Here is a 110,180-nt window from a genome sequence, read left to right as displayed (position 1 = left end):
CGTGCAGGTTGGTGTAGTCACCCTTGACCGCCTCGGTCGCGGAGTCCGGGAACGGGAAGGTGAACAGCATCTCCAGGCCCTTGGGCAGGTTCTGCCCGGCCTCGGCGAGCTTCTGCAGGGTGGGCGTGAGCGCCTTGAGGTCGTGGATGATGTCGTCCTTGCCGCGGTTGACCACATCAGTGGCCACCCCGGAGAGCCGGTCCAGCGCCTGCAGCATGCCGACCAGCTGTTGCCGCTGCTCGGCGAGCACCTTCAGCCCCGGCTCCAGCCCGTCCAGCGCGGTCTTGATGTTGCCGATCTGGCCGACCAGGGTGGCGGAGAGCCGGTTGAGCCCGTCCAGCGCGCGGGCGATCTCGCCCTTGTGCCCGTCCAGGGTGGTGACCAGTTTGTCCACATTGGACAGCAGCTCGCGCAGCTCCGGCTCACGCCCGGACAGCGCCTTGTTCAGCTCCTTGGTGATGGTCTGCAGCTGGGCGACACCACCGCCGTTGAGCAGCAGCGACAACGCGCCGAAGACCTCTTCGACCTCCGGGTTGCGGTTGGTCCGCTCCAGCGGGATCAGCGCCCCGTCGGCCAGACTGCCCTGCGGCGACTTGGGCGCGGCCAGCTCGACGAACTTCTCCCCCAGCAGGCTGGACTGGCGGAGTTTGGCGTCGGCGTTGGCAGGCAGCTTGACCCCGCCGTTGACCAGCACGGTGACCTCGGCGGTCCAGCCGTCCTGGGCCAGCGCCACGTTCTCCACCCGGCCGACCGCCACGTCGTTGACCTTCACGCCGGCCTGCGGCACCAGGTCGAGCACGTCCTTGAACCGCACCTTGACCCGGTACGGGTGATCGCCCAAGTCGGCCCCGCCGGGCAGCGGCACGTTGTACAGCCCGGTGAACTCGCCGAGGCCACAGCCGGCGAGCAGGCAGCCGGTCAGCGCGAGTCCGGCCAGGCGCAGTGCGGTCGGCCTCATCGTGACCCCTTCCCGCCCGGGACACCCAGCAACGGCGGCAACTGCGGCAGTTTCCCCTGCTGCAGCGAGGTGATCACCTCGGCCACGCTGGGCAGCTTCACCACCCCGTCGACCACCCCGGCGAGCTTGCCGCAGATGTCGGCGAGCACCTGCGGGAGCTGCTTGGGCGTGGTCTGGCGGAGCAGCTCGCAGACCATCACGATCGGCGGCCTGGTCAACTCGTTGATATTCGTCCGGGTATCCAGGGTGCCACTGGAGGCGTTATAGGTGTTCTGCAGGTTGCCCAGGGCCAGCGGGGCCACGTCGAGCACCTCGGCCAGTGCGGCCCGCTGGTCCACCAGCACCTTGGTGATGCTCGCCAGCTTGTCCACATTGGACTTGAGCTGCTCCCGGTTGTCCCGGATGAAGCCCTCCACGCTCATCAGCGCGCCGGCCAGTTCGCGCACCGCGGCGCCCAGGTCCTCGCGTTCGGCGGCCAGGAACCGGTTCACGTCGGCGAGCTGGGTGTTGAAGGTGCGCACCTGCGAGTCGTTGGCGGCCAGCATCGAGGTGAACTTGCGCAGGTTGTCGATGGTGCCGAACAGGTCATCCCGCGCGCCGTTGAGGGTGCCGGCGGCGTCGCCGAGGCCGCGGATGGTGTCCTGCAGCTTCTTGCCGTTGCCTGCCAGGTTGTCCGCGCTGACGTCGAGCAGCTGGGACAGCGCGCCGTTCTTGTTGGCGCCCTTGGGTCCCAGCGCGGTGGTCAGCTTGTCCAGGCTGCCGTAGACCTCGTCCAGCTCCATCGGGGTGACCGTGCGCTCGCGCGGGATCACCGTGTTCTCACCGAGTTTCGGCCCACCGGTGTAGACCGGGGCGAGCTGCACGTACCGGTCGCTGACCACGCTCGGGTTGACCACGGCCGCGTTCGGCCGCTCCGGCAGCTCCACGTCCCGGTCCACCCGCATCTCGACCTTGACCTGGGTGCCCTGTGCCTCGACCTTGTCGATGGTGCCGACCCGCACGCCGAGCACCCGGACGTCGCCGCCCTCGTACACGCCGATCCCGGCGGAGAAGTACGCGGTGACCAGCCGCCCGGCCGGCCGGGCGAAGACCCACCACAGGGTGGCGGTGAGCAGCAGCACCACGACCGCGCCGAAGGCGATCAGCCGGGCCAGGTCCGGACGGGCCTTGAGTGGGGTGCTCATGGGCGGCACCCCTCGGGGTTGATCGGGCCGAGCGAGGGCGGCAGCAGCCCGCAGATGTAGGTGTCGAACCAGCGCCCGTTGCCCAGGGTGTTGGCGAAGACCCGCACGAACGGGGCCAGCAGGTTGATGCTGCGGCCGAGGCTGTCCTGGTTGCGCTGCAACATGGTGGTCACCCGCTCCAGCTGTTCCAGCGCGGGACGCAGCTGGTTCTTGTTGTCGGCCACCAGTCCCTGCAACTCCCTGGACAGCTTCTGGGTGCCGGTCAGCAGCGAGCTGATCGCGTCCTTGCGCTTGCGGATCTCGCCCAGCAGCCGGTTGCCGTCGCCGAGCAGCTTCTCGAACTCGGCGTTGCGATCGGCCAGGGTCTTGCTGATCGAGTTGGTGTTGGCGAGCAGTTTGGCCAGCTGGTCGTCCCGGCTGTAGATCGTCTTGGACAGCGCGTTGAGTCCGTCCAGCGCGCCGCGCACCTCATCCGGAGTGTCCCGGAAGGTGGTGGCGATGGTCTGGAAGCTCTTGGCCAGCTGTTCGGTGTTGATCTGCCCGACCGTGCTGGCCAGGCCGGTGAACGCCTCGGTCACGTCGTAGGGCGACATGGTGCGCTCGCGCGGGATGGCCTGGCTCGGCTTGAGCGGGGCGCCGCCCTGCGGGTCCAGGGCGAGGAACTTCTGCCCCAGCAACGTCTTGATCTTGATGGCCGCTGTGCTGCGGTCGCCGACCCAGGCGTCGTCCACCCGGAAGGTGACCAGCACGTGGTCCTGCTCCAGCTCCACGTCGGCCACCTTGCCGACCTTGACCCCGGCCACCCGCACCTCGTCGTCCGGTTTGAGCCCGGCGGCCTCGGTGAACTGGGCCCGGTAGCTGGTGCCGCCGCCGACGATCGGCAGGTCCTCGAAGAAGAACGCGCTGAGCAGGCCCAGGGTCAGCACGGTGAGGCCGACCAGGCCGATGGTGATCGGATTGCGCGCGCGGAAGGGTTTCATGCCTTGCACCTCGGCTGGGTGTTGGGCATGACCGGGATCTCCACCGGCTTGTTGATGATCGGCACGGTGACCTGGCCGCTGGCCTCGCACAGGAAGAAGTTGAACCAGGAGCCGTAGGTCGCGGTGCGGGTGATCGTCTCCAGCTTCTTCGGCATCCGCTGCAGGATGCCCTCCACGATCTCGTTGCCGTCGCCCAGGTTCTTGGCCAGCTTGCCGAGTTCGCCGATGTCCTTGCGCAGTGGTTCGCGCGCCCCGTTGAGCAGTCCGGCGGTGGCGTTGGTCAGCGAGCCCAGCGCGGTGATCGCCTCGCCGATGGGCTGGCGGTCCTTGGCCAGCCCGGAGACCAGCTGCTGGAGCTGCGTGATCAGCCCGGTGAGCTGCTGGTCGCGGTCGTTGACCGTGCCCAGCACCTGGTTGAGGTTGTCCACCACCTCGCCGATCACCTTGTCCTTGCCGGCGATGGTGGTGGTCAGCGAGGCGGTGTGCGCGAGCAGGCTGGTGATGGTGCCGCCCTCGCCCTGCAGCACCTGGACGATCTCGTAGGACAGCTTGTTCACATCCTCCGGGTTGAGCGCCTGGAACAGCGGCTTGAACCCGTTGAACAACGCGGTCAGGTCCAGCGCGGGCCGGGTGCGCTCCAGCGGGATGACCCCGCCGGGCGGCAGCGTGCCCGCACCGCCGGAACCCTGCTCCAGCGCGATGTAGCGCTGGCCGACCAGGTTGCGGTACTTGACCGTCGCGGTCACCGCGGCGGGGAGTTTCCGTTGCTGCTCAACGGAGAACCGGACCTCGGCCAGCCGCCGGTCGGCGACCTTGACCTCCTCGACCTGGCCCACCTTGACCCCGGCGATGCGCACGTCGTCACCGGGGTTGAGCGAGGTGACGTCGGTGAACCGGGCCAGGTAGCCGTCGGACTCGCGCAGGTCGGAGTTGGCGATGGTGATCGCCAGCAGGGTGGTGGCCAGCACGGTCACCAGCACGAACGCGCTGAACTTGATCAGCGGCGCGGTGAGTCCCCTCATCGCAGCGTCACCTCCGTCCCGCGCAGCGCCGGGCCGAGCACCAGGCTCGCCCAGCTGGGCACCTGCTGCGGCGCCACCCCGAGCTGGCCGGCGATCAGCGCGGCCAGGAAGTCCTGTTCGGCCGGGGAGTTCGCGATGCCGAGATCGGCCACACCCCCGGAGGCGGCCGACGGCGCGACATAGCCGCCGTTCTGCACGTTGATCGGCGGGTTCAGCCCGTCGTTGGCACTGCGCGCGGCCGGTGGCGGCTTGCTGCCGTCCTTCACCGGGCCGTCCGGCGGGTACTGCGGGAACGGCTCGGGCCGCGGGTGGATGTCATAACAACGCGGTCCGCGCTTGTCGGCGTAGCGGGGCTCGTCCTGGTTCGGCACGTACTTCCCACGGTTCGCGGTGATCTCCATGGTGATCCGCAGGCCCGGCGTGCTGGTGCCCTTGCCGAAGGCCTTGTCCAGCCGCGGCGCCAGCTCGGTCATCCCCTTGAGGAAGCAGGGATATTCCGGCGCGTACTTGGCCAGCACGTCCAGCAGCGGCCTGCTGTCGGCGGCCACCCGGATCAGGTTGTTGCGGTTGGCGGCCAGGAACCCGGTGAGGTCGGCCGAGGTGTTGCCGACGCTGGTGTAGAGCGTCTGCAGGTTGCTGCGCTGCTCGGCCACGGTCTTCGTGGTGGTGGTCAGCTCCGCCAGGGCCTGCAGCAGGTCCGGCGCGGCCTTGTCGTAGACGCCGCTGACATCGGCCAGCGCGGAGATGTCCGCCTTCAGGTCCGGCAGCGCCGGGTTCAGCTCGCGCAGGTACCGGTTGAGCAGGGTCAGCGTCTCGCCGAGCTGCTCGCCGCGGCCGTCCAGCGCGGTGGCCATCGAGCCGAGCGTGCCTGCCAGTTTCTGCGGCTGCACCGCCTGCAGCACCGGCATCAGGTTGGACAGCACCCGCTCCAGCTCGATGGCCGAGCTGCTGCGGTCCTGGCTGATCACATCGCCCTCGGCCAGGTGCCCGCCGCCGGGCTTGCCCGGCACCAGCGCGACGTAGCGCTCGCCGAAGAGGGTCTTGGGCAGCAGCCGCGCGGTGACGTCCTTGGGGATCAGCGCCAGCTTGTCCGGTTGCAGGGCCAGTTCCAGCTCGGCCCCGTCACCCTTGCTGGAGATGCGTTTGACCTCGCCGACGATGAGCCCGCGCACCTTCACGTCGGACTCGGTCATCAGCTGGTTGCCGATGTGGTCGGTGCGCAGGGTCACCGCCGCGGTGTGCTCGAACACGCCGCGGTAGACCGACACGGTCAGGCCGAGCACCAGTGCGATGACCGCCAGGAACACGACACCGAGCAGTCGGCGGCGTAGCACGGACAGGGTGGAACGAGCGGTCATCCAGCGATCCTCACCGTGGTCGTCGTTCCCCAGATCGCCAGGCTGAGGAAGAAGTCCAGCAGCGCCGTGGTGACGATCGCGGTGCGCACCGCGCGGCCGACCGCGACGCCGACACCCGCCGGTCCGCCGCTGGCCCGGTAGCCGTAGTAGCAGTGGGTCATGATGATCACCACGCTGAACACGAGCACCTTGCCGAAGGACCAGAGCACGTCCTCCGGTGGCAGGAACAGGTTGAAGTAGTGGTCGTAGGTGCCAGCCGACTGCCCGTAGAACTCGGTCGTGATCGTGCGTGAGGCCAGGTAGGAGGTCAGCAGGCCGATCACATACAGCGGGATCACCGCGACGAACCCGGCGATGACCCGGGTCGTCACCAGGTACGGCAGGCTGGGCACGCCCATGACCTCCAGCGCGTCGATCTCCTCGGAGATGCGCATCGCGCCGAGCTGGGCGGTGAAGCCGGAGCCGACCGTGGCGGACAACGCGAGCCCGGCCACCAGGGGCGCGATCTCGCGGGTGTTGAAGTAGGCCGAGACGAACCCGGTGAAGGCCGAGGTGCCGATCTGGTTCAGCGCCGCGTAGCCCTGCAGACCGACCACGGTGCCGGTGAAGACCGTCATGCCGATCATCACGCCGATGGTGCCGCCGATGACCGCGAGCGCGCCGCTGCCGAAACTGACCTCGGCCAGCAGCCGCAGCGTCTCCCGCATATACCGGCGCAGCGCGCGTGGCACCCAGGCCAGCGCGCGCAGGTAGAAGGAGAGCTGGTCGCCGAGTGCGTCCAGGCCGTGCAGCGGCGCCTTGGCCGCGCTGCGGAACTTGTCGCCGACGGTCGCCATCACATGCCCTTCGCCGGGACCAGCTGCAGGTACACCGTGGTCAGCACGAAGTTGACGAAGAACAGCAGCAGGAAGGTGATGACCACGGACTGGTTCACCGCGTCGCCGACGCCCTTGGGTCCGCCGGCCGGGTTGAGCCCGCGGTAGGCGGCCACGATGCCGGCGATGAAGCCGAAGATCAGCGCCTTGATCTCGCTGATCCACAGGTCCGGTAGCTGGGCCAGCGCGGAGAAGCTGGCCAGGTAGGCCCCTGGCGTGCCGCCCTGCATGACCACGTTGAAGAAGTAGCCGCCGAGCACGCCGACCACGCTCACCATGCCGTTGAGCAGCACCGCGACCAGCATCGCGGCCAGCACCCTCGGCACCACCAGGCGCTGGATCGGCGAGACGCCCAGCACCTCCATCGCGTCGATCTCTTCCCTGATCTTGCGTGAGCCGAGGTCGGCGCAGATCGCCGAACCACCGGCGCCCGCGATCAGCAACGCGGTCACGATCGGACTGGCCTGCTGGATCACCGCGAGCACGCTGGCCGCGCCGGTGAAGGACTGGGCGCCGATCTGCCTGGTCAGCGAGCCCAGCTGCAACGCGATCACCGCGCCGAACGGGATCGCGACCAGCGCGGTGGGCAGGATGGTGACGCTGGCGATGAACCAGCACTGCTGGATGAACTCGCGGAACTGGAACGGCCGCTTGAACATCGACCTGGTGGTGTCCAGGCCGAGGGCGAACAACCGGCCGGTCTCGGCGAGCGCGCCCGCGCCGGGGAAGTTCGGGGCGGGGCGGGTCATGCCTCGCCTCCCGGCCTGGTCCAGGGCGAGGGGGTCCACGGCTCCCGCGGCTGCGGGCTGGGCGGCGCGATCGGCTGGGTCATCCGCTGCGGCGCGCCCGCACCGGCGTAGACGCCGAAGTAGGCCTGCTCGTCCGGGGTCAGGCTGGCCACGATGGCCTGCTGCGCGGTCGGCGGCAGGGTGTGCAGGATGCGCATCACCCGCTCCTTGCGCCTGCGCACCGCGGCCCGCAGCGGCAGTCCCGGGCTGACCTCGATCTGCGGCACGATGCCGGTGCCGCCACCGCCCTTGGGCCCGCCCAGGGTGCTGCCGCCGTTGGCGGCCAGCGCGGCGAGTTCGGCGGCGGCCTGGGCCGCGTCCTTCTCCTCGCTCATGCCGATCGGCCCCTCGCGGCGGCCGTTGAGGAACTGCTCGACCACCGGTTCGGTGGAGGTGAGCAGCACCTCGCGCGGGCCGAACATGACCAGCTCGCGGCGGAAGAGCATGCCGATGTTGTCCGGCACCGTGCGCGCGGTGCCGATGTCGTGGGTGACGATCAGGAAGGTGGCGTCGATCTGCGCGTTCAGGTCGACGATGAGCTGGTTCAGGTAGGCCACCCGGACCGGGTCCAGACCGGAGTCCGGCTCGTCGAAGAGGATGATCTCCGGGTCCAGCACCAGCGCGCGGGCCAGCCCGGCGCGTTTGCGCATACCGCCGGAGATCTCCCCGGGCAGCTTCTTCTCCGCGCCGATGAGACCGACCATCTCCATCTTCTCCAGCACGATCCGGCGCACCTCGGCCTCGCTCTTGCGGGTGTGCTCACGCAAGGGGAAGGCGATGTTGTCGAAGAGGTTCATCGAGCCGAACAGCGCGCCGTCCTGGAAGAGGACGCCGAAGAGCTTGCGGATCTCGTACAGCTTGTGCTCGGAGCAGCTGCAGATGTCGACCCCGTTGATCATCACCCGGCCGTGTTCGGGCCGGAGCAGACCGACGAGTGATTTGAGGAAGACGGATTTTCCGGTACCCGAGGGACCCAGCAGCACACTGATCTCGCCCTGCGGCAGTGTCAGCGTGACATCGCCCCAGATGGTCTGCTTGCCGAAGGACTTGCTCAGGCCTTCGACGACCACCTCGACGCCCATCGCACCTCCCGCTTCACTGCGGCTCGTCCGCGTCGGCCCAGGACAGCTGACGCCGGAGCGACCGGCGTCACACTGGTGCAACGAGCGTTGCCGCAGCAAGTTACTGCCCAGTTGGGTTAGCGGTCACAGGTGCATAACGCGGCCGGACAAAGGTGCGGCTAAACGACAGCGGGGCGGGCTCCCGAGTGGGAACCCGCCCCGCCGTGCGGCTAAGCGGCTGTGCGCGAGCGGCCGAGGCCGCTCAGATCACTTGACAGAGATCTTGGCGCCGGCGGCTTCCAGCTTCTCCTTGGCGGCCTCGGCGGCCTCCTTGGCGACCTTCTCCAGGACGGCCTTCGGCGCGCCCTCGACGAGCTCCTTGGCCTCCTTCAGGCCCAGGCCGGAAACGATCTCCCGCACGACCTTGATGACCTGGATCTTCTTGTCACCGGCGGACTCGAGGACGACGTCGAACTCGTCCTGCTCCTCGGCGGCCTCAGCCGGCGCAGCGGCGCCACCGGCGACGGCGACGGCGACCGGCGCGGCAGCGGTGACCTCGAAGGTGTCCTCGAACTCCTTCACGAACGCGGAGAGCTCGAGCAGGGTCATTTCCTTGAAGACGTCGAGCAGCTCTTCGGTGCTGAGCTTCGCCATGGTGGCGTTCCTCTCATACATTGCGCCGCGGTGATCGCGCGAACGCGGATTTCGGTTTGGTCAGCTCTCGGCAGGCGCGTCGGCGGCGTCGGCCGGCGCCGCGGCGCCACCCTCCGCAGCACGCTTGTCCGCCAGGGCCTGCGCCAGACGCGCGACCTGCGACGCCGGAGCGGCGAACAGACCGGCGGCCTTGGCCAGGTTGCCCTTCATCGCGCCCGCCAGCTTGGCGAGCAGCACCTCGCGGGACTCGAGGTCCGCGATTCGGTTGACCTCATCAATGGAGAGCGGCTTGCCCTCCATGAAGCCACCCTTGATGACAAGGGCCTTGTTGTCCTTCGCGAAGTTGCGCAGCGCCTTCGCGGCGTCGACCGGCTCACCCTCGATGAAGGCGATCGCGGTCGGGCCGACCAGCAGCTCCGTGAGCGAGGCCATGCCTGCGTCCTCGGCGGCACGCTTCACCAGCGTGTTCTTCGCGACGGTGTACGTGGTGCCCGTACCGAGGGCACGACGCAGCTCCGTCAGCTGCGCCATGGAGAGCCCGCGGTACTCGGTGACAACCGTGGCCGAGCTACCACGGAACTTCTCCGTGATCTCGGCGACGGCCTGAACCTTGTCGGGCTTCGCCATGGTCGCCTCCTCTCCAAGCTCTGATGAAATGGGGCCCGGAGACGACGAACGCCCCGGCGCACAGGCACGGGGCGTGAGAGAACGCGCGAAAACGCGCGAAGCTTGCCTCGTCCTCCTGCGCGGGCCGCCCTCGTAGTCACGGGGCCTTCGTCTCCCTGACCGGAGAACCGGACAGGGAAAGACCAGCGGTCTTTGGTGGAACTGCGAACAGACTACGCGACGGCCGGTCAAGGCTCCAAATCAGCCCGGCGGTCGCACATGGCGGGTGACCGAGACGGCACCATGTGTCAGGACAGGAGGTAGTGGTGGACCCAAAGTTCGAGGACCAGGGCGCGGTGGAGAAGCGGGACGCGAGCCAGCGCGAGCTGGAGTTGCGACAGGTCGAGGACCGCATCGTGCAACGCCTGGAGAAGCGCCTGCCCAAACAGCGGACCTGGCGCAACCGGCTGATCAAGTACGGCGTGATCGCGGCGGTGCTGATCTTCGCCTACTTCTACTTCTTCAGCTGCGAGGACAGCCCGCTGCGCGGTGGTGGTGGCGCCGGCGGCGGTGCGGGGCAGCAGGACCAGACCGTGCAGCAGACCTCACCCAAGGAGGCGGTGCGCACCGTCTACCACTACGTGGCCGGTGATCCGAAGCAGGCGTGCGCGGTGTTCTCCGCGACCGGCAAGGCCGCGTTCGCGAAGAGCTTCGGCGTGCCGGACTGCCTGCAGGCGGCCCAGGCCGCGGCGGCGAAGGTGACCGACAAGTCCCGCTACGCCAACCCGGACTTCCCCGAGAACGCCGCCTTCACCAGCGGCAGCACCTCGGAGATCCGCTCCTGCGATCTCGGCGTCACCGGCGGGGACCGGCTCGGCGTGTTCATCCTGACCAAGCAGGGCGACGGTGGCTGGGTGATCACCGGGCACGAGAAGGAGCCAGCGGACTGCCTGACCGGCTGAGCCTCCTTCCGCACACACGAAAAAGGGCGCCCTCCTCGCGGAGAGCGCCCTTTTCTCGTGCCGGCGGACCGATCAGGCAGTGGCCTCGTCAGTCAGCAGGTTGCGGGTGCGGGCCGGGTCGACCGGGATACCCGGGCCCATGGTGGTGCTGAAGGTGACCTTCTTGACGTAGCGGCCCTTGGCGGCCGAGGGCTTGGCCCGGAGGACCTCGTCCAGCGCGGCCGCGTAGTTCTCGACCAGCTTGTCCTTGTCGAAGGAGGTCTTCCCGATGACCAGGTGCAGGTTGGCCTGCTTGTCAACGCGGAAGTTGATCTTGCCGCCCTTGATCTCGTTGACGGCCTTGGTGACATCCGGGGTGACGGTGCCGGTCTTCGGGTTCGGCATCAGGCCACGCGGGCCGAGGATGCGGGCGATCCGGCCGACCTTGGCCATCTGGTCCGGGGTGGCAATCGCCGCGTCGAAGTCGAGCCAGCCGCCCTGGATGCGCTCGATCAAGTCTTCGGAGCCGACCGCGTCCGCGCCGGCGGCTTCGGCCTCAGCGGCCTTGTCGCCGACGGCGAAAACGATGACGCGGGCGGTCTTGCCGGTGCCGTGCGGCAGGTTCACGGTGCCGCGGACCATCTGGTCGGCCTTGCGGGGGTCGACGCCCAGGCGGATGGCGACCTCGACGGTCGCGTCCAGCTTGACCTTGGAGGTCTGCTTGGCCAGCTCGGCGGCCTCGAGCGGGCTGTACAGCCGCTCGCGGTCGACCAGCTCGGCTGCCTGGCGGTAGGCCTTGCTGCGCTTCATGGTGCTGTCCTTTTCTTCAGGTCAGTTGTGGTAGCGAGCCAGCGCGTGGCTCTCCCACGGGGTGATCAGGTGATGCGAAGAACGGCGGAACTCAGCCCTCGACGGTGATGCCCATGGAGCGGGCGGTACCGGCGATGATCTTCGCGGCCTGGTCGATGTCGTTGGCGTTGAGGTCGACCATCTTGGTCTGGGCGATCTCGCGCACCTGGTCCATGGTCACCTTGGCGACCTTGGTCTTGTGCGGCTCGCCGCTGCCCTTCTCCACACCCGCGGCCTTGAGCAGCAGGCGAGCAGCCGGCGGCGTCTTGAGCGCGAAGGTGAAGGAACGGTCCTCGAACACGGAGATCTCGACCGGCACCACGGTGCCACGCTGCGACTCGGTCGCGGCGTTGTAGGCCTTGCAGAACTCCATGATGTTGACGCCGTGCTGACCCAGCGCGGGGCCAACGGGCGGTGCCGGGTTCGCCTGACCGGCGGTGATCTGCAGCTTGATGATCGCTGTCAGCTTCTTCTTCTTGGGCGGCATCTCGTCTTTCCTTCTGCCGTGTTGAGGTGGGCGCCGAGCCACGGTGCCCACCGGATGTCCACGTCGAGGTTTGCCTGACCCCGGCGCGGCCGCCGCGCCTCCTGCCGAGGCGGCGCGGTCAGATCTTGGAGACCTGGGTGAACGACAGCTCGACCGGAGTCTCGCGGCCGAAGATCGACACCAGGACCTTGAGCTTCTGCGCGTCCGCGTTGACCTCGCTGATCGTCGCGGGCAGGGTGGCGAACGGGCCGTCCATGACGGTGACCGATTCGCCGACCTCGAAGTCCACCTCGATGGTGGGCTTGGCGACGTTCGCGGCGGTCTGCTTGCCGCCCTTCTCGGGCTTGGCCTGCTCGACCCGCGGGAGCAGGAACTTCAGCACCTCGTCCAGCGTCAACGGGGACGGCTTGGAGGTGGCGCCGACGAACCCGGTGACACCAGGGGTGTTGCGCACCGCGCTCCACGAGGTGTCGGTCAGCTCCATCCGGACCAGGATGTAGCCGGGCAGCACCTTGCGCTGGACCAGCTTGCGCTGGCCGTTCTTGATCTCGGTGACCTCTTCGGTCGGAACCTCGACCTGGAAGATGAAGTCTTCCTGGTCCAGGGTCTGGATCCGGGTCTCGAGGTTCGCCTTGACCTTGTTCTCGTAGCCCGCGTAGGAGTGCACGACGTACCAGTCGCCGGGCGCGTGCCGCAGTGCCTCACGCAGCTCGTCGGCGGGGTCGCCTTCCTCGGCGACGGGCTCGGTCAGCTCCGCCTCCTCGGCGGGCGCCACGGCGTCGTCTTCCGAGTCTGTGACCTCAGCGGACTCCTCGGCGTCCGTACCAGCGTGCTCGACCTGCGCGGAGTCACCCTCGATGCCGGGGTGCTCCTGCTCGTCGGTCACGCCGGCCACTTCCTGGCCGCCGTCGTGTGAGGTCACAGTCGGTCTCGCTTCCTATCGAACGTTGCTCGTGTGGCCGACGACCTCACGCCGACCCCAGCGGGCGGGCGTCACTTGTTGTCGAACAACCACGTCACGCCTTGCACGAAGGCCAGGTCAAGTCCGGTGACCAGCGCCACCATGAAGGTGACGAACACCAGGACCACCGCGGTGTAGGTGACCAGCTGCTTGCGCGTCGGCCAGATGACCTTGCGCAGCTCGGAGAACACCTCGCGGAAGAAGCGCCCGAGCCGCTTGATCGGGTTGCCCTTGCGCTCCTTGGTGCGCCGGGCCGGGGTAGCCCGGCCCTTGGTGCCCTTGGCCTCGGACTCGTCGGCCTTCTTGCCGGGACGAGTCCGCTCCGGGCGGGCGGAAGCACGACGTTCACGCCGCGATGCGGCGGTAACAGGGCGGGAGGAGTCCTTCTTCTCTTCCTCCGGCCGCGTTTCCTGCTCGCGGTCTTCGCTCACGCCGCCGCCCTCCGCTCGACCGACCACTTTGACGCAGGGGCGACAGGAATTGAACCTGCAACCTGCGGTTTTGGAGACCGCTGCTCTGCCAATTGAGCTACGCCCCTTCGCAATCCGGCACTCAGTTTACAGACTGCCCAACCGCGATTTAGGCCGCCCTCCACCACCCCCACGTGGGGCGTGGGGCTCGGTGTTCGGACGTCCCAGTTCGATGAGTGTAGAGCACACCTCACCGAAGTCCCCAACCGCGTGGTCGGAAGGGGTGTCGACGGCGAAAATGGGGCCGGATCAGGCGGGTGTCCTCTGCCACGATGCCCTCATGGGCGCACGCATCTCAGCGCGGATCGGCGGCATCGCCCCCTCCGCCACCCTCGCCGTGGACAGCAGGGCCAAGGCCCTGCAGGCCGCGGGCCGGCCGGTGATCGGCTTCGGCGCGGGTGAACCCGACTTCCCCACCCCCGACCACATCGTCGCGGCGGCCGAGGCAGCCTGCCGGGACCCCCGCAACCACCGCTACAGCCCGCCGGGCGGCCTGCCCGAGCTGCGCGCGGCGATCGCGGACAAGACCCGCCGGGACTCCGGCCTGGACATCCAGCCCGGTCAGGTGCTGGTCACCAACGGCGGCAAGCAGGCCGTCTACACCGCCTTCGCCACCCTGCTCGACCCCGGCGAGGAGGTGCTGCTGCCCGCGCCGTACTGGACCACCTACCCCGAGGCGATCACGCTGGCCGGCGGTGTGCCGGTGGTGGTGCCCACCGACGAGTCCACCGGCTACCTGGCCACCGTCGAGCAGCTCGAGGCCGCGCGCACCCCGCGCACCAAGGTGCTGCTGTTCTGCTCGCCGTCCAACCCCACCGGCGCGGTCTACCCGCCGGAGCAGGTGGCCGCGATCGGCCGCTGGGCGGCGGCCAACGACGTCTGGGTGCTGGCCGACGAGATTTACGAGCACCTGGTCTACGGCGGCGCCGAGCACGTCTCGATGCCGGTGGTCGCGCCGGAGCTGGCCGATCGCTGGGTGGTGGTCAACGGGGTGGCCAAGACCTACGCGATGACCGGCTGGCGGGCCGGCTGGCTGCTGGGCCCCAGCGATGTCGTGACGGCCGCGACCAACCTCCAGTCGCACCTGTGCTCCAACGTCGCCAACGTGACCCAGCGGGCCGCTCTGGCCGCGGTGTCCGGCCCGCTGGACGCGGTGCTGCGGATGCGTGCGGCATTCGACCGCCGCCGCGGCCTGATGGTGGACCTGCTGAGCAAGATCCCCGGCGTGACCTGCCCAACCCCGCAGGGCGCGTTCTACGCCTACCCGTCGGTGCGCGAGATCCTCGGCAAACAGATCCGCGGCCGCCGCCCCACCACCAGCCTGGAACTGGCCGAACTGGCCCTGGAGGAGGCCGAGGTCGCGGTGGTCCCCGGCGAGGCCTTCGGCACCCCCGGCTACTTCCGCCTCTCCTACGCCCTGGGCGATGAGGACCTGGTCACCGGCGTAACCCGTCTGGCCGACCTCCTGTCCGAGGCCCGCTGACCAGCTCCCAGAAGACGCTGATGGGGGCGGCACCAGGGCCGCCCCCATCAGCGCTTCAGCTCTAGCTCGACTCAGGCCAGGCGCACGATGGCGTAGGCCCGCCCGAAGATCGACTGCCCGCCGAACCGGGCGGTGATGTCCACCCGCACGGTGTTGTCATCCCGCTTCTCACCGATCTTGGCGGTGACCTCGACGGTGGCGCCCTCGTCGTCGTCGGGCACGACCACCGGGCGGCCGAAGCGCACCTGGTAGTCGATGATCGCGGCCGGGTCGCCGGTCCAGTCCGAGACGATCCTGGCCACCATGGCCATGGTCAGCAGACCGTGTGCGACCACCCCGGGCAGCCCGGCGGCCTCGGCGGCCCGGTCGCTCCAGTGGATGGTGTTGCAGTCGGTGGACACCCCGGCGTAGCGGACGAGGTCGCGGCGGGTGATCCGCAGCTGCAACGGCGGCAGCTGGAGGCCCTTCTCGACGTCGTCGTAGCGCGGCAGCGTGGTCGCGATGCTCATGCGGAGTCCCCCTCCTGGGCGGCAACCGGCTTCTCGCCGCGGACGATCAGGGTGGCGATGGCACTGCAGATCGCCTCGCCGTCCTCGGTCAGCAGCTCGGAGCGCAGCGTGATGTAGTCGTTGCCCATGCGCGAGGAGATGTCGTCGACGTGCACCTCGCAGACGAGGCGGTCGCCGGGCTTGATCGGCCGGTGGTTGATGAACCGCTGACTGCTGTGCATCATCCGGCTGTAGTCCATGCCCAGCTCGGGGTCGTCGGTCACCACGTGGTGGGAGCGGACGGCGAGCACGGTCGCGAAGGTCGGGGTCGCGACGATGTCGGCGTGCCCGAAGCTCTTGGCGACCTCGGGGTCGCGGTAGGCCCGGTTCAGGTCGCCGATCGCGTACGCGAGGTCACGGATGCCCTCACGGCCGACCTCGTAGACCCAGGGAAGCCGGTATGAGCGTCCTACGAAAGACTGGTTAAGCGCCACGGCGGGCAGAGTACCCGGAAACAAAGAAGCTGCCCTGCTCCGAACAGGGCAGCCTCTCAGCCAGCAGTCTTGAATGTCTTATAGCCCACAAGCAGGGCCTACGCTCAGCGAGTTTCCTTGTGCGCACGGTGCGTGCCGCAGTTCGGGCAGAACTTCTTGATCTCCAAGCGATCCGGGTCGTTGCGCCGGTTCTTCTTGGTGATGTAGTTCCGGTGCTTGCACTCCTCGCAAGCCAGCGTGATCTTCGGCCGAACATCAGTAGCAGCCACAGGGCAGCCCTCCCAAACCAACTCGGAAAACCGGCCCCGCCAAGAGCGGGGGGTCCGGGGGCACACCCCCGGCTGGGGGTCTGGGGGCTCGGCCCCCAGTGTGATGCGAAAGCGAACCCGCCTGCCGCCCAAGAGCGGCAGGCACAGTCCACCCATTCGCGTAGCGGTGGCCGGACTTGAACCGGCGACACAACGATTATGAGCCGTTTGCTCTACCAGGCTGAGCTACACCGCTATCCGAGGAGACTAGGTCCCCTCACACGGACAGGCCGTGGCGATCATTGGATGATCACCCCGGCCCACCCGTAGAGCCCCAATACGGAATCGAACCGTAGACCTTCTCCTTACCATGGAGACGCTCTACCGACTGAGCTATTGGGGCGTTGCGCTTGTCCCGCTTGGAGGTTACTGCCCTCGCGGCTGGACGTGGAGAACTTTACAACAGGCCTCCCCCAGAAGCGAAATCGGGGGGTGGGTCACCGGACCAACGTGAGCACCATCTCGTCGTGCCTGCCCCGCGCGCGCACCGTGCGAGCCCGCAGCCAGGCCTCGAAGCGGTCCTCGGAGAGCGGCCGGGAGATCAGGTAGCCCTGGGCGATGTCGCAGCCCATGCGCACCAGCGCCTCCTTGGCCGCGTCCTCCTCCACGCCCTCGGCGACCACCTGCAGGCCGAGGGAGTGGCCCAGTTCGACGATGGAGCGGACCACGGCCAGGTCGCCGAGGTCGGTGCCCATGCCGAGCACGAAGCTCTTGTCGATCTTCACCTCGTCCACCGGCAGCTGGCGCAGGTAGGCCAGCGAGGAGTAGCCGGTGCCGAAGTCGTCCACGGCCAGCACCACGCCGAGCCCGTGCAGCCTGCGCAGCACCGGCAGGCAGCGTTCCGGGTCGGCCATCACGCCGGACTCGGTCAGCTCGAAGGTGAGCAGCCTGGGCGGCACGTCGTGGCGGCGCAGCGCGTCGGCGACCTTGTCCGGGAAGGTCTCGTCCTCCAGGTTGCGCACCGAGAGGTTGACCGCGACGGAGAGCCGCAGCCCGCGGTCCAGCCACTTGCGGATGCGGATCAGCGCGCATTCCATGACGAACCCGGTGAGCGCGTCGACCAGGCCGGTGGCCTCCACCGCGGGCACGAACTCGTCCGGGTCGACCCGCCCGAACTCCGGGTGCACCCAGCGGACCAGCGCCTCCACCCCGACCACCTCGCGGCTGGGCAGGGCCACCTTGGGCTGGTAGTGCACCTGCACCTGGCCGCTGTCCAGCGCGTGCCGGAACTGGGTGACCAGCTGGAAACGGCGCAGGAAGCCCTGGGTCATGCTGGGCAGGTAGCTGCGCACCGCGTCCCCGCTGGAGCGGGCCGCGCGCACGGCCACGTCGGCGTGCTGGAGCAGGGTGTCCACGTCCTGCACCGGGCTGCCGTCCTCGGCGATGGTGGGCACGTAGCCGACCACCGCGGTGGCCTCCACAGTGAGCCGTTCCACCGGGTAGGGCGCGGCGACCTGGGCGCGCAGTTTCTCCGCGATGCCGTGCGCGGCCTCGGTGGTGCAGTCCACCAGCAGCGCGGCGAAGGTGCCGCCCTCCAGCCGCGCGAGGGGCACCTCGGCGCCGAGGGCCTCCCGGATGCGGCGGCCTGCGGCCACCACCATGCGGTCGCCCCAGGCATGTCCGAGGGCGTCGCTGACCTGGCTGAGCACGTCGAGGTCGAGCCGGATGACCACCGAGCGCGGGGACTGCCGCAGTGGTTCGGCAGCGGCCTCGCGCAGGCCGGGCCGGTTGAGCAGGCCGGTGAGCGGATCGTGGTAGGCGTCGTGCCGGAGCCGGGCGAGCAGCCGCCGGTTGTCCAGCGCGGTGGCCAGGTGGCTGGCCAGGGTGCGCAGCAGCCGCACGTCGGCCCGGCCGAACCCGCGCCAGCGGCTGAGCCGGTCGTGCGTCTCGACCGCGCCGAGCAGCTGGTGCGCGCCGCGCAGCGGTACCACCAGCGCCTCGTGCGCGCCGCGCCGTTGCAGGGCCTCGCGCACGTCGTCGGCGGCGTCCACGGTGCGGAAGTAGCGGACGTGGCTGCCGGGCAGCTGCAGCATGGGGTCGTCGCGCAGTTCGACCGCGTCGCTGGCCGGCGCGCCCTCGGGCAGCGGTTCGCCGGCGACCAGGGTGCGCACGCCGGCAGGCGGGTCTGGGCGCAGGTGCAGCACCACCCTGGTGGCGTTGAGCTGTTCCCGGATCCGCTCGGCGATCTGCTGCCATTCGACCGTGCTGGTCGGGGTGTGCAGTTCGCTGTAGTTGTTGTCCGCGCCCGCGGGTCTGCTGACCGCCTGCTGGCCGGAGCGCGCGACGGTGAGACTGACGTCGCTGAGCGCCTCCAGGTCGCGCTGGTCGCGCAGCAGGCCGGAGTAGGCGCGGTAGAGCAGCACCAGCGCGGCCGAGACCAGGACCACCAGCACCCAGCCCCAGGGGGTGCTGCGCACGATCTCGTAGCCGACCAGGCCGGTCGAGGTGTTGAGCAGGCCGATGACCAGGGTGCGCAGGCCGAGCCGGGCGGCGCCGGCCACCCGCATCTCGCCGCCAAGCACGTACACCGCGGCCAGCGCGAAGATCACACTGACCAAGGGAGAGGTGACCGTGCCGAAGACCGCGCCGAGCCAGGCCGGGCCGTCGGTGATGGTGCGCTGGACCAGGGTGGCCACGGTGAACGGGACCGCGATCTCCAGGCACATGACGCCCGCGTTGTAGAGCACGTGGTCGCCGCCGCGGCGGCCGAGCTGGGCGCCGAGCCCGGCGACCAGGTGCGCGGCCAGCACCACCTCGAACGGGGCCACCAGCAACCCGATGACGAGCGGGATCTCGGTGAAGGAGATGGTCCAGCCGACGGTGCGCACGTCGACGTCGATGGTCAGCTGTTCGGCCAGCAGGAAGGCGGCGGCCAGCAGCGGGCCGATCCAGAGCAGCTGGGGGTCCAGTTCGGTGGGCAGCCACCAGGACACCGCGGCGGCCGCGGCGAGACCGACGAACAGCACGACTAGGGAGAACCGGGTGAACGCCCGGCCGCGGGCGGCGTGGTCCAACGGGCTCGCCAGCGGACGCGGGGCGTCAGGGGGCGAGTCCGGGTCCAGTGGCCGTCGGCGATCCGACATCCACCCTCCTTACACCTCGATTTGCAGCTTGCAAACCGCATCAACAGCCGATCGTGACTGACGTACGGCCGCTTGACCAGAGCGATGACGGAGCGTTCTCACCCACCTGGCAAAGACGCCCGGGTAGTGGTGTCACAGATGGGGGAGCAGCGCAATGACAGCGGTAGCTTTGACCTGCAACTTAGCCCGATCAGATGAAGGTCAACCGGCCCAGAGTGTGAACATTAGCCCTCCGCAAGGGTCACTCCGCGTGGTTTCGCCCACAGCTCCAGGCCGTTCTGGACCCTCACGCGCTCATCACCTCCGATGCTCAATGGCATCGATTTCTACTATTGGACTGCGTGAATGTCTCGAAGAAGAATCGGCGACATGACAAGCGGAGCACTTCCCACCGTCCCCCTCGGCAGCACCGGCATGGACATCACCAGGGTCGGCTTCGGCGCGTGGGCCATCGGCGGCGCGGACTGGGCTCTATAACGGTCGGCCCTGACGAGCAGGCCTCCGCAGCCTGGGGTGCCCAGGACGACGCCGACTCAATCGCCGCCATCCGGCACGCGATCACAGCCGGGGTGAACTGGATCGACACCGCCGCGGTGTACGGCCTCGGCCACTCCGAGGAGGTGGTGGCCGCCGCCCTGCGGGACATCCCCGAGAGCGAGCGGCCGTACGTGTTCACCAAGTGCGGCATGGTCTGGGATCCCGCGAACCCCGCCGAGGAACCGGCAAGGGCGGGCGCGCCGGACAGCATCCGCCGGGAGGTCGAGCAGTCGCTGCGCCGCCTCGGCGTGGAGCGGATCGACCTCTATCAGATGCACTGGCCGGCCGATGACGGCGCGAGCGTCGAGGATTACTGGCAGACGCTGCTGGACCTCAAGGCGGAGGGCAAGATCCGCGCGGCCGGGCTGTCCAACCACAGCGCGGAACAGCTCACCCTGGCCGAGAAGCTCGGGCACGTGGACACCCTGCAACCGCCGTTCTCCGCGATCCGGCGCGGCGTGGGCGCGGCCGAACTGCCGTGGTGTGCCGAGCACAACACCGGCGTGATCGTCTACAGCCCGATGCAGGCCGGTCTGCTCACCGGCGCGTTCAGCACCGAGCGCGCGGCCGCGCTGCCCGCCGACGACTGGCGGTCGCGCAGCGCCGACTTCACCGGTGCCGGCCTGACCGCCAACCTGGCGCTGGCACAGGCCCTGCGGCCGGTGGCGCAGCGGCACGGGGTGAGTCCGGGCGCGGTGGCGGTGGCCTGGACGTTGTCCTGGCCCGGGGTCACCGGCGCGATCGTGGGCGCCCGCAACCCGGCGCAGATCGACGGCTGGCTGCCAGCGGGCTCACTGGAGCTGACCGCGGCCGACCTGGCCGAGATCACCGCGGCGATCCAGCGCACCGGCGCTGGCAGCGGCCCGGCCCAGCCCGAGGCGCTCTGACGCGGAACGGCCACGGTCCGGACACGGTGGGCCACAACCCGGACACAGGACGATGACGCCGGTTAACCGAGCCACGACTGTCCACGATGGACAGACCACCTGGAGATCAACAATCAACAGGAGGTCCGGCTCGTGGAGGTTCGCATCACGCACATCCACCTGAGCGGTGGCTCGACCTACCGGCATATCCAGTCCGTGCGCTGGCAGAACGCGGACAACAGCAGTGAATGGGACACCGACAGCACCGCGACCATGGTCGGCCGCCTCCGGCGCGGCTGGCGGGTGTTCGTCTGGAGCGGCTGGTCCAAGGTCGAGGTGGTCGCGGTCGGCGGCCGGTACCTCAGCACCGAGACCGGCGGTCAGCTGAGCCAGGAACTGCTGAAGCTGCCCCGGTTCTAGCCGGTGTTCTGCCCGTAGCGGCGGCGCAGGTGCACCTCGACCAGGTTGAGGAAGGCGTCCACCTCGTCCGGGTCGTAGCCGGTGCCGGGGTGCTCGGTGAAGCGCACCCGGCGCACGTCGTGCGGGGTGAGGGTGTCCGCGCCGAGCAGGGTGCCCTCGATCCGGTCGAGGAAGCCGTCCACCTCGTCCTCGTCGTAACCGCGGCGCCCCGCCCCGGCCCCCACCAGGTGGAACCCCACGTTGTGCACGTCCGCCGCGGTCAGCGTCGCGGGCGAGGGGCCACCACGGACGGGGACCAGCTGGGGCCGGGGCGGCGCGGCGGCGGCCCGTTGCAGGGTCAGCGCCACCTGGTCCAGGAAGGCGTCCACCCCGCCCCGGTCGTACCCGCCCCGCCCCACCGGCGCCGCCGCGAACTCCACCGCCTGGACGTCCTGCGGCGTCAGGTCATCCGCCCCGCGCAAACTCGCCTGCACCCGCGCCAGGAACGCGTCCACCTCGCGCTCGTCGTACCCGATGACCCCGGGCTTGGGCCGCTGGAACCCCACCTCGGCCACATCGGCGGCGGTGAGCCTGCCCTGCTCGGCCAGTGCCCGCTGATCCAGCACGGTGGCCACCAGATCGAGGAACAACTCGACCTCGTCCCGGTCATACCCGTTGCCGTCCACCACCGCGGGCGGGAACCGCGCCTTCAGGACGTCCTGCGCGGTGATGGTGTCCTGCCCACCCAACGTGCCGGCGATCCGTTCCAGGAACGCGTCCACCGGCGGCTCGTCATACCCCTTCACGTCCGGCGGCGGCCGGTGGAACCGGACATCACGCACGTCCTCGGGAGTCAGCGTCATGGCGCCTCCAGGAGACTTGGTGCGGCCATAGTGCCCGGGTTTGGGCATGGCGGAACTCCGCCTGACGGCCCAGCCACACACCCCCGTACGGATGTCGGCGGCGGATGGTTCAGGGAATGTTCACGCGAACCCAAAAAAGCACAGCCCCCGACTCAGTTGAGTCAGGGGCTGTGCTGGCTGTTGTGGCAGGTGAAGGATTCGAACCTTCGAAGCTTTCGCGACGGATTTACAGTCCGTTCCCTTTGGCCACTCGGGCAACCTGCCGTGCAGTCGATCTCTCGGCTGCGGGGACAAGCTTACATACCCTTGGGCAGGGGCATGCAAGCGGGTATGCAGCGGGTAGCGTCTTGCCCGCGAGGAGCCTCGGTGGAGGCTCGGGTTCACGGCTGGGAGAGGTGCGGCAACGTGGCGGACCCGTCATTCGACGTGGTGAGCAAGGTCGAGCGGCAGGAGGTGGACAACGCGGTCAACCAGGCCGGGAAGGAGTTGACCACCCGGTTCGACTTCCGGGGTGTCGACGCGAGGGTCACCTGGGTCGGTGAGGACGGGATCGCGATCCAGGCGGAGACCGAGGAGCGGTGCCTGGCGGCGATCGAGGTGCTCAAGGAGAAGTTGATCAAGCGGGGGATCTCGCTCAAGGCGTTCGAGGTCGGCGAGCCGCAGTTGTCGGGGAAGATCTACAAGGTCACCGGCAAGGTCATCGAGGGGATTGCCTCGGACAAGGCCAAGGAGATCGCCAAGGCGATCCGCGATGAGGCCCCCAAGGGTGTCCAGGCGCAGATCCAGGGCGATCAGCTGCGGGTGACCGGCAAGAAGAAGGACCATCTGCAGGACGTCATCGCGCTGCTCAAGTCCAAGGACTTCGGCATCGCGCTCCAGTTCACGAACTACCGGTAGGGAAAAGGCGGGGCGATGAAGGGGATCATCCTGGCGGGGGGCAGCGGGACTCGGCTGCACCCGATCACCCAGGCGGTGTCGAAGCAGCTGTTGCCGGTCTACGACAAGCCCATGGTCTATTACCCGTTGTCGACGCTCATGCTCGCCGGCATCCGGGAGATCCTGCTCATCTCCACCCCCGCCGACCTGCCGATGTTCCAGCGGCTGCTCGGTGACGGGTCCCAGTTCGGCCTGCGCCTGTCCTACGCGGAGCAGGCGCAGCCCAACGGCCTGGCCGAGGCCTTCGTCATCGGCGCGGACTTCGTCGGCGACGACGACGTGGCGCTGGTGCTGGGCGACAACATCTTCTACGGCCAGGGTTTCTCCCGGCAGCTCCAGCAGCTCGTCGGCAACCTGGACGGCTGTGTGCTCTTCGGCTACCCGGTGAAGGACCCCGAGCGCTACGGCGTGGGCGAGGCGGACGCGGCGGGCAACCTCATCTCCATCGAGGAGAAGCCCAAGCGCCCGCGCTCCAACCGGGCCATCACCGGGCTGTACTTCTACGACAACGAGGTGGTGGAGATCGCCAAGGGGCTCTCGCCGTCGCCCCGGGGTGAGCTGGAGATCACCGACGTCAACCTGGCCTACCTCAAGCAGGGCCGGGCGAAGTTGCTGGACCTGGGCCGTGGTTTCGCCTGGCTGGACACTGGCACGCACGACTCGCTGCTGGAGGCCGGACAGTTCGTGCAGGTGCTGGAGCACCGGCAGGGCGTGCGGATCGCCTGTCTTGAGGAAATCGCGCTGCGCATGGGCTACATCGACGCCGACGCCTGTTACGCGCTGGGCGCTGGGCTGGCGAAGTCGGGTTACGGGCAGTACGTGATGGACGTCGCGCTCAACGCGGGGGCGAGCCCGGCTGCCCAGTAGTCCGGCCGGTCAGTAGCCGCCGTAGCTGCCGCGCTTGGCCATCTCCTCCAGCCGCCGGATCCGATCCTGGATCGGCGGGTGGGTGGAGAACCAGCGCGCCATCGACTCGCCCGCCCGGAACGGGTTGGCGATCATCAGGTGCGACTGGGACATCAGCTGGGGCTCGGGCGCCAGCGGCGCGGCCTGGGTGCCCAGTTCCAGCTTGCGCAGGGCCGAGGCCAGGGCGAGCGGGTCGCCGGTGAGCGCCGCGCCCGACTCGTCGGCCTGGTACTCCCGGGAGCGGCTCACCGCGAGCTGCACCACGCCCGCGGCCACCGGGCCCAGGATGGCGATCAGCAGCACGGCCAGCGGACCGGGCCGGTCCTCGTCGCTGCCGCCGAAGAGCCCGGCGAACATGGCGATGTTGGCCAGGAAGGTCACCACGCTGGCCAGCGCGCCGGCCACCGAGGAAATGAGAATGTCCCGGTTGTAGACGTGCGCCAGCTCGTGCCCGAGCACCGCGCGCAGCTCGCGTTCGTCCAGCAGCTCCAGGATGCCGGTGGTGCAGCAGACCGCGGCGTTGCGCGGGTTGCGGCCGGTGGCGAAGGCGTTGGGCGCGGCGGTCGGGCTGATGTAGAGCCGCGGCATCGGCTGCCGGGCCGAGGTGGCCAGCTCGCGCACGATCCGGTACATCCCCGGCTGTTCCCACTGGGAGACCGGCCGGGCGTGCATGGCGCGCAGCGCGAGCTTGTCGGAGTTGAAGTAGGCGTAGGCGTTGAAGGCCAGCGCGCCGAAGAGCGCCACCCACAGCCACGGGCCGCCGAACAGCGAGCCGATCAGCACGATCAGCGTGCTCAGTCCGCCGAGCAGCAGGGCTGTCTTGAGCCCGTTGAAGTGCTTGTGCATGGGTCCCTCGACCTCCTCCTGGCCTGGTCGGACAAATCGGCCTGCCGATGAAGTCAACGTGTGAAGGAGGCGTCAGGTTCCTGGGCGGGTGCCCCGACCGCCCCTGGATGCCGCCTCCGGGGCCACTTCGGCGGCCGGATCCAGCGGCGGGGGCGGCGGCGCGGCGGCCACCCACTCCCCCAGCCGGTCCCGCTCGTGCACCAGTTCGGCCACCGCGCCAGTGCCGTCGGGCGAGCCGGTGCCGGGGTAGCCGAAGTCCGGTGCCCAGTGCAGTGCGTCGAACGGGCAGACCTCCACGCAGATGCCGCAGTAGAGGCACTGGCCGTAGTCGATGGCGAAGCGGTCCAGCACGTTGCGCTGCCGGGCCCGCGCCGATCCCGGCGTCTCCACCGTCTCGGTGTGCGAGGTGATGTGGATGCACCAGTCCGGGCACTCCCGCGCGCACAGCATGCACACCGTGCAGTTGGCCTCCAGCAACGCGATCACGCCTCGGGTGCGCGGCGCCAGGTCCTCGGGCTGGGTGGTCACTGGGCTCCCTCGTCTCGGCGCGGTCCCCATTCGGGGCCGGGCACACCTGGTGGCGCGATCCGCCTGCGGCTGGGCGCGCCGGTCCCGTCCTCGCCGGGTTCCAGCGCGCCGGGCCAGGGCCGGACCACACGGGCGGCCAGCACGAAATCCTTGCGCAGCGGGTGTCCGGAAAACGAATCCGGCAGCAGCAGCCGTCGTGGATCGGGGTGTTCGGCCAGGTCCAGGCCGAACATCTCGGCCGCTTCCCGCTCGTGCCAGGCCGCCCCGGCCCACACCGCGGCCACGCTGGGCAGCGCTTCACCCGCCGGCACCTCGGTGCGCAGCAGCAGGCCGGCCCATGGCCCCGGCCGCAGCACGTGCAGGGTCACCGCGTGCGTGCCGCCGAGGGCGCCGGGGCGGCCCGCGTCCTCCGCGCCCAGCCAGTCGAAGAGCACGCAGCCCAGCTCGTCCCTGGCCTGCCGGGCGGCGCTGGCCCAGGCGGCGACCGGCACGTGCGCGGTGCTCTGCCCGAAGGCGGTCTTCACGGTGATCTCGGGCAGCAGGGCGGCGAGTTCCCCGGCGAGGGCGAGGCTGGTCATGACCGCACCAGCTTGTGCAGCGCGACCATGCCCTCCAGCAGCGCCTCCGGGCGCGGCGGGCAGCCGGGCACGGCCACGTGCACCGGCAGCAGCTGGTCGATGCCCTTGGTCACCGCGTAGGAGTCCCAGTACGGGCCGCCGGTGTTGGAGCAGGCGCCGACGGAGAGCACGTATTTCGGTTCGGGCAGCTCGCGGTAGGTGGCCAGGATCGCGGGCAGCATCACGTCGGTGACCGTGCCGGAGACCACCAGCACCTGGGCCCGCTCCGGGCCGCCCGCGGGGTCGATCCCGTATCCGGCCAGGTCGGATCCGTTCAGGGCGGCCATCACCTCCACCCCGCAGCAGGCGAGGCCGAGATCGAGCACGGTGACCTGGTAAGTGGTCCCCCAGTCCAGCTCTACAGCGGTGTTCACAGCTCCCGAGAGTAAAAGACCGCCCACTTGGAGCAGCGATTGACATGGGTTTTGTAGGCGGACCGTAGCTAGTTGATTACGGAAAGAGAGTACCCTGGCGATCGGCAACTGCGACTCGAGAGGGGCCGATCCAGTGGCTGAGGCGGGCTCTGCGTACCGGGTTAAATTCCGCGGCATAGCCGATGAACTCCGAACCGCCATCTCCTGCGGCAAGTACCCGCCCGGCGCGCGTCTGCCCGGCGAGAACGAGCTGATGGAGCGGCACGGTGCGGCGCGGATGACGGTTCGGGCGGCGTTGGAGGTACTGAAGAACGAGGGTCTGACCTGGTCACGCCGGGGTTCGGGGGTCTATGTCCGGGACGACCGGCCGATCAGGCGCAACTCGCCGCAGCGCCTGCGCGGGGATCGCAGCGCGTCCTGGCCGAGCCGGTGGGAGACCGATCTCACCGGTCGCACGCTGACCATCGACAACGTCGAGGTGGCCGAGGAACAGGCGCCGCACTACGTGGCGCGGGTGCTCGGCCAGCACGAGCCGGCCCGGGTCTGGGCCCGGCGGCGGCGCAACCTGGTGGACGGTCACCCGGTGATGCTGTCGGTGTCCTACTTCCCGGCCTCGCTGGTCGCCGGTTCCGCGCTCACCAGGGCCAATCCCGGCCCCGGCGGCGTGTACGCCCGGCTGCGCGAGCTGGGCAAGCCGGCCGCGGCCTTCCGCGAGGAGATCAGGGCCCGGATGCCGCGCGGCGAGGAGGCCAAGGCGCTGCGACTGGAACCAGGCACCCCGCTGGTGGTGATCGTGCGCACCGCCTTCACCACCACCGGCGAGGCGATCGAGGTCACCGAGATGACCCTGGACGCGGGTTCCTACGTGCTGGAGTACGAGTTCCCGGCCTGAGCGGCACCGGGTAACACCGGCCACGGCGGCCGCGAATACAGGCTCAGCTCATTTTCCGATGAGACGGGCCGCGGCAGCCGAGGGGACACGTGGCAGACAGGGACAGTCCCGGGGAACCGGGACGGGGGACGGCACCGGTTCTCGCCGACGTGCGCAAGGAGTTGCTGGCCACGATCAGCGTGGTCGTGGCGGTGGTGGGATCGGTGCTGCAGGCCAGACTGGCGCTGTGGCAGGGCGTCCGGGTGCTGGCGGCGGTCGTGCTGCTGCTGGCCGGGTTGTTCCTGCTGGTGTGGCTGGTCTGGGGCCGCAGGCACGGTGGTCACGGCAGACCGGCGAGCACGTTGCTGGCGCTGAGCTGTGTGCTGACGGTGAGCGCCGGGTTGTGGCTGTGGCTGACCGTTCCCGGCGGCACCGCCGGGCCATCGCCCACCGCGCTGCCCACGGCCGGCACCGGGCCGTCGAGCGGTCCGGCCACCGACGCCCCGCCCAGCTCCTCGACGGGCGCCTCGCCCAGTCCGGCGCCCAGTCCCAGCGGGCTGTCCGGGCGGCCACCGCCCGGGACCACGTCACCGGGCGGCTCACCGACGGAACGGCCGCCGCTGCCCCCGACCACCACCGGCGAGGACCGGCGGGACACCCCGGGGCCGAGCACCGGGCAGGCGCCACCGGTCAACGAGCAGCGCGAGGTCACGCTGAACACGACGCCGGGCGATGACTCGGTGTGGATGGACTACTGGCGGCAGCAGCGTGATCGCGACGGCGACCTGAACATGGACGGCGCCGGGATCGCCACCGCGCTGGGCGCGCAGCTCGCGGTGATGGCGGGCGGCGAGCCGGACTGGTTCGCCTGCCGCAACGCCAAGGGCATGACCGGCCGGGCGAACTTCAGCGCGCTGCGGGTCGGCACGCACCTGTGCGCCCGGAGCCGGGAGGGTCGCTACGCCCGGCTCCGGGTGATCGCACTGCCATCCTCACCCGCGGCCAACGGCCGGTTCGTCTTCCACGGCCTGGTGTGGCACAAGGGCCCGTGAGGGCTCAGCCGCGCAGCTCCATCGTGCAGCACTTGGGGCCGCCGCCGGACTTGCGCAGTTCGGAGATGTCCACGTAGACGGGGTGGAATCCGCGCAGTGCCAGGCGTTCGCCCAGTGCGGTGGCCTCGGTGGGCAGGATGACGTTACGGCCGTCGGAGACGCCGTTGAGGCCCAGGCAGGCCGCGTCCTCGGCGGTGGCCAGCACCGCGTCCGGGAACAGCCAGCGCAGGACCTGCTGGGAGCCGGTGGAGAAGGCCTCCGGGTAGTAGACGACCAGGCCCTGTTCCGGGCGGTCGTCGAGCACCGCGAGCGCGGTGTCCAGGTGGTAGTAGCGCGGGTCGACCAGCTGCAGCGAGACCACCGGGACGCCGAGCACCTCCTGGGCCTCGGCGTGCGCGCCGGGGTCGGTGCGGAAGCCGGTGCCGGCCAGCAGCAGGCGGCCGGTCCAGGCGAAGTCGCCCTCGGCCTCGTTGACGCTGGTGGGCATGACCACGTCGCGGTAGCCGTGCGCCAGGAACCACTGGCGGAAGTGCTCGGCCTCGTCCGCGCGCTGGGGTGCGCGGAAGCGGGCGCCCAGCACCCGGCCGTCGACCACGGTGCCGGAGTTGGCCGCGAAGACCATGTCCGGCAGGCCGGGGGCGGGTTCGATCACCTCGACCTGGTGGCCGAGGGACTCGTAGCTGGTTTTGAGCGCAGTCCACTGCTCCAGCGCCCGGTCCGCGCTGACCGGCTGGCTGGGGTCCATCCAGGGGTTGATCGAGTACTCCACCGCGAAGTAACGCGGCGGGCACATCAGGTAACGACGACGAGTCGGCGTGCGCACCGCCGGGGCGGTGATCGCGGAGGTCTCCACCGAGGCGGCGGGCGAGACGTCGAGAGCGGAGGACATGATTCGAAATGTAAATGGCCACCTGACGTTCGTTCAACACCGCATCGCGCCCGGATTGGGGCAGAATGTTGCGCATGGACACCATCGACCATCGAATCATTTCGTGCCTGGTCGCCAACGCCCGATCCAGCTACGCGGAGATCGGTTCCAGCGTCGGTCTGTCCGCCCCCGCGGTGAAGCGGCGGGTGGACAAATTGCTGGATACGGGCGTGTTACGTGGCTTCACGGCGGTGGTCGACCCGGAGGCGCTCGGCTGGGGCACCGAGGCCTTCGTGGAGGTGCACGGGCAGGGCAACGTGACCCCCGGCAAGATCCGCGCCGGCCTGGAATCCCTGCCCGAGGTGGTGGCCGCCTACACCGTCTCCGGCTCGGCCGACGCGATCGTGCACCTGCGGGCAGGCGACATCCACCACCTGGAGACCGCCCTCGAACGGCTGCGCGCACTGGACTTCGTCGACCGCACCGTCTCCACGGTCATCCTCTCGACCCTGCTGGAGCGCCCGCCCGCGCCGGAACCGCCTCGCTGAAGAGGCGGAAATCACCGCCCGGATCGGCACTTCGCCACCGCGATGCGGCAGGATCACGGCCATGTCAGCTGAGGTGCTCCTGGAGCAGCGTGGCCGGGTGGCGATCATCACGGTCAACGCGCCCGACCGCCGCAACGCCCTGACCCCGGCCATCTCCACCCGCCTGGCCGAGGCGATCACCGCCTGCGAGCACAACGGCGAGGTGAACGCCGTGGTGGTCACCGGCGCCCCGCCCGCCTTCTGCGCCGGCGCCGACCTGACCGCGCTCGGTGAATCCCGCGAGGCTGGGCTGCGCACCATCTACGCCGGTTTCCTCGCGGTGGCCAACTGCGCGCTGCCGACCATCGCCGCGGTCAACGGGGCCGCGGTGGGCGCCGGGCTGAACCTCGCCCTGGCCTGCGATGTGCGGCTGGCCGGTCCGCTGGCCCGCTTCGACGCCCGCTTCCTGCAGCTGGGCATCCACCCTGGCGGCGGCATGACCTGGATGCTGGACCGCATCGTCGGCCCGCAGACCGCGCGGGCAATGGCCCTGTTCGGCCAGATCCTGGACGCCGAGGCAGCGGAAAAGGCCGGTCTGGTGTGGGCACGGACACCCGGCGAACCGGCAGATGTGGTGGACGCGGCGGTAGAGCTGGCCGCCGCTTCTGCCGGGGCGCCGCGCGAACTCGTGCTGGCCACCAAGCAGTCCATGCGCCGCACCGCGGCGGTGACCGAGCACGCCGAGGCGGTCGAGGTCGAGCTGGTCTCCCAGCTGATTTCGATGAACAGCCCGGCCTTCGCCGAACGTCTGGCCGCGATGAAGGCCCGGATCAGCGGGAAGTGAGTGTTACCGTCGAGTAACCGCTCCCCGCGGTGGCACTGGCTGAGATGCCGGGTGTGACCTGCGTCTCCTCGGGAAAAGCACAGCAAGGGCAGCCTTACCGTGTGTATGCGGTTGTCAAGGCAGTTCCAGCAAATCCGAACCGTGAGTTCCCCGACGCCGAGCGTCCCCGACGCGGACTACCCTCGCTGGGGGAGCATCGGCGTTAGTAGCGGCCGATCAGGCGCGTGAGGTGAGAGAGGGATCGCGAGCCCATGAGTGTGAGCACCCCGGGCCACGAGACCGCGGAGGTCCGCAAGCTCGACCGAGTGGTCATCAGGTTCGCCGGCGACTCCGGTGACGGTATGCAGCTGACCGGAGACCGGTTCACGTCGGAGGCGGCGGCCTTCGGCAACGACCTGGCCACGCTGCCCAACTTCCCCGCCGAGATCAGGGCGCCCGCAGGAACCCTGCCCGGGGTGTCCAGCTTCCAGCTCCACTTCGCCGACTACGACATCCTCACCCCGGGCGACCGGCCGGACGTCCTGGTCGCGATGAACCCCGCGGCGCTGAAGGCGAACATCGAGGACCTGCCGCACGGCGGCATCCTCATCGTCAACACCGATGAGTTCAACAAGCGCAACCTCAGCAAGGTCGGCTACGCCGCCGACCCCCTGGAGGACGGCTCGCTGGAGCCGTACGCGGTGCACAAGGTGGCCATGGCCACCCTGACCCGCGGTGCGCTGGAACCCACCGGGCTGTCCAAGAAGGACGCCGAGCGCGCGAAGAACATGTTCGCGCTGGGGCTGCTGTCCTGGATGTACCACCGGCCGACCGAGGGCACCGAACGCTTCCTGCGGGAGAAGTTCGCCAAGAAGCCCGACATCGCCGAAGCCAACGTGCTGGCCTTCCGCACCGGCTGGAACTACGGCGAGACCACCGAGGCGTTCGCGGTGACCTACCAGGTCGCCCCGGCCAAACTGGCCGAGGGCACCTACCGGCAGATCACCGGCAACACCGCGCTGGCCTACGGGATCGTGGCCGCCGGTCAGCGCTCCGAACTGCCCGTCTTCCTCGGCACCTACCCGATCACGCCGGCCTCGGACATCCTGCACGAGCTGTCCCGGCACAAGCACTTCAGCATCACCACCTTCCAGGCCGAGGACGAGATCGCCGGCATCGGCGCGGCGCTGGGCGCGGCCTACGGTGGCGCGCTGGGCGTGACCACCACCTCCGGCCCCGGCATCGCGCTGAAGTCGGAGACCATCGGCCTCGCGGTGATGACCGAGCTGCCGCTGCTGATCATCGACGTGCAGCGGGGCGGCCCGTCCACCGGGCTGCCGACCAAGACCGAACAGGCCGACCTGTTGCAGGCCATGTTCGGCCGCAACGGTGAGGCCCCGGTCCCGGTGCTGGCCCCGGCCACGCCGGCGGACTGCTTCGAGATGGCCGTGGACGCCGCCCGGATCGCGCTGAAGTACCGCACGCCGGTGCTGCTGCTCTCCGACGGCTACATCGCCAACGGGTCCGAGCCGTGGCTCATCCCCGATGTCGACACCCTGCCCGACCTGCGGGTCAGCTTCGCCACCGAGCCGAACGCACCCGATGGCTCCGGTGAGTTCTGGCCGTACCTGCGCGACCCGGAGACGCTCGCGCGTCCGTGGGCCGTGCCGGGCACACCGGGACTGGAGCACCGGATCGGCGGGCTGGAGAAGGGCGACGGCAAGGGGAACATCTCCTACGACCCGGACAACCACGACAAGATGGTCCGCCTGCGCCAGGCCAAGATCGACGGCGTGGACGTGCCGGACCTCGTGGTGGACGACCCGACCGGCGACGCCGAGGTGCTCGTGGTCGGCTGGGGCTCCACCTTCGGACCGATCGGCGCCGCCGCGCGCCGGGTGCGCAGGCTGGGCCTCAAGGTCGCGCACGCCCATCTGCGGCACCTGAACCCGTTCCCGAACAACCTGGGTGAGGTGCTGGGCAGCTACAGCAAGGTGCTCGTCCCGGAAATGAATCTCGGCCAGCTCGCGTTGTTGTTGCGGGCCAAGTACCTGGTGGACGCGATCAGCCACACCAAGGTCGCGGGTACCCCGTTCAAGGCCGAGGAACTCCAGGACGTGTTCATCGAGATCATCCAGGGGGTCAAGGCATGACCGCGGTCGACATCGGGTTGCCGATCATCGGCGGCCTGGACGGTGTTCCGACGACGGATGAGAAGCAGACCGCCAAGGTCTTCAAGTCCGACCAGGAAGTGCGCTGGTGTCCGGGATGTGGTGACTACATCATCCTGAACGCGATGCAGAGCTTCCTGCCGGAACTGGGGCTCAAGCGGGAGAACATCGTCTTCGTCTCCGGCATCGGCTGCTCCTCGCGTTTCCCGTACTACATGAACACCTACGGGGTGCACTCCATCCACGGACGGGCACCCGCCATCGCCACCGGACTCTCGGTGTCGCGGCCGGACCTGTCGGTGTGGGTGGTCACCGGGGACGGCGACGCGCTCTCCATCGGCGGCAACCACCTCATCCACGCGCTGCGCCGCAACGTGAACCTGAAGATCCTGCTGTTCAACAACCGGATCTACGGGCTCACCAAGGGCCAGTACTCGCCGACCTCCGAGATCGGCAAGGTGACCAAGTCGACCCCGATGGGTTCCCTCGATCACCCGTTCAACCCGATCTCGCTGGCGCTGGGCGCGGAGACAAGCTTCGTGGGCCGGGCGCTGGACTCCGACCGGGCCGGGCTGACCGACGTGCTGCGGCAGGCCGCCGCGCACCGGGGCAGCGCGCTGGTGGAGATCTACCAGAACTGCCCGATCTTCAACGACGGCGCGTTCGACGTGCTCAAGGAGCCGGGCGAGAAGGAACGGCGGATCGTGCCGCTGGAGCACGGCAAACCGATCCGGTTCGGCGCCGAGCAGGAGTACGGCGTGATCCGCGAAGGCCAGCACGGCTCGTTCGTGGTGCGCAAGGTAGACGAGGTCGGCGAGGACGCGCTCGTGGTGCACGACGCGACCCTGCAGGACCCCAGCTACGCCTTCGCGCTGTCCCGGCTGGGCGGGCAGAACCTGGACTACACCGTCACCGGTGTGTTCCGCTCGGTGCCCCGCCCGACCTACGACGACCAGGCCCGCGCCCAGGTGGAGCAGGCCAAGCAGAGCAAGGCCCCCGACCTGGCGGGTCTGCTCCGCGGCAAGGACACCTGGACCGTACTGGCCTGATGTCCTGACATAGCAACGAGAAAGGCCCCCGGGAGAACTTCCCGGGGGCCTTCTTCATGTCACTGCTTGTCGGGATCGATCACCGGCTCGAACAACGACCGGGACCGCTCACCCTGCGGCGGCGCGGGCGGTTCGGCCGGTGCCACCGGGGGCGGCGGCTGCTCGGCCGGGGTCACCGGCCGCGGCGGCGCGGGCGGCACCGGCGGCATCTGACGCGGCGGCGCCGGCACCGAGGGCGGCACCGGTGGCGGATTGCCGGGACCGCTGGCGGCGGCCAGGTGCTGGAAGTAGGCGGTGTCCCTGGCCTTGAGGTCCTGCGGCGGCAACGGCCGCGGCGGGAACTGCGGCGGCGCCACCCGCTGGGCCGGCCGCGGCGGCCGGGCCGGCCGGTGATCGGCCAGCTCGGTGTCGGTGACATCCAGCTCCGGCGGCGCGCTCACCTGCGGCGCGGGCGGGGCGGGCGCCGGGACCGGGCGCTGAGCCTGGCGGGGTTCCGGGTCCTCGTCCAGGGCGTTGAGGATCTCGTTCTTCGGGATGCCGTAGGCCGGGGTCTCGGCCTCGAAGAACAGCGGGCGGTCGTCCTGCTCCGGCTGGGGCTCGGACTCCGCCGGCCGGGCTTCGGCGGCGGGCTCGCCGACCGGGGCGAAGAGCGCGGTGGTCGGCTGGTCCACGCCGCGGGTGACCGGGGCCGGGGGTTCGGACTGGGTGGCGGACCAGGGCTGCTGGTCGTCTGCCTCCAGGTGGGACGGGGCGGGCTCGTCAGCCGGGGGCTGGGCGGACCACTGCTGAGTGGGCGCGGGCTCGGACCGGCGGAAGTCCTCATCGGCGCGCTGGGCCGACCACTGCTGGGTGGGGGCCGGTTCCGGGTGCCGGGAGTCCTCGGGGCGCTCGGCGGGCCACTGCTGGGTTGCCGCAGGCTCCGGGCGGGCGGACTCGTCGGCCCGCTCAGTCGACCACTGCTGGGTGGCGGGCTCGGCGCGCTGAGTGTCTTCTGCGCGCTCGGCGGACCACTGCTGAGTCGCGGGCTCCGCGCGCTGGGTGTCGTCGGCTCGCGCCGCGGACCACTGCTGGGTGGCAGCGGGTTCCGCGCGACGGGTGTCGTCGGCGCGGTCGGCCGACCAGGCCTGCGTCGGTGCGGGCTCGGACCGGCGGGTGTCGTCCTCGGGGCGGTCCGCGGACCGCTGCGGTGCGGGCTCCGCGCGGCGGGAGGAGGTGTCCTCGTGCCACTGCAGGGCGGGTTCCTCGTCCTCGGTGCGCGGGGCCGACCACTGCTGGGCGGGCGCGGGTTCCGGACGGCGGGTGTCCTCCGGGCGCGGGGCGGACCACTGCTGCGTCGGCGCGGCCTCGGCGGGCTGGGACCAGGTGGGCTCGCGGCGGCGTTCCCACGGGGCCTCGGCCTGGGTGGTGGGCTCCTCGGCCGGGGTGAAGATCGAGGTGCGGGGTTCCGGCGTGGACACCGGGCTGAACAGGGCGGTCTTGGGCTGCTCCGCCTTGGGCTGGGCAGGCAGGACCGTGGTCTCCTCGCCGGAGGCGATGGGGCGGACCGGCTTCGGGGTGGGGAGCGGCTCGAAGACGATCTCGTCGTCCTCGTCGTGGCGGATCACGGTCGGGGCGACCGGGTCCGGGCGGCGGGTGGCGCGCTCGTCCTCCAGCGCGGCCAGCTCACGGCGGGCCGGGGTGACGAAGAGCACCCAGGTGGCCAGGCCACCGATCACGAATGCGAGCAGGCTCCACAGCCAGACCTGCCCGAACAACGACGACACCGCGACATCCCTCCGGCCTTTTCCACTTTCTTTGGCGCTTTCCGCGCGCAGGTGAAACCTTGCCGAACCCTAACCCGCAGGGCCGTCCGCCGCGTCCGGTTGACGAGGTAGCGGAAGTTGATGTGACGAAGTTACTTGTCGAGCCGACAATGTCGCGGCGTAGGCTCGATCCGTGCCGTCGTCGCCTTCCTCCTCGGCCGGCGCGGCCGGCCTGGCGTGCGGGGCGGGCGCGTACGTGCTCTGGGGTTTCTTCCCCGCCTTCTGGCCCCTGCTGGCACCCGCCGGTCCACTGGAGATCCTGGCACATCGCCTGGTCTGGACCCTGGCGGTGATGGTGTTGGTCACCCTCGTGCTCCGCCGAGGCAAGATCCTCTGGCGGCTCTCCCCCGGTGGCTGGCTGATGGCCGGGACCGGGGCGGTGCTCATCGCGATCAACTGGGGTGTCTACATCTACGGGGTGACCAGCGGGCAGGTGGTGGAAACCTCGCTCGGCTACTTCATCAACCCACTGGTCTCGGTGCTCTTCGGCGTGCTGGTGTTCAACGAGCGGCTGCGCCGGGCGCAGTGGGCCGCGGTGGCCGTGGGCGGCGCCGCGGTGTGCGTGCTGACCTTCGAGCACGGGAACGTGCCGGTGATCGCGCTGGTGCTGGCCGCGAGCTTCGGCACCTACGGGCTGATCAAGAAGACCTCGAAGCTGGCCGCGGTGGACTCGCTGACCGCGGAGAGCCTGGTGCTGGGCCTGCCCGCGATCGGGTTCCTGGTCTGGCTGGGCGGGCAGGGCACCTTCAGCACCGGGCTCACCGGCCACGACCTGCTGCTGATGGCCTCGGGGCCGATCACCGCGCTGCCCTTGCTGCTGTTCGGGATCGCCGCGCGGCGGGTGTCCATGAGCACACTGGGGATCCTGCAGTACCTCGCGCCGATCCTGCAGTTCGCCTGGGGCGTGCTGGTGCTGCACGAGCCGATGTCGCCCGCCCGCTGGGCCGGGTTCGCGCTGGTCTGGGTGGCCGTGATGGTCTTCACCGTGGATGGCGTGCTGGCCGCCCGGCGGGCGCTGCGGAGCCGGGTCGAACCGGCTCCGCAGGTCACCGTGGACTCCTGAGCTACTGGGAGCGGGCCACCACGAAGTTCGCCAGTGCGGACAGCGCGGACCGGGCCGGGCAGTCCGGCAGGTCCACCAGGGCGGCGTGCGCGCGCTCGGAGTACTCGCTGAGGGTCTTGCGCGCCTCTTCCAGCCCCGAGGACGCCCGGAGCAGTTCCAGTGCCTCCTCGACCTCGGCATCGGTGTCCAGCGGCCGGGACAGCAGCTCGCGCAGCCGGGCGCCGGAGACGTGGTCCTCGGCCAGCGCGTAGAGCATCGGCAGCGTGCGCACGCCCTCACGCAGGTCGGTGCCCGGGGTCTTGCCGGACTCCACCGCCGGGGAGGCGATGTCGATGATGTCGTCGGAGATCTGGAAGGCCGCGCCGATCACGTCGCCGTACCGGCACAGCGCCTCGACCTGCTCCGCCGGCACCCCGGCGAACATGCCGCCGAAGCGGCCCGCGGTGGCGATCAGTGAACCGGTCTTCTCGTCGATCACCGACAGGTAGTGCGTGACCGGGTCCGCGCCCTCGGCCGGGCCCACGGTCTCCCGCATCTGGCCGGTGACCAGTTCGGCGAAGGTGTTGGCGATGATCCGGGCCGCGTCCGTGCCCAGATCGGCCACCAGCCGGGAGGCGTGCGCGAACAGGAAGTCGCCGGTGAGGATGGCCACCGAGTTGCTCCAGCGGGCGTTCGCGCTGAGCGCGCCGCGCCGCATCGGGGCCTCGTCCATCACATCGTCGTGGTAGAGCGTGGCCAGGTGGATCAGCTCCACCACGACGGCGGAGGTGATGACCTCCTTGCGCCCCGGGTCGCCGAAGTGCGCGGCCAGGAGGGCGAAGAGCGGGCGGATTCGTTTTCCGCCCGCCTCCATCAGGTGCAGGGATGCCTCGGTCGCGAAGTCGAGGTCGCTGCGGACCGAGTCCTGCAGCAGCTCCTCGACCGCGGCCAGCCCGGCCAGAACCGTGGCCTCCAGGTCGGGGTCTGCCAGCACGATGCCGGCGCCCCGACCGGCCTGCTCACTCGTCGTCACACTTGCAGCCTACGTAGCACTCAGAAGGCGAACACTCCGAGGTCCGCCCAGTCGAGGGCGAACTGCGGCACGACTCCGAGCAGCAAGGTCACGGTCACACCGAGTGTGATGGCCATGACCGTGAACGCCCCCGGCACGGTGACCGTGGGACCGTCCTCCGCGGGCTCCTGGAAGTACATCAGCACGATGATCCGCAGGTAGAAGAACGCCGCGATCGCGCTGGTGACCAGGCCGACCACGACCAGCGGGGCGGCCCCGTCCTCGATCGCCGCCGCGAACACCACGAACTTGCCGATGAACCCGCTGGTGAGCGGGATGCCGGCCAGTGCGAGCAGCAGGAAGGAGAACACCGCGGCCACCAGTGGCGACCGCTTGGCCAGCCCGGCCCACTGGGAGATGTCGGTGGCCTCCCCGTGCGAATCCCGGACCAGGCTGATCACACCGAAGACCGCCAGCGTGGTGAAGCCGTAGGCCAGCAGGTAGAACATCGTGCCGGACAGCCCCTGCGGGGTGAGCGCGATCGAGCCGACGAGCAGGAAGCCCGCGTGCGCCACCGAGGAGTAGGCGATCATCCGCTTGATGTCGCTCTGCGTGAGACCGAGCACAGCGCCGATGACCATGGACACGATGGCCACTGCCCACAGCACGTACTGCCATTCCCAGCTGCTGGACTTCAGCGCCACCTGGAACACCCGCAGGATCGCGCCGAAGGCCGCCACCTTGGTGCAGGCGGCCATGAACGCGGTCACCGGGGTAGGCGCGCCCTGGTAGACGTCCGGGCTCCAGGTGTGGAACGGGCCGACCGCCGCCTTGAACAGCAGGCCGACCACCAGCAGGCCGATCCCGGCGAAGAGCAGGGTGTCGGAGCGGTCGTTGCCAGCGGCCGCGTTGGCGATCGCGGCCAGGTTGACCGAACCCGCGTAGCCGTAGAGCAGCGCCAGGCCGTAGAGGAAGAAGGCCGAGGCGAACGCGCCCAGCAGGAAGTACTTGACCGCGGCTTCCTGCGAGATCAGCCTGCGGCGGCGGGCCAGCGCGCACAGCAGGTACAGCGGGAGGCTGAGCACCTCCAGCGCGATGAACATGGTCAGCAGGTCATTCGCCGCGACGAAGGTCATCATGCCGCCGAGGGCGAACAGCGCCAGCGCGAAGACCTCGGTCTGCATGCCGGTGGTGGCCGCCTGCGCCCGGTCCTGGATGGTGCCGGGGCGGATCGCGGCGTGCGCCACGAAGTAGCCGCCGCGCTCCACCGAACGGTCCGCGATCAGCAGGATCGAGCCGAAGCCCAGCGCCAGCAGGGTGCCCCACAGGAACAGCGTGGGGTAGTCCACCGCCAGCGCCTTGGCCATCGGCAGCACACCGGTGCCCGCCTCGCCAAGGCCCTTGGTGACCAGCACCGCACCGGCCGCGGCGATCGCGAACAGGCTCAGGAACACCTGTACCGACCAGCGCAGATGCCGGGGCAGCAGCGCCTCGAAGAGCACCGAGACACAGGCCGCGCCGAGGATGATCAGCACCGGCACCATGTGCTCGAGCAGGAAGTCCGGCAGTTCCAGCAGCGGTTGTTGCTGCGGCTGCGCCAGGTGAATCAGGGACACCACGTCACTTGCCTTCCTTCACCAGGTCCTGCTGCCCGGCCTCGGTCATCGTCGCCGTGACGGACGGGTTGATCACGTCGAGCACCGGCTTGGGGTAGACCCCGAGCGCGATGATCAGCACCACCAGCGGAGTCAGCACCGCCAGTTCGCGCTTGGACAGGTCGGCCACCTTGGTCTTGGCCGTCTCCGAGGCGGGATCCACCGCGGAGCCGGGACCACCGGCCAGGCCCACCAGCGCGTTGCCGCGCACCGGGCCCTGCATGACCCGCTGGTAGGCCCACAGCACGTACAGCGCGGCCAGCACCATGCCGACGGTGGCGATGATGGTGAAGACCGGCTCCCGCGGGAATGACCCGATCAGCACCAGGAACTCGCTGACGAAGGAGTTGGTGCCGGGCAGGGCCAGTGAGGAGAGCCCGGCGATGAAGAACATGCCGCCGAGCACCGGGGTGAGTTTGGCCATGCCGCCGTAGTCGCTGAACAGGCGGGAACCACCGCGCGCCATGACCATGCCGACCACCAGGAACAGCATGCCGGTGGAGAGGCCGTGGTTGACCATGTACAGCACCGCGCCGGAGATCGACTGGGTGCTGAAGGCGAAGATGCCCAGCGCGATGAAGCCGAAGTGCGCGATCGAGGTGTAGGTGACGAACCGCTTCATGTCGGTCTGTCCCGCGGCCAGGATCGCGCCGTAGATCACGCCGATCACCGCGAAGGTCAGCACCCAGGGCGCCAGGATCCGGCTGGCGTCGGGGAACATCGACAGGCCGTAGCGCAGGAACCCGAAGGTGCCGACCTTGTCGAGCACGCCGACCAGCAGCACACCGACGCCCACCGGGGCCTCGCCACCGGCGTCGGGCAGCCAGGTGTGCAGCGGCACCAGCGGCGCCTTGATCGCGAAGGCGATCAGGAAGCCGAGGAACAGCCAGATCTGGGTGCCCTGCGGGATGTCCTTGGCGATGCTGACCAGGGTCGCCCAGTCGAAGGTGCCCTTGCCCAGCTTGCCGCTGGCCACCACGTACACCCCGATCACCGAGGCCAGCATGACCAGGCCGCCGAAGAGGGAGTACAGGAAGAACTTGACCGCCGCGTACTGCCTGCGCGGTCCGCCGAAGCGGCCGATCAGGAAGTAGGCGGGCACCAGCATCGCCTCGAAGAAGACGTAGAACAGGAACACGTCGGTGGCGGCGAAGACCCCGATCATGAAGGTCTGCATCACCAGCAGCAGGGAGAAGAACCCGGCGACCGTGCGGCCCTCGGGCAGTTTCTCCTCCCAGGAGGCGCCGATCACGATCGGCACCAGCACCGCGATCAGCGCGATCATCACCAGCGCGATGCCGTCCACGCCGAGGGCGAAGCGCACCCCGAAGGCCGGGATCCAGTCCACCCCGAAGGCGAGCTGGATCCGGTCGCCGCCGGGGGTGAACCCGGCCCAGGCCACCGCGGCGAGCACCAGCTCGGCCAGGGCGAACCCGAGCGCGGTCAGCTTCGCCGCGCGGTCGTTGCCGCGCAGGAACGCCACCACCAGGCCGCCGAGAAGCGGCAGCAGCAGAAGTGCGAGCAGCACGAGGCCGTTCATCCCGCCAACCTCACCATCAGCAGGGCGGCGATCAGCAGAACCGAACCGCCCAGCATGCTCAGCGCGTAGGAGCGCACGAAACCGGTCTGGAGCCGGCGGACCCGGCTGGAAACGCCCCGGAGCAGCACGGCCGTGCCGTTGACCACCCCGTCGACGCCCTTGTTGTCGAAGAAGAGCAGGAACCTGGTGAGCAGGAAGCCCGGGTTCGCGATGAGCCCCTCGTTGATCGCGTTGGCGTAGAGGTCCTTACGCGCGGCCCGCACCGGGAAGGAGACCTTCTCCGGACGTTCCACCGGGACCGGCTTGCGACCGAAGATCAGCCAGGCGGTGAGCGCGCCGAGCGCGGCCAGTGCCACGGTGAGGATCGGCACCAGCGAGTGCGGCAGCACCCCGTGCTCGGACTCGACCAGCTTGCCCAGCGAGGGCTCCAGCCATTCCGCGAGCCGGTGGCCCTGGCTGAAGAAGAAGCCGGCGCCGACCGAACCGACCGCCAGCACGATCATCGGCACCGTCATGCTGGCCGGGGACTCGTGCGGGTGGTAGTCGCGGCCATCGCCCGACTTGAGCTTCTGCCAGCGCTTCTCACCGAAGAAGACCAGCAGCATCAACCGGGTCATGTAGAACGCGGTCAGCCCGGCGCCCAGCAGGGCCGCGCCGCCGAAGACCCAGCCGCGCCAGCCGCCCTGGCCCAGCGCCGCCTCGATGATGGCGTCCTTGGAGTAGAAGCCGGACAGCAGCGGGAAGCCGATCAGGGCCAGGTAGCCAAGGCCCCAGGTGACGAAGGTGACCGGCATGTGCCTGGCCAGCCCGCCCATCCGGCGGATATTGCCCTCGTCGTTCATCCCGTGCATCACCGAACCGGCCCCGAGGAAGAGCCCGGCCTTGAAGAAGCCGTGGGTGAGCAGGTGCATGATGCCGATCGCGTACCCGGCCGGGCCGAGGCCGACGGCCAGGATCATGTAGCCGATCTGGCTGACCGTGGAGTAGGCCAGCACCTTCTTGAAGTCGTCGTAGGCGCAACCGATGATGCACCCGATCACCAGCGTGATGGCGCCGATGATGACCACGACCAGGCGGCCGTCCTCGGTCAGGTTGTAGATCGGGTTGGACCGGGCCACCAGGTAGACACCGGCGGTGACCATGGTCGCGGCGTGGATGAGCGCGGAGACCGGGGTCGGGCCCTCCATCGCGTCCGGCAACCAGGCCTGCAGCGGGAACTGACCGGACTTGCCGCAGGCGCCCAGCAGGAGCAGCACCGCGATCGCGGTGACCACACCGGGGGACAGCTCGCCCGCGCGGGCGAAGACCTCGGTGTACTGGGTGGTGCCCAGGTCCCGGAACATCAGGAAGATGGCCAGCGCCAGGCCGACGTCGCCGACCCGGTTCATCAGGAAGGCCTTCTTCGCCGCGGTGGCCGCGGCCGGCTTGTGCTGCCAGAAGGCGATCAGCAGGTAGGAGGCCAGACCGACGCCCTCCCAGCCCAGGTACAGCGTCACGAAGCTGTTGCCCAGCACCAGGACCAGCATCGCCGCGACGAAGAGGTTCAGGTAGGCGAAGAACTTCCGCCGGTCCGCGTCATGGCTCATGTAGCCGATCGAGTAGATGTGGATCAGCGAGCCCACACCGGTGATCAGCAGCACGAAGGTCATCGACAACGGGTCGATGCGCAGGCCGAACTCGACCTTGAGCGCGGCCACGTTGAACCACTCGAACACCGGCAGGTCGGCGACTCGCGAGCCGGCGTCCTTGCCGATGGTCTGCACGAACAGCACCGCGCCGTAGACGAAGGACAGGATCGCCATCGCTGAGCCGAGCAGGTGACCCCACCCGTTGACGCGCTTCCCGCCGACCAGCAGCACGGTGGCGCCGATCAGCGGGAGCAGGATCAGCAGCCAGGCGTACTGGGCCGCGCCGGTAGCCTCCACCACCTCGGCGGCGGCCATTACATTTCCCTTCACCGTCTGCACCTCAGTACTTGAGCAGGTTGGCGTCGTCGACCGAGGCCGAGCGGCGGGTGCGGAAGATCGACATGATGATCGCGAGTCCGACGACCACCTCGGCCGCCGCGACGACCATCACGAAGAAGGCCATCACCTGGCCGTCCAGCGCGCCGTTGATCCGGGAGAAGGTCACCAGGGTCAGGTTCACCGCGTTGAGCATCAGCTCGATGCACATGAACACGACGATGGCGTTCCGCCGGACCAGCACGCCCACCGCGCCGATGGAGAACAGCAGCGCGGACAGCAACAGGTAGTAGGTGGGGGTCATGCCTTCCCCTCCTCGGTACCGGGCTTGTCGGTGTCCTTATCGGACGGCCCGGTGAGCGCGTGCGCGTCCGGCTGGGCGCCGGTGCCCGCGACCTCGGTGATGTCGTCGGCGAGGCGCTCACGCGAGGTGGCCTCGATGATCTTGGACAGCGATTCCGGCGCGACCGAGCCGTCCGGCAGCAGCGCCGGGGTGGCCACCGAGTTGGCGGTGGCGAACACACCGGGACCGGGCAGCGGCGAGGGCCGGTCGTGCTCGCCGCGCAGGCGGGCGCCGACCAGCTCGCGCTGGCTGCGCTTGGTGGAGTGTTCCTTGTCCACGAAGGCCAGCAGCATCGCGCCGAGCGCGGCGGTGATCAGCAGCGCCGAGGTCAGCTCGAAGGCGAAGACGTAGTCGGTGAACAGCTTCTGTCCGATGCCGACCACGTTGCCGGGGCCGCCCTCGCCGTTGACCTTGCTCAGGCCGACCGAGGGCACCGAGGTCAGTGCGCGGGCCAGCGCGGAGACGATCAGCGCGGCGAAGCCGAGGCCGAGGAAGGTGGCCGCGAGCCGTTGCCCGCGCAGCACCTCCACCACCGAGTCCGAACTGTCCCTGCCGACCAGCATCAGCACGAACAGGAACAGCATCATGATCGCGCCGGTGTAGACGATGATCTGCACCACGCCCAGGAACGGCGCCTGCTGCGCGATGTAGAGCACGCCCAGGCTGAGCATGGTCAGCACCAGGAACAGCGCCGAGTGCACGGCGTTGCGGGCGAAGAGCATGCCCAGCGCGCCGGCCAGCGCGACCGGCCCGAGCACCCAGAACAGGATCTGCTCACCGAGGAACATGGTGTCCGGCGCCGCCGGCGGGGCCTGGGCGAGGATGGCGATGACGGAACTCAACGCACGGCCCCCTCGGCAGGCTTCTCGCCGCGGGCCAATTGCGGCCCGTTGACGTAGTAGTCCTGCTCGTTCTCACCGAGGCGCATCGGGTGCGGCGGCTGCTCCATGCCTTCCAGCAGCGGCGCCATCAGCTGTTCCTTGGTGTAGATCAGGTTCTGCCGGTTGTCGTCGGCCAGCTCGAACTCGTTCGTCATGGTCAGCGAACGGGTCGGGCAGGCTTCGATGCAGAGACCGCAACCGATGCAGCGCAGGTAGTTGATCTGGTAGATCGCCCCGAAGCGCTCGCCCGGCGAGAAGCGGGCCTCCTCGGTGTTGTCACCGCCCTCGACGAAGATCGCGTCCGCCGGACAGGCCCAGGCGCACAGCTCGCAGCCGACGCACTTCTCCAGGCCGTCCGGGTGCCGGTTGAGCTGGTGGCGACCGTGGTACCGCGGCGCGGTGACCTTCATGACCTCGGGATATTCCTCGGTGACGACCTTCCGGAACATCGTCGAGAAGGTGACGCCGAAGCCCTTGATGGGATCAAACAGTCCCATCGCCAGCCTCCTTTCCGCCTTCGGTGCCGATCGCGGCCGGCGTGGAACTCTGCTGCGCGGCGGCCACGGGGGTCCGGCGCTTGGGGGGCTTGGGCACCGCGAGGTCCAGCGGCGGGATCGGGTAGCCGCTGCCGGCCACCTGGATCCGTTCCTCCGGCACCTCGCGCTCCGGGATCAGGAAGACCAGCAGGATCAGCACGGCGAGGCCGGCCCCACCGAAGATCAGGTACTGGGAGGTCGAGATGTCCGGGGTGGTGTTGATGTACTTCACCACGGTCACCGCGACGAACCAGACCAGCGCGCTGGGGACCAGCACCTTCCAGCCCAGCTGCATGAACTGGTCGTAGCGCAGCCGGGGCAGGGTGGCGCGCAGCCACACGAAGAAGAACAGGAACGCCAGCATCTTGCCGAGGAACCACAGCACCGGCCACCAGCCGGTGTTGAGGAACCCGTCGCCGATGAGGTGCAGCCCGAACGGCGCCTGCCAGCCACCGAGGAACAACGTGGTGGCCAGCGCCGAGACGGTGGCCATGTTGATGTACTCGGCGAGGAAGAACATGGCGAACTTCAGCGAGGTCGAGTACTCGGTGTGGAAGCCACCGACCAGCTCCGACTCGGCCTCGGGCAGGTCGAACGGGGCCCGGTTGGTCTCACCGACCATGGAGATCACGTAGATCACGAAGCTGGGCAGCAGGGTGATCACGAACCAGACGCCGTGGGACTGCGCGGCCACGATGTCGGCGGTGGACAGCGACCCGGCGAACAGGATCACCGAGACGATCGAGAGGCCCATCGCGATCTCGTAGGAGATCACCTGCGCGGCCGAGCGCAGCGAGCCGAGCAGCGGGTACGGCGAGCCGGAGGCCCAGCCGGAGAGCACGATGCCGTAGACGCCGACCGAGGCGCAGGCCAGCACCACCAGGATGCCCACCGGCACGTCCGCGATCTGCAGCGCGGTCTCGTAGCCGAACATCTCGACCTTCGGCCCGAACGGGATCACCGAGAAGGCCAGGAAGGCAGGCACCGCGGAGAGGACCGGGGCCAGGAAGTAGACCCACTTGTCCGCCATGACCGGCCGGATGTCCTCCTTGAAGGCCATCTTCAGCGCGTCGGCCAGTGACTGCAGCATGCCGAAGGGGCCTGCCCGGTTGGGGCCGGGCCGCTGCTGCATGAACCCGACCACCCGGCGCTCGCCCCAGACCAGGCCGATCACCAGGACCACCAGGAAGATGAAGACGGCGAGCACCTTGATCAGGCTCAGCCACCACGGATCGTCGGCGAGCAGCCGTCCGACTTCGCCCGGGTTCATGCGTTTCCTCCGTCGGTGACGGTGACGAGAGCGCCGTGCCCGGCGCCCAGGGTGCGGCGCACGGTGGAGGTGCCCGAGTTGCCGGGCAGCCACACGACCTGCTCGGGCAGGTCGGCCAGTTCCAGTGGCAGCGTGATCGAACCGGCTTCGGTGGCCACGCTGACAGGGGCGCCCTCGGTCAGGCCGAGCTTGTCGGCGGTGGCCGGGGCCAGCCGGGCCACCACCGGACGGGCGGTGCCCGCCAGCGCGGGTTCGCCGTCCTGCAGCGAGGAGTTGCCCAGCATCTGGGTCCAGCTGGCCAGCACCAGGTGCCCGTTGGTCAGCAGCGGGGCGCCGGGGTCGGCGGCCGGGGTGAACACCGGGCGGGCGCCGCGGTGCGTGCCCAGCCGGGCCAGGTCCGCGGCCGCGGCGGCCGGGGTCTGGGTGAACAGGTCGGAGTCCATCTCGATCGCCAGGGTGTCCAGCACCCGGCAGTCCGGGACCACGCCCGCCACGTCCAGCGCCGCCTTGAACTCGCGGCGGCGGCCCTCCCAGTTGAGGTAGCTGCCCGCGCGCTCGACCGAGGCGGCCACCGGCAGCACCACATCGGCGTGCTCGGTCACCGCGGAGTGCCGAAGCTCAAGGGAGACAACAAAACCAGCGGCCTTGACGCCGGCCAGCGCGGCGGCCGGGTCACCGAAGTCACCCGGGTCGACGCCACCGACGAGCAGCGCGTCCAGCTCGCCGTCGACGGCCGCGGCGAGGATGCCCGCCGCGTCCCGGCCCGCGGTCGCGGGCAGCGCACCCGCCTCCACTCCCCAGGCCAGTTCGATCTCGGCGCGGGCGTCGGAGTCGGTGACCGGGCGGCCGCCGGGCAGCAGCGTGGGCAGCGCGCCGGCCTCGACCGCGCCGCGCTCACCGGCGCGCCGCGGGATCCAGGCCAGGGTGGCGCCGGTGGCGGTGGCCAGCTCGACCGCGGCCGAGATCAGGCCGGGCACCTCGACCGCGCGAGCGCCGAGCAGCACCACGGCGCCGCCACCGCGCAGTGCGGTGTCCGCGTCGGCGGGCAGCGCGCGCAGCGTGGCGGGTTCGCCGCCGGGCACCGCGGGGATCAGCGTGCCGAAGGTCTTGCGCACCGCGGGGGTCGTGTACTGGCCGAGGTGGAAGACCTTGGTCCGGCCCGTGCGCGCCGCCTTGCGCAGGCGCAGGAACAGGATCCCGGCTTCCTCCTCGGGCTCCAGGCCCACGCAGAGCACCGCGGGCGCGGCCTCGACCGCGCCGTAGGTGACCCCGGTGTCCGGGGTGACGCCCACGATCGAGGAGGACAGCAGCGCCAGTTCCTCATCCGAGTGCGGCCGGGACCGGAAGTCGATGTCGTTGGTGCGCGCGGCGACCCGAGCGAACTTGCTGTAGGCGTAGGCGTCCTCGACGGTCAGCCTGCCGCCGGGCAGCACGCCGACGCCCTTGCCGTCCCTGGCCTTGGCCAGGCCGTCGGCCGCCACCCGCAGCGCCTCGGTCCAGGAGGACTCGACCAGCTCGCCGCTCTCATCGCGGACGAGCGGGCGGCGGATCCGGTCGGGCAGGGTCGGGTAGACGAAGGCGAAGCGACCCTTGTCGCACAGCCATTCCTCGTTGACCTCGGGGTCGTCCCCGGCCAGCCGCCGCATGACCTTGCCGCGCCGGGTGTCGACGCGGGTCGCGCAGCCACCGGCGCAGTGCTCGCACACACCGGGGGTGGAGACCAGGTCGAACGGCCGGGAGCGGAACCGGTAGGCCGCGCTGGTGAGCGCGCCGACCGGGCAGATCTGGATGGTGTTGCCGGAGAAGTAGCTCTGGAACGGCTTGCCCTCGGCGATGCCGATCTGCTGCTGCGCGCCGCGTTCGAGCAGTTCGATGAACGGGTCGCCGGCGATCTGGTCGGAGAAGCGGGTGCAGCGCTGGCAGAGCACGCAGCGCTCGCGGTCCAGCAGCACCTGGGTGGAGATCGGGATCGGCTTGGGGAAGGTGCGCTTGGTCTCGACGAAGCGGGACTCGGTGCGACCGTGCTTGAGCGCCTGGTTCTGCAGTGGGCACTCGCCGCCCTTGTCGCAGATCGGGCAGTCCAGCGGGTGGTTGATGAGCAGCAGCTCCATCACGCCCTGCTGGGCCTTGTCCGCCACCGGCGAGGTGTGCTGGGTGCGGACCACCATGCCGTCGGCCACCGTGAGCGTGCAGGAGGCCTGCGGCTTCGGCATCGGCCTGCCGCCCATCTCCACGTCCACCAGGCACTGGCGGCAGGCTCCGGCCGGCTCCAGCAGCGGGTGGTCGCAGAAGCGCGGCACCACGATGCCCAGCCGTTCGGCGGCGCGGATGACCAGCTCGCCCTTGGGCGCGATGACCTCGCGCTCGTCGATGGTCAGCTTGACGTGCCCGGCGGGCACCGGGGCGGTCTCGGAGTTCTTCTCGGGTGCGACGGTCATGTCAGTGCGCTCCTGCTCCGGCCAGTGCGGCCTGCGCGTTGCCGGCGTTGCTCGCACACAGTTCGAGGAACTCGTGCCGGAAGTACTTGATGGCGCTGGTGATCGGGCTGGTCGCGCCGTCGCCCAGGGCACAGAAGGACCGGCCGAGGATGTTGTCGCAGATGTCCAGCAGGGTCTCCACGTCGGCGGGGGTGCCCTCGCCGCGGACCATCCGCTGCAGGATCTGCACCAGCCAGTAGGTGCCCTCCCGGCAGGGGGTGCACTTGCCGCAGGACTCGTGCTTGTAGAACTCGGTCCACTTCATCACGGCCCAGGGCACGGACACGGTCTCGTTGAAGATCTGCAGTGCCTTGGTGCCCAGCATGGAACCGGCCTCGGCCGCGCCCTCGAAGTCCAGCGGCACATCGAGGTGCTCGGTGGTGAACAGCGGGGTGGAGGAACCACCCGGCGTCCAGAACTTCAGCGGGATGCCGTCCTTCATGCCACCGGCCAGCTCCAGCAGCTCGCGCAGCGTGGTGCCCATCGGCGCCTCGTACTGGCCGGGGTTGGTGACGTGCCCGGACAGCGAGTAAATGGTCGGCCCGGGGGAACGCTCGCGGCCCATCTCGCGGAACCAGCCGGAGCCGCCGTTGACGATGTAGGGAACCGAAGCGATGGTCTCGACGTTGTTCACCACGGTGGGCGAGGCGTACAGACCCGCGGTGGCCGGGAAGGGCGGCTTGAGCCGGGGCTGGCCGCGCTTGCCCTCCAGCGAGTCCAGCAGGGCGGTCTCCTCACCGCAGATGTACGCGCCGGCTCCGGCGTGCACCACGATGTCGAGGTCGAACCCGCTGCCCAGGATGTTCTTGCCGAGGTACCCGGCGGCGTAGGCCTCCTGCACCGCGGCGTTGAGCCTGCGGATGCAGTGCAGGACCTCGCCGCGCACGTAGATCGCGCAGAAGTTGGCCCGGATCGCGTAGGAGGTGATGATGCAGCCCTCGATCAGCGAGTGCGGATCGGCCATCATCAGCGGGATGTCCTTGCAGGTGCCCGGTTCGCCCTCATCGGCGTTGATCACCAGGTAATGCGGCTTGCCATCGCCCTGCGGGATGAAGCCCCACTTGAGGCCGGTGGGGAAGCCGGCGCCACCGCGACCGCGGAGACCGGAGTCCTTGCACAGCTGGATGAGCTGGTCCGGGTGCGCGGTGAGCGACTTGCGGAGGGCGGTGTAGCCCTCCAGCTGCTCGTAGGTGCGCAGCGTCCAGGATGTCGGCGAGAGCCAGCGCTTGGTGAGCACCGGCGTCAACGGCTCGGGCATGCCACCCTCACTTCTTCTCTGGGACGGCAGGCAGCGGGACGTCCTCCGGCATGACCGGAGCGGTCCAGCCGCGCTCGTGGGCGATCTTGGCTCCGCGCAGGGTCTCCACCGCGGCGGAGGGGCCTGCCACGTCGGGCTCGCGGCCCTCGAAGAACCCGGCGAGCTGGAGTTCGGCCTGCTTGAAGTCGGTCAGCGGGGCGCCGCGGGTGGGGTTGGGCTTCTCCCCGCGCTGCAACGCCTTGACGAGTTCCAGTGCCGTTTCGGGCGTCTGGTTGTCGTAGAACTCGTAGTTGACCTGGAGCACCGGGCCGAGGTCGCAGGCGGCCAGGCATTCGGCGTGCTCGATGGTGACCGAGCCGGGAGTGCCGGGTTCCCCCGCGGTCTCCTCGTGGCCGACGCCGAGGTGCTCGCGCAGCTTGCCGTAGATCGCGTCGCCGCCCAGGGCCGCGCACAAGGTGTTGGTGCAGACACTCACCAGGTGCTCGCCGCAGGGCTTGCGCTTGTACATGGTGTAGAAGGTCGCGACCGCGCTGACCTCGGCCTTGGCCAGGTCGAGCTGCTCGGCGCAGAAGGCGATGCCCGCCTGGCTGACGAAGCCCTCCACCGACTGCACCAGGTGCAGCATGGGCAGCAGCGCGGACCGGCTTTGCGGGTAGCGCGCCACGATCTGCTTGGCCTTGTCAACGATGTCCGCGAACAGCGAGGCATCAGCACTGTCCACTTCGGACACTCGTTCCGGGGTTGTCGTCATCGGTCCACACCACCCATCACCGGGTCGATCGAGGCCACCGCGGCGATCACGTCGGCGACCAGGCTGCCCTCGCTCATCGCGGGCATCGACTGCAGGTTCACGAAGCTGGGTTCGCGCACGTGCACGCGCAGCGGGCGGGTGCCGCCGTCGGAGACCAGGTGGTAACCCAGTTCGCCGCGCGGGGACTCCACCGGCACGTACACCTGCCCGGCCGGCACGTCGAAGCCCTCGGTCACCAGCTTGAAGTGGTGGATGAGGGATTCCATCGACTGGCCCATGATCTTGCGCACGTGTTCGAGCGAGTTGCCCATGCCGTCGGAGCCGATGGTCAGCTGCGCGGGCCAGGCGATCTTGCCGTCCGCGACCATCACCGGGCCGGGCTCCAGCTTCGTCAGGCACTGCTTGACGATCTTGAGCGACTGGTGGATCTCCTCGACCCGCAGCAGGTAGCGGGCGAAGCAGTCGGCCTCGGTGGCGGTGGGGACCTCGAAGTCGTATTCCTCGTAGCCGCAGTAGGGCTCGACCTTGCGCAGGTCCCAGGGCAGCCCGGCCGAACGCAGGATCGGTCCGGTCATGCCCAGCTGCATGCAGCCATCGAGGGGCAGGTAGCCGACGCCTTCGAGGCGGCGGCGCCAGATGGGCTGGCCGGTGAGCAGCTTGTCGTACTGGGGCAGCCGGGAGTCCATCACCTTGAGGAAGTCGGTGATCTTCTCGTGGTAGTCATCCGGCAGGTCCTGGGACAGCCCGCCTGGCCGGATGAACGCGTGGTTCATCCGCAGGCCGGTGAGGTGTTCCAGCAGGTGCAGGACTTCTTCGCGCTCGCGGAAGCCCGCGGTCATCGCGGTCAGCGCGCCCAGTTCCATGCCGCCGGTGGCCAGCGCGACCAGGTGCGAGCTGATCCGGTTGAGTTCCATCAGCAGCACGCGGATGGTCTGCGCGCGCCGGGGCGCCTCGACGCCGAGCAGCTTCTCGATGGCCAGGCAGTAGGCGGTCTCGTTGTGCAGCGGGGCCAGGTAGTCCATCCGGGTCACGAAGGTGACGCCCTGGGTCCAGTTGCGGTACTCGACGTTCTTCTCGATGCCGGTGTGCAGGTAGCCGATCACCGAGCGGGCCTGGGTGACGGTCTCGCCCTCCAGTTCCAGCACCAGGCGGAGCACGCCGTGGGTGGAGGGGTGCTGCGGACCCAGGTTGATGACGATGCGCTCGTCGTGGGTGGCGTCCTCGAGCACCTCGTCCCAGTCACCGCCGCTGACGGTGTAGACCGGGCCCTCGGTGGTGCGACGGGTGTCCGCGGCGTACGGATCGTTTGCACCGGCCTTGGTCTCGGCGCTGTCGCTGCCCTCGGGGCTGGTGTCGGTGCCGTTGGTGACGTCGGCGAGACGTTCGTGGCTCATGAGTAAGACCGCCTCTGGTCCGGCGGAGGAATTTCCGCGCCCTTGTACTCGACCGGGATCCCGCCGAGCGGGTAGTCCTTGCGCTGGGGGTGGCCGTCCCAGTCGTCCGGCATGAGGATCCGGGTCAGCGCGGGGTGGCCGTCGTAGACGATGCCGAACATGTCCCAGGCCTCGCGCTCCTGCCAGTCCGCGGTCGGGTAGACCTCGACCACGCTGGGCAGGTGCGGGTCCTCGATGTCCATCGCCACTTCCAGCCGGATCCGGCGGCGGTAGGTCATCGAGGTCAGGTGGTAGACCGAGTGCAGCCGCTGCGGCACGTCCACGCCGTAGTCCACGCCGGATACCGAGCTGCACAGCTCGAAGCGCAGCGCCTGGTCGTCGCGGAGCAGCCTGCACAGTTCGAGCAGGTGCTCGCGGCGGATGTAGAAGGTGATCTCGCCGCGGTCGACGGTGATCTGCTGCACCGCGTCGGCCGGGATGCCCTTCTCCGCCATGGCCATGGACAGCTCGTCGACGAACTCGTCGAACCAGCCGCCGTAGGGCCGCTCGCTGGGCGCGGGCGCGTAGGCGGGCAGGACGAGACCGCCGAAACCGGAGGTGTCGCCCGAGCCGCTGACGTTGAACATGCCCTTGCGGTTCTTGCCGGCCACGACACCGCCCGCGGCCAGGTGCTCCTCGTGGTCGGCCTGGGTCATGTCCGCCGAGCTGTGGGCGCCGCCCTTGGGCTCGGGAAGATTCGCGTCAGTCACTGCCGATCACTTCTTCTTGGCGTACCGGACGGAGGACGGGATCATCTCGGTGCGCGCGCCGCTGGCGGCACGCAGCGCGGCCCGTTTGGGCCCGAGCGGCTCGTCCATGATCTTGGCGTGGATCTTCAGGATCGCGTCCAGCAGCATCTCCGGCCGCGGCGGACAGCCCGGCAGGTACATGTCCACCGGCACGATGTGGTCGACGCCCTGGACCACGGCGTAGTTGTTGAACATGCCGCCGGAGGAGGCGCACACGCCCATCGCCAGCACCCAGCGCGGTTCGGGCATCTGGTCGTAGATCTGGCGCAGCACCGGAGCCATCTTGTTGGTGACCCGGCCCGCGACGATCATCAGGTCGGCCTGGCGCGGGGAGGCGCGGAAGGCCTCCATGCCGAAGCGGCCGAGGTCGTAGCGCGGGGCGCCGGTGGTCATCATCTCGATCGCGCAGCAGGCCAGGCCGAAGGTGGCGGGCCACAGTGAGGACTTGCGCGACCAGTTGACCAGTTTCTCCACGCTGGCCAACAGGATTCCGTTGGGCAGCTTCTCCTCAAGACCCATGACTCAGCTCCAGTCCAGGCCGCCGCGCCGCCACACGTAGACGTAGGCGAAGCCGACCGTGCCGATGAAGAGGGCGATCTCTACCAGGCCGAACAGACCGAGCTGGCCCGCGGTCACCGCGAAGGGGTAGAGGAACACCATTTCGATGTCGAACAGGATGAACAGCATCGCCGTCAGGTAATAGGCGACTGGCATCCGCCCACCGCCGACCACTGGCTGGGGCGAGGGCTCGATTCCGCACTCGTACGCGTCGAGCTTGGCCTTGTTGTACCGGCGGGGCCCGATGTAGGGCGCCACGGTCACCGAGCCCAGGGCGAAGACCAAGGCCAGCAAGAACATCAGCACGAGGGGGAGGTATGGGTGGAGCACTGTCCCGCCGCCGTCCTTTCCACATCCGCGCTCGTCAGCAGCCTTCACAGCCGCCGTCCGATGGCACCCTAGGCACCCGGTGCGGCACCCCTTGTAGTAAGGTTCACCTAACTACTTCGAGAGCCGCTGGCGGAGCTTGTGAACTCGTTCACGAACTCCAATGGGCAAGTGTATGACCTGTCCCACCGCTCTCGCGCGCCGGGACCAAGCCGTCAACCCCGTTCGCCAGGCCTACTCCGTCAAGATCAGTAGGTACCACCGAACGGCCCACCCCGCAGCGCAAGTTGGCCCAACTCGTACGGCCACTTGGGCAAAGTGGGCGTACGAGTTGGGCCAACTCGTCGGGTGGGTCAGGCGCTGGGCGCCAGCTTGGTGGCGGCGTTGATCACGCGGTCCATCGCGTCGCCGTCCTTGGGGTCGTACAGGCCGGCCAGCAGCTTGAGCACGAAGCGCATCAGCGGCTTGATCGGCATGCCGTACTTGGTGGCGGTGCGCATGATCGTCGGGTTGCCGATGAGCTTGCTGAAGATGTTGCCGAGCCGGTAGTAGCCGCCAAGGGCCTCGGAGACGGCCACCGGGTACCGGTGCAGGGCCCGCTCGCGGCTGAGCCCCTCCGGCCGGGCCAGGGCGTGCACCACGCATTCAGCGGCCAGCCGGGCGCTTTCCATGGCGTAGCCGATGCCCTCGCCGTTGAACGGGTTGACCATGCCGCCCGCGTCGCCCACCAGCAGCAGACCGTTGCGGTAGTGCGGGGTGCGGTTGAAGCCCATCGGCAGCGCGGCGCCGCCGACCTTGCCGATCGCGTTGGCCTCGCGCAGGCCCCACTCCTCGGGGGTGCCGTCCAGCCAGGAGCGCAGCAGCTGGCGGTAGTCGACCTTGCCGTAGGCCTTGGAGGTGGACAGGATGCCCAGCCCCACGTTCACCGTGCCGTCGCCCATGCCGAAGATCCAGCCGTAGCCGGGCAGCAGCTTGGGCTCACCGGGCGTGGCCTTGTCCCACAGCTCCAGGTGCGATTCGAGGTAGTCGTCCTTGCTGCGCGGGGAGTCGTAGTAGCGGCGGACCGCGATGCCCATCGGGCGGTCGTCCCGCTTCTCCAGGCCGACCGAGAGGGCCAGCCGGGCGGAGACGCCGTCGCAGGCCAGCACCAGCGGGGCGCGGTAGGTGACCGGGGTCTTCTCCTTGCCCGCGTTGGCGGTCACGCCGATCACCCGGCCGGTGCGCTCATCGGTCACCGCGCCGGTCACGTGCGTGTTCTGCACCAGCCGGGCCCCCGCGAGCTGCGCGGTCTGGGCCAGCATCTCGTCGAAGTCCTGGCGCGGGCGGACCACGCCGTAGGGCGGGAAGGTGGCCAGGTCCGGCCAGTCCAGCTCCATGGTGACGCCGCCGCCGACCACCCGCAGGCCGCGGTTGTGCAGCCAGCCCGCCTCTTCGCGGGTGTCGATGCCCAGGTCGATGAGCTGCTTCACGCCGCGCGGGGTGAGGCCGTCGCCGCAGACCTTCTCGCGCGGGAATTCGCTCTTCTCCAGCAGCAGCACGTCCAGGCCCGCACGGGCCAGGTAGGTGGCCGCGGTGGAGCCGGCGGGACCGGCGCCGACCACGATGACCTCGGCGTCCTCATGGGGCTGACGTCGGCTGGTCGCGGTGGTCATCGAGGCTCCTCAGTCATTCGGGGCAAGCTTGTGAACTTCTTCACGAAGTCCTGATCGGAGTGTAGTCGGTGGTCAGGGCTTGACCGCGCGGTGCAGGGCGACCACCCCGCCGGTGAGGTTGCGCCAGGCCACGTCCTCCCAGCCGGCCGCCGAGATCAGCTCGGCCAGCGCGCGCTGCTCCGGCCAGTCCTTGATGGACTCGGCCAGGTAGGAGTACGCGGTGGAGTTGGAGGAGAACCGGCGCGCGATCACCGGGAAGGTGCGCAGGTAGGTGTGGTAGCCCAGCCGCATCGGACCCCAGACCGGGCGGGAGAACTCGCAGATCACCATCCGCCCGCCGGAGCGGGTGACCCTGGCCAGCTCGGCCAGCGCGGTGGCGGTGTCCTGCATGTTCCGCAGCCCGAAGGAGACGGTGACCGCGTCGAAGACCCCGTCGGCGAAGGGCAGCCGCAGGCCGTCGGCGGCCACCATCGGCAGCCCGCGCCGTTTGCCGCGCTGCAGCATGCCGAGGGAGAAGTCCGCGGCCACACACCAGGCCCCGGTGCTGGCCAGGTCCGCGGTGGAGGTCGCGGTCCCGGCCGCGAGGTCCAGCACCCGGTCGCCGGGCTTGAGGTCCAGCGCGCGGGTGGTCTTGACCCGCCAGCGCCGGTCCATGCCCATGGCGAGCACGGTGTTGGTGATGTCGTAGCGCCGCGCGACGCCGTCGAACATCTCGGCTACTTCGCGCGGGTTCTTGTCCAAACCAGCCCTGACCATGAGGGCAGCGTACTTATGGACTTACCTGCATCGCCGCGAGCATCCCGTCCACGGCCCGCGGCCAGGGGAACTGCTCGGCGCGGGCGCGGGCGGCGGCGCGGCGGCCGTCCTCTGGCTTGTCCAGCAGTTCGGTGACCGCGCCTGCGAAGGCGCGGGCGTAGTCGGGCACGGCCGCGCCGCAGTTCGGGCGGACGATCTCGCGCAGCGCGGAGGACTGGGAGACCACCACCGGGGTGCCGGAGGCCAGTGCCTCCAGGGCGGCCAGGCCGAAGGTCTCGTGCGGGCCGGGGGCCAGCGAGACGTCCGCGGTGGCCAGCAGGTCGGCCACGTCGGTGCGCGAGTTCACAAAGCCAAGGAAGGTCACCGGCAGGCCGGCCGCCCTGCGTTCCAGGGACTCCCGGCGCGGGCCGTCCCCGGCGATCACCAGCCGCACGTCCTGGCCGGACTCGTGCAGCTCGGCCAGGGTGTCCACGCTGCGCTCCACGTGCTTCTCCACCGACAACCGTCCACAGTGGACAAGCAGATTCTCCGCGCCGCCGGCCAGCTCGGTGCGCAACGCGGCGTCGTGCCGGGCCGGGGTGAAGGTCTCCAGGTCCACGCCCAGCGGCACCCGCAGCACGTTGTCCGCGCCGATCCGGTCGAACTCCTCGCGGGCGAACTCGGTGGTGCACACCACGGTCTCGTACCCGGCGGCCATCCGGGTGTTGGCCCAGTCGGCGACCCGGCGGGCGGCCGGTCCGGGCAGGAAGAACTGCTCCAGCAGCCGGTCGAAGCGCTCATGCGAGATCACCACGTTGGGCACCCCGCGCTTGCTGGCCCAGCGGCCCATGCCGCGCAGGGTGATCCGGTCGGAGACCTCCAGCCGGTCCGGCCGCAGCTTGCTCAGCAGCGACTGCACCCGGACCGGGTCGACCACCCGGTAGCCGGCCATGAACGGCACCTTCGGCGCGGGCAGGGTGATCCTGCGCACGCCGGAGGCCAGCACCTCGTCGTCCCGGCGCGGGCCGGGCACGATCAGCACCACCTCGTGCCCCGCGGCCACGTACCCGGCGCCCAGGTGGTTCAGCGCGGTGCGCAGGCCGCCCGAACGCGGGCCGTAGAAGTTCGCGAGCTGCACGATCCGCATCGGGCACCGGTCCTTGTTAGTCGGGAGCTGAACCCCTCCAGGGTGCCCTACGCGGCGTGGCTGTCCGCCGCCGGCAGGGATGTGACCTCGGCGTAATGGCCGAGGAGTTCGTCACACACGGCAGGCCAGGTGCGCCGGAGCACCGATTTCCGGGCCTCCGCGCCGTACTTCGCGCGCAGCACCGGGTCTCGCAGGGTGTTGATCGCGGCGCACATCGCCTCGGCGTGCGCGTCGGCGTCGAAGGGCGGCAGCAGGAAGCCGGTGCGGCCGGGGGTGACCAGGTCGCGCGGTCCGCCCGCGTCCGGGGCCAGCGCGGGCACGCCGGAGGCCAGCGCCTCCTGCACGGCCTGGCAGAAGGTCTCATACGGCCCGGTGTGCACGAACACGTCCAGGCTGGCGTAGGCGGTGGCCAGTTCGTCGCCGCCGCGGAAGCCGAGGAAATGCGCGTCCGGCAGCAGCTTGCGCATGTGCCCCAGTTCGGGACCGTCGCCGACCACCACCACCTGCACACCCGGCATGTCGTGCAGCGGGCCCAGCCGGTCCACGCACTTCTCCAGCGCGACCCGGCCGACGTAGCCGACCAGCAGCTCGCCGTTGGGGGCCAGCCGGGCGCGCAGGGCGTCATCGCGCTTGCCGGGGTTGAACCGGACCGTGTCCACGCCGCGGGCCCAGCGGTGCACCCGCGGGATGCCGTGTTCCTCCAGGGCCTGCACGGCCCAGGTGGAGGGGGCCAGCGTGCGGTCGGCCATGGTGTGCAGCCACTTCGTCCACTTCCAGGCGGCGCGGGCGGTGAGCCCGAGGCCGTAGGAGGAGGCGAAGCCGGCCACATCGGTCTGGTAGACCGCCACCGCCGGGATGCCCAGCTTGCGCGCGGCCACCAGGCCGCGGGCGCCGACCACGAACGGCGAGGCCAGGTGCACGACATCCGGCCGGAAGTCCTGCAACGCCTTGAGGATCTTGCGGCTGGGCCAGCCGATGGGCTGGGCCTTCAGCACGGGCAGCTGTAGTTCGGGCACCCGCACGACCGGGTAGCCGCAGTATTCGGTGACGCCGTTGCCGGGCGCGATGACCAGCGCCTCATGCCCCGACCGACGCAGATGTTCCAGTACCCGCATGACGGAGTTCGTCACGCCGTTCACCTGCGGCAGAAAGCTCTCGGTCACGATCGCGACTCGCACGGGACTCACGGTGCCGCCAGCTCCGGCCCATGGGCCGACACCGGCATGACGTGCCGCGGAACTGTTGTCGAACTCCTCGTTGTCCTGCTCGCTCACGGTGCCGCCACCTCGCCTGCTCAGCTCCCTTCCGAACTACCCCGGCAGAAGGCCGAACCGCAGTCTTGACCTGGTGATCCCCGACACGTCACCTTCGCTTCGCGTCACTGACACCGTACGCGGTCAGGCTAGGTCGGCATGACCGTCGTGCCCCCAGCGCCACCACACCCCGTCGAACCAGGGCTTTTGTCCCGGGCGCTGGAGGTGGCGGGCCGGCTGGCCAATGACGCGGCCGACGTGATCACCGCCACCGCTGGCCGCGGCGCGCACCCGGAGACCCGGGCGAATCCATTCGACTGGGTGACCGACACGGATCACACCCTGGAGCGGCACACCCGCCGGGTGCTGGCCAAGGAGTTCCCCGGCATCCCGGTGATCGCCGAGGAGTTCGGCGCCGAGGCGCATCCGCCCGGCGCGGAGTACCGGTGGCTGGTCGACCCGGTGGACGGCACCGCCAACTACGTGGCCGGCATCCCGTGGTGCGCCTACAGCCTGGCGCTGATGGACAGCGCGGGCCCGGTGGTCGGCGTGGTGGCCGATCCGTACCGGGGCCAGATCTACGCGGCGGCCAGGGGCCGGGGCATCCGGGCCAACGGCGCGCCGGTGCGGCTGGACCCGCACGCCGGGGTGGCCGGCGGGATCGTCTGCGCCGAACTCACCCGCGCGGGCCCCTGGCCGGGCATGGGCGAGTTCATCACCGCCGCGGCCCAGGCGCACACCGGGGTGCGGGTGCTGGGCTCGGCCGCGCTGGCGGTGGCCCAGGTCGCGCTCGGGCACGCGGTGGCCGCGGTGCTGGACAGCTACCAGGAGTGGGACGTGGCCGGCTCGATCGCGCTGGCGCTGGAGTCGGGGGCGGTGATCCTGGACCGGCACGGGCGGCGGCGCTCGCTGCCCGCGGACGGGATGCTGGTGGCCACCCCGGCCGCGGCCGCTGACGTGCTGTCCTGGTGGCAGGCGGGCGTCAGTCCTTCGCCCCACCTTGGCTGACGCCGCCGCCGACGTCCCTGGCCTGCACCGATTTCCCGTCCACGTTGCCGCCGACGAAGTTGAGGCTGCCGCCGGTGTTGTCGATGTGGTTGTTGATCACCTGGTTGGCCCTGGCCTGGAACTCGACCACGGACAGGCCGCGGGTGGTGAGGAACTCGCCGATGGCGCGGAAGGCCCGGCCCTCCAGCAGCTGGAGATAGCGCTCCAGGTCCTTGCGCTGGAAGTAGTTGGCCAGGTCCTCGTCGGCGGTGAGTTCGCGCAGGCTGGCCGCTGCGCCGTACTTGTCCGGCACCAGCATCCCGTGTGGTTGCGGCAGCGGGCGCAGGGTGCGGAACAGGGCCTGGACCCGGCGCGGGGCGGTGACCGGCAGGCTGAGCAGACTGCCGATGGCGTGCCGGATCGGCGCCCACGGGGTGGCCGGGCGGCGGTCGGCGATCCGGTAGTGCTCGGCCACCGGGCGCAGCACGCACGGGGTCCACTCCAGGTAGAGCATCCGGTCGTCCGCGCCCAGGTGCAGGTAGATGGAGACGACCAGGTTGCGGTCCCAGGTCTCGACCTGGAAGCAGCGGTAGTAGCGCATCCACTCCAGTGGGCGTTCGCGCAGTTCGGCGACCTGGTCGGCGGTCAGCGTGCGCTTCGGGGCGGCGTCCACGTCGGGCAGCACCCAGCCCGCGCGTTCGTCGTGCAGGTGGTCCAGCAGGGTTTCCGCGGAGACCACGACCTGGTGCCGGGGGGTGAGGCCGCCGAGCCGGCGTTCCGGGGACAGCGAGGCGGAGCCGCCGAGTTTGCCCAGTTCGACGGTGACGTGCTCGTACAGCTCGGTGAGGGTGAACGCGGCCGGCACGGTCTGGCCTGCCGGGTCCAGCGGCAGCGCGATGGACCAGGGCTGGAACGGGACGCCGCTGCCGACGAAGGGGTGGTAGTCCCGGTACACCAGCACATCGCTGTCCTGCTCGGCCTGCTCGAACCGGGTCAGTTCCCGGCGCATCCGGCGCGAGCCGAGGCCGCGGAACAGCTTCTCCCCCGCCCAGGTGTCCCGGCTGGGGTTGGCCTGGAAACCCGGTCCCGCGCGGAAACTGCGGCTCAGCAACGCGGCCAGCACGAACTCGTCGGCGAGCACCACCAGCAGGCCGGTCAGCACGAAGAACCAGGGCAGCAGACCGCCGTCGACCAGTTCCGGGGTGGCCGCGGCCCGGCGGGTCTGCGCGGGCGCGAACTGGTTGGCCGCCAGCAGCGCGGCCAGCACCAGGAACAGGATCAGCACCCAGCGGCGGGTCCGGCGCACCACCTCCAGCTTGACCACCCCGCCCCACTCGCGCAGCAGGGTGGAGCGCTGACCGGCGGCGTGCCGGGGCGCGAGGTAGCTCCAGGCGATGGCGTAGAGCAGCCACAGCACGAACAGGTAGGTGCCGGTGTAGAGCACGCCGAGCAGGCAGAGCAGCAGGATGGCGTCCCGGATCCGGCGGCGCATCCGGGCCGCCACCGCCTCGCGCAGCACCGCGCCGAGGTTGACCCCTGGGGTCGGCGGCACCGCGCGCAGCGGTTCCACCAGCGTCTCCCGGATGGCCTGATCGGCGAACTCCTGGTCCAGGTGGGCGGCCGAGCACAGGTAGCGGGTGGTCTCGTCCTCCCGCCGCCAGGGCGCCCGTTCCGCGTGGCGGTTGGCGGCACTGGCCCAGGGCAGCACGCTCTCGGTCACCGCTGGCCTCCGAATCCACCGAACGGGCCGGTGGTCGTGGTGGTCTCACCCGTGGTGGTGCTGAACCAGCCTGGGGTGGTGGGCGTCGTGCGGCGGGTGGTGGTGGTCCGGATGGTGGTGCGGAAGGTGGTCGGGTACGGCTCGGTGGTCCGCACCGTCGTCTCCACCGGGTACTCCTCGTAGCTGTCGCCGGTCAGCGTGACCAGCGCGATCGCCGCACCGCTCGCGGTGAGCCAGCCGAGCGCGAGTAACGCGCCCAGCGCCAAGGAACTGAGCTGCCTGGGCTTGCCGTCTGGAGGCACTCGTGGAAGCTAGCCCCGGCGGAGCAGCCCCACTGCGTCATAGGTCACAGAACATTCGACCGTTATCGCGACACTTCATCCATGACCACCGAAGTCCAGACGGACCGGCTGCGGACCATCGTGCACAGCAAGTGGCGACCGGACGGGTCAGCTGACTCGCCCGCGCGGGAGCAGGTGCTGGCGGCCGACGAACTGGCCATGGCCGGCGACCACGAGGGCGCGCTGACCGGCTACCGCACCGCGCTCGCCCAGGACCCGGGCAGTGAGGTCGCGGCGCTGGGCGAGGTGGTGGCGCTGCTGGCCACCGGCGCCACCCAGCCCGCGCTGTCCATCATGGAGTCCAGGTTCGCCCGGCAGCACGGCGATCCGGTGACTCGCTTCCACCTCGGCCTGGCGTTGTGGGCGCACAGTCTTGATATCCGGGCGCACACCCGCGGCGGCGCGCCGATGATCATCTCCCGGTCGCAGGCGGCGACCTGCCGGGCACTGGCCGACCGGATCCTCGGGCTGGGCCTGGCGGACGCGCCGCTCACCGAGGCCGCCACCGCCCTGCGGACCGAGGCCGAGGCCGGCGAGTCCTGGGTGTGGAGCCCCGGCGTGCGCTACGCCCCGCTGGTGCTCGGTCTCGGGGTGAGCCTGGTGCTGCTGGCGCTGGGCATCTGGGCGGAGGCGGTCGGCCCGATGGTGTTCGCCGGAGTGCTCGGCGCGGTCACGCTGTTCCTGCACGTGCTGCTGAACCGGCGGCAGCGCCTGGAACTGCGCGGCCGCCGGTACGCACGTCTGCTGACCCACAAGGGGACCTAGATCCCGGAGAGCACCAGCTCGGTCGCCTGGTTGACCGGTCCGCACGGAGCAGGCGGCACCGGTTTGCCGGTGGCCGGCTTGCTGAAGTCGATGGTCAGGTCGGCCTCCACCTGGACCAGGTGGGCGCTGAACTTCACGTCCTTCTCGCCCGGCTTCACCGTGAGCGAGGTGAAGCAACTGCCGCCCCGGCCCACATCGGCGGAGGTCCGCCGGATCCCGGACAGGCCGCCCATCTCGATCTTCTCCACGCGCTGGCTGCCGAAACTGGTCAGGCTGGGCTCGTCGTCCCGGTCCCAGGTCACGCTGACCAGCAGCTTCAGCGGTTCATCGCCCTTGACGAAGCGGATCCGGCAGTCGTACGGATTGACGTACTCCACGGCCTGCAGCTGGTACTCCGGGTACAGCCCGACGATCTGGTCCTTCTTCGCGCACGGGTCCTTGCCCAGCAGCCTGCCGTCCGCGGCGGCGGTGCGCGCGGGCGGGGACTCCAGCTTCGGCGCGAGCAGGGCCAGGTAGGCGCCTGCCTGCTGGCAGCGCTCCGGCCAGGGCGCCGGCTTGCCGGTGTTGGGCACCATCCGGGCACGCATGGTGGCGCCGAAGTCGGTCTGGCCGAGCTGGATCTTGGCGTGGCAGGTGTCGTCGTTGGTGCCGCTGACGTTCGGGAAGTAGACCTTGCGGCCGCCGACGTCCTCGGACTTGTCCTTGGTCCGGTCCTTCGCCTCATACGGTGCGCCGAGCACCAGCTCGAACAGCCAGAAGTGCTCGGCGTTGGGCGTGCCGCCGATCCCGGCGCAGCCGTTGAAGCCCGGCCCATTGGTGCTGACCACCTTGGGCCCGAACTTCTTCAGGAACTCCTGGTCGTGCAGGGCGCAGATGTCGGTTTCCTGGATCTTCTTCATCAGCGCGACCACGGTTTCGGAGGACTTGTCCGCCTCCGGGGGCGCGCCCGGCCGACCGGTGCTGCTGGGCCGGGCGGCGCCGGTGGGCGCCTGCGCACCCGCCGTCGGGGTGCCGGAGACGGTGGTGGTGCACCCGGCCGCGAGCACGGCTAGCGCGAGCACTCCGGTGAGCAGGCGAAACTTGGCTGACATGAGGTCCTCTGACGCACTCGGTCCGGCCCTCCCCCCATTCGGCCGAACCGTAACAGCGGGACCGGGCCTTCCGCCGGGAAACGAACTGATCAGGCGACGTCTGCTCAGTCGGCCGGACGCAGGTGCGGGAGCTGCTGCTCCAGCAGCTGGAGCTGGTTGTCCACCCGCTTGAGATCGGGCTGGGCGACCAGCTGCGTGATCACCTCGCCGATCCGCCGCTCGGTGGCGGCGAACTCCTGGGTCGCGGCGTAGAGCCTGCGGTAGAGCGGGTGCTCGTTCAGCCGGGGCTGCCGGTCCGGGTGCAGGCGGCGGCCGGTCTCGGCCAGGCCGCGCGCGGTGGGCAGCTCGGCCCGCATGGTGGCCACGATCTGGCCAAGCCAGTCCTTGGCCGGTGACGGCGGCACCGCGGCCAGTGCCTGGTCACAGCGCTGCACCGGCTGCTCGCAGGCCTCCAGCAGCCGGGACCAGGCGTCGTTGACCCGCGGCGGCGGCAGCGGCATCCGGTAGGGCTGCTGCGGGGGCAGTGCGGGGCGGTTGCGGTCGGCGATCGAGGTGACGCCCATGACCACGCCGCCGATGAGCAGGCCGGGCAGCCCGCCGACCAGGGCCGGGCCGAACAGCAACGACAGCACCGCGATGACCGCCGTGCCGCCGACGAAGGACCCGCTGACCAGCAGCAGCAACAGGAACGGCAGGAACACCACGCCGTAACCGATGAGGAACCCGGTCAGGACCGGATTGCCCGGCCGGCGATTCCGGTCAGTCATGGTGGTTCTGACGCAGCAGCGGGAGCTGTTGTTCCAGCATGCGCAGCTCATCACCCACCCGATGCAGCTCGGGCGCTCCGGCCAGTTTCACGATGATCTCCCCCAGCTGCCGTTCGGCGGCGGCGAACTCCTCGACCGCCGTGGCCAGCCGCACCCTGGCCGGATGGTCCTCGCCTGCGTGCAGCCGCCGCCCGGTCTCGGCCAGCGCGCGGGCCACGTCCAGTTCACCACGCAGGGTGCGCAGGATCCGCAGCAGCCAGTCCCTGGCCGGGGAGGCGGGCATCAGCAGCACCGTGGCCAGCACGCAGATCAGCGCGCCGCCGCCCGCGCCGAGCAGCATCGGGGACCGCAGCCGCGGGTCCCGCGCGTGCGCCAGCGGACTCGGCGAGACGCGCTCGGGCAGCCCCGGGATGCCGGGCAGTGTGCTCACCCTCCCAATTTACGGCCGCGCGCAACCCGGTCAGGCGTCGAAGTCCACCGTCACCTGATCGGTCACCGGCAGCGCCTGGCAGGTCAGCACGAACCCGGCCTCGACCTCGTGCCGCTCCAGCGCGAAGTTGCGCCGCATCCGGACCTCGCCGACGGTGACCTTGGCCCGGCAGGTGCCGCACACCCCGCCCTTGCAGGCAAACGGCAGATCGGCCCGCACCCGCTGCGCGGCGTCCAGGATCGGGGTGTCCCGGGGCAGCGCGAGCACTGTCTCCCGGCCGTCCAGCAACACCACCACCTCGGCCGCGTCACTGTCCACAATGGACTCTTCCACCCGGTTCAGCTCGGGCGGCGGCTCGTCGACGTAGAACAGCTCCTGGTGCACCCGCTCGGCAGGCACCGCCCGGTCGAGCAGCACCTGCTGGGCCGCGGTGACCATGCCGTAGGGCCCGCACAGCCACCAGTGCGCGATCTCGGCCACCGGCACCAGCAGGTCCAGCAGCTTGCCGATCCGCCCGGCGTCCAGCCGTCCGGCGAACAGCTCGACGTCGCCGCGTTCCCGGCTGAGCACGTGCACCAGCTGCAGGCGGCCGCGGTAGGCGTCCTTGAGGTCGGCCAGCTCCTCGGCGAACATCACCGTGTCGCTGCGCCGGTTGCCGTAGAAGAGGGTGACCCGGCTGTCCGGGCAGTCGGCCAGCAGGGTGGCCGCGATGGAGAGCACCGGGGTGATGCCCGAGCCCGCGGCCAGCAGCACGTGGTGGCCGCCGAGTTCGGTCGGGCTGAACCCGCCGGAGGGCGGCAGCACGTCGATCCGGTCGCCCGCGCGCAGTTCGTCCACCAGCCAGGAGGAGAACAGCCCGCCGTCGACCCGGCGCACGCCGATCTGCGGGGCCCGGCCGCGCGGGGCGCAGATCGAGTAGGAGCGCCGTTCCTCCACGCCGTCCGGGCTGATCCGGCGCAGGGTCAGGTACTGGCCGGGCCGGAAGGCGAACTCGGCGCGCAGGTCATCGGGCACCGCCAGGGTGACCGCGACCGCGTCCGCGCAGAGCTGGTCGACCCTGGCCACCTCCAGGGTGTGGAAGGCCGCGCGGGCACGCGACATCGCCGGAGCGGCCATCAGATCTCCTTGACGTGCTCGAAGGGTTCGGCACAGGCCGAGCAGCTGCGCAGGGCCTTGCACGCGGTGGAGGAGAACCGGGACAGCTCCACCGTGTCCCGCGATCCGCAACGCGGGCAGGGCACCACCGCGCTGGGCGGGTCCAGCCGCAGCGGGATGGGTCCGGCCAGCTTGGGGCCGATCCGGCGGGGCGGGGCGATGCCGTGTTCGGCGAGCTTGCGGCGGCCGTCCTCGCTGATCCAGTCGGTGGTCCAGGCCGGGCTCAGCACGGTGCGCACCTCGACCCGCGCGAACCCGGCTTCGCGCAAGCCCTTGCGCAGGTCGGCGCGCATCTCGTCCAGGGCAGGGCAGCCGGAGTAGGTGGGCGTGATGGTGACCAGCACGGTGTCCCCGGCCAGTTCGACCGCGCGCAGCACACCCAGTTCGGCCAGGGTGAGCACGGGCAGCTCCGGGTCGAGCACCTGCTCGGCCACCTGGCGCGCGTAGTCCACTGTGGACGGTGCCATCGCGGTCACCAGACCGCGTCCGGCTGGGAGCGGGCGATGTGCTGCAGTTCGGCCAGCAGGAAGCCCATCGGCCGGGAATGCACGCCGTCCCGCCCGGCCCGGCCGCTCACGGTGGCCATCGGGGCGAGGTCGGGGCGGGTCAGGGTGGCGGCGGACAGGACCTGGTCCAGCACCGCGTCCACCTCGGCGCGTAGTTCACCGGGATCCACCGCGACGCCGGCGGCGGCCAGCCGCTGCTCCACCGGGTGCGTGGTGAACAGCTCCTCCAGGTAGGGCCAGACCCGGTCCAGCCCGGCCTGCATCCGCCGGTGCGATTCCTCGGTGCCGTCGCCGAGCCGGACCGTCCACTGCGCCGCGTGATCGCGGTGGTAGGCCAGCTCCTTGACGCCCTTGGCCGCGACCGCCGCGAGCACCGGATCCGCGGAGGCAGAGAGCCGGACGAACAACGCCAGCCGGGCGCAGGAGAACAGCAGCAGCCGGGCGATGGTCTGCGCGAAGTCGCCGTTGTCCTGCTCGACCAGGCGCACATTGCGGAAGTCGATCTCGTCCCGGAAGTAGGCCAGCCGGTCCTCGTCCCGCCCCTCGCCCTCGACCTCGCCCGCCCTGGTGAGCAGCAGCCGGGCCTGGCCGAGCAGGTCGAGCGCGATGTTGGCCAGCGCCACGTCCTCCTCCAGCTCCGGGCCGTTGGAGCACCATTCGGCGGTGCGCTGGGACAGGATCAGCGCGTCGTCGCCGAGCATCAGCGCGTACGCGGCCAGATCCGCGCGGTCCACCGCTGCCGGGATCGCTCTGTCCACTGTGGACATCTCGTCGTGGAAGCCGGAACCGTAGGCCCACCGGGCGTCGTCGTGCTCCTCGGCGAGCCCCTCATAGGCGTTGTCGAAGGACATCAGAGCCTCACAGGTGCGGAACGCCGTCGGGGATGTCGTAGAAGGTCGGGTGCCGGTAGACCTTGTCCCCGGCCGGGGCGAAGAACGGGTCCTTCTCGTCCGGACTGGAGGCGGTGATCGCCTCGGCCTGGACCACCCAGATGCTCACGCCCTCGTTGCGCCGGGTGTAGAGGTCGCGCGCGTTGCGCACGGCCATGTCCGCGTCCGGGGCGTGCAGCGAGCCGACGTGCACGTGGTTGAGGCCGCGGCGCCCGCGCACGAAGACCTCCCACAGCGGCCAGGACGAACGCACCTCGGCCATCACGCAACACCCTTCGCTCGCGCCGCCCGCTTGGCCGCGTAGGCCGCGGCCGCCTCCCGCACCCAGTCGCCGTCCTCATGCGCCCGCCGCCGGTGCTCGATCCGCTCGGCGTTGCACGGCCCGTTGCCCTTGACCACCCGCATCAGCTCGGCGAAGTCCGGCGTGCCGAAGTCGTGCTGCCCGCGCTCTTCGTTCCAGCGCAGTTCCGGGTCGGGGAAGGTGACCCCGAGCGCCTCGGCCTGCGGCACGGACATGTCCACGAACTTCTGCCGCAACTCGTCGTTGGTGTGCCGCTTGATCCGCCAGGCCATGGACCGCTCGGTGTTGGGCGAGCTGTCATCCGGCGGCCCGAACATCATCAGCGACGGCCACCACCAGCGGTCCACCGACTCCTGCACCATCCGCCGCTGGTTGGCACTGCCGCGCATCATGGTCATCAGCAGCTCGTAGCCCTGCCGCTGATGGAAGGACTCCTCCTTGCAGACCCTGATCATCGCGCGGGCGTAGGGCCCGTAACTGGTGCGGCACAACGGAACCTGGTTGCAGATCGCGGCGCCGTCCACCAGCCAGCCGATCACGCCGACGTCGGCGAAGGTCAGCGTGGGGTAGTTGAAGATCGAGGAGTACTTCTGCCGCCCGCTGATCAGCTTCTCGGTCAGGTCGGTGCGGTCCGCGCCCAGCGTGGCCGCCGCGGCGTAGAGGTAGAGCCCGTGCCCTGCCTCGTCCTGCACCTTGGCCAGCAGGATCGCCTTGCGCCGCAGACTGGGCGCCCGGCTGATCCAGTTGCCCTCCGGCTGCATGCCGATGATCTCCGAGTGCGCGTGCTGGGCGATCTGCCGGATCAGGGTGGCCCGGTAGGCATCGGGCATCCAGTCCCGCGGCTCGATCCGGCCGTCCGCGGTGACGGTGGCGGTGAACTCGGCTTCCAGCTCGGGCGATTCGGTTTCGAGCACGGCAGACACCTCCGGCCGGTTCGGGAACAGGATCGATGTTACACCGAATCGCCGAAATTGGGAGAAAGTGTCACATCGCGAGCCTGAGTCCACCCAAGGCGAGAGAGAGTGGTCAATCACTCATACCTCGCGGAATGCGAGGCCGGGCTGGCTGCGGGGACGTGTCGCGAAGGTGCGATGGGTTGCTCGGGTGCGGCGGGTTGCCCAGGTGCGGCGGCCCGGTCAGGTGCGGCGTTTCTCCAGCCGGCGGACCAGCGGGTAGGCGATCACCCAGGCCCCGGCGATGACCGCGACCACCGGCCAGATGTTCATCCAGGCGTTGCGGCCCTCGACCCGGACCAGCTCGTCCGGGAAGTACAGATCGTACTCGACCCTGACCAGGTTGCCCTCGGCCAGGCCGGACGGGTACAGGATGCCGCGGGTGGGGCTGTGGATGGCGCCGTCGGGGGTGTTGTAGCGGACGATGGTGCGGGCGAAGGTGACGGCCTGGACCTCGGCCACCGCGGTGCCGGTGCGCTTGCCGATCTTGTAGTCGTTGACCAGCATGGCGCCGAAGAGCACCACGCACATCAGGGTGAGCAGGCTCGCCACCGCCAGCACCGCCACGGACGTGCGGCGCAGCCGGCGCGGCTTGGGCAGTGTCGCCACGCGCCGGCGCAGCCGGTCCAGTAGTCCTGCGTTCTCCGCCACAGCACGAACTGTAGTGCGCGCACTCCGGCGGGCGCGGGCCATACGCTGCTGGGGTGACCTTCGCACCGTCTCGCAGCAGTGCGCGCGCCGTGCGGGTGCGCACCCGGGAACTGCCCGCCGGAACCGAATCAACTGTCGACCCTGGCCAGCAGGTCTCCGCCCTGCTGACACAGCTCCCCTCCGCCGACAATGTGCTCGCCTGGGTGCGGGATGGGGACGGGCTGGTCGGGTGGGGCGTGGCGGCCGAGTTCCGCTGTGCCGGGCCGGATCGGTTCGCGGCGGCGGATGCCTGGTGGCGGGAGTTGCAGGGCACCCTCGACGTCGAGGACGAGGTAGGGCTGCCGGGCACCGGTGCGGTGGCCTTCGTGAGCATGACCTTCGCCGACGGGCCTGCCGAATCCGTGCTGGTGGTGCCGCGGGTGATCCTCGGGCAGCGGGACGGGCGGGTGTGGCGGACCGAGGTCGGCGGGCCCGAGGCGACGCCAGTTCAGACAGTGCGCGGGCCGGGGCTGGTGCGTTACGCCGAGGGGCAGCATTCGGTGACCCGGTACCGGGAGGCCGTGCGGACCGCGGTGCGCCGGATGCGCGGCGGGGAGCTGGCCAAGGTGGTGCTCGCGCACGATCTGCTGGCCAGTGCGGCCGAACCGTTCGACCCGCGGTTCCTGCTGGCCGGACTGGCTCGGCGGTACCCGAGTTGCTGGGCCTACGCGGTGGCCGGGCTGGTCGGGGCGACGCCGGAGTTGTTGTTGCGGCGCAACGGGTCTGACTTCTCCTCCCGGGTGCTGGCCGGGACCATGTGGCCGCGGCCGGAGATCACCGAGGACGAGCTGGCCGCGGAACTGCTGGCCTCGGCCAAGAACCGGGAGGAACACGCCTACGCGGTGCGTTCCTTCGTGGACCGGCTCGGCCCGCTGTGCGCCGCGTTGGAGGCACCGGATACACCGGAAGTGTTGCGGCTGCGCAATGTGCTGCACCTGTCCACCGATGTGCGCGGGCGGTTGCACGATGACGGCTCGCTGTTGCGGCTGGCCGAGGCGGTGCACCCGACCGCGGCCGTCGGCGGCACGCCCACCCCGGACGCGGTGCGGCTGATCGCCGAGCTGGAGGGCATGGACCGTGGGCGCTACGCCGGACCGGTCGGCTGGATCGACGGCGCGGGCGACGGGGAACTGGGCGTGGCATTGCGGTGCGCGCAGCTGGCGGGCAACACGGCGCGGTTGTTCGCCGGGTGCGGGATCGTGGCCGATTCGGAGCCGGACACCGAGGTGGCCGAGGCGGGGGCCAAGCTGATCCCGGTGCGGGACGCGCTCGAAGGAGCATAAAGAAAGGCGGGATCCCCTTCACGTGGAAGGGAATCCCGCCGTCCTTTGTGGACTTACTTGCCCGCGCGAGCGGACAGGTCGTGCAGGATCTGCTGGTTCTCGATCGCCTTCTTGGCGTTCTTCGGCTCCTTCACCTTGGCCGAGCGCTCGGTGCCCTGGGTGGAGACCTCAGCGGCGAGCTTCGGCTTGCCCTTGGTGAACAGCCAGGTGTTGAAGACCTCGTCCAGCTTCTTGCCGGAGAGCACCTCGGCCAGGGCCTTGAACTCCTCGATGGTGGCGTTGCCGTACTTCTTGTTCTCGGTCCAGGTCTTCACCGTCTGGAAGAAGACCTTGTCGCCGACGGTCTTGCGGATCGCGTGCAGGGCCATCGCACCCCGGTCGTAGACCGCGCCGTGGAACTCGTTGCCCGAACCCGGCGCACCGATGACGACCTGCCAGAACGGGTCGTTCTCGGCGTAGCGGGCGTAGGTGAAGTCGAACCACTCCTGCGCGGTGCCCTCACCGGCGTGCTCGGACCACAGCCACGGGGCGTAGGTCGCGAAGCCCTCGTTCAGCCAGATGTTGCGCCACTTGGCCACCGACACCGAGTCGCCGAACCACTGGTGCGCCAGCTCGTGCACCACGACGTTGATGTTGTTGCCGTTGCGGAAGAACCCGGGCGCGTAGGTCGGCCGGGTCTGGTTCTCCAGCGCGAAGGTCAGGCCCTCCTTGGGCACGACCCCGCCCTGGGCCTCGAACGGCCACTCGCCGAAGACGGTCTCCAGGAACTCGATCACCTCGGGGGTGCGCTCCAGGGAGGCCTTGGCCGGGCCCTCGATCTCGCCGAGGCCCTCGGAGTAGGCCGTGATGAACGGCTGCCCCTTGTGCCCGGTGCTCTGGTGGATCTCGAACTGGCCGATGGTCAGGAAGGCCAGGTAGGTCGCCTGCGGCTTGGTGGAGCGCCAGTTCCAGCGGGTCCAGCCGCCCGGCTGCACCGCGCGGCTCTTCAGCGCGCCGTTGGAGATCACCTCGACGCCGGTGGGCACCGCGACGCTGACGTCGAAGGTCGCCTTGTCCGTCGGGTGGTCGTTGCTCGGGAACCACCAGCGGGCGATGTGCGGCTCGTTGATCGCGACCGCGCCGTCGGAGGTCTTCTTCCACAGCGTCTGGCCGTTGACCTTGGTCTGCGAGGGAATGCCCTCGTACTCGACCACCACGGTCAGCAGCGAGCCCTTGGCCGCGGTGCGCGCCGGGGTCACCACGACCTCGGCGTCCGCGGTCTGGGTGAAGCCCGCCTTGGCGCCGTTGACCCGCACCGACTTCACCGGCAGCGCGAAGTCCAGGTTGAACCGGCTCAGCTCCTGGGTGGGCGCGGCCACGATGGTCGTGGTGCCGGACAGCGTGTCGCTGGCTGGCTGGTACTTCAGGCGGATGTCGTAGTGCGAGACGTCGTATCCGCCGTTGCCGTCGTTCGGGTAGTACTCATCACCAATCCCCGGAGCCCCGGTCGAATTGGTGCCAGCCGACGCCGGCCACGCGAGCAGGGCCACGGCCGCCGCCGCTGCCGCCGCCACGCGGAAGCTGTGTCGTCGAAGCACGGTTGTCCCCTCCTGTTGAGAGCGACCATGCAGGCGGTCGCGCTGGCAGGGAACATAGCCACGTGCGCAGGTCAGCACCAGGGTTTACCCGTTTGCCCACGGCTTGGGATCAGGCGAAATGGAAAAACTGAACAGCATCAGGGCGCGGTGATCACCTGGCGCACCCTGGTTCGCAACTGCTCGTGCACGGTGCGCAGCCGCTGCCGGTCCGCGCGCACCTCCACCACCCGGATCCCGGGCGCCGGGCGCAGCGCTGCCCGGAAGTCCGCCCCGTCCCTCGCCAGGTGGTACGGCACCCGGTATCCGGCGCAGAGCGCGCCGAGGTCGGAGCCGTGCGGGGTGCCGAAGACCCGCTCGAAGGAGGCCGAGTGGTCCGGCGCGCCCTGTTCCAGCAACGAGAAGATGCCGCCGCCGTCGTCGTTGAGCACCACGATGGTCAGGTCCGGCCGGGCCTCCAGCGGGCCCAGCAGCAGGCCGTTGAGGTCGTGCAGGAAGGTCAGATCGCCCAGCAGCGCGTAGCCCTGGCCGACCCGGCTGTCCGCGCTGACCGCGCCGAGCACCGCGCCGATCGCGCTGGACACGCTGCCGTCGATGCCGGCCACACCCCGGTTGGAGATCACCACCGGCCCGGCCCGGCGGGCGCCGACCAGGTCGATATCGCGCACCGGGTTGGAACTGCCCAGGAACAGCACCGAGTCCTCGGGCAGCTCGGTCATCAGCGCGCGGGCCACGTGCAGGCCGGTCGGCCATGCCTCGGTGGCCAGCAGCTGTTCCACCGCGGCCGAGGCGAGCGCGTCCGCGCGCTGCCAGTCGGTGAGCCAGGCCGGATCGCCGGGGAAGGTCTCCGCCCAGCTCCGGCTCTCCAGCTCGGCGTCGGTGGCCAGGTAGTTCAGGTCGTCCAGGCCGAGATAGCCGGTGACGTGCGTGGCCACGTGCTGCGGATCCGCCCAGGCCTGCCCGCTGCGCACCACGTGCACCACCGGCGACTGCTTGAGCAGCTTCTGCACCCCGCGGGACAGCGTCGGCCGCCCGATCACCACCACCGAGTCCGGCCGCAGCCGCTCGGGCAGCGCACCGGCGTTGAGCAGCAGCGAACCGTGTTGCAGCACCACCGCGCCGGAGGCGACCGGGCCGCCCATCGCGGTGGGTTCGGTGACCACCGGCCAGCCGAGTTTGGCCGCCACCTCGCAGGCCGAGGCGGCCGAGGCCGCGTCGGTGTCGCCGACCACGACCAGGGTGCGCGGCCGCAGGTGGAAGATCGGGCCGCCGCCGATCGGATCACTGCCGACGAAGCCGGAGCTGACCGAGGTCCAGCGCTCCTGCTCGGGTCGTCCGTCCAGGGATTCCGGCCAGTCGGTCTCGTCCCCGTCCGGCACCAGCGGCTCCCGGAACGGGATGTTGACGTGCACCGGGGCGCCCGCGTCGGCCCGCACCACGGCGCGGCAGACCAGCCCGCGCCACACGCCGTTCTGCCCGGCGCGGCGCTCGGCCACCGGGAAGTCCACCGTGGCGGCCGCGCCGCCGTAGACCCCGCTCTGCTGGATGGTCTGGTTCGCGCCGGTGCCGTAGACCTCCGGCGGCCGGTCCGCGGTGACCACCAGCAGCGCGGCGCCCGAGTGGTACGCCTCCAGCACCGCCGGGTGCAGGTTGGCCACCGCGGTGCCGGAGGTGCACACCACGGCGGCGAACCCGCGCCGGTGTGGCCGGTGCGCCAGTCCCTTGGCCAGGCCGAGGGCGAGGAAGCCCGCACTGCGCTCGTCGATGCGCACGTGCAGGGTGAGCCTGCCTGCCGTCGCGGCCTCGTAGAGGGCGAAGGACAGCGGAGCGTTGCGCGAGCCAGGGCAGAGCACGACATGACGCACGTCGTTGCGGATCAACTCGTCAACGACGACCCTGGCCTGCGCTGTGGAAGGGTTCACGGTCGCTTCGGGAACTTCCCGAAGTCGGGCTTGCGCCGCTCGGTGTAGGCGTTGCGGCCTTCCTGCGCCTCTTCGGACATATAGAAGAGCAGGGTGGCGTCACCGGCGAGCTGCTGGATGCCGGCCAGGCCGTCGTCGGCGGCGTTGTGCGAGGCCTTGAGCATGCGCAGGGCCAGCGGCGAATGCTGGAGCATCTCGCGGCACCACTGCACGGTTTCCTTCTCCAGGTCCTTCAGCGGCACGACGGTGTTGACCAGGCCCATCGCCTCGGCCTGCGCCGCGTCGTACTGCCGGCACAGGTACCAGATCTCGCGGGCCTTCTTCTGCCCGACCATCCTGGCCAGCAGACCCGAGCCGTAGCCACCGTCGAAGGATCCGACCTTGGGTCCGGTCTGGCCGAACTTGGCGTTGTCCGCGGCGATGGTCAGGTCGCACACGATGTGCAGCACGTGGCCGCCGCCGATGGCGTACCCGGCGACCATCGCGATCACCGGCTTGGGCGTGCGCCGGATCTGGATCTGCAGGTCGAGCACGTTGAGGCGGCCGATGCCCTTCTGCGCGACCTCGTCCTCGCCGATGTAGCCGTCGTTGCCGCGGATGCGCTGGTCACCGCCGGAGCAGAAGGCCAGATCGCCCTGCCCGGTCAGGATGATGACGCCGACCTGGTCGTCGTCGCGCGCCCGGTTGAAGGCGTCGGAGAGTTCGAAGAGGGTCTGCGGCCGGAAGGCGTTGCGCACCTCGGGCCGATTGATCGTGATCTTGGCGATGCCCTCGGCGGTCTCGTACCGGATGTCGCGGTAGTCGCCGTCGGACTTCCAGTCGGCGGCAAGCTCGATCGAGGAGTGGGCGGGGTCGGTCGCGGTCACAAGATTAGGCTAACCCTGATGCGCCCCCGTCCGATTCTGACCCTGACCTGCGACAACACTGCGGGGTCGGCACGTGATGCTCACCACGCCCTGCGCGCCGCGCTGGAAGGCGGTCCAGCGCTGTTGCCGCTGGCCCCGGGCTTGGCCGGGGAACGGGTGGCTGCCGCGCTGCGCCCGGAGCAGGGTGAGCAAGACCTCGATGTGGCACTGATCGTGCCCACCTCCGGTTCCACCGGGACTCCCAAGGGCGTGCTGCTGACCGAGGCCGCGCTGCGTGCTTCGGCCGCGGCCACGCACGAGCGGCTGGGCGGTCCCGGGCACTGGCTGCTCGCGCTGCCGGTGCACCACATCGCCGGGATCCAGGTGCTCACCCGGTCGCTACTGGCCGGTTTCGACCCCTGCGTGCTCGACTCGGCGACCGGCTTCCGGCCGGAAACCTTCGCCGCCGCGGCCGGGCCGCTGCTGGCACAGGGCCGGGCCTACACCGCGCTGGTGCCGACCCAGCTCTCCCGGCTGATCGCCGAGGCCGGTTCCGGACTCGCCGCGCTGCGCGAGTTCGCCGCGGTGATCGTCGGCGGCGCGGCCACTCCCCCGGCCCTGCTGCGGGCGGCCAGGGACGCCGGGGTGGCGGTGAGCACCACCTACGGCATGAGCGAGACCGCGGGCGGCTGCGTCTACGACGGGCTGCCGCTGACCGGGGCGCGGGTCCGACTGGGCCAGGGCGACGCGGTGGAACTGGGCGGGCCGATGCTGGCCAGGGGCTACCGGCTGGCGCCGGAAGCCACCGCGGCGGTCTTCGCCGAGGGCTGGTTCCGCACCGGTGACCTGGGCCGGTTTGCCGCGGACGGGCGGCTGGAGATCCTCGGCCGGGCCGACGACGTGATCATCACCGGTGGCGAGAAGGTGCCACCCGCGCTGGTCGAGCGCGCGCTCACGGACTGCCCCGGCGTGCGGGAAGCCTGCGTGGTCGGGGTGCCGGATCCGGAGTGGGGACAGGCGGTCGCGGCCGTGGTGGTGCCGGCCGAGTGGACCGCGCCGCCGGCCGCGGAACAGCTCCGCGAGGCCGTCCGGGATGTCGCCGGGCGGGCCTGCGCGCCGCGCCGGGTGCTGTTCCTGCCCGAACTGCCGTTGCGCGGACCGGGCAAGGTGGACCGGCGCGCGGTGGCCGAACTCCTGGCCCAGGACGACTGACTACTCCAAACTGGTTACCAACTTTCAACTAGTTCATGTGATTCGTTGACAGATCACCACAGGTCCGGTTTCCCTGATCGAGCGATCCGGACATGCGGCCCCTGCTGCGGTTGATCCGCTCCGCGTGCTCCGGGGAACGGAGCGATCATGCGCGCCCCGAACAAGGCCGGCACCCGATTACTCGGCCTCGCAATGCCAACGATTGCCCTGCTCGCCCTGCTCAGCACCCCCGCCGTCGGCGCCCCCACCGGGCCACCGACCTGGACCCCTGATCTCACCGTCATCGACGAGGACGACAGCAACGTCCGCAGCACCGCTGGCGCGGTCACCCTGGGCGGCACCGCGGCCGAACACGCCAGTGCCCGCACCGGCCTGGCCACCGGTTTCCTCCAGCTCACCCCGCACCAGCTCGACCAGCCGGTCAACCGCGTCGCGGCCGCCGTCCGCAGCGAGGTCCCGGCCGGCACCGAACTGGCCATCGACGTCCGCGGCCAGTTCGGCGAGGACGAGTGGACCGAATGGGCTGAGGCGAAACCCGGTGAGCCAGCGGTGATTTCCGCGCCAGCCAAGGTGATCCAGATCCGGGTGGCGCTGACCGCGCCCAAGGGCCAGACACCAAAACTCACCGCGCTCACCCTCAACGCCGACCTCGCGCCCAGCGCCCCGTCCGCCCAGGGCGCGGCGGGCCTGAGCTACCGGGTGTTCGCCACCAGGGAGGGCCTGGTCGGCGGCACCACCGCGAACGGGCATGTGATCGTGGCCAGGGACCACTTCGTCGCGCTGCCTTCCCGGCGCGGCCTGGCCAGCAAGGGCACCGGCACCTACAGCGTGAAGGTGTGCGCGGCCAACGGGCGCTGCGAATGGGCGCCGGTGTGGGACGTGGGTCCGTGGAACATCAAGGACGACTACTGGAACCCCTCGGCCACCAGGGAGATGTGGAAGAACCTGCCGCAGGGCAAGCCACAGGCCCAGGCCGCCTACCAGGACGGCTACAACGGCGGCAAGGACGGCTTCGGCCGGACCGTGGCCAACCCGGCCGGGATCGACCTGGCCGACGGCACCTTCTGGGACGGGCTCAAGCTCACCGACAACTCCTGGGTGACCGTGGAGTACCTGTGGACCGGCGGCGGGACCTTCGGCACTGTCCGCACCGCGGGCGACACCCTTAACGTGCGCACCGGCGCGAGTTCGGCCAACGCGCAGGTCGGGTTGGCCGCCAACTTCGCCAGGGTCAAGGTGGAATGCCAGGTGACCGGGGAGAACGTGACCGGGACCCAGGGCACCAGCAATGTCTGGTTCCGGATCAGCGCCGGGAAGTTCGTGGCCAAGGCGTATATCGCCGGGGTGGGCACGGTCGGTCGCTGCTGACCGGCCGACGCGTGCCCGCCCGCGCGGGGGCGGGCACGCGTTCCCCGTCGGCGGTGTTGCAGGATGGCGGCATGCCGACAGTCGCCCAGTGGGTTGAAGGTGCTCGTCTGCGGACCCTGCCGAACGCGGTCGCGCCGGTGGTGGTCGGCACCGGGGCCGCGTACGCGGTGGACGGGTTCAATGGGTTGCAGGCCGGGCTGTGCCTGCTGGTGGCGCTGAGCCTGGTCATCGGGGTGAACTTCGCCAACGACTACTCCGACGGCATCCGCGGCACCGACGACAACCGGGTCGGCCCGTTGCGCCTGGTCGGATCCGGTGCGGCGCAGCCGAAAACAGTGCTGCGCGCGGCGCTGGCCTGTTTCGGCCTGGCCGCGGTCACCGGCCTGGCGATCGCGGTGACCTCGGGCAACTGGTGGTTCATCCCGGTCGGCGCGATCTGCATCGCGGCGGCCTGGTTCTACACCGGCGGCAAGCGTCCCTACGGCTACGCGGCCATGGGCGAGATCGCGGTGTTCCTCTTCTTCGGGCCGGTCGCGGTGCTCGGCACGCTCTACATCCAGGCAGGCGAGATCAGCGGCGCCGGCATTGGCGGTGCGGTGGGCGCGGGCCTGTTCTCCGCCTCGGTGCTGGTCTCGAACAACCTGCGGGACATCCCCTCGGACCGGGAGACCGGCAAACGCACCCTGGCCGTGCTGCTCGGCGACCGGGACACCCGAGGGCTCTACACCGCGCTGGTGGTGGTGCCGTTCCTGCTGACCACGCTGGTCGGCTTCCGGCAGCCGTGGGCGCTGCTCGGCTTCCTGGCCGCACCGCTGGTGTTCTTCTCGCTGCGCCGGGTGCTGCGCGGCGACACCGGGATGCAGCTGATCCCGGTGCTCAAGGACACCGCACTGGCCATGCTGGTGTGGTCCCTGGGCACCGGGATCGGGCTCACGCTCGGCTAGTCACCAGGCTGGTCACCAGGAGTCGTGCCGCAGCACGATGTTCTCGCCGCCGTCATCGTCATCGTCGTTGTTCCGGCGCTGGGACTGGCGGTGCGCCTCCACCACCTCGTCCAGGGTGTGGCCCTCCTGGAAGAGCTGGTACGTGGTGCCCATCCGGCCCAGGTTGGGCTCCAGCGCGGCCCGCACCTCCGGATCGTCGTAGGCCCGGCCCTCCAGCACGTCCCGCCAGCTGAGGTCACCCGCCTCCACCTTGGCCCGCAGCGCGCGCAGTTCGGCGGGCGCGTCCGGTTTGGCGGCCTCGCGCTCGATCGCCCGGATGTCCTCCTCAGTGGCGGTGATCTCGGCCGGGCGCAGGCTGTCCTGCAGTTCCTGGGCCGAGCGCAGCACCTCCTCCATGGCCTCCATCGAGGCGTCCAGCTCGGCCTCGGCCCGCCGGACCTCCGGGGTGCGCCAGTCCTGGTCGGGAGTGCTCATCGCGGGTTCGCTCCAGCCGGTTTCCGCAGGTGGTCGTTGAGGTCCTTGGCGTCCTTGCCGGTCTCCCGCCCGGCGGCGCGAGCCTCCTTGGCCGAGTCGCCGATGCCGCGGGCGTCATCGCGGATGCTGGTGGCCCCGTCCTTGATGTCGGTGGCGCTCTGCTTGAGATCCTTGCCGACCTCGATCGCGTCCTCGACGCTGCGCACGTCCTTGATCTTGCCGAGTTGCGAGGGCACCTGGGAGATCGTGTCGTGCAGCTGCTTGGCGGTCTCGATGATCCGCTTCACCGCCTCCACGATGTCCATGATCTTGCGGTAGATCTGGTAGGCGTCCCAGACCAGCTCGGCCGCCTTGATCCAGCCGTAGGCCGGGATCCACGCCTTCTTGATCGCGTCGATCAGCTTGTTGACCAGGAACTTGATCAGGTCCAGGGCCTTCTGGCAGAGCTTCTTGGCGCCCTCGGCGACCTTGTCGAAGCCCTTGGCGATCAGCTTGGCGACCTGGGCCTCGGCCAGCAGCCCGGCCTTCCACACCGCCTTGACGAACACCTCGTGCGCGACCGCGGCCGCGCCCTCCCAGGTCTCCCGGACCTGGTCCACCCCCGCGTTGAGGTTGGCGGACATGACGTCCATCGCCTCGGCCCCGGTGCGCCAGGCGTCGCCGTTCATCTGAATGCGGGTGTAGTCCCCGGTGATCGGCATGATCACCTTCTGCACGATGCTCTCGCCGGTGACCTTGGTGAAGGCCCAGTCCACGGCCTGCACCTGCCAGCCCTGCTCCTTGATCAGCTCCTCGATCTTGGCGCCCGAGGTGTCCTCAGGAGCCTTGAGCACGCTGCCCAGGTCGGTCTTGTCCGCGTACCCGGTAGCCATCAGGCATTCACCTGCCCAAGCTGGTCGTTGATCTGCGCGAATGCCTGCGCGACCTGCCGGTCGGTGCGCTCGTAGCCCGCCGCGATCTGGGCCATCCGCTCGGCCGAGCCGTGCATCCGGTCCTGCCCGAAGTCCAGCGCCAGGTCATAGGCGCCGCGGACCAGGTCCACGCCCGGCTGCAGGATGGTGAGCAGGCCGGTGAAGCCGCTCTTGTCGCAACCGTGCTGGTGCAGGTAGTTCTTGACCTGGTCGAACTGACCGGCCACGGTGCCGAGGTAGGCCGCGTAGGCCTTCAGCTCCTCGGTGTTGTGCCGCTGGACCATGTGCTGGACCCCCGATGCGCGCCGTCACTGACCGCCTTTGGACGGCGCGAGGCTACCGAGGGTTCCCGATCAGTCGCGGACGGCCCACTCGCCGGTGCGGTGGAACTCGGTCACCCGCGCCCTCGGCTCGGTCAGATCGAGGTCCTGGGCGGCCAGCCACTCGTCGTTGTAGTAGGTCGGCGCGTACCGCTCGCCGCCGTCGCACAGCAGCGTGACCACACTGCCCGCCCTGCCCTGCGCGCGCATCTCGGCCACCAGCTGGAAAGCGCCCCACAGGTTGGTGCCGGTTGACCCGCCGACCCGCCGCCCGAGCAGCTCCTCGGCGTGCCGGATCACCGCGATCGAGGCCGCGTCCGGCACCTTGATCATCCGGTCGATGACCTGCCCGACGAAGGAGGGCTCCACCCTGGGCCTGCCGATGCCCTCGATCCGGGAGCCGCGCAGACCGGTCAGCTCCGGATCGCTGTCCCGCCAGGCGTCGTAGAAAACGGAGAACTCCGGATCCACCACGGCCAGCCTGGTGCGCAGCTGCCGGTAACGCACATACCGCCCGATGGTCGCCCCGGTGCCGCCGGTGCCCGCGCCGACCACCACCCACTCCGGCTCCGGGTGCCGCTCCAGCCGCATCTGCTCGAAGATCGACTCGGCGATGTTGTTGTTCCCGCGCCAGTCGGTGGCCCGCTCGGCGTGGGTGAACTGGTCCATGAAGTGCCCGCCCAGCTCCGCGGCCAGCCTGCGCGACTCGTCGTAGATCGCCCCCGGCGAGTCGACGAAGTGGCAGCGCCCGCCCTCGCGCTCGATCAGCGCGATCTTCTCCGCCGAGGTGGACCGCGGCATGACCGCGATGAAGGGCAGGCCGAGCAGCCGGGCGAAGTAGGCCTCGGAGACCGCGGTGGAGCCGGAGGATGCCTCGATCACCGGGGTGCCGCCGACCACCCAGCCGTTGCAGATGGCGTAGAGGAACAGCGACCGGGCCAGCCGGTGCTTGAGCGAGCCGGTGGGGTGGGTGGACTCGTCCTTGAGGTAGAGGTCGATGCCCCACTCCGGCGGCAGCGGGTAGGCGAGCAGATGGGTGTCCGCACTGCGGTTGGCGTCCGCCTCGATGATCCGGACTGCCTCGTTGACCCAGCTCCGGGTCTTGTCACAACAACGATCCACCACGGCCATACCGCGAACTCTAGGCAATTGCCGCCAGGTCGGCGGTTCAGCCCTCGCCGCGGAGCTGGGCGCGCAGCCGGGCGCGCTCGTCCTTGCGCTGTTCACCGCGGGCGGCCAGGCCCCTGGCCACCCGCTGGCGCAGGCCGGCGAAGAGCACGAAGGACAGCGGCAGCGCGGTCACGAAGGCGACCGCCATGGCGACCAACAGCGGCACGCCGACGGCGGCCAGGATCGCGGCGAACAGGACGACCAGGCCGAGCCGGGCGACGGTGTAGAGCGCCAGGTCTCGGTTCAGGGTGCCGTTGGTGTCCGGCGTGTCGGTGACCTCCACGGGACTGAGGCTACGCGCCGCGGTTCGGGCTGTCGCCGGGTGGCGGGTCGGCGATGGAGCCGGGGGTGTTCGGCCTGCCCTCGAACCGGGTGCTGAGCACCACCGTGGTCCGGGTGCGGGCCACCCCGTCGATGCGGCGCAGCCGGACCAGCGAACGCTCCAGATCGTCCACGGTGGACACCCGGATCTTGACCACGAACGCCTCATCGCCTGCCACCGCGTAACAGGACTCGACCTCGGGCAGGGCGGCCAGGCTGGCCGCGATCCGGTCCTCGTCGCCGGTGTCGGAGGGGTGGATGCCGACCAGCGCGGTCACGCCGAGGCCGACCGCCATCGGGTCCACCATGGCGTGGTAGCCGGTGATGACGCCTCCGTGCTCCAGCTTGCCCACCCGCTCGTGCACCGCCGAGGCGGACAGCCCCACCTGTCGGCCCAGGTCGGCGTAGGTCGCCCGCCCGTTGGCCCGAAGCGCCGCGATGATCTGCCGATCCACGAGATCCATCAGCAAACCCTATGTGCTCCCATGATGGGCCGTTCGAGTGACCGATTCGTCCCTTACCTGCCCATTACCTACAGACAAACGTTCGAGTACCTGACGGGTGAAATGCCACCATTCTTCCGAGTACGGACCCGAGGATCTCGGGCCCGTGGTGAGGAGGGAAAAGTGACCACCATGCGTCCGGCGCCCCGTCCCGCGGGAGCGGAGCGTCTGCTTACGCCAGGTGAGGTCGCCGGCCTGTTCCGGGTAGACCCCAAGACCGTGACCCGGTGGGCCACCGCCGGCCGCATCGGCTCGATCCGCACCCCTGGCGGACACCGTCGTTTCCGGGAGTCCGAGGTCAACGCGCTGCTGGCGGAACTCACCACGCCGGGACCAGCACTGGGCTGAGCCGCCATCGGTGACCAGGATCACCTCGGCGAGAACGGCCGGAAACGGCCCGTTCTCGCCGATCGGCTTTTAGCTCTCTTTACCTTTCGGGTGCACCTCGGGGTGCGCCGCCCACCACGCGGCATAGCTCGGGTTGGCCCCCACCAGGCCCAGGTAGGCGTCCACCGCGGCCTCCCGCGCCAGCGGCTCGTCCACCGGGCCGGTCTCGCTCCAGGCCACGTCCAGCCGCCGCACCAGCGGGTCGCCGCGCAGTGGCCGGATCACCAGGCCGAGCCCTTCCCTCGCGGTGGCCTGGGCCAGGCTCACGCACAAGCCGCTGGAGACCGCGCCGCGGGCCGCGCTGGTCTCGGTGGCGTGGTGCCTGATCAGCGGCTCGAACCCGGCCTCCTGGCAGCGTCGGCGCAGGTGCGCGGTCTCGCCGGAGTCCATCAGCGGGTCCACGATCCAGGGTTCCTTGGCCAGGTCGGCCAGGTCGATCACGGCCTCGCCTGCCAGCGAGTGGGTTTCGGCCAGCGCGACGAAGACCGGTTCCACCGGCACCAGCGGGGCCCGGCGCACCCCGGCCACCGCCGGCAGGTCGTGGCCGCTGAACTCCTCCACCACGGCCACGTCCATCCGCCGCCCGCCGAGCAGGCCCAGCATGGCGAAGGAGGATTGCTCGGCCAGGCTGTGCACCTCGATCTCACCTGGGTAAAGACGTTGCAATGACAGCGCGAGCCGGGCGGCGATCGGTCCGGGCACACTGCCCACCTGGACCTTGGTCACCCCGGCCGCGGTGCCCGCCTTCCCGGCCCAGGAGCGCAGCTCGTCCAGTTCGGCCAGCACGGTGCGCGCCTTGGCCAGCACGAACCGGCCGACCGCGGTGGGTTGCACACCCTCGGCCGAGCGGTCGAACAGCGGCGCGCCCATGCTGGTCTCGATCCGCCTGAGCTGGGCGGACAGACTCGGCTGGGACAGCCCGAGGGTGGCGGCGGCCTTCGAGACACTGCCGGCATCGGCGACGGCGAGCAGCACCCGGAGGTGACGGACCTCCAGTTCCATAACCCGCATGCTATGGCCAGCCGGGATGTGTGCAAGGTCATTCCGGACTGCCAAGGTTGAGTCACAGCGGCAGGCAGAACCTCAAGAGCAGCCTGGGAACCAAGGTGGCCTGGAACCCACGGCGCCCCTGCCGCAGGACCCCGGCGGGGCCGGTTGGATCACTAAGGGCGATCCGCCGGCCTCACCGGGGTCTTCTTTGTGTCCTTACCGGGCCCTTTCGCCGCCAACTCCACTACGTCGGCTTCCGTTAACCTCGGTGTGGGCATGTGATCGGAGCCAGAGGGGAGAGGAGGCAGCGTTGCTGTACCTGTACCTGCTCGCGGTCATCGGGGCGGTCACCGTTGGCGCGCTGATGTGGCGGGCGTTCGGCCCGGAGAAGCGCCCGCGCAGCTACCGCGCGGCGGGCGGTCCGCTCGCTCCGGATGACGACCCGGATTTCCTGCGCAGGCTGGATGAGAACCGCCGGGACCAGAAGCGCAAGGACACCGACGAATGAGGTGAGACCAGCCGGGGCGACTGCCAGCCGCCCCGGCGCAGGTCAACGGGTGCTGAAGATCAGCGGGCCCGGGAGCGGGCGACCGCGTGCGGGAAGTCATCCGCCACGGTGGCCGCCAGTTCCAGCATGGCGATCCGGGTGTTCGGCGCGAGGCGTTCCAGCTCGATCTCCGCGCCCTCCTCCAGGTGCGGGTCGAACGGGATCCGGCAGACCGCGCGGCAGCGGGCCGCGAAGTGCTCGCTGAGCCGGTCCAGGTCGACCTTGCCGGAGCCGGGCCGGACCGAGTTGATCACGGCCACCGAGCGGGAGACCAGTTCGCGGTAGCCGTGCGCGTCCAGCCAGTCCAGGGTGGCCGAGGCACTGCGGGCGCCGTCCACCGAACCGGAGGAGACGATCACCAGCGAGTCGGCCAGTTCCAGCACGCCCTTCATCGCGGAGTGCATCAGGCCGGTGCCGCAGTCGGTGAGCACGATGTTGTAGAAGACCTCCAGCAGCGCGACCGTGCGGCGGTAGTCGTCCTCGCTGAACGCCTCGGACACCGCCGGGTCCTGCTCGCTGGCCAGCACCTCAAGGCGGCTGGGGCCCTGCGAGGTGTAGGCGCGCACATCGCTGTAGCGGCGGATCCGCTGCGCGTCCCTGAGCAGGTGCCGCACGGTGGCGGTGGTCTCCAGGGGGATCTTCTGCGCCAGGGTGCCGCGGTCGGGGTTGGCGTCCACCGCGACCACCCGGTCCCCGCGCAGCGAGGAGAAGGTGGAGCCGAGGCTGGCCGTGGTGGTGGTCTTGCCGACCCCGCCCTTGAGGCTCAGCATGGCGATCTTGTAGCAGCCGTGCACCGGCTGGTTGACCCGGGTGATCAGGTCCCGGCGCTGGACGTCGGCCGGGCTCTCACCGAGGTTGAGCAGGTGGCCGGAGGCCTTGTAGACCGCGCGCCGCCAGCCTGCCGAGGGCGGCCGCTTGGTCTGCCGGAGCAGCTGCTGGGAGGACAGGTCCTGCTGGCCGGGATGCTGCGGGCGCGGCTGGGCCTGCGCCTGCTGCGGGTAGCCAGGCGGCGGGGCCTGCTGCGGCTGGTACTGCTGCTGAGGCTGGTATGCCTGCTGCGGCTGCGGGCCGGAGGCGGTCTGCTCGACGTAGTAGGCGCCCGAGGAGTTCGGGTCGACCTGGTGCGGGCCGGAGGGGCCACCGCTGACCGGGTAGGGACCGGACGGGCCACCGCTGACCGAGTACGGGCCGGAGGGCCCGCCACCGACCTGGTACGCGCCAGACGGGCCGCCGCCGACCTGGTTCGGGCCGGAGGTGGAGGGGTCCACCCGGTACGGGCCGGACTGACCGCCGCCCACCTGGTAGGCGCCGGAGGTGGACGGGTCCACGTAGAGCGGTTCCGGCTGTTGCCCGTGCTGGCCCTGCTGCTGTTTTTCCGGCGGCACCCACTGGACGTTCTGGGTCTCGGGCTCCTCGTACCGTCCGGTCACCGTTGGAGTCCTCCATCGCCGGCGTCGCGTTTGTCAACTCCTGCGACGGTAGCCGCCAGGGCGGGGAGCGTGCGAGCCGGGGTGGCGGTGTGTCGGGTCAGACTCCCGCGTAGGAGTGCAGGCCGGCCACCACCATGTTGATGAAGAACAGGTTGAACACCACGGTGGCCCAGCCGAAGATGTTGATCCAGGCGGCGGGCTTGCCGCGCCAGCCCGCGGTGGCCCTGGCGTGCAGGTAGGCGGCGTAGACCACCCAGGAGACGAACGCGACGGTCTCCTTCGGGTCCCAGCCCCAGTAGCGGCCCCAGGCGGATTCGGCCCAGATCGCCCCGGCGATGATGCCGAAGGTGAGCAGCGGGAAGGCGAACACGGTCACCCGATAGGAGATCCGGTCCAGCGTGTCGGCCTCGGGCAGCTTGGTGGCGACCCTGGCGAAGCGGGCCGGGTTGGCGTCGTGGGCCTTGCGCACCAGGTACAGCATGCTGGTCACGCCGGGCAGGATCAGCAGCCCGCTGCCGATGACGATCACCGAAACGTGGATGACGATCCAGTACGAGCGCAGCGCGGGCACCAGCGGCGCGGCCTTGGCGTACAACACCGCCCAGGCCAGGAACAGCAGGATCACCAGTGGCAGCAACACGAACAGCCCGAGCCTGCGGATGTTGTGCCTGCGCAGCAACACCAGCCAGGCCACCACGCCGACCAGGGCCACCGCGGAGACGTACTCGTACATGTTGCCCAGCGGCATCCGGCCGGTGGCGAACCCGCGCAGCAGCAGCGAGGCGAAGTGGAACACCGCGCCCAGCCCGGTCAGCAGCACGCCGATCCGGCCGGCCCGCTCCGGCACAGTGGCCCGCGGCGGCTCCACGATCACACCCGGCCGCGGCGGCTCGGGCACGACCGGCGCGCCCGCCCCGACCAGCTGACCGGCCTCGGCCCGCTCGGGCTTGCGCCCGAAGGCGTACTCCGCGGCGTAGGCGCCCATGGCCAGCACGTACACGGCCAGGCCACTGGCGTAGGACCAGTCGCTGTAGGTGGACAGGGTCTCGTTGACCGCCATCACTTGTCCTTTCCACGTGCCGCGAACAGCTCGGAGGCCACTCGGGTGAACTCCTCGCCGTAGCCAGCCTGGTCGGTGCGCGCGAGGCCACCGACCTCAATCAAAGTACGACCATCCCCGGCGGGGCTCAGCCGGACCCACAGCCGCCGCCGCTTGATGATCAGCGACAGCCCAAGCCCGACCAGCACCGCCAGCCCGGCCAGCAGCACCGCGAACTGGGCCGGGTCCGAGGAGACCTGCAGCGAGACCCACGGCACCACCCCGTCGAAGCGGACCTTGGTGCCGTCGTCGAGGGTGACCTCCTCGCCAAGGGCGAGGTTCTTGCGCAGCACCTTGGTCAGCCTGCCGGAGTCGACCATGGACTTGTCGATCTCGAAGATGGACTGGCCGCGGCCGGACTCGTTGCCCAGGTCGCCGCGGTAGATGTCCACCGCCACCGCCGGATCGCTGGCCGCCGGGAAGATCGAGGTGAGCACCGAGCCGTGGTAGCCGGCGGTGGGCGCGAACAACCCGGTGATCGCGAGCTGCTTCTTGCGCCGTTCCTCGGAGTCGGTGACGCCCGGCGGGTCGAACTTGGTCGCGCCCTCCGAGAGCAGGGTGACCATGTCCATCGGCTTCCACTGCACCTCCCCGACGCGCTGCTCGCCGCCGGGGAAGGTCACCACGAAGCGGGGCGCGTAGCCGGTGCCGAGCAGGTAGACCCGGTCGCCGGAGAGGCGCACCGGGGAGTTGACCTCCAGCTCGGCGGTGCGCCAGTTCGTCCCGGACAGCTCGTGCTCGTCCTGGTAGGCGACCTTGGCCCGGTACACATCGGGCTGCAGGTCGTCGAAATAGCGGCTCTCCATGCTGTCCACCCGCACGCAGAACGGGTTCAGCTCGGTGCCGTCCACGGTCAGGCCCGGCCGGAAGGAGTCGTAGGCGTAGATGCCGGAGTTGCAGAACTGGGAGCCGTTGGCCAGCACGATGACCTGGCCCTCGTAGCCGAACAGCTTGCCTGCCGCCATCCCGAGCAGCAGCGCGACCAGGGCGAAGTGGAAGACCAGGTTGCCGGCCTCGCGGGTGAACCCGCGTTCGGCGCTGACCGTGGCCACGCCCTCGTCCTCGGTGCGCTCGATCTTGCGCCAGCCGCGCAGGCGGCCCTTGGTCGCGGCGAGCACTTCCTCGACCGGACCGTCCACGGTGGTGCTCGCGTGGTGCGGCAGCCGGGAGAGGTTGCGCGGCACCAGCACCGGCTGCTGGCGCAACTGGCGGGCGTACTCCACCGTGCGCGGCAGCAGGCAGCCGATCAGCGAGACGAACAGCAGCACGTAGATCGCGGCGAACCAGGGCGAGCCGTAGACGGCGAAGAAGCCGAGGTCGTCCAGGATCGGGCCGAGGGTCGGGTACTGCTTGACGTACTCGGCGACCTTGACCGCGTTCAGCGAGTACTGCGGCAGCAGCGCGCCGGGCAGCGCGGCCACCGCGAGCAGGAACAGCAGGATCAGCGCGGTGCGCATGCTGGTCAGCCCGCGCCAGGTGTTGCGGCCGAAGGCGAGCGCGGCGGCGGCGCGGCCCTGCCGCTGAGGGGTGCTGGACTCGGTCATCTCTTCGCTCACAACGGCAGGGTGAAGTCGGCGACAAGGCTGATCTGGATCCAGGACACCAGCTGCCCCCACAGCCCGGTGACCAGCAGCACGCCCACCAGCACGAGCATCCCGCCGCCGAAGAGCTGCACGCCGCGGGTGTGCCTGCGCAGCCAGCCGGTGGCCCGCACCGCCCAGCGCGCGCCGAGCGCGAGCACCAGGAACGGCAGGCCGAGGCCGAGGCAGTAGGCCAGGATCAGCACGATCCCGCGCAGGCTGCCGCCGCCGGTGCCCGCGGCCACGGTGACCACGCCGGTGAGCATCGGGCCCATGCACGGCACCCAGCCCAGTCCGAACAACGCGCCCAGCACCGGCGCGCCGGCCAGGCCCAGCCGCGGCACGTGGTGCGAGCGCACATCGCGTTGCAGCATCGGCACCAGGCCCATGAAGACCAGGCCCATGAAGATGGTGACCACCCCGCCGACGCGTTGCAGCAGCGGGCCGTTCTCGATCAGCGCGTCGGCCAGGCCGAGCACGCCGAGCATGCCGATGGCGAAGACCACGGTGAACCCGGCCACGAACAGCAGCGCCGCGCCGGCCACCCGCCAGCGGCCGCGGCGGGCCTCGGCGGCCTCGTCGGCGTTGATCGGCGGCTGGTCGGCGCCGACGAGTCCGGCGAGGTAGGAGAGGTATCCGGGGACCAGCGGCACCACGCACGGGGAGGCGAAGGACAGCGTCCCGGCGAGCACAGCCACGAGGGCCGCGAGGAAGAGCGGCCCCGAGATGGCGAGCTGAGTGGCGGGGTCCACGAGTAGCCAGAGTACGTAAGCCGAACGAGGACCTGCTCGCCAGGGTCCGACCATGGCTGCGGCGGTTCACTCCGGCGGGTTCCCACATGACCCTTGACACACTGTCCAGTTGGGACAAACGGAGTCTGGTTCCGGCGGCCCAGGGCACCTAGCGTCTACCCGTGCTTCGCCCTCTCGCCGCACTCGCCGGCGCGCTTTCCACTGCTGCCCTCCTGCTCTCGCTGACCCAGCCGGTGGCCGCCGCCCCGCGGCAGTTCGAGCTTCGCGAGGTCTTCTCCCCGGACGGGACCATCAGCAAGGTCCGGGTCCCGGTCGCGCCGAACCAGCCCGATGTGGCCGACGAGATCCTGGCCCAGATCGGCATCGTGCATAACACCGGCCCGTCTGACCAGCGCTTCGACCTGGTTTTCGTCGGCGACGGCTACACCATGGCCGACTTACCCGCCTACGAGCAGCATGTGCGGGAGAAGTGGGCCGAGCTGGCCCAGGTGGAGCCGTTCAAGTCGCTGACCGGGCACCTCAACGTGTGGCGGGTGGACGTGGTGTCCACCGACTCCGGCGTGGACCACGACCCGGCCCAGGGCGCGCTCAAGGAGACCGCGCTGGACATGGGCTTCTGGTGCCAGGGCCGCAGCACGACCGAGCGGCTGCTCTGCGTGAACGAGGGCGCGGCCCAGCAGTACGCCGCGCTCGCCCCGCAGGCCGACCAGGTGATCGCGCTGGGCAACACCGCCAAGTACGGCGGCGCGGGCGGTCCGGTGGCCACCGCGGCCGGCGGCAACCCGCAGGCCGGGCAGATCGCCATCCACGAGCTGGGCCACTCCATGGGCGGGCTGGCCGACGAGTACTTCTCCCCCGGCGACCCCTACACCGGCCCGGAGCTGGCCGAGCCGAACGCCTCGGTGCTGACCGAGGCGCAGATGCGCGAGCAACAGGTGAAATGGCATGCGCTGATCGGCCAGCCGACCCCGGACGGCGGCGTGATCGGGGTCATCGAGGGCGGGCGCTACCAGGAACGCGGCATCTTCCGGCCCAGCCAGGACTCGATCATGCGCACCCTCGGCCGGGAGTTCAACCTGATCGGCCGCAAGGCGATGACCGACGCCATCCTGGCCAAGTCGCAGCCGCCGGCGGACCCACTGGCCCTGCTCCGGCAGCTGCGACTGCTGCCGAATTAGCGGACTTCTCCGCTGTGTCTACTTCTCCTGGGAAATTTCCTTCACCACCGGCAGCAGTTCGCTGTCAGTGAGCTTGCTCAGGAACACCGCGGCCACCCGGTGCTGGCGGTCCAGCACCAGGGTGGACGGGACCGCGTTGCGCGGGTAGCCGCGCAGGCCCAGCAGCGACCGGCCCGGCGGGTCGTAGATCGACGGGTAGGTCTGCTTGTGGTCGCGCACGAAATCGGCCGGGGCGCTGCGGATCTCATCCCGCACGTCGATGCCGAGGAACTGCACGCCGGAGTCCTTGGTCTGCTCGTAGACCCGCTCCAGATCGTCCACCTCGTCCCGGCAGGGCGCGCACCAGCTGCCCCACAGGTTGAGCACCACGACCTTGCCGCCGAAGTCCGAGACCTTGAGCGTCTTGCCCTGCTCCAGCAGGCTGTCCCCGCTGATCTCGGGCGCCTTCTGCCGCTGCGCGGGCTCGTACCGGATCCGGGACTGACCGCCGGGGGCGACGAACTGGAACTCGCCGCCGCCGGCCACCACCGCGTCGGTGCCGGTGGCGCACCCGGTGAGCACCAGGGCCGCGAGCACGGCAGGGAGCAGCCGCCTCATGCCCCGGTCACCCGGGGATCGGTGCGGCCGACCGGTTCGCTGTAGGCGATCCGGACCAGCTCCTCGTCCTGGAAGACCAGGCTGGTCAGCGAGGCCAGCGAGCACTGGCGGCGACGCGGGTCGTGCCACATCCGGCGGCCCTCCAGGAACCGGCGCACGGTCCAGATCGGCAGCTGGTGGGACACGCAGACCGCCTCGTGCCCGGCCGCGGCCACCCTGGCCCGGTGCACCGCGCCGAGCATCCGGTGCGCGATGTGCAGGTACGCCTCGCCCCAGGACGGGCGGAGCGGGTTGTACAGCTTGGGCCAGTGCCGCGGTGAGCGCAGCGCGCCGTCGCCGACGGAGACCTTGAGGCCCTCGAACTTGTTGCTGGACTCGATCAGCCGGTCGTCCACCGCGACCTCCAGCTGATGCGAGTCGGCCAGCGGCCGGGCGGTCTGCTGCGCGCGTTCCAGCGGCGAGGCGACCACGTGCGTGATGTCCCGCTCGTTGAGGTACTCGGCGACCAGCTTGGCCTGCTGCTGCCCCGCGCCGGAGAGCCGGAACCCGGGCAGGCGGCCGTAGAGGATGCCGTTGGGGTTGTAGACCTCGCCGTGCCGGAGCAGGTGGACCACGGTGCGTGTCACGAGTTCTCCTTGGCTGCCGCCGCGGCCGCCGCCGCGTGCGGCAGGGCCTCGGTGATCCGCTCGAAGGCCGCGTCATCCAGTGCCGCGGAGACGAACCACGCCTCGAAGGCGCTGGGCGGGGCGTACACGCCACGAGCCAGCAGCTCGTGGAAGAACGGGGCGAACCGCCAGGTCTGGGCCGCCTTGGCGCCCGCGTAGTCGCGGACCGGGTCCTCGGTGAAGAACACGCTGACCAGGTTGCCCGCGTACTGCACCCGGTGCGGCACGCCCTCGGCGGTGAGCGCGTCGCCCAGCAGCGAGCCGAGCTTGCGCGCGTTGGTGTCCAGCGCGGTGTAGACCTCGGCGGTGGCGTTGCGCAGCGTGGCCAGGCCCGCCGCGACCGCGACCGGGTTACCGGAGAGCGTGCCCGCCTGGTAGACGGGACCGGCCGGGGCCAGCTTCGCCATTACGTCCGCGCGCCCGCCGAAGGCCGCCGCGGGCAGCCCGCCGGACATGACCTTGCCGAAGGTGTAGAGATCGCCCGCGACCCCCTCCAGGCCGAACCAGCCTGCCGCGGAGACCCGGAACCCGGTCATCACCTCGTCCATCACCAGCAACGCGCCGTTGGCCGTGCACAGCTGTTTGAGCAGCGCGTTGAAGCCCGGCTCCGGCGCGATCGCGCCCATGTTGCCCGCGGCTGCCTCGGTGATCACACAGGCGATGTCCGCGCCGTGCGTCGCGAAGACGGTCCGCACCGCGTCGACGTCGTTGTAGGGCAGCACCAGGGTGTCCTCGGCGGTGGCCCCGGTGACGCCCGGTGTGGTGGGCAGGCCCAGCGTGGCCACCCCGGACCCGGCCTCGGCCAGCAGCGCGTCCACGTGCCCGTGGTAGCACCCGGCGAACTTGACCACCTTGCGCCGCCCGGTGAACCCGCGGGCCAGCCGGATCGCGCTCATGGTGGCCTCGGTGCCGGAGTTGACCAGCCGCACCTGCTGCACCGGCGCCACCCTGGAGATGATCTCCTCGGCCAGCTCGATCTCACCCTCGGTCGGCGTCCCGAAGGACAACCCGCTGGTCGCGGCGGTGCGCACGGCTTCGACCACCGCGGGATGCGCGTGTCCGAGGATCATCGGCCCCCAGGAGGACACCAGGTCGACATACTCGAAGCCGTCAGCGTCGGTGAGGTAGGCGCCCTGGCCGGACACCATGAACCGCGGCGTGCCGCCCACCGACTGGAAGGCCCGGACCGGCGAGTTCACCCCGCCCGGCGTGGCCTTGGCCGCCCGGTCGAATAGCGCGCGGGAGGTGGCGACGGAGGCTTCGTCACTGCGTTTGCTCACTGGCGTCGACGTCACTTGTCCAGTGTCGCAACCCCCGGTCGGGTGGTGTCGTGGGGGCTGTCAGCACTCGACCGCCATGATCACGATGACGTGGACCGATTCGGTCCGGTGCTCCACCCGGGCGAACGCGTTCCCGCTCGGAACCTCGATCCGGTGTTTGGTGTGGTTCCCGGACGGCGGCGGATTCTGCGCCCACACCGAGATGGCGCCCCGGATCTGCTCACGACGCGGGGCACTCAGCATCTCTAGGGTTTTCCGGGCTCGTTCTTCGTACTCGACTCGGTAGCCAGCCATGACCATTGCCCCCTGTCTTCGGGCGTGACGCCCTCTTCGAACCATTCCGGCGCGGGATTCATCCTTGACGCGACGGTGTCGTCGTCGCCGTCCTCGATCGCTTCCAGGATTTCCTGGGTCGAGGTGTCATGCAGGATTACCGCGGTTTCTCCCCATTCAGCGGCGAGATCCGCCAGCCGATGGAATGGGACCTCAAGCATCTCCTGGCGGAACTTGGAGGCGAGGCCGGGCGGCAGCAGGGCGAGGGTGTCGCTGATCGTGGTCGGGTAGGTGTGGAACTGGAGGTCGGGCGGGGTCGGCGGCAGGGGCTCCGACAGGTCGCGGCGCAGCTGGGAGCGCTCGGCGTACTTCGAGACCCAGCCGTTCTTCTCCCGGACCTCGGGGGGATGCCACTCGAATGCTCCGGCCATGTCCGCCATGGTGGCACCGAGCTTTCATGAACGCCAGGCCCCGGTAATCACTCCACTACTGTGGGTGACTACCAGGGCCTGGAGTCACGGAATGTCACTCGTGGCGCAAAGCCTGGATCGGATGCAATTTACTGGCCCGGTTGGCTGGAAGCGCACCGAAGAACAGGCCGATCAATGCCGACACCGCGAATGCCAGCAATACCGACTCCGGCACCACGACCAATTGCAGGCCGCGAATGCTGAACTGCCCGGCGATGACGCCGACCACCACGCCCAGGAATCCGCCGAACATGCTCAGCATGGTGGCCTCGGCCAGGAACTGGCCCATGATGGCGCCCCTGGTGGCGCCGATGGCCTTGCGGATGCCGATCTCGCGGGTCCGTTCGGTGACCGTGACCAGCATGATGTTGGTGATGCCGACCCCGCCGATGAGCAGCGCGATGCCGCCGATCGCCAGGATCAGGTAGGTCAGCACCGTGTCGATCTGCCTGCTGCTGCGGGTCAGCTCGCGCGGGTCGCTCACCTCGAAGTCGGCTGGCTTGTCCGCGTCGATCCGGTGCTTGGCGCGCAGCACCTGGTTGATCGCGGCCCTGGCCGCGTCCATCTTCTCCACCGAGTGCGCCTGCACCATGAACTGGCTCAGCGGCTGCTTCGGCCCGGTCAGGGTGTTCTGCAGGGTGGACAGCGGCATGGCCAGCATCTCGTCGGTGGAGCGGCCGCGGCCACCCTCACCGGCTTCCTCCAGCACGCCGACCACGACGAACTGCATGCCGCTGATGATCACCTGGCGGTTGACCGGATCGGCGCCGTTGAACAGTTCCTTGGCCAGCTTGCCGCCCATCACGATGACCTTGCGGGACTCGGTGACGTCGGCCTTGCTGAAGTAGGTGCCCTTGGCCAGCAGGGCGTTGTTGAGCTGGAAGTAGTCCGGGTGGGTGCCCAGCACCTGGGCCTGGTCCTTGGTGCGCACCCCGTCGTTGACCGAGCCCGAGGTCCACACCCCCGGCACCACGGCCTTGATCTTGTCGGCCAGTTCGGGCGCGGCCAGCGCCTCGGCGTCATCCAGGGTCAGCGGCCGGCCGGGGCCGGCTTCGGAGTAGCGCTGGTAGACGCTCAACGTGTGCGCGCCCAGGCTGTTGATGCTGTTCATGATCATGTTGGAGGCGCCCTGGCCGACCGCCACGATCGCGATCACCGAGGCCACCCCGATGAGAATGCCCAGGGTGGTCAGGATGGAGCGGAGCTTGTTGGCCAGCAGGCCGCGCACCGCGGAGAAGAGGACCTCGCCCAGTCTCATCGGGCCACCCCCACCGCGTGCCGGGCCGAGTTGTTGTGTTCCTCGTGCACGATCTTCCCGTCCACCATGTGCAGCACCCGGCGGGCGTGCTCGGCCACATCGCGCTCGTGCGTGATGACCACGATCGTCCGGCCTGCCGCGTTGAGGTTGTCCAGGATCGCCAGCACCTCGGCGGTGCTCTTGGAGTCCAGGTTGCCGGTCGGCTCGTCGGCGAGCAGCAGCGCCGGTTCGGTGACCAGCGCGCGGGCGATGGCCACCCGCTGCTGCTGACCGCCGGACAGCTCGGTCGGCAGGTGCTTGACCCGGTCGGCCAGGCCGACCGTGGCCAGCGCGGACAACGCCCGGCGGCGGCGTTCGCTCTTGCGCAGCCCCGCGTAACTCATCGGCAGCTCCACATTGGACAGTGCGTTGAACCGGGGGATCAGGTTGAACGACTGGAACACGAACCCGATCTTGTGGTTGCGCACCTTGGCCAGCTGCCTTGGCTTCTGCTCGGCCACGTTCACGCCGTCCAGGAAGTACTCGCCCTCGGTGGCCGGGTCCAGGCAGCCCACGATGTTGAGCAGCGTGGACTTGCCGGAGCCGGAGGCGCCCATGATCGCCACGTAGTCACCGGTGGGCACGATGAGGTCGACCCCGGCCAGCGCGTGCACGGTGGCCTCGCCCTTGCCGTAGGTCTTGCGCACCCCGCGCAGCTCGATGACCGGGCGGATCCCGGGCGCGGGCTGGGTCACCGGGCCACCCGCACCGGCGCGGACTTGCCGGGGAACCCGCCCTCGGGGAAGCGGCCGGGGCCACCGGAGTCGCCCAGCAGCACCACATCGCCCTCGCGCAGACCGGAGGTGATCTCGATGATGTGGTCGCTGCGCACGCCCAGCTGCACCGGGGTCGGCTTGGGCTGGCCGTTGGCCATCACGGTGACCGTGCTCTTGCCGTCCACGGTCTGCACCGCGCCGGAGGGCACCTGCAGCACCGAGTCCGCCTTGGCGGTGGTGACCACCACGTTGGCCGACTGACCGGGCTTGAGTTCGGCGGAGGTCTCGTCCAGCTCCAGCAGCACGCCGTACTGGACCACGCCGGAGGAGCTGGCCGGCATCAGGTCGACCTGCACCACCTTGGCCGGGAACTTCTTGCCGCCCAACGCGTTCACCGCGACCTGGGCGGCCTGGCCGACCTTGACCTTGACGATGTCGATCTCGGAGAAGGTGGCCGCGATCTGGTAGCCGGTGAGGTCGGTGACGGTCAGGAAGCCGCTGCCGGAGGAACTCTGGTTGGGCACCGACGGGACGTCCGGGATGCCGCTGGGCCCGCCACGGCCGCCGCCGGAACCACCCTGGCCACCCGAGCCCGCACCGGACCCCGAGCCGCCGCCGGTGTTGCCCGCGGAGGTGCCGCCACCGCCGGAGCGCTGGCCGACCGCGCCGTTCATCGCGGTGACGGTGCCGGCGAACGGGGCGTAGATGATGGTGGAGCGCACGGCGTCCTGGGCCGTCTCCACCTGCAGCTCAGCCTGCTTGACCTGGGCGTTGGGCCCGGTGGTCGGCTGCTTGGCCTCCTTGGCCGCGGTCACCGCGGCCTTGGCCGACTCCAACTGGGCCTTGGCCGCGTCCAGCTGCGCCTTGGCCTGCCGGTCGTCCACGGTGGCCAGCTTCTGGCTCTTGCTGACCTTGTCGCCGAGCTTGACGAAGACCTTGTTCACGATGGCGCTGGTGCCGAAGTCGACGTTGGCCGACCGGGACGCGCGCAGGCTCGCCGCCGCCGACACACTGTCGACGACCGAACCCCGGCTGACGGTGGCCGTCGGCGGACCCGATGGACCGCGCTCGGCGGCCGAGGTCGGCGACAGCATGCGGTACCCCAGGTATCCGCCACCGGCAACAACGATCAGAGCGACGACGCCGACAATGATCCACCTACGGCGTCGTGGACGTGGTGACATTTCGCCACCCTATCCACACAGTTCATAGCCGGATCAGGGGAATACCCTGATTCCGGCCTTCTGTGACGTGGCTATTACAAACCGGCGGTAATCCCGCGCTCAGGCGCGGCGGCGGCCACCGGCGCGCAGGGCCAGCATCAGCTGCCGGATCGCGTCCAGCACGGCCACCAGGGCGAGCATGCCCAGCAGCGCGGACAGCCCGAGCCAGGGGCCGACGTACCTGGTCAGCTCGTACGGCGGCCCGCCGGGCTTGGCGTTGGGCAGGGTCATCGGCACCAGGCCGCGCTGCCAGGCCCAGAGCGCGCCCAGCACCAGCAGCACCGCGAGCAGGAGTTCTCCCAGCACGATCAGCGCCCGCCAGGGCTGGTGCAGCCGGGGCTGGACGGGCGCGGCCTGCGGCTGGCTCGCGATCTCGGGAGAACTCACGCCGGACAGCTTCTCACGACCGCGCGTCCAACCGCCGTCGCAGTGCGTCACGCAGCCCCTCGGCATCCCGGGCCCAGGCCAGCAGCACCGAGCCGTCGGTCAGCCGCACCGGCAGTTCGTGGCAGCCCTTGGGCGCGCTCCACCCGCCGCCGAGCACCCTGGCGCCTGCCGGCACGCCCACCTCGCCGACCTCAGCCACCTGCTCGACCGCGAGCAGCTCGCGGCCGCAGCGCAGGTGGTACGGGGTCAGCGAGACCGAGCACAGCCGCCGCCTGGCCTGGGTCCAGACCAGCGCGGCGACCGCGAATCCGCCGCCGACGAGCAGCCAGGCCGCCCAGTTCACCCGGCCGCCGGTGAGCAGTTCCACCCCCAGCGCGACCGCGGCGAACCCCGGTCCCCAGAGCACCGGCCAGTAGCTGGAGCCTGGCTCGGCGAAGAGGACCGGGGCCGGTTCGTCGGGCTGGATCACCGCGCGGTCTTCACCGCCAGCAGCCAGTCGGTGCTGGTCCGCCACCAGGAGGTGAGCAACGCCCCGGCGAGCAGGACCGCGATCAGCAAGCCCTCCGCGGTCAGGCCTTGGCGCAGGGTGAAGATGAGGTGCAGCACGGCGGTGACGGTCAGCGCCACCCGCGCCCAGTTCCGGCCCTGCCGCAGCAGCAGCCCGAAGGCCACGTAGAGGATGCCGAAGAACACCATCGTGGTGCTGTGGAAGGTGAGCAGGGTCGTGGCGACCTTCTCCGCCTCCGGCACCTTCTCCCGGACCAGCGCGTCCCGCACGGTGTCGTACTGGGTCCAGTAGAAGATCGTGTTCAGCACGCCGAAGGTCGCGGTGGCCAGCCAGAGGCCCACCGCGACCCTGATCGAGGCCGGGTGCGGGATCCCAGCCGCCATCAGCTCTGCTTGAAGTAGTAGTTGGCGTTGCGGTGGAACATGAACACGATGCCCGCGATCGCGCACAGCGGCGGCAGGTAGCCCAGGTAGGTGCCGACCGAGGTCATCCCGGCGGCCGGGATCGGCCCATCAGCGGGCAGGCTGGCCAGGAAACCGGCGCCGGCCAGGCTGAACAGCCCGCCCACGATGCCGATACCGCCGAGCACGGTCAGCACGACCCGCGCCCAGTTCCGGCCGTTGCGCATGAAGACGCTGAACATCACGAACAGGCCGGCCATGATGATGCCGAAGACGAGCCCGACGATGAGGGCCGTGCCGCCGATCGATTCCGCGGTCTGCTGGATCCGCTGCTGGAGTTCCGGCGGCAGATCGGCGTTCACCGTGCGCTGGCTCTCCATGATCGAGGCGATCTGCTGACGAGCCCCGATGAAGCCGAGCACCGAGCCGATCACGCTGACCACGGCGCCGGCGATCCAGATCCAGAAGGCCAGCTCGACCTGCTGCGGGCGGGCCACCGGGCCACCGCCGCCAGGCATGCCGGGCGGCAGGTACTGGCCACCGGGCTGCTGGCCGTACTGCGGCTGCCCGTACTGGGGCTGGCCGTAACCGGGCTGCGGCGGCTGGCCGTAGCCCGGCTGCTGCTGCGGGAAGCCCTGCGGAGTGGACGGGTACCCCGGCTGCTGGGGGTACTGCGGTTGACCCTGGCTGGGGTCGTACGGGTTGCTCACGCGCTCACGCTAGGGCCGACCACCGACACTGTCCAACGGCTATGCCGGTGTGTTACCTGGTCGGGTCCTGCGCACGCCGATGAAGTAGGCCCTGGAGTTCGGGTGGAACATCATCGCCAGCGCGGCCACGTCCAGTCCGAAGACCACCACGGACAGCGTGACCTGGATGATCCCGAGCTGAGCCACCACCGCCGAGGCCGAGCCGGCCACCAGTCCGAGCACCCCGAGCAGGCCGAGGCCCACGCTCATCCCGCCGAGCACGGTGAGCACCACGCGGGCCCATTCCACGCCCTGCACGGTCCGGGTGGACAGCCACCAGAACAGCGCGATGACGCCGAGCCGGAGGGCCACCGTCATGACCACCGCGAGGTTCACCGCGCCGTCGACCTGACCGAGGGTGAGCTGCGGAGCGAGCTGGCCGAGCATGTCGTTGAGCCCGCGCCGATCGGCGAGCCGGAAGATCACCGCGACCAGCCCGGCCACACAGCTGGCGATCCAGAGCCGCCGGGACAGCAGCAGCTGGCGAGGCGGGATGAGCACCTCGGTCATCCGCGGTCCAGCCACTGCGCGGCCTCGGTGGCCCAGTAGGTCAGCACGATGTCCGCGCCGGCCCGCCGGATCGAGGTGAGGGTCTCCAGCACGGTGCGGTCCCGGTCGATCCAGCCGTTGGCCGCGGCCGCCTCGACCATCGCGTACTCACCGGAGATCTGGTAGGCCGCGACCGGCACATCGCTGTTCTTGGCGACCTCGCTGAGCACGTCCAGGTAGGGCAGCGCGGGCTTGACCATGACCAGGTCGGCGCCCTCGGCCAGGTCCAGGGCCAGTTCGCGCAGGGACTCGCGCAGGTTGGCCGGGTCCTGCTGGTAAGTCTTGCGGTCGCCGACCAGCTGGGACTCCACCGCCTCGCGGAACGGGCCGAAGAGCGCGGAGGCGTACTTGACGGTGTAGGCCAGGATGCCGGTGTCGGTGAGCCCGGCGGCGTCGAGCGCCTCGCGGATGAAGCCGACCTGGCCGTCCATCATGCCGCTGGGCCCGACCAGGTGCGCCCCGGCCTTGGCCTGGGCGATCGCCATCTCGCCGTAGAGGGTCAGGGTGGCGTCGTTGTCCACCGAACCGTCCGGGGCGAGCACGCCGCAGTGGCCGTGGTCGGTGAACTCGTCCAGGCAGCAGTCCGACATGAGCACGGTGGCGTCGCCGAGTTCGCTGCGCAGCTCCCGCAGCGCGACGTTGAGGATGCCGTCCGGATCCACCCCGCCGGAGCCGGTGGCGTCCTTGGTCGTGGGCACGCCGAAGAGCATGATGCCGCCGACCCCGGCCTGCACCGCCTCCACCGCGGCTTTGCGCAGCGAGTCCATGGAGTGCTGGTACACCCCGGGCATGGAGCGGATCGCGTTCGGTTCGGCCGCGCCCTCCTTGACGAACATGGGCAGCACCAGGTGCTGCGGGCGCACGGTGGTCTCGGCGACCAGGCGGCGCAACGCCGGGGTGGTGCGCAGGCGACGGGGACGGTGGGACGGGAACACTGCCGGTACTCCCTTGCGAATACGAGTCCGAAAAGGACAGTGGCGCTCCCCGGTCAACGCGGGAGCGCCACTGCTATCTCACTGCTTCAGCTTCAGCGCCGCGCACGCTTGGTCTTGCGGGGCGGCGGCAGCGCACCCTCGGCGCGCAGCCGGGCCGCGTGGTCGGCCAGCGCGTCGACCAGGGAGGGGACCTGGGCGAGTTCGGGCTGCACGTCCACCCGCAGGCCGAACTCGATCGCGGTCTCCGCGGTCTGCGGGCCGATGCAGGCCACGATGGTGCGGGTGTGCGGCTTGCCCGCGATGCCGACCAGGTTCCGCACGGTGGAGGACGAGGTGAAGCACACCGCGTCGAACCCGCCGGTCTTGATCATCTCGCGGGTGTCCGCGGGCGGCGGCGCGGCGCGCACCGTGCGGTACGCGGTCACGTCGTCGGGCTCCCAGCCCCGCTCACGCAGGCCGGCGGCCAGCGTCTCGGTGGCGATGTCCGCGCGCGGCAACAGGATCCGGTCCACCGGGTCGAAGATGTCGTCGTGCGGCGGGAAGTCGGCGAGCAGGCCCTCGCTGGACTGGTCGCCGGAGGGCACCAGTTCCGGGGTGATGCCGAAGGAGCGCACCTTCTCCGCAGTCGCCTCGCCGATACAGGCGATCTTGACGCCGGAGAACGCGCGGGCGTCCAGGCCGAACTCCTCGAACTTCTCCCACACCGCGCGGACCGCGTTGGTGGAGGTGAAGATCACCCACTGGTAGCGCCCGTCGACCAGGCCCTTGACCGCGCGCTCCATCTGAGCGGGGCTGCGCGGCGGCTCCACCGAGATGGTGGGCACCTCGACCGGGATGGCGCCGTGCGCGCGCAGCCGGTCGCTCATCTCGCCAGCCTGCTCCTTGGTGCGCGGCACCAGCACCCGCCAGCCGTAGAGGGCGCGGGACTCCCACCAGGAGAGCTTGTTCCGGTTGCCCACCGAGCTGCCCACGGTGACCACCAGCGGACCGGTCAGGTCACCGGCGTCGGCGGCCAGCGCGGCCAGCGTGGAGTCGATGGTGCGCTGGGCGCAGCTGGTGCCCTCGGTGGTGACCGCGGCCGGGGTCTGCGGCGCCAGGCCGTATTCCACCAGCGAGGACGCCGCCTCGGCGAGGTGGCTGGCCGAGGCGTGCAGCACCAGGGTGCCGGGGGCGCCTGCCAGTGCGGCCCAGTCCACGCTGCCGCGGACATCGGCCTCGGTGTGCACCGCGCCGAGCGCGACACCCGCGTAGGCGGGCACCGCGGTGCCTGCGGCGACACCGGGGATGACGTCGAAGGCGACGTTGGTCTTGGCCACGGCCTGGGCCTCGGCCACCACCGCGTCGGCGGTCAGCGGGTCGCCCGCGACCAGGCGGATCACCGAACGGCCGTTGCGGGCCTCGGTGGCCAGATCCTTGGCCACATCGGCCGGGTCACCCACGGCCGGGCGGACCTCGATGCCCTCGGGGGCCAGCGCCAGCACTTCGGCAGGCACGTCGGGGTCGGTCACCACCAGCTCGGCGGTGGTGAGCAACTGCTGCGCCCGGACGGTGAGCAGGCCCAGGTCGCCGGGACCGGAGCCCACGAAGGCGATCCGTCCGGGGGTCTTGCGTGCGCGGGTCATCAGGCACTCCCCATTTCGTTCACTCCCCTGGGGCCGCTGAGCGCGGCGGCGCCAAGGTCGAGCAGCTCAGCGGCCAATGCCTTGCCGAGCTGCTCTGCTGCGGTCATCTCTCCGATGGCGGATGCGCGCAGCAAATCGTTCTGCGGCGTCGCGGCTACCCCACGCAGGGACAGCCGCTCAACCACGCGACCGTCCTCGTCCAGGTCCTCCACCACGTCGGCCAGCGCGCCGATCGGCGCGCTACAGCCCGCTTCCAGAGCAGCGAGCATCGCTCGCTCCGCGGTGACCGCGGCGCGGCTGGCCTGATCGTCCAACGTGGCCCGGAGCAGGTGCTCGGTGTCCACGTCGGCAACGCGGCATTCCACCGCGAGGGCGCCCTGTGCCGGCGCTGGCAACATCTGCAACGGGTCGAGCGATTCGGTGATCGCGTCCAGCCTGCCGAGCCGGGCGAGCCCGGCCCTGGCCAGCACCACCGCGTCCAGCTCGCCGTTGACGACCTTCTTCAGCCGGGTGTCCACGTTGCCGCGGATCGGCTTGATCTCCCAGCCCAGGCCCAGCGCGTTGAGCTGCGCGGTCCGCCGCGGCGAGCCGGTGCCGATGACCGCACCCGCGGGCAGTTCGCCCAGCGTGAGCCCGTCCCTGGCACACAGCGCGTCCCTGGGGTCCTCGCGCCGGGGCACCGCGGCCAGGGACAGCCGGGGGTCGGGCGCGGTGGGCAGGTCCTTGTAGGAGTGCACGGCGACGTCGATCTCGCCCGCGGCCAGCGCGTCGCGCAGGGCCGAGGTGAACACCCCGATGCCGATCTCCGGGATGGGCGCGGAGGAGCGGTCACCGGGGGTGGACACGGTGACTATCTCCACGGTTGCGCCTGCCTGCTCCAGAGCCTGCGCGACAGTGCCGGTCTGGGCGAGGGCGAGGGCGCTTCCCCGCGTGCCGATGCGCAAGGTCCGCTTCACCGGGCCTCACCGTCCACTGTGGACATTGCGATGTGGTGGTTGGTCACACTCTCTGCTTCCGTTGCAGGCGTTGCAGGCGTAGCGCTCACGGCGGCGGCGGACTGCGGGTCCAGGGCGAAGAGTTCGCGGAGGGCGTCCGCGTAGCTCGATCCACCCGGCGCGGCGGCCAGTTGCTTGACCCGCACGGTCGGCATGTGCAGCAGCTTGTCGACGACCCGGCGCACGGTGCGGGACAGCTCGTCCCGGACGGCGGAGTCGAGTTCGGGGAGCCTGGAGTCCAGTCGCAGCAGTTCGCTGTCGACCACCTCGGCGGCGCGGCGGCGCAGCGCGGTCACCGTCGGGGTCACCTCGGCCGAACGCTGCGCGGCCAGGTATGCCTGCACCTCTTCGGCGACCAGCTCACCGGCCCGCCGGGTGTCCAGGCCGCTGGGGGCCTCGCGCAGCCGCTGCTGCATGGTCTCCAGGTCGACCACGTGCACGCCGGGCAGGTCCGCGACCGCAGCTTCGACATCGCGCGGCAGACCGAGGTCGCACACCACCAGGGCGCCAGGCCCGGTGCGCGCGGCGCGCACGGTCGCCGCGTCCAGCACGGGGCTGTTCGCCCCGGTGCAGGCCACCACGACATCGGCCAGCGCCAGCTCGGCCACCAGCGATTCCAGGCCGATGGCCACCGCGGGGGTGCCGTCGGCGGCCAGCGCGGCGGCCAGCCGTTCGCCGTTGGCCGCGGTGCGGTTGGCCACCGCGATCCGGCCGATGCCGGCCCGGCGGAGCTGGGCGGCGGCCAGGCCACCCATCGACCCGGCGCCGATGACCAGCGCGCGGCGGCCGGTGAGGCCACCGAGCACCCGCTCGGCGTCGGCCAGGGCCTCGGTCACCACCGAGGGGCCGGCGTGGTCGATGCCGGTCTCGGTGTGCACGCGCTTTCCGACCCGCAGGCCGTGCTGGATCAGTTCGTGCAGGGTGCGGCCGACCGTGCCGGCCTCGGTGGCCGCGGTGTAGGCCGAGCGCAGCTGGCCGAGGATCTGGGCCTCGCCGACGACCATCGAGTCCAGGCCGGCGGAGACCCGGAACAGGTGGTCCACCGCGCCGGCGGCGTAGTGCACGTAGAGGTGGTTGCACAGGGTGGACACGTCCACACCGGACTGGCGGGAGAGCACCCCGGAGATGTCGGCCAGGCCGCCGTGGAAGGTCTCCACCACGGTGTAGACCTCGACCCGGTTGCAGCTGGAGACGAGCACGGCCTCGGAGACGTTCGGGCACTCCAGCAGCTCGGCGAGCAGCTTGGTGACGTCGTCACCGCTGACCACGGCGCGCTCCAGCATCGACACCGGCGCGGTGCGGTGGGAAAGGCCGACCACAAGCAGGCTCACGGACGCACCCCCACCTGGTCGGCGGCTGCGACCCGGGCCCCGTTGGCCCTGGTGGCGGCGCCGGCGGACGCCTCGTGCTCCGTCGCCTCATCGGCGCGACGGGCCACGTGGAAGGACAGGATCTGCATCTCCACCGCCAAGTCGACCTTGCGCACCTCGATGTCGTCCGGGACCTGGAGCACGACCGGTGCGAAGTTCAGGATGCATTGCACACCGGCGGAGACCAAACGGTCACAGACAAGCTGAGCTGCCGCCGGCGGCGTGGCGATGACCCCGATGGTCACCTCGCGCTCGGCGCAGACGGTCGGGATGTCGTCCACGTGCTCGACCGGGATGCCGCCCACCGGGACGCCCATCAGGTCCGGGTCGACGTCGAAGAGGGCGGCCACCGGGAACCCGCGGCCGGGGAACCCGCCGTAGTTGGCCAGCGCGTGGCCCAGGTTGCCGATGCCGACCACCGCGACACTGTGCTTGCGGGTCAGGCCGAGGATGCGCTCGATCTGGTCGACCAGCACCTCCACGTCGTAGCCGACGCCGCGGGTGCCGTAGGAGCCGATGTAGGAGAGGTCCTTGCGCAGCTTGGCCGAGTTCACCCCGGCCGCCGCGGCCAGCTCCTCGCTGGAGATGGTGGTCACACCCTGTTCGGCCATGGTGGAGAGCACGCGCAGGTAGACCGCGAGCCGGGCGACGGCCGCCTCCGGGATGGCCCTGGCGCGTTCACGGGCGCTGGGCACCTCGGGGGCGAGCGAGTCCTGAGCGACCGTCTCGGAGCTGCCGGCCGGGGCCGTTCGCCCCTCGTTCCGCTGCGCCGTCACGCGTTAACTCCCTCACCGAACACACTGAGGTCACCGACACAGGTGCCTGAGCGCGCTGAGCCCCGAACTCGCACGTCCACCCGGGTGACTGCTTATACGGTAGCCACTTGTGAACACATGCACAAAGTCGCCGAACAAGGGCGTGACCAGCGTCCTTCGGAGTTGTGCTATAGGGGCCTGCGCGCGCTGAGGCGGATGTGGTCTCGCTCACGACGCCGAGCCGTCTACCTGGGCTGTCAAGCCCCCGGCCGGGTGTCCGGCGAACCCGGGCACTCGGAGGCAGGCGGAGCCGTCCGCGGCGGCGGCCGGGATGCCGCCGTCCGGCTGTCACCGGATCCGGTGATCTGCGCCTTTGCCCGGTTTATCACGATCAGGTCACGGTGAAGAATTTCGAATGCCACCCGGTCGCCCCGTCCGGCACCACCTCGGCCCGCTGGGCGGTCTGGACGTAGCCGGCACGATCGGTGGCCCGGCATTCCACCGTGTGCCCGCCGGGCGCGAGGTCGAACTCGGTCCGCCACATCCGCCAAGTGTCCACAGTGGACTCAGCACTCAAAGTGGCTGTGCGCCAAGGGCCGCCGTCCATCCGAACCTCCACTGTGGACACTCCGGTGTGCTGGGCCCAGGCCGTGCCCGCCACCACCACCCGGCCCGCGGGCACCTTGGCGAAGCCGGTGGGCCGGTCCACCCTGGACTGGGTCTTGACCGGTCCGAGCCGGGCCCAGCCGCGGCGGATCCAGTACGGGTCGAAGTCGGCGAAGGTGGTCACCTCGGCCTCGGTGATCCACTTGGTCGCGCCCACGTACCCGTACAGCCCCGGTGTGACCATCCGCACCGGGAAGCCGTGCTCGGCGGGCAGCGGTTGCCCGTTCATGCCGATGGCCAGCAACGCGCCCCGGTCCGGCTCCAGCAGCACCGAGAGCGGGGTGCCGCAGGTCCAGCCGTCCGAACTGGTGGTGGCCAGCTGGTCCGCGCCGGGTTTGACCCCGGCCTCCAGCAGCAGTTCGCGCAGGTCCACGCCGGTGAAGGTGGCGGTGGACACGTAGGGCCCGCCGACCTCGTTGGACACGCAGGTCATGGTGATCGTGCGCTCCACAAGCGGCCGGTTGACCAGGTCGGCGAAAGAGATCCGCAGTTCCCGCTCGACCATGCCGTGGATGCGCAGCTCCCAGTCCTCGGCGCGCAGCCGGGGCACTGAGAAGGCGGTGTCGATCCGGTAGAAGTCGGCGTTGGGGGTGAGGAAGGTCGGGGTGCCGTCCGCGGCGAAGTCCGCGCCAGGCGGGATCGGCGCCGCCTTGGCCGCCCGCGGCAGCACCGGGGCGACGGCGTTCTGCGAGGCGGCCAGGTCGACCCGGCGGCCCAGCAGTTGCCCGGCCAGGCCGCTCAGCCCGGCCCCGGCGGCGAGGGCGACCGACCCCAGCAGGAACCGGCGGCGGTCTTCGGCCAGGCCGTCAGCGGCCCGCACAGCCAGCGCGCGGCCATGCAGCCAGGTGAACGCGCCCAGTCCGGCGAACAGGCTCGCCGCGGGCGCCAGCAGGGCGAACTGGCCGAGGTCGGGCCGGGTGTACACGGCGAGCATCGCCAGCGCGCCCAGCGCCACCGCGAGCGCCTGCCCGGCCCGCGGCGCCCGCCGGGACAGCAGTCCGGCCAGCACGCCCAGCCCGGCCAGCACCACGGCCATGCCCGCCAGCAGCACCAGCTTGTCCGCGGTGCCGAAGGCGCGCACCGCGAAGTCCTTGACCACCGCCGGGGTCAGGTCGATGGCGGCGTTGCCCACGGCCACCAGCGGCGAGGCGCCCGGCTCCAGCACCCCGGCGACCAGGTGGCCCGCGCCCAGCGCGGCGAGCACGCCCAGCAGGCCGATCAGGGCGGCGGCGGGCGCCGGGATGCGCGGGGTGTCCATGTCCTCCATTCGACGCCTGCCGCGACCCGGTTCACATCAGGTAACGGCGGACCGTCAGAAACCGGTAAGCATTGGCGAAGGCACCATTCTCGGGGGGAACCACCATGGACCAGCAGGAACCGGCCGTCACGCTGCCGCCGTCACCCGTCTTCGGCGCGGGCATGAACCCACTGCCGCCGGAGTACGAGGCCGCAGGCCCGGCCAGGACGGGCAAGCCGCTGCTCATCTCGCTGATCGTGGCCTGCGCGCTGCTGCTCACCGGCACCACGGTGCTGGCGGTCATGCTGACCCAGGCGGAGAGCCGGGCCGCGATGAACGGCCTGCAGGCCGAGCAGAACCAGCGCCGGATCAAGGACGCCGACAAGCGGATCAGCGCCGCCCGCGCGGAGGCCGACACCGCCCGCGACGAGGCCAGCGCCGCCCGCCGCGAGGTGCTGGAAATGCACATGAAGCGCCTGCAGACCGGCGAATGCGAGATCGCCGCCGGCGTGGTCAAGGACGCGATGACCCGCGGCGACCGGCTCTACCTGGACGCCACGCTCAAACAGCTCGCGGAGAAGTGCAAGCGCTAGCCCCAGCTGCGCAGGGCGGCCCGGAAGCGCTCTTCCTCGACCTTCCAGTAGCCGTGTTCCTCGCCGTTGATCAGGATCACCGGCACCATGTCGCCGTACTCGGCGCGCAGTTCGGTGTCGGTGTCCACGTCGACCACGGTCAGCTCGATGCCGATCTCGCCGCAGATGCGTTCGAGATCGGCCTTGGCGACCTCGCAGGCGTAGCAGTCGACCCTGCCGAGCAGGGTCACCTGGTGCTCGCTCACCGCTGCTTGACCAGCGCGCGGCCGATGACCATGCGCTGGATCTGGTTGGTGCCTTCCACGATCTGCAAGACCTTCGCCTCCCGCATGTACCGCTCCACCGGGTAGTCCTCGACGTACCCGGCGCCACCGAGCACCTGCACCATGTCCGTGGTGACCTTCATACAGGTGTCGGTCGCGATGAGCTTGGCCATGGCCGCCTGGGTGGCGAAGGGCAGGCCCGCGTCCTTGCGGCGGGCGGCGGCCAGATAGAGCTGGCGGGATGCCTCGATGCCCGCGGCGGCGTCGGCGAGCAGGAACGAGACGCCCTGGAACTCCGCGATCGGCTGGCCGAAGGCAGTGCGTTCCCTGGCGTAGTCCACGGCCACGTCCAGCGCGGACTGGGCCACGCCGACCGCGGCGGCGGCGATGCCGAGGCGGCCGGAGTTGAGCGCGTCCATGGCGATGGCGAAGCCCTGGCCCTCGGCGCCCAGCCTGCGGTCGGCGGGGATCACCGCGGCGTCGAAGATCACCTGGGCGGTGACGGATGCCTTCATGCCCATCTTGCGTTCCGGCGGCGCGGCGGTGACGCCGGGAGTGTCCGCGTCGACCAGGAAGGCGGAGATGCCCCTGGGGCCGTCCTCGCCGGTGCGCGCGAGCAGGGTGTAGAAGTCGGCGACCCCACCGTGGGTGATCCAGGCCTTGGTGCCGGAGACGGTGTAGTCGCCGGTCTCCCCGGTCTTGGCGGTGGTGCGCAGCGCGGCCGCGTCCGATCCGCAGTGCGCCTCGGACAGGCAATACGCGCCGAGCAGCTCCCCGCCGATCAGCTCGCCCAGCCAGCGTTCCCGCTGCTCGGCGGTGCCGTAGCCGGCCAGCGCGTGGCAGGACAGGGTGTGCACGCTGACCCCGAGGCCGACCGCCAGCCAGGCCCGGGACAGCTCCTCCACGACCTGCAGGTAGACCTCGTAGGGCTGACCGCCGCCGCCGAACTCCTCCGGGTAGGGCAGGCCCAGCAGACCGGCCCGGCCCAGGGTGTGGAAGGCCGCACGCGGGAACTCGCCGGCCGACTCCGCGGCGGCGGCCCGGGGCGCGAGTTCCTTGTCCGCGATCTCCCTGGTCAGCTCGAGCAGCGCGGTCGCCTCGTCGCCCGGGAGCTGTCGATCGATCACGGGAGCACCCATGTGTTGCCACCTCCGAGTGTCGGCACGGCTGTGTGCCAGGGGCTTTCCACCCTGCGAGACCAATTGTGGGGTCTCCGACACTCGGAAGTCCAACTAACAGATCAGTGACCGCCGCCACGCCTGAACGGGCTAGCTCAGCGCAGCGAACGCCGAGCGAGTTTGCCGGTCACCGAGTGCGGCAGGGTCGCCACGAACTCGACCTTGGTCGGCACCTTGAACTTGGCCAGCAGGCTCGCGCAGTGCGCCACCACGTCCGCCTCGGTCAGCTCCGCGCCCTCGTCCCGGACCACCACGACCTTGACCGTCTCGCCGGTGCCGGCGTCCGGCACGCCGACCGCGGCGGACTCCACCACCCCGGGCAGCAGACCCAGCACGTGCTCGACCTCGTGCGGGTAGACGTTGAAGCCGTTGACGATGATCAGGTCGTTGGCCCGGTCGACCAGGTGCAGGTCGCCGCCCTCGTCCAGGTAGCCGACGTCGCCGGTGCGGAACCAGCCCTCGGCGTCCGGGCCGTGCGCGCCGTCCGGCCAGTAGCCGCTGAACAGGTTCGGACCGCGGACCGACACCAGGCCGGCGCCGCCCTCGTCCTCCTCCTCCAGCGGAGTGCCGTCGGAGTCGACCAGGCGCAGTTCCACCTCGGGCAGCGGCTGGCCGACCGAGCCGGGCTTGGGCACCCCAGTGACCAGGGTGGAGGTCAGCACCGGGCCGGTCTCGGTGAGGCCGTAGCCCTCGAAGACGTCCAGGCCGGTGGCCGCCTTGACCCGGCGTAGCACCTCGCCGTCCAGCGGGGCCGCGCCCGAGGTGAGCAGCCGCAGCGTGGCCAGGCCCTCGCGCAGCTCGTCCTCTGGCAGGCCGAGCAGGGCGGTGTACATCGGCGGCACGCCGACGAAGGTGGTCACCCGGTGCCTGCGGATGGCGGCCAGCGCACCCTCGGCGTCGAAGCGCTCCAGCAGCACGCCGGTGGCGCCGGCGGCCGCGGTCTGCAACAGGCCGGGGCCCAGGCCGTAGGCGTGGAAGAGCGGGATGGCCAGCAGCACCCGGTCGGCCGCGGTGACCGGGGCCGGGCGCAGCCGGGCGCACTGGCGGGTGTTGGACACCAGGGCGCGGTGGGAGAGCATCACGCCGCGCGGCACCCCGGAGGTGCCCGAGGTGTAGGCCAGCACGGCCAGGTCCTCATCGCCGCCCGCGGTCTCGAACGGCTCGGCCTCGGCCAGCGCGGGCGCGGGCAGCACCTTCACGTTCCCGGCGATCCCCGGCACCTCGCCCTCGGCGACCAGCAGCCGCGCGCCCGAGTCGGTGAGCACCCTGGTCAGCTCCGGCCCCGGCAGGCCGGGCGCCAGCGGCACCACCACGCAACCGGCGCGCAGCGCGCCGAAGAGGGCGACGCAGAACTCGATCCCGGTGGGCAGCCGGATGGCCACCCGGTCCCCGGCCAGCGCACCTGCCATCCGCAGCCGGTGCGCCTGCGCGTCCACCGCGGAATCCAGCCTGCCCCAGCTCACCTGGCTGCCATCGGCGGCATCCAGCAACGCGGGGTGGTCGGCTTCCCGGAGTGCCGCGGACCTGATCAGGTCCGCGACGTTGCCGACGACGGTCATCTGTCCTCCCGATGGCCGAGGCGAACGGACCCGAAGTCTGACACGGGTGATGTTCGTCATGCATCCGCCTGTGGGGCGTCTGGGAGAAGGACCGGGAAATACCGACGACCAACGCTACCTACTTTGGAGTAACAAAAGGTATGGTTCGGTCAATCCCCGGTCCGACCGCCGCCAGGACCGGGAACCGCGAGCAAGGGAGCCGCGCATGCCCCCACCGATGGGTTGGCCCTGCTCACCGGGGCGCCCTTCGCAGGCCGAGGTCGTGCAGCCGCCGCCTCCGGCCGGGGAAGCATGGGTATTGGTACAGGCGGCCCAGGCCGGGGACAGCGACGCCTTCGGCCGGCTCTACGACCAGTACGTGGACGTGGTGTTCCGCTATGTGCTCTTCCGGGTGGGCGACCGCAGCCTGGCCGAGGACTTCACCAGTGAGACCTTCCTGCGCGCGCTGCGCCGGATCAGCTCGGTCAGCTACCAGGGCCGGGACGTGGGCGCCTGGTTCGTGACCATCGCCAGGAACCTGATCCTGGACCACGTGAAGTCCAGCCGGTACCGCTTCGAGGTGCCCACCGCCGAACTGTCGGACAACTCCGAGCCGCTGGCCGGACCCGAGCAGGCGGTGCTGGCCGAGGCCACCAACACCGAGCTGCTCAAATGCGTCGGCCAGCTCAACACCGACCAGCGGGAGTGCATCGTGCTGCGCTTCCTGCAGGGCCTGTCGGTGGCCGAGACCGCCGAGGTGATGGGGCGCAACGAGGGCGCGATCAAGGCCCTGCAGCACCGCGCGGTACGCCGATTGGCCCAGCTCCTGCCAGCCGGAC

The 110,180-nt window shown here is 70.4% G+C and carries 115 protein-coding genes and 4 tRNA genes (2 of these 119 running past the window's edge); 24 read left to right on the top strand and 95 right to left on the bottom strand.

Features of this window, described 5'->3' with window-relative positions; all coding sequences use genetic code 11:
* From MZC64_RS03080 to rplJ, 10 genes are all read right to left on the bottom strand, one after another.
* Positions 1 to 958: the 5' portion of an MCE family protein gene (locus MZC64_RS03080; protein ID WP_247755540.1), read on the bottom strand. 224 nt of this gene lie to the left of the window's left edge; only the first 958 of its 1,182 coding nucleotides appear in the window; its start codon is at positions 956 to 958; its stop codon lies off the left edge, out of view.
* The gene (locus MZC64_RS03075; protein ID WP_247755539.1) at positions 955 to 2,142 is read right to left on the bottom strand and encodes an MCE family protein; all 1,188 of its coding nucleotides are present in this window, start codon (positions 2,140 to 2,142) and stop codon (positions 955 to 957) included. The genes MZC64_RS03080 and MZC64_RS03075 overlap by 4 nt, the downstream gene beginning before the upstream one ends.
* Positions 2,139 to 3,122, bottom strand: coding sequence for an MCE family protein (locus tag MZC64_RS03070; protein WP_247755538.1), 984 nt, complete (start codon positions 3,120 to 3,122; stop codon positions 2,139 to 2,141). Before MZC64_RS03070 ends, MZC64_RS03075 begins: the two co-directional genes overlap by 4 nt.
* Entirely contained in the window at positions 3,119 to 4,144 is a 1,026-nt protein-coding gene (locus MZC64_RS03065; protein WP_247755537.1) for an MCE family protein, read from the bottom strand. The genes MZC64_RS03070 and MZC64_RS03065 overlap by 4 nt, the downstream gene beginning before the upstream one ends.
* On the bottom strand, positions 4,141 to 5,502 hold the full coding sequence (locus tag MZC64_RS03060) for an MCE family protein (RefSeq protein ID WP_247755536.1): 1,362 nt from the start codon (positions 5,500 to 5,502) through the stop codon (positions 4,141 to 4,143). The genes MZC64_RS03065 and MZC64_RS03060 overlap by 4 nt, the downstream gene beginning before the upstream one ends.
* Positions 5,499 to 6,338, bottom strand: coding sequence for an ABC transporter permease (locus MZC64_RS03055; RefSeq protein WP_247755535.1), 840 nt, complete (start codon positions 6,336 to 6,338; stop codon positions 5,499 to 5,501). The genes MZC64_RS03060 and MZC64_RS03055 overlap by 4 nt, the downstream gene beginning before the upstream one ends.
* Positions 6,338 to 7,126, bottom strand: a complete 789-nt coding sequence (locus MZC64_RS03050; protein WP_247755534.1) for an ABC transporter permease — start codon at positions 7,124 to 7,126, stop codon at positions 6,338 to 6,340. The genes MZC64_RS03055 and MZC64_RS03050 overlap by 1 nt, the downstream gene beginning before the upstream one ends.
* The gene (locus MZC64_RS03045; RefSeq protein WP_247755533.1) at positions 7,123 to 8,247 is read right to left on the bottom strand and encodes an ABC transporter ATP-binding protein; all 1,125 of its coding nucleotides are present in this window, start codon (positions 8,245 to 8,247) and stop codon (positions 7,123 to 7,125) included. Before MZC64_RS03045 ends, MZC64_RS03050 begins: the two co-directional genes overlap by 4 nt.
* A gap of 246 nt (positions 8,248 to 8,493) precedes the next feature.
* Positions 8,494 to 8,880 (bottom strand): 50S ribosomal protein L7/L12, encoded by a 387-nt coding sequence (gene rplL, locus MZC64_RS03040; protein WP_185000492.1) that lies wholly within the window; start codon positions 8,878 to 8,880, stop codon positions 8,494 to 8,496.
* 60 nt (positions 8,881 to 8,940) lie between these two features.
* Positions 8,941 to 9,507, bottom strand: coding sequence for a 50S ribosomal protein L10 (gene rplJ, locus MZC64_RS03035; RefSeq protein ID WP_185000493.1), 567 nt, complete (start codon positions 9,505 to 9,507; stop codon positions 8,941 to 8,943).
* Between the two features lie 305 nt (positions 9,508 to 9,812).
* Here rplJ and MZC64_RS03030 point away from each other — a divergent pair, with 305 nt between their 5' ends.
* On the top strand, positions 9,813 to 10,448 hold the full coding sequence (locus MZC64_RS03030) for a hypothetical protein (RefSeq protein ID WP_247755532.1): 636 nt from the start codon (positions 9,813 to 9,815) through the stop codon (positions 10,446 to 10,448).
* 72 nt (positions 10,449 to 10,520) lie between these two features.
* Here MZC64_RS03030 and rplA read toward each other — a convergent pair whose 3' ends face one another.
* The 5 genes from rplA to MZC64_RS03005 all read right to left on the bottom strand — a co-directional run bounded on the left by rplA (position 10,521) and on the right by MZC64_RS03005 (position 13,262).
* Positions 10,521 to 11,237, bottom strand: a complete 717-nt coding sequence (gene rplA / locus MZC64_RS03025) for a 50S ribosomal protein L1 (RefSeq protein ID WP_247755531.1) — start codon at positions 11,235 to 11,237, stop codon at positions 10,521 to 10,523.
* Between the two features lie 91 nt (positions 11,238 to 11,328).
* The gene (gene rplK, locus MZC64_RS03020; protein ID WP_185000499.1) at positions 11,329 to 11,763 is read right to left on the bottom strand and encodes a 50S ribosomal protein L11; all 435 of its coding nucleotides are present in this window, start codon (positions 11,761 to 11,763) and stop codon (positions 11,329 to 11,331) included.
* Positions 11,764 to 11,881: 118 nt separating this feature from the next.
* The gene (nusG, locus tag MZC64_RS03015; protein ID WP_247755530.1) at positions 11,882 to 12,685 is read right to left on the bottom strand and encodes a transcription termination/antitermination protein NusG; all 804 of its coding nucleotides are present in this window, start codon (positions 12,683 to 12,685) and stop codon (positions 11,882 to 11,884) included.
* A 71-nt stretch (positions 12,686 to 12,756) separates the two neighbouring features.
* The gene (gene secE / locus MZC64_RS03010) at positions 12,757 to 13,155 is read right to left on the bottom strand and encodes a preprotein translocase subunit SecE (protein ID WP_247755529.1); all 399 of its coding nucleotides are present in this window, start codon (positions 13,153 to 13,155) and stop codon (positions 12,757 to 12,759) included.
* A 34-nt stretch (positions 13,156 to 13,189) separates the two neighbouring features.
* Positions 13,190 to 13,262: transfer RNA gene (locus tag MZC64_RS03005), tRNA-Trp, on the bottom strand.
* Between the two features lie 212 nt (positions 13,263 to 13,474).
* Here MZC64_RS03005 and MZC64_RS03000 point away from each other — a divergent pair.
* Entirely contained in the window at positions 13,475 to 14,677 is a 1,203-nt protein-coding gene (locus tag MZC64_RS03000; protein WP_247755528.1) for a pyridoxal phosphate-dependent aminotransferase, read from the top strand.
* A 71-nt stretch (positions 14,678 to 14,748) separates the two neighbouring features.
* Here the strand turns inward: MZC64_RS03000 and MZC64_RS02995 are convergent, their stop codons facing one another.
* The 6 genes from MZC64_RS02995 to MZC64_RS02970 all read right to left on the bottom strand — a co-directional run bounded on the left by MZC64_RS02995 (position 14,749) and on the right by MZC64_RS02970 (position 19,050).
* Complete coding sequence (locus MZC64_RS02995; protein WP_247755527.1) at positions 14,749 to 15,186, bottom strand: MaoC/PaaZ C-terminal domain-containing protein; 438 nt, start codon at positions 15,184 to 15,186, stop codon at positions 14,749 to 14,751.
* On the bottom strand, positions 15,183 to 15,659 hold the full coding sequence (locus tag MZC64_RS02990) for a MaoC family dehydratase N-terminal domain-containing protein (protein WP_185000509.1): 477 nt from the start codon (positions 15,657 to 15,659) through the stop codon (positions 15,183 to 15,185). The genes MZC64_RS02995 and MZC64_RS02990 overlap by 4 nt, the downstream gene beginning before the upstream one ends.
* A 104-nt stretch (positions 15,660 to 15,763) precedes the next feature.
* Entirely contained in the window at positions 15,764 to 15,928 is a 165-nt protein-coding gene (gene rpmG / locus MZC64_RS48510) for a 50S ribosomal protein L33 (RefSeq protein ID WP_185000510.1), read from the bottom strand.
* A gap of 161 nt (positions 15,929 to 16,089) precedes the next feature.
* Positions 16,090 to 16,163, bottom strand: a tRNA-Met gene (locus tag MZC64_RS02980).
* Between the two features lie 74 nt (positions 16,164 to 16,237).
* A tRNA-Thr gene (locus MZC64_RS02975) sits at positions 16,238 to 16,310 on the bottom strand.
* Between the two features lie 94 nt (positions 16,311 to 16,404).
* A complete protein-coding gene (locus MZC64_RS02970; protein ID WP_247755526.1) occupies positions 16,405 to 19,050 on the bottom strand; it encodes a bifunctional diguanylate cyclase/phosphodiesterase in 2,646 nt (881 codons plus the stop codon).
* Positions 19,051 to 19,493: 443 nt separating this feature from the next.
* On the opposite strand from MZC64_RS02970, the gene MZC64_RS02965 reads away from it, so the two are divergent.
* Together MZC64_RS02965 and MZC64_RS02960 are read left to right on the top strand one after the other, a co-directional pair.
* A complete protein-coding gene (locus MZC64_RS02965; RefSeq protein ID WP_247755525.1) occupies positions 19,494 to 20,474 on the top strand; it encodes an aldo/keto reductase in 981 nt (326 codons plus the stop codon).
* A 132-nt stretch (positions 20,475 to 20,606) separates the two neighbouring features.
* The gene (locus tag MZC64_RS02960; RefSeq protein ID WP_247755524.1) at positions 20,607 to 20,873 is read left to right on the top strand and encodes a DUF3892 domain-containing protein; all 267 of its coding nucleotides are present in this window, start codon (positions 20,607 to 20,609) and stop codon (positions 20,871 to 20,873) included.
* Here MZC64_RS02960 and MZC64_RS47530 read toward each other — a convergent pair.
* Positions 20,870 to 21,715, bottom strand: coding sequence for a DivIVA domain-containing protein (locus tag MZC64_RS47530; protein WP_282104628.1), 846 nt, complete (start codon positions 21,713 to 21,715; stop codon positions 20,870 to 20,872). The genes MZC64_RS02960 and MZC64_RS47530 overlap by 4 nt on opposite strands.
* Before the next feature lie 183 nt (positions 21,716 to 21,898).
* Positions 21,899 to 21,979: transfer RNA gene (locus MZC64_RS02940), tRNA-Tyr, on the bottom strand.
* Positions 21,980 to 22,120: 141 nt separating this feature from the next.
* Between MZC64_RS02940 and MZC64_RS02935 the strand changes: the two genes are divergently transcribed.
* Complete coding sequence (locus MZC64_RS02935) at positions 22,121 to 22,612, top strand: YajQ family cyclic di-GMP-binding protein (RefSeq protein WP_247755523.1); 492 nt, start codon at positions 22,121 to 22,123, stop codon at positions 22,610 to 22,612.
* A gap of 15 nt (positions 22,613 to 22,627) precedes the next feature.
* Positions 22,628 to 23,518, top strand: coding sequence for a glucose-1-phosphate thymidylyltransferase RfbA (rfbA, locus tag MZC64_RS02930; protein WP_247755522.1), 891 nt, complete (start codon positions 22,628 to 22,630; stop codon positions 23,516 to 23,518).
* Positions 23,519 to 23,527: 9 nt separating this feature from the next.
* Here the strand turns inward: rfbA and htpX are convergent, their stop codons facing one another.
* From htpX to MZC64_RS02910, 4 genes are all read right to left on the bottom strand, one after another.
* Positions 23,528 to 24,403 (bottom strand): zinc metalloprotease HtpX, encoded by an 876-nt coding sequence (gene htpX, locus MZC64_RS02925; protein ID WP_247755521.1) that lies wholly within the window; start codon positions 24,401 to 24,403, stop codon positions 23,528 to 23,530.
* Between the two features lie 72 nt (positions 24,404 to 24,475).
* Positions 24,476 to 24,931: a 4Fe-4S binding protein gene (locus MZC64_RS02920; RefSeq protein WP_247755520.1), complete on the bottom strand. Its 456-nt coding sequence runs from the start codon at positions 24,929 to 24,931 to the stop codon at positions 24,476 to 24,478.
* Complete coding sequence (locus tag MZC64_RS02915; protein ID WP_247755519.1) at positions 24,928 to 25,509, bottom strand: NADH-quinone oxidoreductase subunit C; 582 nt, start codon at positions 25,507 to 25,509, stop codon at positions 24,928 to 24,930. The genes MZC64_RS02920 and MZC64_RS02915 overlap by 4 nt, the downstream gene beginning before the upstream one ends.
* On the bottom strand, positions 25,506 to 25,922 hold the full coding sequence (locus tag MZC64_RS02910) for an NADH-quinone oxidoreductase subunit NuoB (RefSeq protein ID WP_247755518.1): 417 nt from the start codon (positions 25,920 to 25,922) through the stop codon (positions 25,506 to 25,508). Before MZC64_RS02910 ends, MZC64_RS02915 begins: the two co-directional genes overlap by 4 nt.
* Positions 25,923 to 26,055: 133 nt before the next feature.
* Here MZC64_RS02910 and MZC64_RS02905 point away from each other — a divergent pair, with 133 nt between their 5' ends.
* On the top strand, positions 26,056 to 26,814 hold the full coding sequence (locus MZC64_RS02905) for a GntR family transcriptional regulator (protein ID WP_247755517.1): 759 nt from the start codon (positions 26,056 to 26,058) through the stop codon (positions 26,812 to 26,814).
* Between the two features lie 149 nt (positions 26,815 to 26,963).
* Entirely contained in the window at positions 26,964 to 27,845 is an 882-nt protein-coding gene (locus MZC64_RS02900; RefSeq protein ID WP_247755516.1) for a hypothetical protein, read from the top strand.
* A gap of 4 nt (positions 27,846 to 27,849) precedes the next feature.
* Here MZC64_RS02900 and ddaH read toward each other — a convergent pair whose 3' ends face one another.
* Positions 27,850 to 28,734, bottom strand: a complete 885-nt coding sequence (ddaH, locus tag MZC64_RS02895) for a dimethylargininase (protein ID WP_374205606.1) — start codon at positions 28,732 to 28,734, stop codon at positions 27,850 to 27,852.
* 74 nt (positions 28,735 to 28,808) lie between these two features.
* Between ddaH and MZC64_RS02890 the strand changes: the two genes are divergently transcribed.
* From MZC64_RS02890 to MZC64_RS02875, 4 genes are all read left to right on the top strand, one after another.
* Positions 28,809 to 29,261, top strand: coding sequence for an Lrp/AsnC family transcriptional regulator (locus tag MZC64_RS02890; protein ID WP_185000538.1), 453 nt, complete (start codon positions 28,809 to 28,811; stop codon positions 29,259 to 29,261).
* Between the two features lie 61 nt (positions 29,262 to 29,322).
* Complete coding sequence (locus tag MZC64_RS02885) at positions 29,323 to 30,084, top strand: enoyl-CoA hydratase (RefSeq protein ID WP_247755515.1); 762 nt, start codon at positions 29,323 to 29,325, stop codon at positions 30,082 to 30,084.
* Between the two features lie 251 nt (positions 30,085 to 30,335).
* Positions 30,336 to 32,216 carry a 2-oxoacid:acceptor oxidoreductase subunit alpha gene (locus MZC64_RS02880; RefSeq protein ID WP_247755514.1) on the top strand — a complete coding sequence of 627 codons (1,881 nt, stop codon included), beginning with the start codon at positions 30,336 to 30,338 and terminating at the stop codon, positions 32,214 to 32,216.
* Complete coding sequence (locus MZC64_RS02875; RefSeq protein WP_247755513.1) at positions 32,213 to 33,283, top strand: 2-oxoacid:ferredoxin oxidoreductase subunit beta; 1,071 nt, start codon at positions 32,213 to 32,215, stop codon at positions 33,281 to 33,283. The genes MZC64_RS02880 and MZC64_RS02875 overlap by 4 nt, the downstream gene beginning before the upstream one ends.
* Before the next feature lie 59 nt (positions 33,284 to 33,342).
* On the opposite strand, the gene MZC64_RS02870 is transcribed toward MZC64_RS02875, so the two are convergent.
* Positions 33,343 to 35,046, bottom strand: a complete 1,704-nt coding sequence (locus MZC64_RS02870) for a hypothetical protein (RefSeq protein WP_247755512.1) — start codon at positions 35,044 to 35,046, stop codon at positions 33,343 to 33,345.
* Between the two features lie 172 nt (positions 35,047 to 35,218).
* Between MZC64_RS02870 and rarD the strand changes: the two genes are divergently transcribed.
* Positions 35,219 to 36,148 carry an EamA family transporter RarD gene (gene rarD, locus MZC64_RS02865; protein WP_247755511.1) on the top strand — a complete coding sequence of 310 codons (930 nt, stop codon included), beginning with the start codon at positions 35,219 to 35,221 and terminating at the stop codon, positions 36,146 to 36,148.
* Position 36,149: 1 nt separating this feature from the next.
* On the opposite strand, the gene MZC64_RS02860 is transcribed toward rarD, so the two are convergent.
* The 19 genes from MZC64_RS02860 to MZC64_RS02770 form a co-directional block, all read right to left on the bottom strand.
* Positions 36,150 to 37,160 (bottom strand): polyprenyl synthetase family protein, encoded by a 1,011-nt coding sequence (locus tag MZC64_RS02860; RefSeq protein ID WP_308300949.1) that lies wholly within the window; start codon positions 37,158 to 37,160, stop codon positions 36,150 to 36,152.
* A gap of 20 nt (positions 37,161 to 37,180) precedes the next feature.
* Complete coding sequence (gene nuoN, locus MZC64_RS02855; RefSeq protein WP_374205635.1) at positions 37,181 to 38,683, bottom strand: NADH-quinone oxidoreductase subunit NuoN; 1,503 nt, start codon at positions 38,681 to 38,683, stop codon at positions 37,181 to 37,183.
* Positions 38,684 to 38,759: 76 nt separating this feature from the next.
* Positions 38,760 to 40,334, bottom strand: a complete 1,575-nt coding sequence (locus tag MZC64_RS02850; RefSeq protein ID WP_247755510.1) for an NADH-quinone oxidoreductase subunit M — start codon at positions 40,332 to 40,334, stop codon at positions 38,760 to 38,762.
* A complete protein-coding gene (nuoL, locus tag MZC64_RS02845) occupies positions 40,331 to 42,277 on the bottom strand; it encodes an NADH-quinone oxidoreductase subunit L (RefSeq protein WP_247756232.1) in 1,947 nt (648 codons plus the stop codon). Before nuoL ends, MZC64_RS02850 begins: the two co-directional genes overlap by 4 nt.
* Positions 42,278 to 42,302: 25 nt before the next feature.
* Positions 42,303 to 42,602: an NADH-quinone oxidoreductase subunit NuoK gene (nuoK, locus tag MZC64_RS02840; RefSeq protein ID WP_185000548.1), complete on the bottom strand. Its 300-nt coding sequence runs from the start codon at positions 42,600 to 42,602 to the stop codon at positions 42,303 to 42,305.
* On the bottom strand, positions 42,599 to 43,429 hold the full coding sequence (locus MZC64_RS02835; RefSeq protein ID WP_247756230.1) for an NADH-quinone oxidoreductase subunit J: 831 nt from the start codon (positions 43,427 to 43,429) through the stop codon (positions 42,599 to 42,601). The genes nuoK and MZC64_RS02835 overlap by 4 nt, the downstream gene beginning before the upstream one ends.
* Positions 43,430 to 43,479: 50 nt before the next feature.
* Positions 43,480 to 44,019 (bottom strand): NADH-quinone oxidoreductase subunit NuoI, encoded by a 540-nt coding sequence (nuoI, locus tag MZC64_RS02830; RefSeq protein WP_247755509.1) that lies wholly within the window; start codon positions 44,017 to 44,019, stop codon positions 43,480 to 43,482.
* A complete protein-coding gene (gene nuoH, locus MZC64_RS02825; protein WP_247755508.1) occupies positions 44,006 to 45,328 on the bottom strand; it encodes an NADH-quinone oxidoreductase subunit NuoH in 1,323 nt (440 codons plus the stop codon). Before nuoH ends, nuoI begins: the two co-directional genes overlap by 14 nt.
* Entirely contained in the window at positions 45,325 to 47,766 is a 2,442-nt protein-coding gene (locus MZC64_RS02820) for an NADH-quinone oxidoreductase subunit G (protein WP_247755507.1), read from the bottom strand. Before MZC64_RS02820 ends, nuoH begins: the two co-directional genes overlap by 4 nt.
* A 1-nt stretch (position 47,767) precedes the next feature.
* Complete coding sequence (gene nuoF, locus MZC64_RS02815; RefSeq protein ID WP_247755506.1) at positions 47,768 to 49,063, bottom strand: NADH-quinone oxidoreductase subunit NuoF; 1,296 nt, start codon at positions 49,061 to 49,063, stop codon at positions 47,768 to 47,770.
* Positions 49,064 to 49,070: 7 nt separating this feature from the next.
* Entirely contained in the window at positions 49,071 to 49,814 is a 744-nt protein-coding gene (gene nuoE, locus MZC64_RS02810; RefSeq protein WP_247755505.1) for an NADH-quinone oxidoreductase subunit NuoE, read from the bottom strand.
* On the bottom strand, positions 49,811 to 51,208 hold the full coding sequence (locus MZC64_RS02805) for an NADH-quinone oxidoreductase subunit D (protein WP_247755504.1): 1,398 nt from the start codon (positions 51,206 to 51,208) through the stop codon (positions 49,811 to 49,813). Before MZC64_RS02805 ends, nuoE begins: the two co-directional genes overlap by 4 nt.
* Entirely contained in the window at positions 51,205 to 51,903 is a 699-nt protein-coding gene (locus MZC64_RS02800; protein WP_247756229.1) for an NADH-quinone oxidoreductase subunit C, read from the bottom strand. Before MZC64_RS02800 ends, MZC64_RS02805 begins: the two co-directional genes overlap by 4 nt.
* A gap of 60 nt (positions 51,904 to 51,963) precedes the next feature.
* Positions 51,964 to 52,515 carry an NADH-quinone oxidoreductase subunit B family protein gene (locus MZC64_RS02795; RefSeq protein ID WP_185000556.1) on the bottom strand — a complete coding sequence of 184 codons (552 nt, stop codon included), beginning with the start codon at positions 52,513 to 52,515 and terminating at the stop codon, positions 51,964 to 51,966.
* 3 nt (positions 52,516 to 52,518) lie between these two features.
* On the bottom strand, positions 52,519 to 52,884 hold the full coding sequence (locus MZC64_RS02790) for an NADH-quinone oxidoreductase subunit A (RefSeq protein ID WP_185010054.1): 366 nt from the start codon (positions 52,882 to 52,884) through the stop codon (positions 52,519 to 52,521).
* Positions 52,885 to 53,234: 350 nt separating this feature from the next.
* The gene (locus MZC64_RS02785; protein WP_247755503.1) at positions 53,235 to 54,533 is read right to left on the bottom strand and encodes a geranylgeranyl reductase family protein; all 1,299 of its coding nucleotides are present in this window, start codon (positions 54,531 to 54,533) and stop codon (positions 53,235 to 53,237) included.
* 72 nt (positions 54,534 to 54,605) lie between these two features.
* Positions 54,606 to 55,289 (bottom strand): demethylmenaquinone methyltransferase, encoded by a 684-nt coding sequence (locus MZC64_RS02780; protein ID WP_247755502.1) that lies wholly within the window; start codon positions 55,287 to 55,289, stop codon positions 54,606 to 54,608.
* 13 nt (positions 55,290 to 55,302) lie between these two features.
* A complete protein-coding gene (locus MZC64_RS02775) occupies positions 55,303 to 56,415 on the bottom strand; it encodes a glycosyltransferase family 1 protein (protein WP_247755501.1) in 1,113 nt (370 codons plus the stop codon).
* A 47-nt stretch (positions 56,416 to 56,462) separates the two neighbouring features.
* Positions 56,463 to 57,689, bottom strand: a complete 1,227-nt coding sequence (locus tag MZC64_RS02770) for a glycosyltransferase family 1 protein (RefSeq protein WP_308300948.1) — start codon at positions 57,687 to 57,689, stop codon at positions 56,463 to 56,465.
* A 138-nt stretch (positions 57,690 to 57,827) separates the two neighbouring features.
* Between MZC64_RS02770 and MZC64_RS02765 the strand changes: the two genes are divergently transcribed.
* Positions 57,828 to 58,676, top strand: a complete 849-nt coding sequence (locus tag MZC64_RS02765) for an inositol monophosphatase (RefSeq protein ID WP_247755500.1) — start codon at positions 57,828 to 57,830, stop codon at positions 58,674 to 58,676.
* On the opposite strand, the gene MZC64_RS02760 is transcribed toward MZC64_RS02765, so the two are convergent.
* Positions 58,651 to 60,375, bottom strand: a complete 1,725-nt coding sequence (locus MZC64_RS02760) for a hypothetical protein (RefSeq protein ID WP_247755499.1) — start codon at positions 60,373 to 60,375, stop codon at positions 58,651 to 58,653. The two genes, MZC64_RS02765 and MZC64_RS02760, sit on opposite strands and share 26 nt — an antisense overlap.
* Positions 60,372 to 60,677 (bottom strand): hypothetical protein, encoded by a 306-nt coding sequence (locus tag MZC64_RS02755; RefSeq protein WP_247755498.1) that lies wholly within the window; start codon positions 60,675 to 60,677, stop codon positions 60,372 to 60,374. The genes MZC64_RS02760 and MZC64_RS02755 overlap by 4 nt, the downstream gene beginning before the upstream one ends.
* Before the next feature lie 81 nt (positions 60,678 to 60,758).
* On the opposite strand from MZC64_RS02755, the gene MZC64_RS02750 reads away from it, so the two are divergent.
* A complete protein-coding gene (locus MZC64_RS02750) occupies positions 60,759 to 61,481 on the top strand; it encodes a tetratricopeptide repeat protein (RefSeq protein ID WP_247755497.1) in 723 nt (240 codons plus the stop codon).
* On the opposite strand, the gene MZC64_RS02745 is transcribed toward MZC64_RS02750, so the two are convergent.
* The 9 genes from MZC64_RS02745 to MZC64_RS02705 all read right to left on the bottom strand — a co-directional run bounded on the left by MZC64_RS02745 (position 61,478) and on the right by MZC64_RS02705 (position 68,225).
* Positions 61,478 to 62,572 (bottom strand): DUF3558 domain-containing protein, encoded by a 1,095-nt coding sequence (locus tag MZC64_RS02745; protein ID WP_247755496.1) that lies wholly within the window; start codon positions 62,570 to 62,572, stop codon positions 61,478 to 61,480. The genes MZC64_RS02750 and MZC64_RS02745 overlap by 4 nt on opposite strands.
* A gap of 104 nt (positions 62,573 to 62,676) precedes the next feature.
* A complete protein-coding gene (locus tag MZC64_RS02740) occupies positions 62,677 to 63,339 on the bottom strand; it encodes a hypothetical protein (RefSeq protein WP_247755495.1) in 663 nt (220 codons plus the stop codon).
* Entirely contained in the window at positions 63,332 to 63,769 is a 438-nt protein-coding gene (locus MZC64_RS02735; protein WP_247755494.1) for a hypothetical protein, read from the bottom strand. Before MZC64_RS02735 ends, MZC64_RS02740 begins: the two co-directional genes overlap by 8 nt.
* Positions 63,770 to 63,799: 30 nt before the next feature.
* Positions 63,800 to 64,885, bottom strand: coding sequence for a 1,2-phenylacetyl-CoA epoxidase subunit PaaE (paaE, locus tag MZC64_RS02730; protein ID WP_247755493.1), 1,086 nt, complete (start codon positions 64,883 to 64,885; stop codon positions 63,800 to 63,802).
* Positions 64,885 to 65,391 (bottom strand): 1,2-phenylacetyl-CoA epoxidase subunit PaaD, encoded by a 507-nt coding sequence (gene paaD, locus MZC64_RS02725; protein WP_247756226.1) that lies wholly within the window; start codon positions 65,389 to 65,391, stop codon positions 64,885 to 64,887. The genes paaE and paaD overlap by 1 nt, the downstream gene beginning before the upstream one ends.
* Before the next feature lie 5 nt (positions 65,392 to 65,396).
* On the bottom strand, positions 65,397 to 66,281 hold the full coding sequence (gene paaC / locus MZC64_RS02720; protein WP_247755492.1) for a 1,2-phenylacetyl-CoA epoxidase subunit PaaC: 885 nt from the start codon (positions 66,279 to 66,281) through the stop codon (positions 65,397 to 65,399).
* Positions 66,282 to 66,288: 7 nt separating this feature from the next.
* Complete coding sequence (gene paaB / locus MZC64_RS02715; RefSeq protein ID WP_185000572.1) at positions 66,289 to 66,582, bottom strand: 1,2-phenylacetyl-CoA epoxidase subunit PaaB; 294 nt, start codon at positions 66,580 to 66,582, stop codon at positions 66,289 to 66,291.
* Positions 66,582 to 67,535, bottom strand: coding sequence for a 1,2-phenylacetyl-CoA epoxidase subunit PaaA (gene paaA, locus MZC64_RS02710; protein ID WP_374205604.1), 954 nt, complete (start codon positions 67,533 to 67,535; stop codon positions 66,582 to 66,584). Before paaA ends, paaB begins: the two co-directional genes overlap by 1 nt.
* 222 nt (positions 67,536 to 67,757) lie before the next feature.
* Complete coding sequence (locus tag MZC64_RS02705) at positions 67,758 to 68,225, bottom strand: DUF3592 domain-containing protein (RefSeq protein WP_247755490.1); 468 nt, start codon at positions 68,223 to 68,225, stop codon at positions 67,758 to 67,760.
* A gap of 53 nt (positions 68,226 to 68,278) precedes the next feature.
* Here MZC64_RS02705 and MZC64_RS02700 point away from each other — a divergent pair, with 53 nt between their 5' ends.
* Positions 68,279 to 69,547, top strand: a complete 1,269-nt coding sequence (locus MZC64_RS02700; RefSeq protein ID WP_247755489.1) for an isochorismate synthase — start codon at positions 68,279 to 68,281, stop codon at positions 69,545 to 69,547.
* A 53-nt stretch (positions 69,548 to 69,600) separates the two neighbouring features.
* On the opposite strand, the gene MZC64_RS02695 is transcribed toward MZC64_RS02700, so the two are convergent.
* From MZC64_RS02695 to menB, 3 genes are all read right to left on the bottom strand, one after another.
* A complete protein-coding gene (locus MZC64_RS02695; RefSeq protein WP_247755488.1) occupies positions 69,601 to 71,124 on the bottom strand; it encodes a M1 family metallopeptidase in 1,524 nt (507 codons plus the stop codon).
* Between the two features lie 137 nt (positions 71,125 to 71,261).
* On the bottom strand, positions 71,262 to 73,043 hold the full coding sequence (menD, locus tag MZC64_RS02690) for a 2-succinyl-5-enolpyruvyl-6-hydroxy-3-cyclohexene-1-carboxylic-acid synthase (protein ID WP_247755487.1): 1,782 nt from the start codon (positions 73,041 to 73,043) through the stop codon (positions 71,262 to 71,264).
* Positions 73,040 to 73,909, bottom strand: coding sequence for a 1,4-dihydroxy-2-naphthoyl-CoA synthase (menB, locus tag MZC64_RS02685; protein ID WP_374205603.1), 870 nt, complete (start codon positions 73,907 to 73,909; stop codon positions 73,040 to 73,042). The genes menD and menB overlap by 4 nt, the downstream gene beginning before the upstream one ends.
* An 18-nt stretch (positions 73,910 to 73,927) precedes the next feature.
* Here menB and menE point away from each other — a divergent pair, with 18 nt between their 5' ends.
* From menE to MZC64_RS02670, 3 genes are all read left to right on the top strand, one after another.
* Positions 73,928 to 75,100 carry an o-succinylbenzoate--CoA ligase gene (gene menE / locus MZC64_RS02680; protein WP_247755486.1) on the top strand — a complete coding sequence of 391 codons (1,173 nt, stop codon included), beginning with the start codon at positions 73,928 to 73,930 and terminating at the stop codon, positions 75,098 to 75,100.
* 147 nt (positions 75,101 to 75,247) lie between these two features.
* Positions 75,248 to 76,468 (top strand): hypothetical protein, encoded by a 1,221-nt coding sequence (locus MZC64_RS02675; RefSeq protein ID WP_247755485.1) that lies wholly within the window; start codon positions 75,248 to 75,250, stop codon positions 76,466 to 76,468.
* 71 nt (positions 76,469 to 76,539) lie between these two features.
* The gene (locus tag MZC64_RS02670; protein WP_247755484.1) at positions 76,540 to 77,412 is read left to right on the top strand and encodes a 1,4-dihydroxy-2-naphthoate polyprenyltransferase; all 873 of its coding nucleotides are present in this window, start codon (positions 76,540 to 76,542) and stop codon (positions 77,410 to 77,412) included.
* A 12-nt stretch (positions 77,413 to 77,424) separates the two neighbouring features.
* On the opposite strand, the gene MZC64_RS02665 is transcribed toward MZC64_RS02670, so the two are convergent.
* From MZC64_RS02665 to MZC64_RS02640, 6 genes are all read right to left on the bottom strand, one after another.
* Entirely contained in the window at positions 77,425 to 77,886 is a 462-nt protein-coding gene (locus MZC64_RS02665) for a hypothetical protein (protein WP_247755483.1), read from the bottom strand.
* Positions 77,883 to 78,758 carry a hypothetical protein gene (locus tag MZC64_RS02660; protein ID WP_247755482.1) on the bottom strand — a complete coding sequence of 292 codons (876 nt, stop codon included), beginning with the start codon at positions 78,756 to 78,758 and terminating at the stop codon, positions 77,883 to 77,885. Before MZC64_RS02660 ends, MZC64_RS02665 begins: the two co-directional genes overlap by 4 nt.
* The gene (locus tag MZC64_RS02655) at positions 78,758 to 79,081 is read right to left on the bottom strand and encodes a hypothetical protein (protein WP_247755481.1); all 324 of its coding nucleotides are present in this window, start codon (positions 79,079 to 79,081) and stop codon (positions 78,758 to 78,760) included. Before MZC64_RS02655 ends, MZC64_RS02660 begins: the two co-directional genes overlap by 1 nt.
* 69 nt (positions 79,082 to 79,150) lie before the next feature.
* Positions 79,151 to 80,248: a PLP-dependent cysteine synthase family protein gene (locus tag MZC64_RS02650; RefSeq protein WP_247755480.1), complete on the bottom strand. Its 1,098-nt coding sequence runs from the start codon at positions 80,246 to 80,248 to the stop codon at positions 79,151 to 79,153.
* A gap of 37 nt (positions 80,249 to 80,285) precedes the next feature.
* Complete coding sequence (locus tag MZC64_RS02645) at positions 80,286 to 80,570, bottom strand: DUF4229 domain-containing protein (RefSeq protein ID WP_247755479.1); 285 nt, start codon at positions 80,568 to 80,570, stop codon at positions 80,286 to 80,288.
* A 10-nt stretch (positions 80,571 to 80,580) separates the two neighbouring features.
* Complete coding sequence (locus tag MZC64_RS02640) at positions 80,581 to 81,072, bottom strand: Lrp/AsnC family transcriptional regulator (protein WP_247755478.1); 492 nt, start codon at positions 81,070 to 81,072, stop codon at positions 80,581 to 80,583.
* 171 nt (positions 81,073 to 81,243) lie between these two features.
* Between MZC64_RS02640 and MZC64_RS02635 the strand changes: the two genes are divergently transcribed.
* Positions 81,244 to 81,459 (top strand): BldC family transcriptional regulator, encoded by a 216-nt coding sequence (locus MZC64_RS02635; protein WP_185010062.1) that lies wholly within the window; start codon positions 81,244 to 81,246, stop codon positions 81,457 to 81,459.
* Positions 81,460 to 81,528: 69 nt separating this feature from the next.
* Here MZC64_RS02635 and MZC64_RS02630 read toward each other — a convergent pair whose 3' ends face one another.
* Entirely contained in the window at positions 81,529 to 82,500 is a 972-nt protein-coding gene (locus tag MZC64_RS02630; protein ID WP_247755477.1) for a LysR family transcriptional regulator, read from the bottom strand.
* Positions 82,501 to 82,798: 298 nt separating this feature from the next.
* Here MZC64_RS02630 and MZC64_RS02625 point away from each other — a divergent pair, with 298 nt between their 5' ends.
* Positions 82,799 to 82,996, top strand: a complete 198-nt coding sequence (locus tag MZC64_RS02625; protein ID WP_185011798.1) for a hypothetical protein — start codon at positions 82,799 to 82,801, stop codon at positions 82,994 to 82,996.
* Between the two features lie 59 nt (positions 82,997 to 83,055).
* Here the strand turns inward: MZC64_RS02625 and MZC64_RS02620 are convergent, their stop codons facing one another.
* The 4 genes from MZC64_RS02620 to MZC64_RS02605 form a co-directional block, all read right to left on the bottom strand.
* Entirely contained in the window at positions 83,056 to 84,465 is a 1,410-nt protein-coding gene (locus MZC64_RS02620) for a MinD/ParA family protein (protein WP_247755476.1), read from the bottom strand.
* Positions 84,466 to 84,562: 97 nt separating this feature from the next.
* Positions 84,563 to 85,525 (bottom strand): c-type cytochrome biogenesis protein CcsB, encoded by a 963-nt coding sequence (ccsB, locus tag MZC64_RS02615; protein ID WP_247755475.1) that lies wholly within the window; start codon positions 85,523 to 85,525, stop codon positions 84,563 to 84,565.
* Complete coding sequence (locus MZC64_RS02610) at positions 85,525 to 87,108, bottom strand: cytochrome c biogenesis protein ResB (protein ID WP_247756223.1); 1,584 nt, start codon at positions 87,106 to 87,108, stop codon at positions 85,525 to 85,527. Before MZC64_RS02610 ends, ccsB begins: the two co-directional genes overlap by 1 nt.
* Positions 87,109 to 87,116: 8 nt before the next feature.
* Positions 87,117 to 87,896, bottom strand: a complete 780-nt coding sequence (locus MZC64_RS02605) for a cytochrome c biogenesis CcdA family protein (protein ID WP_247755474.1) — start codon at positions 87,894 to 87,896, stop codon at positions 87,117 to 87,119.
* A gap of 161 nt (positions 87,897 to 88,057) precedes the next feature.
* Between MZC64_RS02605 and MZC64_RS02600 the strand changes: the two genes are divergently transcribed.
* On the top strand, positions 88,058 to 89,074 hold the full coding sequence (locus MZC64_RS02600) for a M64 family metallopeptidase (protein WP_247755473.1): 1,017 nt from the start codon (positions 88,058 to 88,060) through the stop codon (positions 89,072 to 89,074).
* An 18-nt stretch (positions 89,075 to 89,092) separates the two neighbouring features.
* On the opposite strand, the gene MZC64_RS02595 is transcribed toward MZC64_RS02600, so the two are convergent.
* From MZC64_RS02595 to MZC64_RS02505, 19 genes are all read right to left on the bottom strand, one after another.
* On the bottom strand, positions 89,093 to 89,671 hold the full coding sequence (locus tag MZC64_RS02595; RefSeq protein WP_247755472.1) for a TlpA disulfide reductase family protein: 579 nt from the start codon (positions 89,669 to 89,671) through the stop codon (positions 89,093 to 89,095).
* On the bottom strand, positions 89,668 to 90,297 hold the full coding sequence (locus MZC64_RS02590) for a histidine phosphatase family protein (protein WP_247755471.1): 630 nt from the start codon (positions 90,295 to 90,297) through the stop codon (positions 89,668 to 89,670). The genes MZC64_RS02595 and MZC64_RS02590 overlap by 4 nt, the downstream gene beginning before the upstream one ends.
* The gene (gene hemL, locus MZC64_RS02585) at positions 90,294 to 91,631 is read right to left on the bottom strand and encodes a glutamate-1-semialdehyde 2,1-aminomutase (RefSeq protein ID WP_247797656.1); all 1,338 of its coding nucleotides are present in this window, start codon (positions 91,629 to 91,631) and stop codon (positions 90,294 to 90,296) included. Before hemL ends, MZC64_RS02590 begins: the two co-directional genes overlap by 4 nt.
* Before the next feature lie 45 nt (positions 91,632 to 91,676).
* On the bottom strand, positions 91,677 to 91,859 hold the full coding sequence (locus MZC64_RS02580) for a hypothetical protein (RefSeq protein WP_247755469.1): 183 nt from the start codon (positions 91,857 to 91,859) through the stop codon (positions 91,677 to 91,679).
* A 2-nt stretch (positions 91,860 to 91,861) separates the two neighbouring features.
* On the bottom strand, positions 91,862 to 92,320 hold the full coding sequence (locus tag MZC64_RS02575) for a hypothetical protein (protein ID WP_247755468.1): 459 nt from the start codon (positions 92,318 to 92,320) through the stop codon (positions 91,862 to 91,864).
* 94 nt (positions 92,321 to 92,414) lie between these two features.
* Entirely contained in the window at positions 92,415 to 93,617 is a 1,203-nt protein-coding gene (locus MZC64_RS02570) for an ABC transporter permease (RefSeq protein WP_247755467.1), read from the bottom strand.
* Positions 93,614 to 94,330 (bottom strand): ABC transporter ATP-binding protein, encoded by a 717-nt coding sequence (locus MZC64_RS02565; protein WP_247756221.1) that lies wholly within the window; start codon positions 94,328 to 94,330, stop codon positions 93,614 to 93,616. Before MZC64_RS02565 ends, MZC64_RS02570 begins: the two co-directional genes overlap by 4 nt.
* 17 nt (positions 94,331 to 94,347) lie before the next feature.
* A complete protein-coding gene (locus MZC64_RS02560) occupies positions 94,348 to 95,466 on the bottom strand; it encodes an efflux RND transporter periplasmic adaptor subunit (RefSeq protein WP_247755466.1) in 1,119 nt (372 codons plus the stop codon).
* Positions 95,467 to 95,655: 189 nt separating this feature from the next.
* A complete protein-coding gene (locus tag MZC64_RS02555; protein ID WP_247755465.1) occupies positions 95,656 to 95,982 on the bottom strand; it encodes a hypothetical protein in 327 nt (108 codons plus the stop codon).
* A 13-nt stretch (positions 95,983 to 95,995) separates the two neighbouring features.
* On the bottom strand, positions 95,996 to 96,451 hold the full coding sequence (locus MZC64_RS02550) for a hypothetical protein (RefSeq protein WP_247755464.1): 456 nt from the start codon (positions 96,449 to 96,451) through the stop codon (positions 95,996 to 95,998).
* On the bottom strand, positions 96,448 to 96,873 hold the full coding sequence (locus MZC64_RS02545) for a hypothetical protein (protein WP_247755463.1): 426 nt from the start codon (positions 96,871 to 96,873) through the stop codon (positions 96,448 to 96,450). Before MZC64_RS02545 ends, MZC64_RS02550 begins: the two co-directional genes overlap by 4 nt.
* The gene (locus MZC64_RS02540) at positions 96,873 to 97,601 is read right to left on the bottom strand and encodes a hypothetical protein (RefSeq protein ID WP_247755462.1); all 729 of its coding nucleotides are present in this window, start codon (positions 97,599 to 97,601) and stop codon (positions 96,873 to 96,875) included. Before MZC64_RS02540 ends, MZC64_RS02545 begins: the two co-directional genes overlap by 1 nt.
* 39 nt (positions 97,602 to 97,640) lie before the next feature.
* A complete protein-coding gene (locus tag MZC64_RS02535; protein ID WP_247755461.1) occupies positions 97,641 to 98,150 on the bottom strand; it encodes a hypothetical protein in 510 nt (169 codons plus the stop codon).
* A complete protein-coding gene (gene hemB, locus MZC64_RS02530; RefSeq protein WP_247755460.1) occupies positions 98,147 to 99,124 on the bottom strand; it encodes a porphobilinogen synthase in 978 nt (325 codons plus the stop codon). Before hemB ends, MZC64_RS02535 begins: the two co-directional genes overlap by 4 nt.
* Positions 99,125 to 99,216: 92 nt before the next feature.
* Entirely contained in the window at positions 99,217 to 100,746 is a 1,530-nt protein-coding gene (locus MZC64_RS02525) for a bifunctional uroporphyrinogen-III C-methyltransferase/uroporphyrinogen-III synthase (RefSeq protein WP_247755459.1), read from the bottom strand.
* Positions 100,746 to 101,702 (bottom strand): hydroxymethylbilane synthase, encoded by a 957-nt coding sequence (gene hemC / locus MZC64_RS02520; protein ID WP_247755458.1) that lies wholly within the window; start codon positions 101,700 to 101,702, stop codon positions 100,746 to 100,748. Before hemC ends, MZC64_RS02525 begins: the two co-directional genes overlap by 1 nt.
* A complete protein-coding gene (locus MZC64_RS02515) occupies positions 101,699 to 103,072 on the bottom strand; it encodes a glutamyl-tRNA reductase (RefSeq protein ID WP_247755457.1) in 1,374 nt (457 codons plus the stop codon). The genes hemC and MZC64_RS02515 overlap by 4 nt, the downstream gene beginning before the upstream one ends.
* A complete protein-coding gene (locus MZC64_RS02510; RefSeq protein WP_247756219.1) occupies positions 103,069 to 103,806 on the bottom strand; it encodes a redox-sensing transcriptional repressor Rex in 738 nt (245 codons plus the stop codon). Before MZC64_RS02510 ends, MZC64_RS02515 begins: the two co-directional genes overlap by 4 nt.
* A gap of 451 nt (positions 103,807 to 104,257) precedes the next feature.
* Positions 104,258 to 105,790 (bottom strand): molybdopterin-dependent oxidoreductase, encoded by a 1,533-nt coding sequence (locus tag MZC64_RS02505; RefSeq protein ID WP_247755456.1) that lies wholly within the window; start codon positions 105,788 to 105,790, stop codon positions 104,258 to 104,260.
* A gap of 104 nt (positions 105,791 to 105,894) precedes the next feature.
* Here MZC64_RS02505 and MZC64_RS02500 point away from each other — a divergent pair, with 104 nt between their 5' ends.
* Positions 105,895 to 106,362, top strand: a complete 468-nt coding sequence (locus MZC64_RS02500) for a hypothetical protein (protein ID WP_247755455.1) — start codon at positions 105,895 to 105,897, stop codon at positions 106,360 to 106,362.
* On the opposite strand, the gene MZC64_RS02495 is transcribed toward MZC64_RS02500, so the two are convergent.
* The 3 genes from MZC64_RS02495 to MZC64_RS02485 form a co-directional block, all read right to left on the bottom strand.
* Positions 106,359 to 106,607, bottom strand: coding sequence for a glutaredoxin family protein (locus MZC64_RS02495; protein ID WP_247755454.1), 249 nt, complete (start codon positions 106,605 to 106,607; stop codon positions 106,359 to 106,361). The genes MZC64_RS02500 and MZC64_RS02495 overlap by 4 nt on opposite strands.
* The gene (locus tag MZC64_RS02490) at positions 106,604 to 107,764 is read right to left on the bottom strand and encodes an acyl-CoA dehydrogenase family protein (protein WP_247755453.1); all 1,161 of its coding nucleotides are present in this window, start codon (positions 107,762 to 107,764) and stop codon (positions 106,604 to 106,606) included. The genes MZC64_RS02495 and MZC64_RS02490 overlap by 4 nt, the downstream gene beginning before the upstream one ends.
* Positions 107,765 to 107,898: 134 nt before the next feature.
* Positions 107,899 to 109,362 carry an AMP-binding protein gene (locus tag MZC64_RS02485; protein ID WP_247755452.1) on the bottom strand — a complete coding sequence of 488 codons (1,464 nt, stop codon included), beginning with the start codon at positions 109,360 to 109,362 and terminating at the stop codon, positions 107,899 to 107,901.
* A 205-nt stretch (positions 109,363 to 109,567) separates the two neighbouring features.
* On the opposite strand from MZC64_RS02485, the gene MZC64_RS02480 reads away from it, so the two are divergent.
* A protein-coding gene (locus MZC64_RS02480) for a sigma-70 family RNA polymerase sigma factor (RefSeq protein ID WP_374205602.1) crosses the window boundary here: on the top strand, positions 109,568 to 110,180 show its 5' portion. The gene runs 8 nt beyond the window's last position; 613 of the gene's 621 nt are visible here — the first part of the coding sequence; its start codon is at positions 109,568 to 109,570; its stop codon lies off the right edge, out of view.

It is taken from the genome of Crossiella sp. S99.2 (assembly GCF_023094165.1).
Lineage (GTDB): Bacteria > Actinomycetota > Actinomycetes > Mycobacteriales > Pseudonocardiaceae > Crossiella.
Note: the sequence above shows the minus strand (reverse complement) of the source record. Positions and strands in the feature narration are given on the sequence as shown.

What these genes read in the sequence shown, in the direction of transcription:
- MZC64_RS03075 (WP_247755539.1), bottom strand. Translation starts at nt 2,142, where the DNA reads ATGAGCACCCCACTCAAGGCCCGTCCGGACCTGGCCCGGCTGATCGCC.
- MZC64_RS03070 (WP_247755538.1), bottom strand. Translation starts at nt 3,122, where the DNA reads ATGAAACCCTTCCGCGCGCGCAATCCGATCACCATCGGCCTGGTCGGC.
- MZC64_RS03065 (WP_247755537.1), bottom strand. Translation starts at nt 4,144, where the DNA reads ATGAGGGGACTCACCGCGCCGCTGATCAAGTTCAGCGCGTTCGTGCTG.
- MZC64_RS03060 (WP_247755536.1), bottom strand. Translation starts at nt 5,502, where the DNA reads ATGACCGCTCGTTCCACCCTGTCCGTGCTACGCCGCCGACTGCTCGGT.
- MZC64_RS03055 (WP_247755535.1), bottom strand. Translation starts at nt 6,338, where the DNA reads ATGGCGACCGTCGGCGACAAGTTCCGCAGCGCGGCCAAGGCGCCGCTG.
- MZC64_RS03050 (WP_247755534.1), bottom strand. Translation starts at nt 7,126, where the DNA reads ATGACCCGCCCCGCCCCGAACTTCCCCGGCGCGGGCGCGCTCGCCGAG.
- MZC64_RS03045 (WP_247755533.1), bottom strand. Translation starts at nt 8,247, where the DNA reads ATGGGCGTCGAGGTGGTCGTCGAAGGCCTGAGCAAGTCCTTCGGCAAG.
- rplL (WP_185000492.1), bottom strand. Translation starts at nt 8,880, where the DNA reads ATGGCGAAGCTCAGCACCGAAGAGCTGCTCGACGTCTTCAAGGAAATG.
- rplJ (WP_185000493.1), bottom strand. Translation starts at nt 9,507, where the DNA reads ATGGCGAAGCCCGACAAGGTTCAGGCCGTCGCCGAGATCACGGAGAAG.
- rplA (WP_247755531.1), bottom strand. Translation starts at nt 11,237, where the DNA reads ATGAAGCGCAGCAAGGCCTACCGCCAGGCAGCCGAGCTGGTCGACCGC.
- rplK (WP_185000499.1), bottom strand. Translation starts at nt 11,763, where the DNA reads ATGCCGCCCAAGAAGAAGAAGCTGACAGCGATCATCAAGCTGCAGATC.
- MZC64_RS03000 (WP_247755528.1), top strand. Translation starts at nt 13,475, where the DNA reads ATGGGCGCACGCATCTCAGCGCGGATCGGCGGCATCGCCCCCTCCGCC.
- MZC64_RS02995 (WP_247755527.1), bottom strand. Translation starts at nt 15,186, where the DNA reads ATGAGCATCGCGACCACGCTGCCGCGCTACGACGACGTCGAGAAGGGC.
- MZC64_RS02970 (WP_247755526.1), bottom strand. Translation starts at nt 19,050, where the DNA reads ATGTCGGATCGCCGACGGCCACTGGACCCGGACTCGCCCCCTGACGCC.
- MZC64_RS47530 (WP_282104628.1), bottom strand. Translation starts at nt 21,715, where the DNA reads ATGACGCTGACTCCCGAGGACGTGCGTGATGTCCGGTTCCACCGGCCG.
- rfbA (WP_247755522.1), top strand. Translation starts at nt 22,628, where the DNA reads ATGAAGGGGATCATCCTGGCGGGGGGCAGCGGGACTCGGCTGCACCCG.
- htpX (WP_247755521.1), bottom strand. Translation starts at nt 24,403, where the DNA reads ATGCACAAGCACTTCAACGGGCTCAAGACAGCCCTGCTGCTCGGCGGA.
- MZC64_RS02915 (WP_247755519.1), bottom strand. Translation starts at nt 25,509, where the DNA reads ATGACCAGCCTCGCCCTCGCCGGGGAACTCGCCGCCCTGCTGCCCGAG.
- ddaH (WP_374205606.1), bottom strand. Translation starts at nt 28,734, where the DNA reads ATGTCCTCCGCTCTCGACGTCTCGCCCGCCGCCTCGGTGGAGACCTCC.
- MZC64_RS02890 (WP_185000538.1), top strand. Translation starts at nt 28,809, where the DNA reads ATGGACACCATCGACCATCGAATCATTTCGTGCCTGGTCGCCAACGCC.
- MZC64_RS02885 (WP_247755515.1), top strand. Translation starts at nt 29,323, where the DNA reads ATGTCAGCTGAGGTGCTCCTGGAGCAGCGTGGCCGGGTGGCGATCATC.
- MZC64_RS02880 (WP_247755514.1), top strand. Translation starts at nt 30,336, where the DNA reads ATGAGTGTGAGCACCCCGGGCCACGAGACCGCGGAGGTCCGCAAGCTC.
- MZC64_RS02875 (WP_247755513.1), top strand. Translation starts at nt 32,213, where the DNA reads ATGACCGCGGTCGACATCGGGTTGCCGATCATCGGCGGCCTGGACGGT.
- nuoN (WP_374205635.1), bottom strand. Translation starts at nt 38,683, where the DNA reads ATGGTGCCGGTGCTGATCATCCTCGGCGCGGCCTGTGTCTCGGTGCTC.
- MZC64_RS02850 (WP_247755510.1), bottom strand. Translation starts at nt 40,334, where the DNA reads ATGAACGGCCTCGTGCTGCTCGCACTTCTGCTGCTGCCGCTTCTCGGC.
- nuoL (WP_247756232.1), bottom strand. Translation starts at nt 42,277, where the DNA reads ATGGCCGCCGCCGAGGTGGTGGAGGCTACCGGCGCGGCCCAGTACGCC.
- nuoK (WP_185000548.1), bottom strand. Translation starts at nt 42,602, where the DNA reads ATGACCCCCACCTACTACCTGTTGCTGTCCGCGCTGCTGTTCTCCATC.
- MZC64_RS02835 (WP_247756230.1), bottom strand. Translation starts at nt 43,429, where the DNA reads ATGTTCCTCGGTGAGCAGATCCTGTTCTGGGTGCTCGGGCCGGTCGCG.
- nuoI (WP_247755509.1), bottom strand. Translation starts at nt 44,019, where the DNA reads ATGGGACTGTTTGATCCCATCAAGGGCTTCGGCGTCACCTTCTCGACG.
- nuoH (WP_247755508.1), bottom strand. Translation starts at nt 45,328, where the DNA reads ATGAACCCGGGCGAAGTCGGACGGCTGCTCGCCGACGATCCGTGGTGG.
- MZC64_RS02820 (WP_247755507.1), bottom strand. Translation starts at nt 47,766, where the DNA reads ATGACCGTCGCACCCGAGAAGAACTCCGAGACCGCCCCGGTGCCCGCC.
- nuoF (WP_247755506.1), bottom strand. Translation starts at nt 49,063, where the DNA reads ATGCCCGAGCCGTTGACGCCGGTGCTCACCAAGCGCTGGCTCTCGCCG.
- nuoE (WP_247755505.1), bottom strand. Translation starts at nt 49,814, where the DNA reads ATGACGACAACCCCGGAACGAGTGTCCGAAGTGGACAGTGCTGATGCC.
- MZC64_RS02805 (WP_247755504.1), bottom strand. Translation starts at nt 51,208, where the DNA reads ATGAGCCACGAACGTCTCGCCGACGTCACCAACGGCACCGACACCAGC.
- MZC64_RS02800 (WP_247756229.1), bottom strand. Translation starts at nt 51,903, where the DNA reads ATGACCCAGGCCGACCACGAGGAGCACCTGGCCGCGGGCGGTGTCGTG.
- MZC64_RS02795 (WP_185000556.1), bottom strand. Translation starts at nt 52,515, where the DNA reads ATGGGTCTTGAGGAGAAGCTGCCCAACGGAATCCTGTTGGCCAGCGTG.
- MZC64_RS02785 (WP_247755503.1), bottom strand. Translation starts at nt 54,533, where the DNA reads ATGACCACCGCGACCAGCCGACGTCAGCCCCATGAGGACGCCGAGGTC.
- MZC64_RS02780 (WP_247755502.1), bottom strand. Translation starts at nt 55,289, where the DNA reads ATGGTCAGGGCTGGTTTGGACAAGAACCCGCGCGAAGTAGCCGAGATG.
- MZC64_RS02775 (WP_247755501.1), bottom strand. Translation starts at nt 56,415, where the DNA reads ATGCGGATCGTGCAGCTCGCGAACTTCTACGGCCCGCGTTCGGGCGGC.
- MZC64_RS02765 (WP_247755500.1), top strand. Translation starts at nt 57,828, where the DNA reads ATGACCGTCGTGCCCCCAGCGCCACCACACCCCGTCGAACCAGGGCTT.
- MZC64_RS02750 (WP_247755497.1), top strand. Translation starts at nt 60,759, where the DNA reads ATGACCACCGAAGTCCAGACGGACCGGCTGCGGACCATCGTGCACAGC.
- MZC64_RS02745 (WP_247755496.1), bottom strand. Translation starts at nt 62,572, where the DNA reads ATGTCAGCCAAGTTTCGCCTGCTCACCGGAGTGCTCGCGCTAGCCGTG.
- MZC64_RS02740 (WP_247755495.1), bottom strand. Translation starts at nt 63,339, where the DNA reads ATGACTGACCGGAATCGCCGGCCGGGCAATCCGGTCCTGACCGGGTTC.
- paaE (WP_247755493.1), bottom strand. Translation starts at nt 64,885, where the DNA reads ATGGCCGCTCCGGCGATGTCGCGTGCCCGCGCGGCCTTCCACACCCTG.
- paaD (WP_247756226.1), bottom strand. Translation starts at nt 65,391, where the DNA reads ATGGCACCGTCCACAGTGGACTACGCGCGCCAGGTGGCCGAGCAGGTG.
- paaC (WP_247755492.1), bottom strand. Translation starts at nt 66,281, where the DNA reads ATGTCCTTCGACAACGCCTATGAGGGGCTCGCCGAGGAGCACGACGAC.
- paaB (WP_185000572.1), bottom strand. Translation starts at nt 66,582, where the DNA reads ATGGCCGAGGTGCGTTCGTCCTGGCCGCTGTGGGAGGTCTTCGTGCGC.
- menE (WP_247755486.1), top strand. Translation starts at nt 73,928, where the DNA reads ATGCGCCCCCGTCCGATTCTGACCCTGACCTGCGACAACACTGCGGGG.
- MZC64_RS02675 (WP_247755485.1), top strand. Translation starts at nt 75,248, where the DNA reads ATGCGCGCCCCGAACAAGGCCGGCACCCGATTACTCGGCCTCGCAATG.
- MZC64_RS02670 (WP_247755484.1), top strand. Translation starts at nt 76,540, where the DNA reads ATGCCGACAGTCGCCCAGTGGGTTGAAGGTGCTCGTCTGCGGACCCTG.
- MZC64_RS02665 (WP_247755483.1), bottom strand. Translation starts at nt 77,886, where the DNA reads ATGAGCACTCCCGACCAGGACTGGCGCACCCCGGAGGTCCGGCGGGCC.
- MZC64_RS02660 (WP_247755482.1), bottom strand. Translation starts at nt 78,758, where the DNA reads ATGGCTACCGGGTACGCGGACAAGACCGACCTGGGCAGCGTGCTCAAG.
- MZC64_RS02655 (WP_247755481.1), bottom strand. Translation starts at nt 79,081, where the DNA reads ATGGTCCAGCGGCACAACACCGAGGAGCTGAAGGCCTACGCGGCCTAC.
- MZC64_RS02650 (WP_247755480.1), bottom strand. Translation starts at nt 80,248, where the DNA reads ATGGCCGTGGTGGATCGTTGTTGTGACAAGACCCGGAGCTGGGTCAAC.
- MZC64_RS02640 (WP_247755478.1), bottom strand. Translation starts at nt 81,072, where the DNA reads ATGGATCTCGTGGATCGGCAGATCATCGCGGCGCTTCGGGCCAACGGG.
- MZC64_RS02635 (WP_185010062.1), top strand. Translation starts at nt 81,244, where the DNA reads ATGCGTCCGGCGCCCCGTCCCGCGGGAGCGGAGCGTCTGCTTACGCCA.
- MZC64_RS02630 (WP_247755477.1), bottom strand. Translation starts at nt 82,500, where the DNA reads ATGGAACTGGAGGTCCGTCACCTCCGGGTGCTGCTCGCCGTCGCCGAT.
- ccsB (WP_247755475.1), bottom strand. Translation starts at nt 85,525, where the DNA reads ATGGCGGTCAACGAGACCCTGTCCACCTACAGCGACTGGTCCTACGCC.
- MZC64_RS02610 (WP_247756223.1), bottom strand. Translation starts at nt 87,108, where the DNA reads ATGACCGAGTCCAGCACCCCTCAGCGGCAGGGCCGCGCCGCCGCCGCG.
- MZC64_RS02595 (WP_247755472.1), bottom strand. Translation starts at nt 89,671, where the DNA reads ATGAGGCGGCTGCTCCCTGCCGTGCTCGCGGCCCTGGTGCTCACCGGG.
- MZC64_RS02580 (WP_247755469.1), bottom strand. Translation starts at nt 91,859, where the DNA reads ATGCTGAGTGCCCCGCGTCGTGAGCAGATCCGGGGCGCCATCTCGGTG.
- MZC64_RS02575 (WP_247755468.1), bottom strand. Translation starts at nt 92,320, where the DNA reads ATGGCCGGAGCATTCGAGTGGCATCCCCCCGAGGTCCGGGAGAAGAAC.
- MZC64_RS02570 (WP_247755467.1), bottom strand. Translation starts at nt 93,617, where the DNA reads ATGAGACTGGGCGAGGTCCTCTTCTCCGCGGTGCGCGGCCTGCTGGCC.
- MZC64_RS02560 (WP_247755466.1), bottom strand. Translation starts at nt 95,466, where the DNA reads ATGCTGTCGCCGACCTCGGCCGCCGAGCGCGGTCCATCGGGTCCGCCG.
- MZC64_RS02545 (WP_247755463.1), bottom strand. Translation starts at nt 96,873, where the DNA reads ATGGCGGCTGGGATCCCGCACCCGGCCTCGATCAGGGTCGCGGTGGGC.
- MZC64_RS02535 (WP_247755461.1), bottom strand. Translation starts at nt 98,150, where the DNA reads ATGACCGAGGTGCTCATCCCGCCTCGCCAGCTGCTGCTGTCCCGGCGG.
- MZC64_RS02525 (WP_247755459.1), bottom strand. Translation starts at nt 100,746, where the DNA reads ATGACCCGCGCACGCAAGACCCCCGGACGGATCGCCTTCGTGGGCTCC.
- MZC64_RS02505 (WP_247755456.1), bottom strand. Translation starts at nt 105,790, where the DNA reads ATGGACACCCCGCGCATCCCGGCGCCCGCCGCCGCCCTGATCGGCCTG.
- MZC64_RS02500 (WP_247755455.1), top strand. Translation starts at nt 105,895, where the DNA reads ATGGACCAGCAGGAACCGGCCGTCACGCTGCCGCCGTCACCCGTCTTC.
- MZC64_RS02490 (WP_247755453.1), bottom strand. Translation starts at nt 107,764, where the DNA reads ATGGGTGCTCCCGTGATCGATCGACAGCTCCCGGGCGACGAGGCGACC.
- MZC64_RS02485 (WP_247755452.1), bottom strand. Translation starts at nt 109,362, where the DNA reads ATGACCGTCGTCGGCAACGTCGCGGACCTGATCAGGTCCGCGGCACTC.